Genomic DNA, 115,343 nt, shown 5'->3' with positions numbered 1-115,343 from the left:
CCGTTGAGGAAGTGCGCGCCACAACATAGAAATCGCTGCCTGCATTATTGACATTGTTATCAGTTGGGAAAAATGGAGCGGTTGCTTCAGTCGGAATCATAGTAACCCTCGTACCATAGAGAGGGGCGGCGGCGCCATTGCCATCGAAACGAATTGCTGAACCATTGATAGCTCCGGCAGTTGTGATGGCATGCCAGTCAAATGCTGTAGGACTTTGCGCATTCGATGTTGCAAGCGCAAAGGTGAGGGTTCCTGCAGTTGTCTGCGTACCATCACTAAATGCCAAAGCTGCTTGCGTTAATGTGGAATCAAGTTTCGAGAACCGATAGGTCTTGTTGTAGCCATTTCCCACCGTAAGCGGAGCGCCATTGATAGCAAAGGTGCCTCCGGTTGTGGACGCATTGGTGACAATGCCCCACTTCGCTGGCTCTGTTCCTGTTTGATACAACACAAGATCGCCTGCCTGCATCTGTGTCCAATTAATAGTTGAGAATGACGTGTATTGGCTGCCTTGCTGAAAACCAATGCGTGCGGTACTTTGGGAAAATTGCGGTGAGAATTTGCCGATGCGATACGTTCCGCTTGCCAACTGTACGCCATCTACGACTGCATTACCGGCATCAAAATTCTGAGATACAACACCCCAACGCGCTGCTGTTGTTCCTGTCTGATAGAGGATAATATCTCCGAGTTTCAATGCGGAAGGAATCGTATTGGTTCTGCCGTTAATGACATAGGAACCGGTTGTTCTCGCACTCAATCGCGATACATGGGCACCGCCGACAAACGTTGGCGCCGCTCCTGCGCCGTCGAGGCGTAGAGCGCCGTCTCCGGAAGGTGCGGTAGCTGCCGTGCCGCTTGTAGTTACCATGTGCCAGCCATATGTATTGGTCGGTGCGCCATTACCGGTGATGTGGGTAAAAAGAGCATCGCCTGCGGTAAGCGTCATTGCAGCTGTTGCAAGTGCTTGAGATGATGGGGCTAATGTGGTAAGGCGGGGACCCTGCTGAACGGATGTAATTGACGAAAGTGCCACTACGGCATCATCAGTGGCATTAAACGTACCAAAGCTCGAGCCGGAAACTTTATTATCTTCATACAAAGCAATACCGGACTGCGCATTGGTACCCAGTGCATTGAGTTCGCTCATGATAAATCCGGTGCCAGGATTGACCGTGACACCTACTTTTCTGACCAGTTCGCCGCCGGTGGAAACAGTATTCAAGCCAAAAACTGCCGTTGGATTGCTTGAGACATTGATCGTTGCAGGACCACCCGCAATATTTGCAGCAGCATTCGTGGTCAACGACGATGTTGTCGAAACAGTAAACACCACAGACGTTGCAAGAGTAGCAAGTGGCGTTGTTGTGCCAAGTGTGGAGTGATTAAGAACAAGCGAGTCGGAAGGAATGCTAACAGTAAATGCATTGCCATTTGCCGCCATGCGCGACGTTCGAACACCGATGAAATAATCTGATTGCGCGTTGTTGCCTGCATCATCCGGTAATACCGCACTCACAGCTCCCGGGGTCAACATAACAACAGTGCCATTAAAGCGAGGTTCCCCTGCGCCAATATCATTGAGGCGGATGGCATTGTTCATGCCAAGCGCACCGCCATTTGGTGTTGTGACAACATGCCAATCGGTTGTTGATGTCATAGGATTGAGTGTTGGCATACCCAAAACCAAATCACCGTCGATCAATGCATAATCAGTCGCACCAACATCCTTACTTACTTGGCCAAAGCCGGTGAATTTGATAAGGCGTGCAAGTGGCACAGTCTCACCGGTAGAAAGCGTATAGCCAATAACCGCATCGGCATTATCGCGATCAAAACCGGTAATGATTGCGAATTTTGTATCGCCGGCAAATGTTGAATTGTTCTGGTACAGTACAATATCGCCGATGCCATAGGCGGTGCGATTTGCGTCCGGTGTAAACTTACTTACCCGATAGTTTCCATTTTGGAGGGGAGTGCCAAGCGTTACAATATCTGCCGCGGTTGCCGAGGTAACAATATCCCACTTTGGAGCACCCATACCTCCCTGATAAAAAATGATATCATTTGCTGCAAAATTAAGCGTTGTAAGATTCACCTCACCACCGACCGTAAGAGTTCCCGTACCGTTTTGGGGATTGAGTTTATTCATTTGACTGCCTGCGGCAACAAGAGAATTTGCCGCACTTAAACCGTCAAGACCAGCCGTGCCTTCGGTAGTAGCATCGGAAGACAGATTACCGGCAGTTGTCACCATATGCCACATATACGAACCGGCACCAACTCGCGCAAATACCGCATCGCCAACAACAACAGCAAGCATCCCCTCGGCAGCATTGCCATTGTCAGTCGCTGTTAAGCTTGGAGTTACTTTGACCAATTGAGTGCTGTTGAATTGTGAACGTCCGCCAAGATCAAATGTATTGCCGACAAAAGTATCTGTGGCATCCGGGGCACCTCTTCCCATGCCGTTTGATTTATCATCTTTAAGAAGGGTAATGCCGGATGTTGCATCATCAGTAATTGGCGCCAAGTCATTGATAGACCCCGCCCCCGACGGATTGACCACCACGCGCATTGCACGAACATTGGGTTGATTCGATTGGGAAAGGTTGAGTTTTAACGCATAGAATGTTTCGCTTGCAGGTAACAGTGTTGTGTTTGAAGTTAGTTGCTGGGCGGCTTGAGCCGAAGTGGTAACAGGCGTGGGTGAGAATGTATAGGTTGGAGTAACCACTGCCGGAATAGCGGCTATCGCGGTGCTAAAATAGGTTGAAGAAATCGAAGCAGTAAACCCATTATTTGCCACTGGTGTTGCTGCGCCCTTTACCACCACAAAAAAGTCTGGTCCCACCTTGTCTGCATCCGTATCATTTGCCGGTATCGCCTGAAGCGCATTTGCCGCCAAAGTAACGCGCAACGGAGCGGGATTTCCAAATGTCGGAACAGAAGTGCTGCTATTAAATTTCAATCGAAGATTTGCATCGCCGTTTACTGTATTGCCGGCTGTCGTTACAACGTGCCAGTTGGCAGTATTTCGCGCAACGGCAGCACCATTAAAGTCGGTATTTGACGTAAGAAGCGTATAGGCAACCGTACCTGCAGTTACATTTGTATCTGCATTTGTTGTTAAAAGTTTTGTTGCATTAACGTAGGCATTCAACTTGGTGATCTGATAGACTTTTGGCGTTGCTGTTGTCCCTGGCGCCAAGGGTACGCCATCTATTGCAAAGATGCCGCTCGTAAGGGTTGCATTTGTCACAACACCCCATTGCGCCTGGCTTGTTGTTGCCGTATCTCGGTAGAGCACCATGTCGCCAGCGGTTAGAGGTGCGGTATTCAATGCGCCGGTTACCGTAACAGCTCCATTTGGCCCAACTGAGTAGCTGCCGGTAACGCCTGCAGCACGACTCATGCGATAGGTCTCATTCGCCAAATTTTGTCCGTCAACAGGAGCATTAGTAGCTGTAAACGCACCACTCACCATGCCCCAGCGGGAAAGTGTCGTACCGCCTGAATAGAGGACAATATCACCGGTTGACAGGGCTGGAGTTGCTCCGCTTGAAAATACTGTTGTATTCGCCGTACCATTGATCGTGAAGTTCCCTGTTGCTTCCGGAGTAAATTTCGAAAGGACTCCGCTATTAACGATCAGAGGGAGGGTTGCCGTATTTTCAAAACGAACCGCTTGATTTGTCATGCCGCCCGTCCCGCCATTGCCAACCTTTACTACGTGCCATGCATAACTCTGTTCGGTGGATGTCCGAGTAAAAACAACATCGCCATCTGTCAATGCATAGGAATTATCGGTAGAAGCTGTCGCAGAAAATGCGGTTGGTGTCAAACGTACCAATTGGCTATTAGTATTAAAAGAGGGCGCAGCCGCAAGTGGCACAGCAGTGTCAGTAGCATCAAATACTCCTTGAGTGCCGCCACCGGCATTATCGGCGTACAGCGCAACACCGGAGGTGGCATCCGTAGCAAGTGCTGCAAAATCCGATGGAGCAATAGTGCCTGTGGGATTAATTGACACAACCACCTGTGATAGTTGCTCGCCCGCGCTCTGAACAGCGTTCAATCCGAGTACAGCTGTTGCCGGAGCAGAAGTGCCTAATACTTGATTTCTGCTTGCAATGGCTGTAGCAGTAAGCGTCGATACGGCAGCATCAGCAGAGAGCGGATTCAGAAACGATGCCGGCCCTAAAGACCAAAAAATAACAGCAACAGCCGTTATTTGCGTAAGAAACTTCTTGAGTGTTATCCGAACATTCATAGGTGAAAAACTACGATTAAAATAGTGCTTCATAGAAAAAGAGAGCTTTTAAAAAAGTTAGGTGCATATATCTTAGCACCTTTTGCGAAAGAATAATTCACTCATAATGTGGATAAGTTTTGAGTTATTTTTTAATTCGCCAATATCTGCCTTTTTGAATGATAAATCCTTCTGATACAAGAGTGTTAAGAATGTCCAAAATCGTACTTTCAAACGATTTTAGATAGTTGTTACTCCTGCATAACAGTATTAAATCGCTCGATGATGCTTTTGCGTGTAGGAGAATGTAATCCAGTATTTTTGCCCGAGCATACCGCCGGGAACCTTCAAATCGCGATTGCTTTGAGTAGTGCCTGCTTTTTTTATTTGGATTTGGAACATCTTTCATTGCCAAAGCGCCATAATCCATCAATGCGCTATACCATGCGTGAGGGTCTTTTTTCCATAGCGCTTTTTGGACAAACGGCATTATCTCAGCATCAGAAACTCCTTCCCTATCCAAAAAAAAGAAGTGTATAAAAATACGTCTGATATTGGTCTCGATAAGCGCGTGGGGCTGATTGAATGCAAAGGTGGCCACGGCCCGAGCAGTATAGGGGCCTACGCCCGGCAGTTGTTCGATATCTTCAACGCTCGAAGGGAAGCAGCCTTTATACTCGCTTAGTATCTTTTGGACACATTTTTGCACATTGAGCGCTCTGCGGTTATATCCGAGCCCCTTCCATATACGCAAAAGATCATGCACGGGTGCATTGGCAAGTTTTTTGATCGTAGGAAATGCGCCTAAAAATTCGGTATATTTCTCTATAACTCGGTCTACTTGCGTCTGTTGCAGCATGATTTCGGAAACCAGTATCCTATAGGGGTCTCTCGTTGCGCGCCATGGTAAGCCATGCCGGCCGTTTTTCTGGTACCAGCTAAGAATTGCTGTTTGAAACTTCTTGATCGAGGGTCTTTTCGTAGACATACACATGCCCTTCGTGAGCTATGGGTTTCCAATGTGGAAATATAAAACTGTTTGATACAACGCGGCTGCCCGGCTTGAGCTCGCGCAAGAGCTTGGGCTCCAGCTTTACCATAAACGCCGGCATAAGATAGGCTGTAATGACATCATAACCGGAAAGGTCATGCTGCATAAAATCGCCAATAATTGCCTGCGCAGAACCGCTAAAACGTTTTCTACCCATCTTCAGACGCGAATACCATGCAAGCATGGGGTTGATCTCATATCCAACGGCATCAGCGCCTTGCGACGCAAAAGCGCATACAATACGTCCATCGCCCGAGCCAAGATCGGCTGAGCGCTGCCCGGGCTTGATATTCGCCAAGCGCAGCATATCTTCCACTGAAGCCTTTCTGCTTGGCACAAATGGCGCTCCAAATAAGGGACTTATGAGAAGGCCAAGCACATAGAGCGTCATGCCGATAAGCACTAGTGTTAACAAACCAAACGTAATCCAGCTGATAATAAGAAGCATATGTCAGAATCTCTAATAGACTTTTTCTTTGATGCTTAAACGTACCATATTTTTTTCATACTTCAAATCAAAATATCAAACACTTTTTGTTTCGCTGTGTGACCTTTTACAAGGGTAATGCGAGACTGCGCAATGCCAATAGAGCCTGCTAATGCACGGATAACGGCTTCATTCGCCTTTCCCTCAACCGGCGGTGTTTTTACCGACACGGCATAGTGCGTGTCATCTATTTGTTTCACCAATTCAACGCGCGCCTTTGTTTTTACCGTTACGGTTATTTTCATTTAATGAATTGCCAGATAGCTACCTATAATCGCGGCGGTTTCAGCACGCAAGATAGTTGCGCCAAGGCTGATGATGGAAAAATTTTTTTCTTGGGCAGCATGTATTTCGTCATTATCCCAGCCGCCTTCGGGACCAATGAATATATTCGCTTGTTTTGGAATAATGTTTTCTTTTTTCCAGTCGGAAAAAAGCGCACCCGCAGGGTGGTAAAAAAATGTGACGTTATTCGAGTCAGCAGCTCGCAGAATTGCATCTTCGAATGAGTATGTGTCGCACAATATCGGAACAACACCGCGGCCGGATTGCTCTGATGCTTCTTTCATAATGCGTGTCAGCCTATCGCCGCTTGGAAGGCCCAATCGTACCGTTCGCCTGCTCGTGATAGGCACTATCTCGCTAATACCGACTTCTGTTGCCTTTTGAACAACCAATTCAAACAATTCTTTTTTTAATAACGAACAATACAGTACTCCATGGGTTCCGGTTTCGTTTGCATTATAGGTCTTCTCAATAATTTCACACACGCATTCTTTTTTGGACAAAGAAACAATGCGGCACCGCACATCATTGCGCGCGCCGTCCGAAAGCATGCATTCCTCCCCTACCCCTAACTTTAATACATTAAGTATTTGGTGAATAAGCTCTGTATCCGCAAGTGAAAAAGGGCTTTGGGAAAAATCAGCATTTTTTATGATAAATCGATGGAATTTCATGTAAAAATGTTATCACAAAAGAAGTTAACAATACATATCCACAAGGGTATCTGCATGGAAGGATCTGCGGACTGCGACGGCAGGAGCCGAAGAAATTTTTCAGCCGAAAAATATTCGTGCCTGACAGGCGGGTACCCGAAGTGGATGATGTATCAATTGCTCTAGAGATCCTTCCCGAAAAAGCTATGCGTAATTTCCTTGACTTTATTAATCGGAATGGAAAAACTGATATTACTCGAACCCTGAACGGTTGCCACATTCACTCCGATAACGGTCCCATTGATATCCAACAGCGGCCCACCTGAATTGCCGGGATTGATTGCCGCATCTGTCTGAATGACCCCTTTAAGCTGCTCGACAAAACCTCCTCCTCCGGCTTGGAGATTGCGGTTGAGTCCGGAGATAATACCAACCGATACGGAATTATTATACTCACCAAGCGCATTACCAATAGCAATGACTGACTGGCCGAGCTTGAGAACATCCGAATTTCCCAATGCCACATGTTTATATGATGCGCCTTCGATCTTGAGAAGGGCGATATCCATAGCAGAATCGCGATAGACCACTTTCCCGGCCTTTTGCGATCCGTCATTCAGCAAAACAGTATAGCTCGCTTGCTCATCAAGAACGACGTGCTTATTGGTGAGAATATAACCGCTTGAAGTAACAACAAACCCAGTCCCCGCTCCCACCTTCTGGCGTTTCACTCCCTTTTGTCGATAACTGGGGACTCGAATATTAAAATCTTTAAAAAACGGGTCATTGCCAAACGGATTGCTGTACACAACCTCAAGCTGCGGTACGTCTTTGGAAATGACAATCGATACCACGGCAGGGCTTGCTTTTGCAACAGCTTCTGTCAGTTGTTCGTCTCTCGACTTTTGCACGCCGCGCACTGCACCTCCAAACTGGAGTTCTTGGAGCTTTTTTTCTGTTTCCAGGAGTTGTTTGCCAAGCGCTTCATCAGACGCAGGCCGCGTGAGTTCAAGAAGTTTTATCTTTTCCAGAGCAAGGGAAAGTTTTTCGTTCAGAAGAGCGACCTGCTGTTCGAGCCTGCCCAACCGATCATCAGATGATTGCTTTGGAGCTGTTTTTGGAATCGCTTGTTTTTTTGCATTGCTTGCGCTTATCGATGGAACCTGGAGAAGCCCTACGGTCCCAACAAATGCAGTCAAAACACAGAGGGACACTATTGTTTTCGTTTTCATATTCATAAATAAAACCTTTTGAAAGTTTACTTTCGTTCACTACTAGTATACCACTTTTCTATGATGATGTCCAATCGAATGCCTTCACCGCATGAGTCTTGATATTGAACTCAATCCCGTGTTTATTTTCCAATAGGTGCCATTTTACTCCAGGCAAAACCATTTTTTCCGATGATACAAAGAGTGTTTTTTTTCTTCGTAAAGCATAGTAGAGGGTAAAATATGATCCGAGATTATATTTTTTCACCAGTTCATTTTCGGGGTTATAATCCCGATACGCCCAAACATGCGTACTATTCGACAATACAATATTGATTGCCGTATACGAGTGGTGCTTGTGGATATACTCTATAAGCTTTTTAAAACATGCCTGTACATCAGCCGTTGTACACTTGGGGCGTGCGTAGAGCAACTGAAGAAAGTAGGAAAAAAACCGTTCCGTATCAGTGGTGCCTTTGATGTTGTCTTTAAAATACGACTTCAACGGGATGCTTTCCGTGCCGTCAACCGACCCATTATGTGCAAATGAGTAGGGGCCAAATACAAACGGGTGGTTATTGCGAGAGGCAACCATGCCATACGTCATTTTGCGCACATGGGCGATGATAGTATCAGGAAGGCGTTTGCCCAAGCGCGGCAATGAATACAAAAACTCCGGATCGCGAAACGCAACTGCTTTCCGTTTTTTTTCATACACTATCTCGCCATTTTTGTAGGCAACCAAACCCCACCCCTCGGTATGTCCCCTCTTGATATTCGGCACAGGAGGAATGACACCGAGTTTAGCGATACGGCGAAAAGCCTTCAGAGATGCGATTGTCTCCTGTTCGGAAAGCTGTCCTGCACATGCAAAAAGTCGGCACATATGCTTCTTATTATATTTGTAATTATAAAAAAGAAAAGATGTCCGAAGACATCATAATGGCTGAGGAGTAAATGTTCGCTCATGCCAGTTTTTGAACTGTTCATACTTATTCCGTGTCCAGAGTGTTAGTCTGCTGTTGGGGAAAAGAACGATAAAGACTATGAAGCAGTCTATAAATAGGAAGTACATCGGAAAGGCACATTCTTCAATTGTCAATGCACCGATACCCCCCCCTGTAATGATTGTTCCCACTGCAAAAGTGCCCCATGCCAGCCTTGATTCTCCTCCCGGTTCGCATGAAGCATGCTCGATAGTGGGAATCGCACCGCAGAAATCTGCGCACAGACTGACGATAAGCGCTAGGAGTCCTGAACCGCTTATAAGCCAAAGGAAAATACTTACAATCGCGCCTACAAGCGAGAACTTATCGATACTTGTCCATCCGCCCTTGCCCCTCCATAATGCTAGGAGCGCAACAGCCGTACATCCAACAAAATTACCGATGGCGAAAAACATGGTCGGCGTATGCGTTGTTAGTGTGGGTAATTGTGAAATGAACGAAAAGGGATCGAATGCCGCATTATTTGCCGATGCATGAAAGATCATGGTAAGGAAGGTGACAATCGACCAGATGATCCAACCTACGCGCGCCGGGCGGGCATGGCTCACGGTCAGCAAATACCAGCAATAGAACATGAATCCAAGAAGCGTTACTGCCCCACCAATAATACCGCTAGTGTAATGAAACAATTCAAGGTTCATTTTAACACTGTGTTCTGCAAGTATTGAATAGTATAAGCTTTTTGTCAACCCCCTTGACCCATTTCTTGTATTTAGAGCTGGATAAGATAGGATATCTATATGAACCTTTCATGTGAGGACAATGAGTAAGGCGCGAGAGAGACCTCATAAAACAGATTTACGAAATCGCCTCCGTACAATCGGCATTATTCCTCCTGATGTTGAAGCTGTAAATCGAAAAATGGATATCCTGTGCCGCATTGCTGGCGGTGAACGACACATCGATCCTGATCTAGCATTTTTTGAAAAACTCTATCAAAAAAGCTTGGGGTTTTGTGCAAAAACTGCCCACTGGAACAGCTATCCAATCGAGGAATTCGTTGTTGAGCTTCCCCCGGTTATTTCCAAGCTTGTTGCACATCTCCAGTCAGCACTGCCCGATGTCAAACTGGAAATCGACCAGCTTGTCGCAGTGCGCCCACAAAAAAAAGTTGCCAACAAGGTGGCAGAGACAATGCTTTTTGCGCGCGATGAAACAGCTCGCCTGGCGCTTGCAGGCTGGTCGGATGTGCTCCAGGACGATCCGGCAATTTATTCCCTGCCGGGCGCAAGCACCAATCGACTCATTGCCTTACTTTCCATACCTGCGCAAGCTGTCAAAGACAGCCGCCGCGTACCCTGAACCGCCGCATGCCAACAATGCGTGCGGTCTTTTTTTGCAGTCAACGGTTGTCGCCGTCTCCATGGAGTGCGTCACGTTCAAGGCGCGAACGAAGTTTTTCCATATTCATGCGCGCAACATCTTCAAGAGAGACACCAAGTGTTGTTGCAAGCTGTGTCAAATACCAAAGCACATCACCCATTTCTTTAACTAGTTCCTGTGTCTGCTCTTCGGTGATGGTGCTGTTGTTGTCGCGAAAGATTTTTTTGACTTTTTCCACCACTTCTCCGGTCTCCCCTGCCAACCCGAGTGTCGGATAGACAAACGGCAATCCAATAACAGGATACGTTGCGGTTTTCTGTGATTCGCGCTGGTATTCTTCAAATGTCATACTCTATTGTTGAATTTTGGGGACGGATACCGGGTCGCCGATCTTAATGTCGTGTTTTTTTGCAAAACCCGAAGCGACTTCGAGAATGATCTGCGCCGGGTGGACCGGCTGGAAAATCCTAGGATATGTATCGGGCGTAAGGCTATGGGAAATATCAATGACTTTTTGATCCTTATCAATCCAAATGATATCAATGGGAAATTTCATATCCTTCATCCAGAATGTATAAAAATCCGGTTTTCGAAGTATATACAGTAAGCCCCGATCCTCCGCAAGACCCGTGCGCCCGCCCAGGCCATGCTCCTGCTGATCACGCGTTTCAGCAAGCTCAACAGATATGGCTGTTGCTTTGATAGTCATGGGATACAGTGTTGGCGTCGGAACAGAAGCACCCCGCACTGGAGATGGCGTTGTCGCTCGTTCCGGATTCAATATCGGCTGGGGGATCACAGGAATTTCTTGCTCTTCCTCCGGTAAGGCATTCTGTTGCTGAATTTTTTGATTTTTCTCATCCTGCTTCTTTTGTATGACTTTTATTGAAGGGGTTTCTTGTTTTACTATTTGAGTATTCGCAGGCTGTTCCTTGTTTGCGCCAGGAATGCCGCTACGATCGTTCTTTCGTAGAAACACAGTATACCCTCCATACCCAATGCCAATAATAACAAGGGTTGCAATAAGAAAAACGAATAATGACTTAAATGATGATTGTTGCTGCTGAGATTGATCCATATCTATACTATTATATCACACCGCGCCCGCTCAAAAAATCAATAATATGCTCGATGACATCTTCGATTGTTTTTTCATTTTGAATAAAAACATACGGGATTTTTGATTGGCGCGCATCAGCATCCCAGCGCTCGCAATCATGCAAGCGCCTCTGAACAGTCTCTTCGCTCTCCCCTCGGTCGCTTAGCCGTTGCCGCAGGATGTCTTCCGATGGGGCAAGAACATAGAAAGGCAGCAATGCCGACGGGGCATAGGCATGGATTTTTGCCAAACCGACAGGATCGATAGTTTTTAAATAAATGCGCTTGGGATCTGTAAGTACTCGATCAAGTGATCCTTTCAGTGTACCGTAATAATCATTCCCGTGTACCTGCACCCATTCTACAAATTTTTCTTCCGAAACCCACTGGAGAAATTCCCCCTGCGACACATGGACATATTCGTCTGGAAAATTCGTCGGCCGGATTTCTCTGGTTGTAATGCTTTCCAGCCATCCAAACAGCGGAAACCGCTCAAGAAGCGTACGGGCAATGACAGTCTTACCCACTCCCGATGCCCCGGTAAACGTAATAAGTTTTATTGCCGTATATTTATGAACCATACTCGTTACCATAATCTATCATTAGAAACGCCTCTCTGTCAAAACGTATAAAAAAAGTCCCTATGAGTGGGACATAATTATGATGGCTTAAATGGTTGTTCCAAAGCAAGGCGCGCCAAATACCTGTCTGCTTGCTGCCAGCCAAGTTCATATACTGGATGTTCTTGCGCTACATGCCGCTCTCTAAGCCGATCCATATACCCCGCATTAAATCCGTCTAGGTGTTGCCTATCAGCGCCGCGGCGCACAGGGCAGTGAAGTTCGTGATTCAAAATTGAACCAAAATCGTCCTGAGATAAGATTGCATGTTGGCATGTGGAGCACTCTTCCATTATATTCCCAGGTGGTCTCTGATCATTTGAATCGTCTGCTCGACCGACCTATCCTCGGTAATAATAGGCACCCATTGAATGCTGCTATCTTTGAGGGGGCTGATCCACGATGAAGACCTGCTGTCGACGACTCGCTTGGCAATTTCATCTTCAGTATCTCTGCGCGCTTTCATTCTCCGTATTATTTCTTCCATTGGTGGCGGAAAGAAGTAGAATGATACAACGGGTCCTTTTGAAAGGTCGCGAATGCGAGGCACAACATCGGGAGTAACAAGAAAGAGAAGGGTTGTATCTCGGTTTCTCTCAAAAAGCGTTCGAGGTGTTGCATAGCGCCCGCTTTCCAATGTGATACTCCACTCAAGTTTGCCACTCTGCTCCAGCTCATTAAATTTCTCAAGGGAAACATGGTGGTATTCACGGTACTTGAATGGCCGTTTACGTTCATATTCGCGTGGCATACGCGTTGTGTATCCACGCGCAAGTTCAATCCTTTGACAAACAGTGATAAGATGCCGTGCAGTTGCAGACTTACCTGATCCGGAAGGGCCGGAAAACGTAATGAATTGTGGCAAGGAACGTTCTGTCACCAGAAAATCATACGCAGAGTACGCACTATTGTCAACTACATATCTTCACAATTCCTTGATAGGCGTCCACTACTACACTATCGCCATCTTTTAATCTCTTGGTTGCTTCTCGTGTTCCGGTAATGCACGGCTTGCCAAGCTCGCGCGCCATAATTGCAGCATGACAGGTGATACCGCCTTCGTCAGTAACAATCGCCCCGGCCATTTTCATACCAAAAATATATGTTGCATTTGTCATGCATGCAACTAAAATATCTCCTTCTTTAATGGTTGCAAGGTCTTCTTTTCGGTGGACTATTTTCACCCGACCCCTTGCAGTGCCCTGATACGCCACAGTGCCGCGAAGCTCAGTCGAATCTGGTGCTTTCACTACAATTTCTGGAAGAACATATCCACTCCTACTGCAAAATGTTTCAAATGTAATATCGGTGCTCAATACAGAATCACGTATAATATATCCGCCAAGACGGTGTGAAATATTATCGAGAATTTTTTGTTCGCCATTCATCAGAGCTTCATAGTCCGACAAGCGAAGGACATGTGATACGCTTTCACCAAAACATTTTTCTCGTAATCTTTGCTTCATATGCCGTTCAACATGCTCGTCAAGATCATACAGGATGCCCTCGGATAACGTACGTGACTCCCATGCGCTCGCGCGCGTGGCAACGAATGCATCACTCACAACAAATATATAAAACGCCATGATTGTTCCTATGAGATCAGAAATTTCTTGTAGATTTTCGCCACTGATAGTATGCAAAAACTCGCGAAGTGTGAAAATGTTTTTTTTAAATTGTTCATTGAGCTTCTCAAAAAGCGCATCGTCATTTATAAGACGTTGTGTGATGCTGTGTTTAAAATGAGAAAAGTCCTGCTCGGTATGATAAAAGTGCACCCTTGTCCCATCGTAATGAAAAATAATCGGATAATCCCAACCGAGAGTATCTGGTAAATACTTCCGATACCCCTTCTCCCATGCTTCAATAGAAAAAAGGCTTAAATCGCGCTTTACGGTCGGACGTAGTTTTTGCATACTATTGTCGAATTAGAACATGAAACTCCGCCCAGGTGTTCGTCTGGAGGAGTTTTTGACGAGTGGCGGCGAGGAATCTAAGCAATGTATCTAGCAAGAACATTGCGGCCCCGACAGATGGATACCTGGAGCGAAGAGTTTTATGTTTTATAACACTGCGAGTGTAGGGTAAGATAGTCATTCGCCTCGATGAGTATTTCTTTTTTTTGCGAGTATGTCAATCGTTCCAAAGCATCTTCATAGGCAAGCCATGCGCGCTCAATAATGTCACCATCCGGATCCGTATATTCTTCCATCTCGTGGCGCACTATTCCAAGAAAATAGGTAACGGTTTTATCATATTCAATACCGCCATAGGTGCAGTGATACTGTTCATTGAACGATACGCCCGGCAGAATATCGCATACGCTTACGCCTCCTTCTTCTTGTAATTCTCTCAGTGCCGTTTGAACTTCAGTTTCGCCCTCTTGCATGTGTCCCTTGGGCAATCCCCAGTGTCCGCTTCGATGGAACACAACAAGATACTGCGCGCAGCCTGCCACAATTTTCACAGCAACAACACCATATGAATGTTCCTTTGGTAAGCTCATAGCCATTTATTTTTCATGAAAACAAGCGTAACAACGCCGGCACTGCCGACGATGAATCCGATAATCCAATAAAATGCTACTGACGAGCCGCTTCCCGGCAGCGCCACATTCATGCCATACAGACTCGAAATCATTGTCGGGATCGTAACAAGTATCGTAAGTGAAGTAAGAAGCTTCATGGTGCGATTCAATGTATTGGTCGTAATAGTGGAATACGCCGCACGGATATTGGCGATTGTTCTCAGATTCGACCGGCACATTTCCATGAGCTGCCCATAATTCAGCACAATGTCTTCCGCCAAATCCTCATCCTGGTCATAGAGAGGCAGAAACTTTCCGGAAAGCACATTTTTGAGAACGGTATGCGTCTGCTCCATAGAATACAAAAAATCGCTTAAAATCCCTTCATAGCGGACAAATTCAACAATATCGTTATTGGTAATACGTTCGAGCTTGAGCATAGACATACGAATGTTCTTGTTCATCTGGTGAAGGTATGTCGTATACGCACTCGTAATTTGAGAAAATACTTGTAAAAATAATTTTGTTTTTTGCGTTGAAAACACATTTTTCATTTCGCGAGTCTGTGCCAATAGCGAACACTCCTGCGTACAGACTGTGAGGAAAAACTGTTCTCCGATAACAATAAGAATCGGCAGCGTTACTGTGTTTGTCGTATCAACAACAGGATACCGCGTAAACACATAGACAATCCCCCGCTCCACCTCAATGCGTGGCGCTTCATACACATCAAGCGCATCATGAATCAAACTTTCTTCAAGTCCGAGGAGTTTTGAAAGCGCTGTAATTTCTTGTAAGGATGGATTCTCAACATTAACCCAAGAACCAATTTTAAATTCTTTGAGTGTCCGCAAACCTTCATCTTTAATATTTCTATACCTATAGGAAATCATACATGCGAATAATAGCCTTCTCGTTTTAAGAGTTCTTTTTTCTTTTCTGTTCCTCCGCCGTTATACCCGCCAAGTGTTCCATCCGATCGAATAACACGATGGCACGGCACACTTTCATCATGATTGCCACGCATGATCGTCCCAACGGCGCGGGCTGCCCGGGAACTACCCGCACGTTGCGCAACGTGTTGATAGGTCATGACATGGCCCGGTGTGATGCCGCGCACAACAGTAAGTACTCGTTCTTTGAAGCAGATCTTCATATCTCATACTATATCACAAAAAAAATATCCCCGTTCATGTTCGGGGACGATTTTCGACGAAAGACTTGAGTGATTCTGTCCAGTTTGACATATCTACACCAAGACTCTCGAGGAGTGTGCAATCAAGTATCGAATCCGAGGGGCGTGGGGCAGTTTTCTTTGGAAGTCTGTTTTTCGCATAGTGCTCAAACATGATCTCCTGCACACGCGTTTTTTTTCCTGCAAGAAAAAAGATTTGCTGCGCATACTGCGCCCAGCTCTCAGCAGGTCCGCTGTTTTGCATATGAATTATTGGCGGCAGACGCCATTCTCCATTACTCCAATGCTGTTCAAGAAGCTGCAGTGTTGCCTGTACTGCATCCGGCGCATAGGTAGGTCGCATCACCTGATCGCATACCACGGGTATGATGTTGAGCGATTCAGAAAGTCGCAGTAGTGTGTTGACAAAATTAGCTCCTTCCCCAAATACGCCACTCAAGCGAATAGTTGTTCCTCTTGAATAGGTTCCCACATACAATTCCCCCACATATTTCGATACTCCGTACACAGATTGAGGATTTGGAACTTCGCTCTCGGTATGCCCCTCAATCGACTTGGAATTCAAAACATAATCGGTGGAAAAATACACGATCGGAATGCCAGTTGAGCGGCAATACTCCACCAATGCTCCCGTTGCGTATCCGTTTACTCTCAGTGCCATTGCGGGGTCAGATTCTGCGCCATCAACATTGGTATACGCAGCAGTGTGAAGAATTGCAGCAGGCTGAAGAACTTCGAGTGCCGAGATAATTTTGCAAGTATCCCATGAACAATCGAGTTCAAGGCGCGAGGTGAACATGGCATCGCCAAGAAGCACGCTAAACGCCCTTCCGAGCTGCCCTGAAGCACCGGTAATAAGAATGCGCGAAGTATCAATCATAGCCAACAACCATTTTTTCACCAAACACTTCAACGCATGTTGGAAGCGCACGATCTTTATCGCTTATGATCCGTTCGGGATCCTTAATCGGCCAGTCTATCGCCAATTCTGGATCATCGAGCGACACGGCTAAGTATTTTTCTCCGGCCTGCCATAGCTCACTCGTCAAATACGCATAAATGGTGAAGTCAAGAGCTTGGAATGAATTACCGCAACCTTTGGGAATATATAATGCACATGTTGCATCCAGCTCGAATATTTCTATACGTCGAGGGGCTTCACCAAAAGTAAGGTCGACAATAGCGGCAAAGGCTTTGCCGGTAATCACATGCACAAACTTATTCCAGGGTTCCGCATGAATGCCGCGTGTCGCTCCCCGCTCATTTTCAGAGATATTCCACTGCTTAGTCTCAAGCCATGCAAGTTGAGGATAGGTACCCATATCTATTCTGAATGGCGTTCGGAAACTTCCTCGCTCATCAGAAAAGATTGGGATATCGGTGATATAGAGAAGGTCAGGAATTGATGTTGTATTGATTTTCATAGGTACAATAATCTCACGGTGCCAGTGTATGGCATTCCGCCAGTATGTCAAGGTGCTTTATTTCTTTTTCGCCTTTTTTGCAAATGATAGGCGAATATCCTGCGAGGTAACTGTTCCGTTTCTATTGGAGCAAATAAGCCTATACGGCTGCGTAACTTCGTAATCAGCTTGAAGATAAAGGATGTGGCTTCCTGTTGGTTTTTTCTTTCCTTTCCATCCGGCTGCAGCCCCTTCACCTCGGCAGCTTTCCGCATAGGAAGCAATCCACGAGAATGTGACAGCTTTCTTTTTTTCAACAGTGGTTTTGTCTACCTTAAATTCGATAAATGGTTTTTGTGTAGGATTCGTAAGAAGCCACGACGGAGCATTAGCGGGTACAACAGTAATTGCAAGTTCAGCAACTCGTTTAATAGGAGGGGAAACTGTGTCATTGATACATTCAAGTTGGTGCTTCGCAGTATACTCGGGTTTGATTTCGAAACTGCCTCGTGATGCCCTTCCGCTCTTCCACCATGCCGGCCCCTTTGCCACACAGGATGTTGCATTCACCGCATCCCATGTGAAATATGCAGTCTTACCCTTTGCAACAATTTCCTTGTCTGTTGAAAAGGTGATTGTTAAAGCTTTTGCCTGCTCCTCACGTTTTTTCTTAAGGTCTTCAGGGGTTATGACAACAATATCCTCCCATTCTTCATCGCGGGCTGTTGTGGCAAAATCTAAGCCCAATTCATCGCGCACATAGGTTTCTGCCGTGCATGAAATTCCATATCTGCCGCTTTTCAGAGGAGTAAATGAACCCGACCCTTCAATTGGAAGTTGCTTTTTGACATCATCACCACCCAAGCTGTTTAGGGCATAGGATACAAATGAACAACGTTCAGCATCAAACGCCTTCCATGCAGCAAATACTTTTTCTCCGGCAAAAACAGATATCGGCTCGGTAAAAAATGACATGATGGTCGGCGTATGAATGGGTATTGCAGGAGGTGTGAGATCTCTGCCGTAGTTTGTTACAGCAACTTTTGCAACAGCGCGCTGAGACGCGGTACTCCCCCGCTCGCCATCTTTCCAGGTACAATTCAAATAGTATTGCGTGGAAAACAATGGCGTAAGCGTGATTGATCCCTGAATGGGCAGGCTTTGGCTATACCAAGAACTCGTAAAATCCACTTGCGCAAAATATCCGTCTTTATTTGGAATATACGCAAGCGAATAGCACTTCTGCGCTCCCGGTGCGTTCCATGAAAGATCAACAGACGACCCTCGCTCTACTGACTGCTTGCTTGCGGTAAGAACAATTGTCGGTTTCTTCGGTCCTACAGTTATAGAGATACTTTCGCTGTTTGAATAGTTTGTTGATTTGGTTTTTAGGGTACACGATATCTGGTACCTTCCTGATGCGCGTGGATGGATAATTATTGACCCTTTTGGATCAAGACCATTCGCTTCGCTCCATTCGTCTCTGATATCCCCTTGCGAACCTGGTGCCGTACTGTGATATCCATAGCAATAATCAGCACCCTGAGCATCCCACGTGAGCTTTGCACTTCCGCCTTCTTCGATTATAAGGCTGTCTGCGGAAAAATCGATCGCAGGAAATCCTCCATACTCCGGCAAGACATCTTTGTCAACATCTATGGTCACAGTAAGAGTAACGGGTTTTTTATTCGAATCTTTGGGAACGCACTTGAGCGCATAATAATTCCCGTCAAGCCATGGCCTCACCTCTTGAGTCCCACGCAAAGCTTTCTTTCCTTTCCAAAATCCGGAAGCCTCGCAATAATCAGCATCAAGCGCTGTTGCATCCCACCGCAGTACGGTAGTTTCGCGAAGCTCTCTGACCGTTTGTTTGGAAGATGAAAAATGAAACGCTGTTTGTGCATCCGTACTCTGCACACCGCTCCAGCAGAGTGCGCACACAAGGATGCCTATACTGCTTTTTTGAAAAAAGGTGTTCATACAACGTCATGGAATATACGAATATCCTATCATAAATAGACAAATCCCGTTATCCATGGGTGTTGATAACGGGATTATGTCTCTTGTCTTAGAATCTGCCGCGCTTTATCATGCGGCATCGAGCAATGCTGTGCTCGCGTGGTATGCCCTGATAGGGGGCATAGAATAACTTCTTGAAGAAGTTTTGATACTGGCGTCGAATTGTAAGAAACCATGAAAGGATTGTGGTATTTCCTATACCTAATTGTCATCATAATCTGATCGAATACGTTGCCGGAGCAGCATTGCAACTGATTCATACGCCCTTTCATATAAATGACTGAACGCAATGATGGTGGTCATATTCGAAACTCCTTCTAGTGACTAACACTTATAGTTATGAATTAAGTTATGAATGAACTGCCGATTAGGTTTGCCAGCGAGGTCGACCTCCTTGCCGCCTAACGCCTTCTAATACTCTATGTAACACCTCGCGAACAAAAACGTGTCATCAATCGCCTGAGGTATTTAGTGAATCACCAACACTGTCAATGAAGCATGATACATGCTCGTTACGAATGATTATATCCATGCTGCAAAACGACCATATCTTTAAGTGAGGGGTGCTGTGCAAGCTTCTTGCGAGCACGGGAAAGCATGAGTTTAACGGCATTTTCCGTCTTCTGGATTGCTTGAGCAATTTCTGTGATCGATAGCTGGATCTCATATCGCAACAAGAAAATTTCCTTTTCATACAAAGGAAGTTCATGAACTACTTTTTTGATCACTTCAATATCGAGATGTGCTTCCAGTGACATTGTGACACCTTCCACTAATTCCGGCCTCTCATCAAGTGAAATAGTCTTTTCGCAATCGCGGTAATAATTTACCAGTAGATTGTGGGCAATCGTCAAAAGATAGGTGAGGTATGACGATGTATTGTTTGTAAATGAAAACTGTGAGATTTTGGTGAATGCTTTTAAAAATGTTTCCTGCCGGAGATCTTCAGCTACGTCACGGCGGAAATTGACATGAAAATAGAAAAAATTGAACACCTTCTCGCTATATTTTTCATAGAGAAGTCCAAAATGCTCCGGATTGTTCTTCGCAGCCTCAATGAGGCCAGTGTCAGAAGATATATCCATAGACCAGTCTTACCTATGTGTGAAAGGGCATCCAATCAATTAAGGTAAGTATATCATGTTGAGCTCTCCTTTTCAACTCATGAGCAAACTAGCGGTGGTTCATTTTTTTGTTCGCTCAAGGATCGAATAGACACAAATACCAAAAGCAACTGACACATTGAGTGATTCCTTATTTCCATACATAGGAATGTGGACAATCGCGTCAGCTAACTGCATGACATCCTGCGGTAATCCGTCGATTTCATTACCCACAATGATTGCCAACCGATCAAGTATATCCACAGCGAAAGGATACGAGTAGAGCGAAATAGATGACGGCGCTTGCTCTAAAGCGCAGAGAATATACCCCTGTGTACGAAGATCCATGAGAACATCAAGAGTTGACGACGCCGATTCCCAGTAGACACTTTGCTCGGCGCCTAGCGACACTTTCAATAGAGCGCTTCGTTGCCGTCCATAGTCGTCAATTGGCGCAGGCGTTATGCCGCACAAAAAAAGCTTTGCAATACCGACAGCATCGGCAGTTCGAAAAATCGAACCGACATTATGGATACTGCGAATATTGTGGAGAACTGCAATCATTGTGCGCTATGTAGTGAGAAATGAAATGAGTTGAGGAGCATACTGCTCAACCATATCAGGGCGTTGAAGATCGTGATCCCCTCCATCCACAAACAACGGGTTGTATGCCTTGTAACTTTCCGCATTGCTCGAAGGTGGGACTTTATCGTCAACAACACCTTGGAGTATCAAAACATTGGCAGGATCGATTCCAAGAGATATGAAATCACTCTGATAATCTTTCTCGGCATTCTCGATAAAGTAGGTGTTCGAAAGATAGTGCTCTTTCATTAAGTGTTTTGAAAGCAAGATATTCTGCTGAAATGCATTTTCGTCAAAATACTTCTGATAGTTTTCCCAGGTGACATTCTTATCCCGATTGCATTGCCTGGTAAAAAAATATCGCAACAATTGTTTCTGGTTAAAGCCAGGGGCAAAAAAGACAAGCTTTTTTGCCTTGATACTATGTCGCAAAAGACAATTTGTAATAACGCAGCATCCCAAGGAAAACCCGACAAACGAAATGCTCTGAACATGGGGACACTGCTTGTGGAGTTCACCGACTGCACATGCAAGCTCTTGGGACAATTTTTCAACAGTCAGATCTTCAAAGGTACCATCGGAAAGCCCGCAGCCGGAAAAATCAAACCGAAAAAGAGTTACCTCGCCCCGCAGCGCATCAACAATGCGCTTGAATTTCGATTCGATTGTTGTGCGTTCAAAACCATGCACAAAAACAATCGCCTGTTCGCCTTCCGCTTCGTCAAGAATACCTCTCAGCACTTCGCCTTTGTGATTTTCAAATTCAATAAGCCGGCTCATATAAGTTTCATAACACTGGCTCTTTTATTACGAGGTTTTGCACGCCATTTTTTTCGAACTCCTCAATGTACTTCCGCAAGAACGGCTGCCGCCGTTCCACTTCTTCACGTGTACCAACGGATGATAGCGACTCGAGCCCCCACTGATTAACAACGTCGCGCACAGTTAATCGCTGAATAAGCTCACTCCAAAAAATTTCATCATCATATTTACGCCGATATTGTTCCACATCGTTTGTTTCCACAAATTCATCCTTAAGCGCAAATTTCTTCTGATCTTCAAGAAACTCGATTATATCCCCCACTCCCTCTCGCTTAGCAAGCGCATACACGTACTGTTCAAGCTGTTCATAGCGGTTATTCTTCTCATCTTCGGTATGGATGCCATTGATCATCCATTGCGCCAAATACATACAGCGCACCAAATCTTCAAGCTGTCCTGACGTTAAGGTTACTGTTATATACTCTTGTTTTAACGCTTCCATATATACTAGGAAATCATGATTGAGGGAAACCTGAGAAAGAATCTCATATTTAGATCTGTCTGGCAAGAGTCTGGAGTTGCATATGTTTCATTAAAAGGACGCGTCATAAGCATTTCTTACCAAGCAATCGCATAATTTCATCATTTGCTGTCATCCAAAGTTGATGCGCAATTATTTCTACGAGGAGGGAAGATGGCCGTGATATATTCTCAAACATGCCACGCCGCAGTGCACTGATGATATTCAGAGTATCTTTTGATTCAGCATCAATCATGGCGTATGATCGATTCAAATAACGAAGCCTGTGCGTATCCGACGTTGCAATAAATGGTTTGGTATGGTTTTTAGCAAACTCGCGCGCTGAATCGTTTGCACTGTGAAACCATGAGGAATAATACCAGCTCCATTCTACAGCATCAAACAAATCACTATACTGTTCAAGTTTTTCCTTTAGTGAAAAAACGGCATAGTACGGATGCGGCGCTAGCACAAAACAATCAGGATGGTTTTTCCGATATTCGGCGAGGGCTTCAAAAGAGACAATTGATTCGGCATCGGAATCGCAATTCAACAATACGACATGCCGTCCATGAATTGTTTTCTCAATCCCCGGGATCAAAAGAATGCCACGCTCACGCGCATACTCTGCAGCATCTTTTGTATACCCAAACCTATTATGAAGCGTAAGCGCAAGTACATCAAAATGCAGGCGCGCCGCCTCATCAATTCCCTCGTGAAGCGTATAGGGAATGCTATCCTGCGGATCCTCTCGGGTATGAAAATGGAGATTTGCTTTGAGCTTCATAGAATACATTCCACCACTATCTATAGGTATCTTTTCGGTGGCGAATTGCATAAATAAAAACAGAATGCCCTTCGACGGTATAGAGCACTCTGTAATCACCTATGCGCAAACGAAAGGCCTGAGTTCCACTAAGTCGTTTTGGATTTCCTCCTCTTGGAAATGGACATAGCGAAAGAATACTTGAGATTTTTTCTAAAATTATACTTTGTTGAGAAACATCAATCTTTTTAAATTCCCTTACTGCTCGACGCTCAATACGTACAAGATACATATGCTAATTCCGGAGGCTTGCAAGAAGAGCAAATGAAGCATTCTTTTTACGTTTTCGAACGAGCGTATAGTCCGGATCCGATGGCAAAATATTATCTATCACAACATCTGATTCGCGTAATACATAGCGACGCCGAATAAGATCACGAAAAAATTCACTCCTGTTCGCATATTTTTTCTTCCGTATCTCGGTAGTAACAATCTGAGCGAGTCCTTTATTAAGAGAGATGTTATAATTTGGCATATATAGGAATAATATGATTATGACATACTATAGCATAGTTTGCCATAGTATGTAAAGTATAAAAAAAGACCCCGTGGGGTCTTAAACGATAAATGTCGGATGAACGTCCAGCGGGACATCTTCGATCAATTTGAGCATTTCTGGAATCTCGACCGGTACAGAGCTATAAACCTCAATAAAGTCTGCGGCACGATTCCTACTCCCACCTGACTGAATCTCCATGAACACATCTGCAAGTTCCTTGAGAGCTTCAATCGTCGCGTCAACATCTACGTCAAGCGTCCCGTCAGTACTCGAAAACTGGAATGCTCCGCGCTCGCTCAACCAATTATACTGAATAAGATTACCGCCGCCATGTCCTTTGAACCCTCTCTTGAATTCACTGAAATAGAGTGAGTAGAGCGTCCATACGACATCGCGCAGTTCTTCTTCGGTGATATATCCGCAATCCCGGCAGTATGCCAAAAGAGCTATGCCAAGCGCATCTGCTTTGGCTTCTTCGATGATCGTGTGGTAGTCCTTGAGGCGCGAACGCACTTCCACGTGTTCTTGTTCGCCGGCAACTTCCGTAGGTCCCATGCCGTGCGCAATCTCATGTGCACCCACAAACAAGCGGAATGCTCGAGGCGTACAATACGGGGTATTGTCTCCGGTAAAAATACGTTGTGCAATCGGCTGTAGTATGTACTCCGGCTTTGCATCGAGCATGAAGCGAGAGAACACCTTCCTCGAACCCACCAACTTGTGGATGCGTCGGTCATTCGGAAGATTCTGTGCGGTAAACTGACGTCCAAACGCAAGCACTCCTCCACGATACACATCATGCACTACAACCATCGGGATCGATGTTCCGCGAGGTGTAAAGCCGTGTGACTGGGCGAGTTGTTGGTCAAACGCAAGCGCATGTGGCACAAAGCCTTCGAAGTCACGAGTGGACTCCTCGTCCCTGATACCGATAAACGCCTGGAATGCTGCCTTCAGACCCAGAAGCAAATCCCGGTGCACTTCATAGGGACCAATGTTGATCTCGAATGGCAGGCCTGTGGTATGCACCCATGCTATGTCGCCATCCCAGTACGTATTCGAAATAAGTTCCTTCGAACGCAATTCGAGATACTCTTTGAGCGGTCCATCATCAAGGAGGTCAGATGCCATATCAAGCCGTTGAGCAGCATCTTTGAGATCCTTAAGGTAGGCATTACTATAGGGAATAGCAATGAGCCTGTCGTTAAGTCGGCGAATAACGGTATTTGGATCTTCAAAGGCTTCTTGATCTTCCGGATGCTCGGTAAGATGGACTTCCCAGCCTGCTTTGGTAAGTCCAGATGGATACAGCGCTCCGCCGAGTGGACGAGCTACATCGTAGTCAGGAACAAACGGCGCAAAACCATCACCGCTATCCCATGGGTCTCCCTGAACACACATGTAATCAAATATCTGCTTACCTTCTTCGTCCTGCCTCTTACTCATCTTAAGAGCAAGTCCAGTATCATCGTTCCACGCCTGCTTGCGATAAACGGTTGTGATAAGTCTTGCCGCTTGAACGCAATACGTAAGCGCAAGGAGTGCATTTTCACTCAATGACGAAAGATCGGGCGTAATTTTGATTCGCTTGATCCTCGAGAGTCGGCGTGCGATATCGCTCATCGTTTTCATGTCAAGTTACAATGCCATAGATATATCACGTGTGAAAAAGAATGTCAATCTCCTACCTGTTCGCCTAAATAAAAAGCCAGAACGCTCTAGCTAACTACGAGGCGTTTCTGGCTACATGTGCGCTCCAATGACTCTTCAAGAGCACAGAGCGCATCTGCATATGAATCTCCCACTGCAACAAAATAGCAATAGCCGTTGCGGGTAAGACATGGAAGAACGATAGGGATGACACCGGCAGACATTGCGTCTTGAAGCAGTGCCGTGCCTAGCGCGTGTTTCAGATGGGCAAATGATGTGATTTCTTTTCGCGGATGAACTTTCTGCACAATACACGTCACAGAACCCGGCAGGCTTTTCTGCGTATGCGCAAGCGACAGCTGGATCGACCGAATATAAGTAGAGAATGTTACGCGGAAATTTCCTTCGAGCACATAGCGCTCACCGCTCTCACCCTTGATACAGTCCCAGTTGATCACTCCTGTGAGCGTTGGGTGCTTAGCCAAGAAATGCTTATATAGCGGTGCTGTAGCAGACTGCATCCATGCGGCATCCTCGCTTGTCACAAAAGGCAGTTCGCCCAAAACGGAACCAACATGAGAAACAGCGCCATCACGTTGAAGACAATCCTGATTGGTGATCCAAGAATCAACTTCTTGTCCATCGACAAACCGCTTCACGATAGTCATAGAAACATGGTGGGCACCAAGCGAGCGCTCAACAATGACATTGTTCAGGCGATTACTATGATCATACACAAAGCCTGCGAGTACATCATTGGAATTGCCAAATGCCATTCCCAGACCCGATGCCCATGCAGGAAGCTTGATAACTACTTCCCCATATTCAGACCGCATGGCATGAAATGCGCGCACAAGATCAGGAAATCCGGAAACAATTCTGTGCTGAGGAAAAAGGGTGCCAAGCTTCAGATCTTGGGCAACACGTCGCACGTGCGCCTTATTATTCCCAAGATCAGCAAGTTTCGAGGGGATTGATATTGTATTCTTATTCCAATCAAGCCCAAGCTTACGAATCACCTCTTCCTCCATCCCTGCACGAGTATTGAAAAACTGAATTCTATATCCCTCATCAATAAAGCTATTGATTGCTTTACAAGCATTTTCACTCTGTAAGCCCGGATACAGATCGCCATCCTCGCCTACCGGAAGGCATAGCACTCCATCCACACCAAGGCCGATTGATGAATAGTATTCCAGGATCGTTCGAATTGATTCTTCCGACATATGCGGGGATTTTGCAATGATCGCAATCCCTCCCTGATTTGTAAGAGCGCGTGATGCATAGTCCTCTATACCGGGAAATGTGAATCCTTCCAACGCTTGCATTGCATTGTGAATATAAACAGCATTTGTATTCATTTGCTTCATCTTGTAAAGAACGGTTGGCTTCTTCGAAGCCGATGGAGAAATCGTTTTACGGAACGATTTCCATATCAGATGCGAAAAAGAAAAACCCCGCTTGGAGGCGGGGTGATGTTCGTTTTGAATCGTATGTATGACATCAAACAGCCGCCACTCTCTGCAGGGTTGCAAAAAAACCAAAAAAGAAACTTGAGCTATGTTTAATATTCATACATTACTAGAATAGCATATCAAAAAAACCAGTCAAATAAAAAAGACCCTTCAGGAGGGTCGAATGATTTTCTTGCAGTGGGGGCAATGTTGGTATTCGTAAGATCCGCCGCACTTCCTACAGGTATATCTATCTTCTGAACGTTCCATTTTCTCGCCACATTCGGGGCACGGAATGACTTCTGTTCTTTTTAATTCGATATGTCGTTCGATATGCTGAATGATTTCTTCGATCCGATAGGGGGCATCCCTTTGCGAATCTTTTTGTATCCAAAGAGATCTGTGCGAAGCGCTTGTGGCATCTTGATTATCAAGAACTTCTTTCGCGGCATCGGATAACTCTCCGACCATCTTGGATACCTCATGTCGCAATGCGCGATTTGCAATTCCCAACAAATGAATCTTAAGGTTCGCCAACAATTCTGCAAGCATCTGTGTGCATCTGCGGTGCAGAGCCATGCGAAGATCGGCATTTGTTTCATTCTGCCATGAAATCATTTCTATTTCAGTGACAAGCAGGTCTCCCCGTTCGGCAACACGTTTTAGAATAAAAAGAACGTGATTCAGTAGATCAACATCATTTGACATTGTGTCATTCAAGTCTGAGGCATTATACATGATTTATCTTCATTGTCAATGCTTAAAAAAAGAAAAAACCTCGCTACTAGGGCGAGGTACTGGAAACGGTTGCGACTTTTCGTTCCCGAAAAAAATAGAAAAACCATAGCCCAATGATCATTACCAAAAGAACTATGAAGCACATACTCATTGCGATAATGAAGGTATCATGAATGCCAAGACCATAGATCAACCAAAAAGATGCACTAATAAAATACACACACTGAAGCCGTATATCAAGAGCGCCAGTCTGCTTTGCATTCCACAATTCGATAACTTGCGAAATGCTTCCCCAAAGCGCAAATATCGAAAAAGCAAGATAAAGCTGTCCTTTGTACGGCAGTAAAAGTAGTGAAAGAATCATACTGTGCATACCTATCCGCAATGCACTATGCATCCGACTGAATCCGCGGTATTTCTTAATACCTCGAAGAATTACATAGAGCCCGAGTATGCGAGAAGCGCCATGAACAAGCATGGGGATGCTTCCGATAAATGATCCGTAAACGACAGTGACATATCCCATGAAAAGCTGAATAAGCATGCCTTCGGTTGATATGGCATTGCAATGCCCTTTTTTGTAGATGATCTGTGCTTGCTTGAATTGTTGCCAGCCACCCCAAAGTCCAAGCGCTACCAGTCCGACGCCCCCTACAGTCTCAGGTGTCACGAATGATGGAAGGTACATGAAAAAGAAGATAGCACGAAAAGTGTCAAAAGTCAAGATTCCGCGCTTAAGAAAAAAGACTCGCATTGCGAGTCTAGAAAATACCGCACTCCTTCTTGCGATGCTTTAACAGCTTCACAAGCGTATCGTGGCGCATATGTGGATCGGGCACATAGTACAATTGAATAGGTGGCGTAATAGTTGCCGTTTGGCGAATAAGTTCTGCTGCCATTTGGTGCGCTTCCTGAAAAGGCACGACACTTCCCCCCTCTGTCCAAACGAGAAACTTAGTTGATGGTTTGCATTTGCCAGTGAGATCTTCAATGAGTGTCAGTGGATTGCCAGATGCAATAATTTCCTTCTCGCGCTTTTGAGCGGCAGCAAGGGTGTTGAACTCTTCACTGAATGGACGTCCAACTGATTCCGGCTGGTGCATCACCCATGGCGTTCCTACAAGTTCGCCTATCATGCGATCCACATCACCATCATTCATGGACAATAACTTTTTTGCATTCAATTTCTGCGTGCGATAAAGATAATTGATCATAACTTTCGCAAGGACATATTCTACATACCGTGCATTTGGCGAGAAATAGAAGTACTTAAACAAAAGTGTGCGCAAGCGCAGGAATGCGCCAAGCCAAACTCCATCAGTAAAGACTGGTCGATCCTGTTCAATTCTGACCGTCTCCCAGAGATCACAGAGAGTGGGATATCCTTTAAGAATTCCGAGGATTGTCCGCGCACCTTCCGGCAACTCGTGATCTTGAAGCGACCTACACCGCTCAACAAATGCCCATGCGTCCCGCGCAACATAGCACAGCTTATCTGCTATATCGAGTAATTCTCCAAACAACCCCTTCCCCTGAACGGTGTCTGCAATAAGATCTTCATCTAGACTGTAGGCTTCTCTAACATTTTTCCACTCTTGACTGACAAAAAGCGTTCTCACATTGGCATCTTCATCAAATGCTTCAGGGTCAACAAGTTTTGTTGTGTCCCCATGCGCTGGAGTAAGCGCATCATGCAATATGCCAGCAATGCGTAAATGGAGAATATCTCTCTCTGAAATCCCGTTGTTTTTTGCAATCAACAACAGCATTACATGCACATCCATAACATGCATGTAGCGTGTATGGCGATGACGCAATTCGCAGCGATGAATATGGCTTCCCTGTTCTATGGTCGGATCGCTTAGATTCCCAAGTTGACGCACGTCGGTTATGCGCCATAGGTTGCATGCGCGCTCAATATCATGCGCGAGTCCTCTATCTTTAATACAGTAGTGGATACTTGAATATGGCAAGCGGAATGGCGCAAGAGTAATATCCTGATTTTCATCAATCCAGCAGGGTCGCCGATTAGAACGAAGATCCGCTCTCAACCGCTGTGGTGCACTCGGGATCCACTCAGGCTCTCCGTGGTAATTATTACAATATACATCATATTCAAATCGGATAGACTGCAGTACGTGCTTTGCGTTCTGAGTATTGAAATAGTCAGCGTCATTACTCCACAGACGCACCTTCGCGTAAAAAACGTCCTGCATCATGAATTGATGCACTACATGTTCTACCTCAAGATCGCTGCGAAGCGGAACGGGCAAAAAAACTATGTCATCGACATACCAGTCATCTTCTATATCTCGTAAAAATTTTCCAAGATATCCTTTTTTCATGTTTTCAAAAGAACAATCATGTGATCGTTTTAGTCTATTTTGATGTAGTTGTCAATACTTAAAAAAGAAAAACCGACCCTTTACATTATTGGTCGGTTATGGCGCTACTGGATCTTCCAGTAATCCCTGTACGCGCTCGGTAACTGCATTGTTCTCAATCCAATAAACTGCAAATGGATTGGGAATGATGCAGAGGCGCTCAAGAGCTGCCGCCTGATGGGAATAGAGAGTGTGGAATGCCGCGATATCGCCACGGGCATTTTTGACTCTGTATTTCGTCCCAGACCTTATCTTGCGGTCAACATCATCAAGAAGCGTGATTATAATCCCCTGCCGTTTGAGATCAGCTTCAAAACATGCCGCTTCTTCACGGTTCGCAAAACGCTTGAGATGTGCTTCACCAAAATCACTGGGAAATGCCATAGTGTAGGGGTCATTAAGAACATTACCGATGATCCCATCAAGCTCAAAATCTCCCATCCTCAATAGCGCTTCATGAGTCAGAAGTCCTTTTTTATACAATACTCCTGTAATGGCTCGACTGACAAAGTACTCCATGAATCGTGCATGAGGATTGTAGTACAGTGCACGAAACATTAAAATGCGCACCCGGAGAAACTGCTCAAGTTTTTCAGGATTATCGCAATACACGGCACCACTTGCATCGAGACGAATCGTGTCCCAGAGCGAACATACCTGCGGATCACGCTTCACAATCTCCAAAAGCATCTGATAATCGCGAGATTTGTTGACACGCAAGTACTTATGATACCTCATCAAATACGCTTCCAGATCGCGTGATACATAGGCAATGCGATCGGCATAGTCGAGCATCACGCCAAGGTTATGGCGATGCTGTACAATATCAACCAAGAGGCTTTTTGAAATGCCATACCTGTCCCTGAACTCCTCCCACTCCGCACCAGTAAGAAGTGCCGCAATAAACGCATCTTCATCAAATCTTTCGGGGTCAATCGCTTTTGTGCCATCCCCATGAGCGGGTGTGAGCCCATCGTGAATAAGCGCAGAAATGCGCAGGTGCGACAACAAACGATGCTCAATGCCGTTATTTAATCCCATGAGGGTTATCAATGCGGATACATCATGCACATGCTGGTAGCGCGTATGTCCGAAGCGCTGTCCCAGTGCCGCAAATCCTTCTTCGAATACAATCGGATCGTGTAAATTACCGAGTTGTCTGATATGGCCAAGACGGTAGAGAGCACATGAACGGATTGCATGCGTGCAGATGCCACCTTCCCGCACAAGGTATCGCACATCAGAGAACGGCATAAACGGGACAATGCATTCCGGGTCTTCGTATTCCACTGCATGCCAATATCTGCGTATGTCTCCCCGTATCTTTTTTGGCAATGTATTGATCCAGGAGGGCTCAGCATGCATCTGTCTTCTGAAACCTGCATACTCCGCTCGTAATTCATTTAAAAAGCTCGTATTACGCATAAGCGTGCCAGATACTCGATGATGAGCAAGATGCTTTTCTTCGGCTTCATGCTGCCAATCCAATGTCCAACTTCGCGGAATGATCTTTTTTAACCTCTCATTCCGATATGCTCTTCTCATTTCGTGATTGAGTGTTTTCGGTTGATACAATTCATGGGGCAGAAATATGATGTCGTCATAGTCGATCGGCGTATCCATATGGCAAAGGTATGCGTTCGAAATCCACTGCTTCATGGTATGTTAAAAGAACGACTGGTCATGCATCTGTTTTAATCTAATAAAACAGAAAAGTCAATACCCTATCTACGGTATTTTCTAAAATACGATAGGCATTTTTTGAGAGGCTGAGTGTTAAGGATATCTTTGCTCTCCGCCCAACCTCGGCGGGCAATCGCTTCGCCAAGAGGAATGTATTTCAAATGCTCCGGTGCATGCGCATCACTATTAATTACCATCTTTGCGCCAAGCTTCACTGCGAGACGCACATGCTCATCACGCAAGTCACTCCTCTCCGGATAGGCATTGATCTCAAGCGCAACATGATACTCCTTTGCAGCACGTATGACTTTTTCCATATCGATTTCATAGCCTGGGCGTTTATTGATAAGCCGCCCCGTGGGATGAAATAGAATATCAACATTCCGATTTTTTATAGCACGAATAACCCTCTCGGTCATAGCTGAACGGGAAAGCTTGAAATGCGAGTGCACGGCGATGCCGACAACATCCAACTTCTTCAATGCGGTATCAGTAATATCGAGTGAACCGTCTTTGAGAATATTCACTTCTGCGCTTTTGAGAATGCGAATGCCTTTTTGTTTGAAAAAGATATTTTCTTTATCGATTTCTCTGCCCTGGCGCGCCAATCCTATTTCATTAAGACCGCCAGTCATGGCTAGCGCTTTCGTATGATCGGTAACGGCGATATATTCACGACCCAAGTCAAGCGCAGCTTGCGCCATTTCATGGATTGATGCCGATCCGTCGGTCCAACCCGTTTGTGTTTGAAGATCTCCGCGCACGGATCCATACGGCACGAGGTGCGGCAATTTTTTCGCTAGTGCCGCTTGTAGTTCACTGCTTGCAGTGCGCAGTTCCGGTTCGATATAGTCCATGCCAAGCGCTCGGTAGATATCTTTTTCCGTCCTTGCAACCAATCGTTTTTTTTCCTTCCAAAGTCCATATTCATTCAATTTCATTCCCTGCTTAGACGCGCGTTCGCGCACAAGAATATTATGCTGCTTATCGCCAGTAAAATACTGCAACGCTGCGCCAAAAATTTTATCATCAACCACTAACAAATCCGCATTCATTCCATTGGTAAGGCGCACATGCGCTTTTTTCTCTCCTCTTGATACAACCGAAACAACCTCGCTCATACCAACAAATGCATCCAGTGCCATGGATGGATGTGATGTTGATACAAGTATATCAATATCACCGATGGTTTCCTGTCGGCGGCGGATAGATCCGGCAACTGCCGCATGTTTCACACCCGGCAAGCCTTGCAAATAGAGCTCTATGTGCTCAGCTAATGGCAGTACATGACCTAACAAGCGCCTTCCTCTGTCTTTGGAAAGAAAGGAGATTGATTCGGCAATACGTTTTTCCGTTTTTTCACCAAAACCAGGCAGGTTTCTCAACTCATGTCGTCTAATCGCTCGTTCAAGATCGCAAAGGGATGCAATGCCGAGTTTTTTATACATTAACAAAATATGTTTCGGCCCCACACCTTCCACTGACCGCAGTTCAGAAATGCAAATAGGGTATTTTTTCTTATATTGCTTGTATTCTCCTATGTGTTTTGTTTTGAAAAATTCCTCGATTTTTTCTGCCATTCCAATTCCAACCCCGGGAATCTCATCGAGCCCCTTCCTTCCTTTGTGCCCATAGACCACATCTAGGCTCTCAGGGTAGTTACGAATTTCTTCGGCAGCCTTTTCGTATGCCCGAGGCTTAAACGCAATGCCATCCATCTCAAACAATACTGCCAGCTCATCAAAAATCGCTGCGATATGTTCATTAATGGAATTCATTATCCTGAAAATTATCTCAAATGTGATCCGATTGCATATGGCTCGCTCGGAATGATTTCTTCGCTCTTTTTCATATGGCGGTATGTTTCATGCAAGCCATCTATCAAATTCTTTTGCGGCTCCCACCCAAGCAATTCCTTTGCCTTTGAAATATCCGCGCATGAATGGCGAATCTCCACAACTGATGGGGCATACTCAGAACGCACCTCCTGTTCTGCAATGCGACCGATGTGACGCACAACTTCGTTCACCGAGATACTCATTCCCGACCCAATATTGAATGCCTGGCCAAAAATAGATTGGTTATCTAACATCAACGCACTCTTCACTGCACGAACAACATCCTCGACGTGGATAAAATCTCGCGTCTGTTCACCATCGCCGTTGATGCGAGGCGGCACTCCACGCAAGAGCAGATTGATAAAGCGTGGGATTGCCGAAGCATAGGGTCCGGCCGGATCCTGTCGCGAACCAAACACATTCATATACCGTAATGCAACCGTTTCAAGCCCATAGAGCTTTTGATAGAGCCTGCAATATTCTTCGCCAGTAAACTTATGGAGCGCATAGGGCGAAAGTGGATGCGGATGCACATCTTCGCGCAGAGGCATCACATCTTGGTCGCCATACACAGCGGCGCTTGACGAGTAGATGATACGCTTCACGCCAAATCGCCGCGCTGTTTCCAGCAAATTCAGTGTGCCATTGAGATTAAAATGATGGGTTGTTTCGGGATGTTGAATGGAAAGCTGCACGCCAGGAACTCCGGCAAAATGGATAATCCCCGCAATCGGTGTGAAATGCTCAAAAATATCTTCGAGTCCGTCGCACACACTTCGCCGATAGGTTATCAGCTGCTGATTATTCCCGTGGTGTTCCAAATTTTCTCTGTGTCCGCTGGATAAATTATCCACCACAATGACAGTGTGCCCTTCTTTAATCAGAAGATCCACCATGTGACTCCCGATAAACCCGGCTCCGCCTGTAACTATATAATTCATAGAATAATTTCAGTGTACCATTAGATATAAAAAATGGAAGGGATGCCCCTGTTGACACATTCAATCTGGCTCCTTCTTTTACAACACTTCCTCCAGCTGATAAATCTCATCGAGCTGGTAATCCGCATGGACCGATTGCGCATTCACGATTGCCGTTGCCATGCCAAGCTCTTTTGCAGGAAGAATATCTGTTTGCGCTCTATCGCCGACAAACAGCATACGGGAAAGATCAATCCCAAGCGCTTTAGAAACGTGGCGGAACGCCGAACCATCTTTGCGCGTAAGCGGCGCGTGATCAAGCTCATAAATTCTTGGATGAAAAAGATCAACATCAATACCGATGGCTTCAAGTTTTTTTAATGACATTGACTCAGAATTGGTCGTAATAAGAAAAAGTGAATAGTTCTTTTTCAATCCATGGAGGATGCCGTTGAGACGCGGGTCTTTTTCTAAAAAAGAAAGATCCACGCCTTTTTCTAAAGCTTGCTGCATAATATCATCCAGATCTGTTGCGCCGAGTGCGCCGAGCGTCTGGCGGCAGCTTTGAAGTTTAGCATACAGCCCATCGAAAGCAGCTCGAAATTCTTCATAGGGCCTCCCCACCTGTTCGCTTGCAAGGCGGCATGCACAGGCGCGAATGCGCTCGTTATTTGCTGCGTTCGGTTTATACAACGTGTTATCCAAATCAAAACCAATTGAAAGAATTTTTTGTTTTTCGTTCGCGGGTCGCGATGATAAGAGCGACCAAATCTGATCGTAGCAGATAGTGACAGTCTGCTCTTTTGTCAGATATGACGTATCAATAATGTTGATGCATTGATTTGGGAATAATTCAGGCAATCGTTTGTAGGCACTGCCAAGTAAATCTATTTTTTCTGGCGTTTCATTACTGCTCAACTCTTCTCCTGTTTCCTTTTTTCGTTCAAGCGCACGTTCGAATCCAATACTCCCTTCAACTACAAGTGCTAGCGTCAGATCGGGAAAAAGAATTGCATCATTCATTTTTTTAATCATTTCGATATCGATGCCTCCCCGTAATCCCTGATACACAATAGTATCATAGATCCCGCGTACCGAAAGAAAGATAAGATTTTTCTCATGCATTCTTGGCAGCACTCGTTCCGTATAGGTCATAAAACGATCAACACTAAACAATGCTGTCTCCATCCAAGGATTTTTGTCAGGTCGCAAACGATAGGATTTCGCCAATGTATTCAACGGCCCCGGCTCGATGATCGTTTCCACAATATATCCGTCGACCGTTAATTTCTCGCGAAGTTTTTCCTCTACAGTCGATTTCCCACTGCCGGACGTTCCTACAATTTGAATAATTTTTGCCATAGTATGTTGATCAGGACCCTCCGAACCCCCGAGGTTTGCCGCATCCGATATCCTCAAAGTTTCTGTAGAGTGCATAGCAATCCTTGAATCGGTAGTATTTTTTTTCTTCCGGTGTTGTGGGCACTTCATCAACTTCTCTGACCTGATCCCATCCGTTGGGATGCGCATAGTAGGAATGCCGAGGGTTGGATCCGACAATACTAATTCCCGCAAACATTCCGCCTGTCTCTCGCAGCATGGCAACACGATGCGCTCCGTCGCAAATAAGCTGGATAGTAACGGTGGTCGGCGCATGTCCGTAATCAATTTCATCACCAAATGGTACATAGCGGATGGTCCGCACTGTCGATTCAATGATTGGAGGAATAAGTGTCCAGTATTCATTGGTCTCTGTGTTGAACAGTTCAAGTGAGGCCGCTTGTGCCGTCAGACGAAGTGAATCATATCCCTGTTCACAAAGTGTGCGACGAAGCGATTGTTGAAACTCATTGTTTTTTTTCAACAAATAAAAAGTCGGAGGATTAACTTCTCCGACATGAAATTCCCGCAAACGGATGTCAGCGTGCCGATACGGGAAGATTTCGCTTCCCTGTTCGTCTTTTTTCATCAAAGGAACCGAGCGAAGTTTGCGTTCCAGTTCGGTAAAATCATAGGTGCGTACAACCTCTATACTCATACTTTCCCCCTCCTCTCGGCATCATACCATCCATACCCCGCCTTCCAGAGATGCGCAGGATACTCGCTCGTATCGTAACGAAAATACGACGCGGTTTGCGGCATAATTTTTGCCACTTCAGCAATCAGTTCACGCGTCAGGTTGACGTACGACATATTGCCGGTTACTGCAAAGCTACGAAGGCGACCCACATACCCAATCTGATCCGGCTGCCAGGAATGCAACGCGCGACACAGTGCGCCGAAGGGAACAAGCTTTTCGGCCGTATGGACACTGACAGCACGCGCTTCTTCATAGAGTGTGCTCGCGTGCTTCATATCGCGTTCATAGTCATCGGCAACGCCAGCAAGCACGAGGAGTTCAGGTGTTTCAAATCCCAAACGCGTCGTTAGAAGTTGTACGGAACGCGAGCCTCTCCGATGGCGATACATATCACGATAGCCATGGTAGGCGCTAACCATTTCGACAATCAAACCTCCGTGAGAAATGGAAGGGTGTAAGATATCGTAGCTTCCACGCATCTCATGCGCTTTCTCCAGAATATCGGATGCCGTTTTGTCGGTCAGCGCTTCATAGATATCTTCCAGAGAAGCATCTGAATAAACAAACGCCACAAGCGCAGCGTTATAACGATCCGAATACATATTCATCTTTTGCGGAGTAATCAAATTTATAAATCTCCCTCCTCTATTATGAGCCAAAACATCTTTAAGAAGATCTCCAATAGTCGATCGCAGCACATCTTCGTTGTGAACCATCCATGGACTCACGCGGACATGACTGCGTTCACCCAAAAGCGTCGGCGCGATTTTTTTAGCTTCTTCCCAGAGTTTTGCGCCCAACATACGATCTTCCTGCCGTGGACTTGAGATGAGTCCGCTGATAATTTCTTCGAGTGTCCGTGCATCAACAGAGAATCCAAGCGATGTGCGATTGGCAGCAGTCAGATATACGCGCGAAGAGTCTAAAACAAATTTCGCGATATCTTTTCTAACTACTTGGGGATCAAGGCTTTTTATGACCTTCTCGCGCTCACGGCCCCATTCTTCGGTTGATGGAGTATAATTCAGATCCCCTTTCTTTTGCCGCGCGAATCGTTTTTCCGTCGCCTTCTCTACTTGCTCCGGCATTGAAAGGTACTGCACGACAAGAGTGGTATCGGGATGTTGTTCGACAAAATCTGTAAGCTGATCAGATACTTCGAGATAGCGGCGATTCATGAAGGCAAGATATTCGATGAATTTTTCAGCATTCGGCAACGACACGATATCTACATCCTCAAGTGCAAGATCAAGCGCACTCTTATAGGAAAGGTAGCGCGTGGATTTCACTTGCGGTCTGCAGAGAGGATGCCCGGTAATTTTTTTCATGGTAATATCTGAGACATTCTCTACGTGGCCAAAGATGCTCGTTTCTTCTTTAATCGAACTGTGGCCATGAAGCAGAACAAACTCTTCATTGAAATTGGTCGTGCGGCGTGAAAGAGCGAGACTGCCATCCGGATTTCTGAAAATCTCCATGAGTGGTTTGATATGCGGGAGCATTGCCCGTGTCTGCTCGGTTTTTTCTTTATCAAGGAACTGCAATACGCGCTCCTGCATAGGCACATGGGTACGCGAATAAGCAGACATCAATGGCGAGAGTTCTTCTCCCGCAATCAGCGATTGCGGATACACAAAACTAATATCTCCTCCGGGGTTGGTGAAAATAAAGGCACGTATGAGTGCTTCCTCACTTTCGGTAAAGTTCTGCATGACGTTTACTCCCATAGTACCTCTACTCTATAAAAAACTCATGCTGCAGTCAAATAAAAAAACAGCGCTTATGCGCGGGGTGCATCTTTACAAAAAATGTTTCCGGCGATAGCATTATCCGCATGGCATCACTGCAGTCGACGTACCATGCGAGATAATCATTTGGAGATTCCTGAAAAACTTGGTGATCCGGCTCACTACTTCAAGCTGAAAGACACATGGTATACCGCTTTTGCAACAAGCTGCGATGCATTGTTCTTTGTTTTAAAACATTCCTTTCTCAAAAAAGGACTTACCGATCAACAAGTACGCCCTATTCTTGCCCTGAGTGTACACATCCAATGGCAACGCCGCACTAATCGCCTGATAACAATCGGCATGAGGCATATTGGAACCATGGATCCCACTCTTGGTAGAGAGCTTGCAGAGCATGCTGCTACTATGCCCAAAAAATTCAGATCTACTCTTGTTGTATTAGGACGTGAATGCGCTGAACAAGGCGTACCGCAGTGGCGTATCCGCCTTGCGCACTTCCCTTCCCGACCTCTCATCTAGAGAGGTTTTTTTACATATCAATCTTTGAGTGAAGCCGGAAATACTCCAACATCAATGAGTAATTGAAAGTGTTCAGGATTATGCACGCGAATATGCTCTGCAAACTTCCCGCGCACAGGAGTGAGTGTGAGTTGATGCTTTTGTGCAAATACAACAATTTTACGTGATGCTTCTTCAAGGCCTTCTGAATCTTCAACCAGCAACTCGATCTCTCCAACTGAATAGCCGGTATCCGTATAATCAATATCAATTCCGAAACCTTCCTTGCGCCAGGCCTTACGATGTGTCGTGATAGTCCCAATCGACCGATAGCCTGAGTACTCCAAGTCTTCTTTAAATGTTTTGTGTGCAGGCAAGCTAAGATACTGCCGTATTTCTTGCTCAGTCAGAAGCTCATCATATTGATCAATTGCGCGCTCATCATAATCATCCATTTTTCGTGGTACCTTGAGCTCACACTTACCGTCCCGAAATCGAAACCACGTATCTTTGGTTGTTAATGCATAATCGCTCGTATCGTAGTAGGTGTCCGTAAATGTCCTCTCGCTTTCGAGCTCAGCTCCTTCCAAGAGCCGTTCTCGCTCCTCATCACTGAGAAGGAATTTTTTCTCAACTTCAATCATATCTGATAAAAAATAATAAAATCGCTATTTAAGCATAGCAAATGCCCAAGCCAACACAAGCTGGCATTGACAAAATGGCATTTTTGTGCTATAATTGTATTAATCTTTTACTTCTAATTTTCATTATGAATACAACAAAAAATCGTCTAATTGCCTCCCTGAAATACATAGTCGGAGTGGGAATAGGCTTATCAACAATCCTTATTGGATCATTTTTGTATTCAACCCCTGTTGACGCTCAGCAATACTGCAATGCATCAGCTGAAGAGTTTGCATCAAGTGGATCAATCACCTGCGGTAATATCCGCTGGCGTCTCCACCCTCAGGATGCGGCTCGACTTGCAACGAAAGTCACCACACCCAAAACTCCTGTTGCCGATATGCAGCTTGCATTTGACATGCGCCCTTATTTGCAGAAATACCAGCTCGCATATGAGATCATCAAAGATTTCACGGGCTATGAACGGCCGGAGCATGAACTCATCATCGAGGAGCGCTGCGCGCCAGGCGCTAGCGGTGCATGCCCCAATGGGAGACTTATCCAGGATGTACCTATGTATGCCATTGGCAATGCCGTCTATATCCGTAATGATTTTTTTGAAACTACCTTTCCATTCATAGCACAAGATCCCCGAGCGCCTCTCTCAGCGGATATTCTGCGACAGATGGGTCGCGTATTCACTCCTTCCCAAGGTGGCACAGCCGACGGATATATCTGGGATAGCGCGCTTCCGGACAGCTTTGCCGAGATACAAGGCTTATATGGCGTGGTTCTCTACTCACAAGTCAACAACGTGATGGAAAAATTCTATTCCGACGAATGGTGCGCCAAGCAAGGCAAAGGGCGGCTCTGTTTTGACTTCTTCACGACGCTCGATCAGTACGCCACCATCAAGTATGACAAAGCGCTCCAAGAGTATATATCGCGCAAAGACAACTTTGACACACTCTTTGCCATTCCTTTTTCCACATTGAATGTCCCCTCATCCTCGCTCACCATCCCCGTCGGCACGACAATAGTCCCCTCTTCTAATTTGCCTACGGTACAGCGCAGCGAGATTTTCAATGCCATGATTGCCCAGACAGCACGCGAAGCCAATAATCAAAAAATGCTCTTCTCGTACTACGATGGATTGCGCAAGACATTCCGCGCATACAACACTTATCCGTATGTCGTTGAACAGCCGGCTAGCTGGCACCAGGACCCGACTGTCCTGACGCTTGACCTGAAATACCAAAAAGCAAATTACTTCGTATATCTGCTCAGTTCTTTTTCCCGCATTGATTTTTCCCAGAGTTTTTTGAAGTGGAATTTTCCGCTTGTCAAAGAAACAAAAGATATCATCCTTACGAACGTCAATGAAGCAAGTGACGAGCCGCGCATTCCTGTTTTGGGAAAGCGGATTCTTTCCCGCTCGTTTGCCAAGCTCACGCTCGCGTCAGCTCCGCGCAATCTGCGAGTTGCCGATCCCAAGCTCACCTCATCACTCATACTTTCCTGGGATGAACCGGTGAATGTGGCATTCATTTCATTTAATGTGTATCGCACAGATACAGACCGGGGCGTATCTACGCTCATTGCAAAAAATGTGAAAGGAAACAATTATACGGATACGGCTCTGAACGGAGGCAGAACCTATTACTATGACATTGCGGCATCCGACGCAAACGGCTTTGAATCTTCTATCACTGTCCGCGAAGGAAAGCAGCCATCCCCTCCAATAGAGATCAAGCCCTATGAACAAGTATTTTACTTTTATTCCTATGGTCCTGCAAAAATAGAAGAAACCTACGCGGAAGTAAACTGGGGAACGACCAAAATTGCATCAGCGAAAATAATGTATGCGCCGCAAGAAGGAGGACCCTACATTCTTCTTGAAGATAACGATAAAAAATTCGGAGGACAATTCAAACTCCACGGTCTCAAACCATCGACTACCTACTATTATAAAGTGGCTGCTGTTGATAACGCAGGGCTCATCTTGGAACAAAAAGGAACATTCGCAACGTTAGCGCAAAAAATCACTACCGTACCCGCTACACACATTGCATCATTGGGATATTTTCCCATTTCTCCAGCTCCTGCCCATCAAGATATACTGATAAAAAATACATCCGGCATTCCAGAACCATCGGGTGTATATGTATCTGAAACAGGTACCGGCAATTCTGTCAAAATCTCATGGAAAAATTCCGGCAACAAAAAATTACTCACGCGCATTTACCGATCAACAGTTCCCTATACAAAAGGGATTTCTGTCGCGGAGTTCAAAAATACAACCACTCGTTGGTATGACAACAATGTCGAACCTTTCACACCGTATACCTATACGCTTGTGAATGTAGCAAAAGACAGTGGGTTTGAATCCGAAGGATTTCCCTGGACACTTACCATTTCTCCAGCTCCCGCACTGGGTCCGCAGAATATCCGAGTTATAAGTCAGGGGTATTCAAATCTTGTCCAATGGAATATTCCGTCATATTTCACCTCGGCAAAATCCGTTTCTGTCTACCGTTCGCTTGCAAAGGGGCAACTTGGGCGCCAAGTAGCCTCGGGGCTTCCATTGAACCAGAAATCATTTCTTGATAACCCGCCCATGCAAAATGAAACATGGCATTACACCGTGCATATTGTCACAAAACTTGCAGTCGAAAGTACGAATAACGATCAATATATTCCTATTGTCATTCGACAGCTTGCGAAACGTTAAAAACGATTTGGTTCGAGATAGATTATAACAGCCTTTCCATCAGTAAAAAATTCATCACCGACAAGCGTTTTGCCGCTTGCAGGCTGCACCATGTGGAATTCTTCATCTGATGCACTTACGCCATGCGCGCGAAAGTCCTGGCGCAATGCCTCGCGCTCACTATCGATATCCGGATCAATTGCGTGAACTGGGATAAGAATGCGTGATTTCAGTTTAATACGTTCGTCAAAATGAACAGCGCCAACCCATACCTCCCGCGCACCATCAATACTGTAGGGAGTTTCCCATATATGAATATGGTGGCGGCGTTTCAAAGAACGCTTGGTGACCAATTTTTCATACGAGATATCATTGGGTCGGCCATTCCAGAATGTTGTAATGCCGGGGGCTTCGGGATACGAGCGTTGAAAAACAGTTGCATATGCAGAGCGCAAAGCATTCTTCATGGTTAACTCATCGGATGCCACCCATCCGGATGCGAGAAATGCCGAATGAATATCTTCGGGAGTGCCGACAAGTACGACATTAATCGGTTCCGTGGAAGATCCCGTCACTTCTTCGGTATACCGAGGCAACTGTGCCATAAACGCAGGGATGATTTCATGCTGTGCAAGCTCTATGCGATCAAGAGATGGGTCCAACGCAGTGCGCAATGGATGTGTACGAAAAAAATACGATGCATACAAGAGAAAAAAGAATGTACCAATACATGCATACAATAAAATAAGGACTGGTGATTGCTTTGGTCGAATCATCATCCCTCGTTTAAGTCGGCGGCGCACTTCGAGGCTTGTAATGAGTGTGGCAAGCCATGCACTGCCCAATGCTATACTTGCAATAACATCTGATGGCCAATGAACGCCGAGATAGATGCGCGAAAATCCTATACACCCAACAATCGCTGCGCCAAGGATTGCAATAGTAGCACGAAGCCACACACGCTGCGTTGTCCGAAACAGTAAGTATGTCAAAAAACCGTAAAAGGAAACGGCCAAGAGCGTGTGGCTACTGGGAAAACTAAACCCCACTTCAATTGCAGTTGTATTCACCAAATAGGGCCGCGGGCGCTTGACAAGCAATGTTCCAAGAAGAATAAAAAATTCAGCTCCAACAACAGAGATGATAAGCGCAACAATTGCATGCCACATGCGCAAAAAAAGGAAGAGAAGCAATGCAAGAATCAAACCAACTGCAACTACCTCCCATCTTCCAAGATCAGTAAGAAAGAGCATGCTGGCATTGAATGATGCACCGCGAAATACTTGCGCGAGATTGATAATCGCAACATCGTACTGTATAAAAGGATCCTGCCATTTGATCGTTTCCAGTGTCGTATAGAATACGACAATACACACGAGAATAATGGCAATACCTATGGTAAGATGCAGTCCAAATGCCTCATCGGGCGTAAACCGTCGCTTCAAAAATTGAGTGATAAGCGGGTGCCGAAAAGTAAAACGCTCCACTATATACAGTAATCGTCCCATGATAGGTTATTTTTTGACAAACAACTCTTTTAATGATCCTGTCCAGCGTACCAGTGGCTTTGGGTATTTGAGATACTGGATATCAAATTGGCCTTTGAACCGCGTAAAACCGCGCCAGGAACGCGGTTCGCCTTTTTGCCGGAATACGCCAAAATCCAAAAAGCGGATTCCGCGTTCACGTGCGGTAGCAAACCAATACTCCATCATGCCCGTGCCTGCAGGGCTCTGCTTCGCGGACTCCAAAATATATGATGCAAGATGGAGCGATTGCTGAACTTCTGGAATATCAAGAAAAGCAAATCCTGCTTCAATGGGCGCATCAGGAATGCCTTTTCTCCGAGCTGCTATAAAATGAACGAGTTGTCCATGCCGCTTGGCAAATTTCTTCACATAATCAATCATCATAGTTTTAAGCAAAATATCTTTTTTTGCTTTGCGGTATGCTTTGTAAAAATCTTGGGGATCGGGTGTGAACAATTCCCATTCGGTTTGCGTAAGCCATTTCTTACGATGCCGCTGTGCATGCTCAGACCAGCGTTTCCAATATTCCACGCCATTGCCGATATCGCTGAAGCCATACATCATCAAATCCATTTTGATCCATGGATGGTGCCACCCTGCAGGAATATCAAGACGGCGCTCGGGCTGCCACATGAGCATGCGCCTCGGCCCCGATGGATCGACAATCGGTTCGGTATCGCCAAAATACTTTTCAAAATGCATAAACCCATGATTCCAGCGCAATCCCCAAATGCCATTTGACTCAACCGCGTTGAAATTCTTCTTATTGCTTGAATCCCGATCTAGATAGGCTTTGCAATTCCGGTGCGTACGATAGCCATCAGGCACTCTACTGATAAGATTTTTTGATTCTTCGTGCCGAAATACGGCAAGATTGTTGTACCATTTTTTCCATCTCTTCAGGACGGTCAAGCGCAGTGCAATGGAATCCAAAAACTCAGGTTGAGAAAATGCGTTCACACAGAGATAGCCGCCCGGCGCAAGTGCGGAACTCAGCGATTCAATAAATGATTCAGTCAAAAGACCGGGTACAATATGTTCTCCTTTAAATAAATCAAAAATGATTAGATCATAGTTTTCTGAAAGTGCAGGAACGATTTTTGCAGCATCTCCTTGTCGGATTGTCCACCTGTGTTTTGAAGGAAGGTTACCTATTTTTTGTGCCAATTCAACCATGTGTGGATCCCATTCAATAATCGTTATGCGAGGCATTGGATAATGCTTTAAAAGATGGGGTACAATCCCTCCGCCACCAAGCCCAAGCAACAAGATATGGCGCGGCATCGCTTCGACCGGTATGGGATGCAGAAGGTGTTTCAATACATGGGTCATGTAGTTTGATGTCTCATCAAACCGATCCACCAAAATTTTCCATTGCCCAAAGCGGCGGAGTATGCGTATCGTTCCGTTTTGATCTGATTTAATAGTATGTGATTCGTAGAGCCAGGTCATATGACTAGAAGCTTACTGTGATTTGTCTCTTTTTTCAAGCAAACAAAAAGGACGTCTCTTTCGAAACGTCCTTTTGTTGATCTCGATTTAGTATCGTGAATCATCGCGTGATCCGAAACCGCCACGACGTGGACCGCCTTGTCCACGACCGCCGCCGCCGCCTCCGAAACCACGTCCGCCGCGATCACCACCGCCAAAATCGCTTTTTTCGCGCATGGGGCGTGCTTCGCTAACGGTGATTGTTCGGCCGCCGAATTGAGTCCCGTTAAGGGCTTGAACGGCTGCCTGGCCTTCCGCATCGCTGCCCATCTCGACAAAACCGAAACCGCGGCTGCGGCCTGAGAATTTGTCTGTAATGACATTTGCCGACGTGACGGACCCGTGAGCTGCGAACAGCTCTTTGAGTTCATCATCAGTCGTTGCGAATGGGAGACCACCTACGTATAATTTCATAAGTGTATGGTCATCATAAAAAAATAAAAACCTGCTTCGACCCTTGACCCTTGCTCTACGTAGGAAACGGTAACGATGGATAAAACCAAACGATCCTGTTTTTTCCGTATGGAAGGACACTACAGGCTACTTCTCTATACTAGCACACTATTCGAATTTTGGCAAGGGGAAGCGGAGCTTTATGCTTAATTATCCCGCTTTGTGCGTTTTCGATCAATCGCCGTGAGTACTTTTTTGCGAAGTCGTATGTTTTTTGGCGTTGCCTCCACCAACTCATCCTCTCCGATATATTCAAGCGCATCTTCCAAACCAACGTCCTTTGCGACATCCAACCCTTCTGCAACACCCTCGCCCTTTGAACGCATATTCGTCAGTCGCTTCTCCTTACATACATTTACTTCGATATCTTCATCTTTGGCATTTGCTCCTACTACCTGACCTTCATATATGGCTTCTCCTGGCTTCACAAATAGCAATCCCCTTTCTTGTGCATTGATTATTCCATAACTCGTCGTTGTACCGGCTTCATGTGCAATCAATGATCCGTGTGAACGCGTTGTAATATCCCCTGCAAACGGTTGGTACCCGCCAAAAAGCGTATTCATAATACCAAGTCCACGCGTATCCGTAAGAAATTCACTGCGATAGCCGATAAGCCCCCGTGTTGGAATGGCATAATGAAACGTCGCCATGCCGGAATCAACATGCATATTTTTTAACTCTGCTTTCCGCCTTCCTAATTTTTCAATCACAATACCCATGTGTTCTTCAGGGACATCAATCCACACTTCTTCAATAGGTTCCTGGAGTGCGCCATCATCGTTAGTTTTTAAAATAACCTCGGGGCGGGATACCTGCAACTCGTAGCCTTCGCGCCGCATGCGTTCGATGAGAATTGCCAAGTGCAGTTCTCCGCGTCCGCTCACTACAAACTCATCGGTACTGGTACTTTCGTCTACACGAAGTGCAACGTCTGTTTCAAGTTCTTTTGCAAGGCGTTCACGAATATTGCGCGATGTGCAGTAATCCCCTTCCCTGCCGGCAAATGGCGAGGTATTCACGCCAAAGGTCATCTTCACGGTTGGCTGCTCAATGGCATGGGGGGTAATTTGAAGCGGTTGGTCCACTTCTGCAATCGTATCGCCAATATTCACCTGGGCAATGCCTGCGATTGCAACAATATCTCCCGCTTGAGCGCCCTCCACTTCAATGCGGCCCAAACCTTCAAAAGTCATAAGTGCTGTAATTTTTTGGTTTGCTTTCTCACCATCACGGGAAATATGCGTAATAGGCGATCCTTGCTGAACGGAACCATTCCAGATTTTACCAATTGCAATTTTACCCTTATACGTGTCGCTTACCAACGACGTTACAAGCATCTGAAATGGTTTTGCATCGTCACCTGTTGGTTCCGGAATATACTTTACTATTGCATCAAAAACAGGCATAATGTCTGTCATCGATTCAAGATCAGCGGAAAGCCCTGCTTTACCGAGGCGCGCGGCGGCATAGATTATGGGAAAATCTACCTGTTCGTCAGTAGCGCCTAAGTCAATAAATAACTCAAATGTTTTTTCTACTGCGTGCGTGATGCGAGCATTTTGCTTGTCGATTTTATTGACAACGACAATAATCTTATGCCCCGCTTCAAGCGCTTTTTTCAACACGAATCGCGTCTGGGGCATGGGACCCTCTTGTGCATCAACAAGAAGCAATGCGCCATCCGCCATCTGAAGAACGCGCTCCACTTCCCCACCAAAATCTGCATGGCCGGGTGTATCAATGATATTGATCTTGGTGCCGTTATAATTAACTGACGCATTTTTGGAAAATATCGTGATGCCGCGTTCGCGTTCGAGTTCATTTGAATCCATGATGAGTTCCTCGCTCACATTTTTGCCAAACGCAATATGCGCCTGCTTGAGAAGTGCATCAACAAGCGTGGTTTTGCCATGGTCAACATGGGCGATAATTGCAATGTTTCTGATTGACTGCATAGGTTGAGTAATAAAAAAAGGCTTCAGCCCCTTATGAATAGAGGCAGACTATCATAGATACTAATTTTTGTCAATAAAAAATGCCATAAAAAAACCAGGGCTATTCGCCTGGCTGTGAAGGGATATTGAGACGACTGGCAAGCTGATCGCGGAAATGTCGGCAAGCTTCTGCGATTTGTTCATCGCCATACCCAACTGCAAGCTTACGACTCGGCCATTCATGACTGATCACCCGCACTCTCGTATAGCCTCCTTCGGGAAGGATGAGATGCGTAAAGTCTCTTCCGGCATCCACTGCAAGGATAATGTCTTCGTAAGGACAGAGGGATTGCTGTCCAAAAACAAAGAGGATGTCGTCGTCTCTATAATAGTATTCTTCGACGAGATCAACGCTTTGGTTTGCCTGCTTATTCTCCTCGATACTGTCACGCGCTGCATCGATGATTTTTCGACCACTTGCACCGCCCGGGATTTCGAGTGTCATGACTGCCTTGGGATAGGAAAGCACAGTTTCAATCGTCTGAATTGTCCAAGTCATTGTAATGTTCGATACCGCGCATAGTAGCACGCATAGTGATAGTGTCAAGGCTCATGACGCAATAAAAAAAAGCTCCGGGGAGCTCGAAATACTAATCGCCGAGAAAGAATGTGAGGATTTCTTCGTCAGTTGCATGAATATTGATCGTGGCTGCCGTAGTACTTGATTCAAACTTCGATCCAAGACCAATACTGATTCCTGCATGTGACGCTTCTCTAAATGCATCAGCAAGCCGCTTGTTTGCAAGAAGGCGACCTCTGAATTTCTTGTATCCTTCCAGATCACCAAGGATAAGTGTAAGTCCAAAGCCCTGTGCTTCTTTTGACAGTTTGTCGTAGATAATTCTGTTTTGTGTGGCAGTAGGAAGATTTTTGACCAAAAAAGCAATGATTGCTTCATCTGATGCTTTTACATCGACACTCAAGGTTGTGACATACACACGGAACGAATCAGCTAATCCCAGGGGGGTTCTTGCTTGTGCGCATTTTTTGAACATCCCTGCAAGCTTTTCATTGGCGAAGAGTCGAATGCGGAATTTCTTATACATCTCCACTTCGCTTCTCATTAAGTACATACTGTACAGTCGCTCCGCTTCATCTACGAGATACTCTTCATTTCGATTTTTATGCAAGATACCAGTGGTAGATGCATACGAAACGGAAAAATCAGGCAAACCTATGGGTGTTGTTGCAGTAAATGTACTAATACCGATAGCAACTCCGAAGATCGCAAACGCCATGCTTGTTTTTGCTAATGCACTCTTTCTCATTGTGATAATGTACGCAAAAATGAGCCTATTCCAGAGTTCACTTTTTGTCAATAAAAAAGAGCCCGGATCTGTGATCATAACGGGCTTTCGAAATACTGCTTTTCACGCGTTTTACTGAGTGCTGGTGGCCGAAGGTAGACCAAAAGCACCATTGAAAGCTCGATAAGCAGAAATGTTACCGGTTGGGCTGCAACAACAAGTGTCCACTCTTTTACACCGCAGACGGCAAAAACACAAGAGGCGTAAAAGATTGTCCACGAGAGCTTGTCTTCTTTACTCGGATCGATCCATGTTGCCTGTAGCATTGGTACACAAGCAACAAACATAGTTACGCATGCAATAATGATGCCGACAAGTGAATCGCCAAAAAGTTTCCAGAGCAGTATACCCAGTACTGCCCCGCAGGCGCTAACTACATCAATAGGCTTCCACCCTTTTGCGCCATAGGACCACGAGAGGAGCATGGTGATTCCAGCGCCGAAACATGCGCCGACGATCTGAAAATTCGCTTTTCCCTTATCCAACATTCCTATTAACACAATAACATCGAGAATAAAGCCAAGCGTCCACGTGACTTTCACCGGCACTGTTTCTCTGCGTAAAATTGAGGTTGCATACGGTATGAATCCACCGATAAACAAAACTCCTGAAACGAAGAGGGACCAGTCTTTCCATGTGTGAAACGAAGAAATGTACGTTTGAATGATCGAATGAATACTGTTGATCATTGCTGGATCACACTAGCATTTTTTGATCGTTTTGTCAATGATCGGAAATAAAAAAAGAGCTCTTTTAATAAGAGCCCGCCGCATCGTTGGTGCGGTCAGTAGTCAAGGAGGATTCCATCACCCGGATCTGCTTTGGCTGCTGCCGCTTTTTCCTCGTCCCAGCGGACCGGCCATGATTGGCGCATGAGTGACATAGTGAAACACACATAGGCGCCAAAGTACTCGGCCAGCTGTTGGCGCACGGCATCCGCGAGCGCCTCATGCCAGTAGGGGCACCCTTCATTGTGAATATGATCGGAGGAAAAATCCATGCCGAGCCGATCGTGACTACCTAAGTCACTACCACCATACTCCAGCCAAAAATGGCCGTAGCCGATCCAGTCAAATTGTTCTTTGCTCGCATCGGCGTTTGCGATGGCCAGTACTACCTCTTCAAGCTGGCCGTCATCGGTCTGAACTTCCTGTCTATTGCGCATGCAAGCCATGCGGGCATAAAGCGAGAACATATAGACATCCGTATCCTTGTGCTCGAGAGCAAAACAAAAGATTAGTTCTCTGGTTACCTTATCCCGAAGAACAGTGAATTTGCAATGATCGCCCCATTCACGGAAAAAGCGTTGGCGATACATAAACTCATGCTGATCTTGGTAATGGTGGTCGCCTCGATACTTTTCCCACGCTTTTTCGTAATGTAATTCTTCCGAATATTTTCTATATAATGCGATAAATTCCTGCGGCCCGAGTGTTGACGCACCACCGGTACCGATAGTATGGAAACACAGTACTCGCACATTTTTGATTGTATTCATTATCAATGTTCGATACCGACAATGGTAGGTAATATTTCCCCGAATGTCAATACTCATGGATAAAAAAATCGGCCTATCGCAATGGTAAGGCCGATGTGGGATATGGACACCTAGGACATCCCAAGTTCATTGAGCACGCGCTCAAGCTGTGTACGGCATTGCCGCACCACCAGCAGGGGTGGATCGAACGGATCGTCAAGCGGACGATCAAGACTCTGCCGCGCAAGATGTTCCGAGACAATCCCCTTCAGTCGGGATGACAGGCGATGAATGATGCGCAACATACGCGCCCTTTCGCTTCCCTGCCCTCTCACCCAGTTGTCGCATAGATAATCTCCGTGCGCTCTCACGAGAGCCGCTGCGGCCAAGAGATCTTCATCTCGGACACCGCAGAAAATCCCTTGAAGCATGTGCTGCTTGATACGATCCTCCAGGACACAGAGTGCTGGAGAGATTGAAACATACCGCGACAATGTGCGGCTATATATGTCTCGTGCCTGTTCTATGATTTCTCCGGAAATGCAATGCCCGACTCCTGTCGAGCTTACAGTATCCCCTGCCTTGTTGAATGCGTGATGATATTCAATGAAGTTGACAACATTCGGTGCTATTTCGTCCAATGACTATTCCTCCTAACAGCTGTAGATAACTACAGACCCCTTCTTATACATAAGAGATATACACAGACTATCATTTGTTACATATTATGTCAAGTGGATTATTGACATTATAAGCGTCTGAAAAATAAAAAACCGCCTTCCCTTGGTGGGAAAACGGCAAGCTGTTGGAGTGCTCGAATTGGGCTATTCAAGGACAAAGACACTCTTAATCCCCTCCTTTGCCCTGAATGCAGCTTCGAAATCCTCGAGTGCGTACCGATCGGTAATCAGAGGAGTAAGCTGAAGCGCTCCACTGCCGACCAAATCAAAGAGTCGGTTCCATTCACGTCGCGTACGACCTACAACCCCTTTGAGCATAATTTCCCGACGCACAACATCATTGAGAAGTATTCGGTATGCATCTGAATCGCTTCCGAAAATGCCGATCTGAATCCATACTCCTGCCGAAACAATGAGCGAGCGACCGATTTCCAGAGACTGTGGTGCTCCGGTCGTCTCAATCACAGCATCCACCGAAAGCTCTGATAGCTTTTTTGATATATCGACATCAGTAATGTCATAGGTGGTAATTGACGAATCTAAGCTGGAAATGACGGCGAGTTTTTCTTTGCTGCGTCCGAATGCCAACACATCAAATCCAAACCATCGGGCTGCAAGCGCTGCTACACCGCCCATAATCCCTGTTGCACCGAATACTGCTACTTTCGATTTCCGTCCCAGTGGCTGCTTTGATAAGAGTTCAGAGAGGTGTTCAAGTGCGCGGATGCCGATCGTTGCAGGCTCAAATACCGATGCAACCGTTAGTGGAATGCTTAGCGGTGCAATGCGGACAATGTGTTGGGGTACAAGCGCATACTCTGCAAAAACACCATTACTGCCAATTCCAAGAATGCTCTTATGGGGACAAATATTCTCCAGTCCTCGCTTCACATATGAGCAATCGTCATGGATGTGGGATTCAAATGCAACACGATCGCCTTCCGCAATATTCGTAACACCCTCGCCGACTTTCTCGACGGTTCCCGAGCCTTCATGACCCAGAATGTAAGGTACGTTATTGGAAAGCGCGTTGCGCCCGTCATCCCATTTGTAAATATGATGATCGCTTCCGCAAATGCCTGCGGCAGCAATTTTCACAAGCACCGTGCCGGGTTTCACTTCAGGTATGGGAATATCCTGCAGTTCCAATCCTTTTTCTGCTCTGCATTTAACAAGCGCTTTCATACTGTCGACTCTACGCCAGATCATGCCGAGTGTCAATAATCGGTTCAACAGGACAAATAAGCGCATCAAGCGACTCATTGATTGAAATTTTTTTCTCAAGATAGGTATCGGGATGCAGCACGAAATTAATAAGATAGGGACCGGGATGGTGAAGTGCTCGCTCTAGAGCTGGCTGAATATACTCATGCGTACCTACCGTTTCCGAACGAATACCATAGCTCTGCGCAATCTCGGCAATGGCAAGCGGCTTGTCAAAAGTACTTCCAATAAATCTCTTACCGTATGAAAAATGCTGATGTTGCCGAATAGCTCCCAGTGATCCGTTATTAAACACAAGTATTTTCACGGGAGTACTAAGATCAGCAAGTGTTGCCAACTCTTGTATATTCATTTGAATATCGCCATCCCCCGTTACGACCACAATCGGTTCATCCAATGCAATACTTGCCCCGATTGCGCCAGGCAATGCAAACCCCATAGCGCCAAAACGTGAATTAGTATTAAACTGCCGAGGATAGGTGTAGGTAAAATGGCGAAGCGCCCAATACTTGTGAAGCCCGTTGCCCGCAAAAATTCTGATATTCGGAACTATTCGCTCCAGTGTTTCCATAATGAACGAGGGTTGAATGCCGGATGGTGCCGCATCAGAGCGCAATGCGCATGAATGTTTCCAAAGCGCAATTTGTTCAATCCATTCCGTGGGAGCTCTATAGGCACGCGAGCGCTCATCGTCAAGCATGTCGCTAATGATAGCACTCACATCTCCGGACAAACAAAGCGTTGGCTGAACAAAAAGTCCGCAGGCTTTATGATTGATATCAATTTGGATAATCTTTGCATTGGGAGCAAAATACTCCAATCGAGCAGTTGAGCGCGGTTCAAAATGCATGCCCCACGCGACAATACAATCTGCTTTCTGTAATGCTGAATTAGCATAGGGCGTTCCCAATACACCCAGAACTTCCAAGGCAAGCGGATGATGTTCGGAAATACTTCCAACCCCTGAAACAGTTGAGGCAACAGGAACATTCAAGCGCTCAACAAGATTCCTGAACATCACGTGTGATTGCGATTGCACTATGCCACTTCCGGCAATAAACACCGGGCGCTTTGCTTGGGAAAGAAGAGAAAAAAAAGCTGCACGTTCTACATCGGAAAGTGATTGCCTGCCTCCTTGATCATTCATAGTCTCTAGCTCAACATTCCCTAATGCGTTTTTTCGAATAATATCTGAAGGAATATCTATGAGTACGGGGCCTTGGGGATATTTCTGCGATTCGTAAAATGCCTGATGTATAATTGCGGGAATTTCTTCAACAGAACGAATGCGCCAATTCTTTTTGGTAATAGTGTTGGTAATACTGATCATGTCCACTTCTTGAAATACCCCTTTACCAAGATATTCAGAAGAAGCATTAAACGTCAGCGCCACCAAAGGTATGGAATCCGCATACGCCGCAGCAATCCCGGTGATAAGATTTGTCGATCCGGGTCCTGATGTTGCCATACATACACCCGGCACTCCGCTACTGCGAGCATATCCATCCGCCGCGTGCGCCGCAGCTTGTTCATGACGCACAAGAATGTGGCGAATAGTGCTGCTATGATACAGCTCATCATAAAAAGGCAGCATGTCAGAACCCGGATAGCCAAATAGTACCGTAACACCTTCATGTACAAGCGCGTCATGAAGAATGCGTGCACCGGATTGTACGTTATCGCTTTTCATATCTCGACTATCCTACCACAATACACCAAAAGAAAAAGAGCTCTATTGAATGTTAGTAACAGAATATGCACAGGAAGATATTGTCACCTTTTTTGCCAGATGCTATACTGTGGATTACATTATTCATTTCGCTACCATGCTTATGCCACCACGCGCAACCAAGAAAGCTGCAACCAACCTATCGCAGCCATTACCCAAAACAGCACAGCCTCCCCAAAACAAGGAACAGCAGCAAATCCAATGCAAGATTCATACAAATACACATGCAGTACTTTTGGGACTTGGAGCACTTCTTGTCCTCTCGTTCGGATTAAGCCTCAGTTCGCTCGCAGCAAGCAAAAAAACAGAACCGACTATTGCAACTGTCGGATCAAACGTACAAGCGCTGGAAGCAAAGATCGACAAACTCCAACGACAGCTCGATTCTGTAAGCGCACAGCTTCTGAAAGCATGCAATGATGTTTCAAATTCCTGCCTTGAAAAGGCAAGCCAAGCCGATGAAGAAACAACCGAAAGCACGGATGGCGAGAAACCAGATGAGAAAACAGAAAAAACAGCACCCACTACAAAAAAATAAGAATAGTATAAAAATGAGTCCGAAGCGGACTCATTTTTTTATCCCTTAACGACAATAATCACATTGAGCGATGAATATTTCTTTGCTTCGTTAGAAAGTATAATTTCTATACGTTTTGCATCCATCCCACATGCGCCCGCACCGAGCATTGGCACTGCTATGGATTGGAATCCTTCCTGCTCGCAATAATCTAATACATCATGCCAAACAGAACGGAGCTGGTCATACCCAATAATTTTTCCGTCTGCCTGGTAATCGATCGTAGGAATATGAATAACGATATCTGCTTTTAAGTTTCCTGCTGTGGTGGCAACATACCCACCCAACGGAATAAATCCCTGATCCTTGCATTCTTCACTAAGTGCAGGGCCAGCAGCCAATGAAATAGCTTGCGCAACACCGCCGATGTGATTGAGCTCCGTATTTGCAGCATTTATGATGACATCAGCCTTCACTTTAGTAATATCTCCCTTTTGTTTTGTGCATGGCATAGATTATTCGATGCATCCTATTTGAGAATAATGGGGAATGTACGGATTGCATTTCTTCCCCGCAAAAGACTCCACTAAAGGTTGTTTAGGGGGCGGTGGAATGCATCCAGGTTGAAATGTAATAGCTCTTGATGGATCACAGGACTTACCTTCATACTCTCCCCTCATTTCCTGCCGAGGAGGCTGAACACACCCATCCTGCCATACGAGAGGAATATCGCTTGAGCATGCCCTACCAGTAAATAAATTCTTTTGCAGTGCAGAAATCTGCCCTATGCATCCCGGCTGAAATGTAATGGGCATATCCGCACTGCATGGCCTGCCTTCGTATGGACTTTTGACCGGTATTTTTTTAAGAGGGGTACACCCAGACTGAAATGTCAGAGGAAGCTCAGGATCACAAAACCATGTTTTAAGGGAATCTTCACGCTTTTCGAGCCCGTCTTGTTTTTTAGCAATGTCATTTAATTTTTTTTCTTGTTCTTTCTGTTTGCGTTCATTTTCTTTTAGTTTTTTTTGAAGCTCTTCTTGTTCGCGCTTAAGTTTGCGTTCGGCAAGTTGTTTTTGAAGCTCTGTTCGCTCTTTCTCTTTTTTTGCTTTCTCATCTTCGAGTTTCTTTTGGTCATCTTCGAGTTTCTTTTGCTCTTTATCTATTTGCTCTTGTTTTTTGCGGTCTTTTTCTATCTGATTCAGTTCTTTCTGATCTTTTTTTTCACCAGTGCCGTATTCAATTTTTTCTTGTACCATAAACTGCGCCGCAGCAGAGCGGGGATTTGTAGGATTATTATTCACAACATCAATAGTATGGGTGCCGGGCATAATGGTAATTTTTGCGTTGTCCCGTTCGATCATCGAAGGAATGGTTATGCCAATATTTTCAAATGTACCATCATCTTCTGGCGCCAAATATCCCCCAACCGATACCTTTACCCGGTCAAAACGCACATTAAGCCCTTCTTTTGCTGTGAAACCCGCACCAAACAGCATGACATAAGTACCCGTGGGACCCTTCACGGGCGAAAGAGCTAGTGTTGGTTCTGATATGTTTTTTTGAAGAGGATTTGCAACGAGAGTAAACTGCCCCATTGCGTTTATCATTTTTTCTGTTGCAACATACAGTCCATACATTTTGGGTGTTAGTTTTAGTCTCACATCCTGAGGAATCTCGAGCCGCAAAAAAAGCTGGTCATCGGAACACTCGCCACGCATTGCCAATGTAAGCGTACAATCACGATAATTCCGCGCAATTGTAAGTTCGTACATAGTAGTATCATCAGGATCAACAAACCATGCCTTTGGATTTTGCCGCTCCGAATATGGTCCCCAGTCAAGCCCTCTCACTGCAATTGATATGACATTTGCTGTAGCAACAGGAGGGTCAATAAGCATTATCGATGCTTCGGGTTTTATATCGCGAGCTGTATTAGCTACAGCATCTATCCTACTCGGCATCGCTCCCAAAAGAATCCCTACAATAAGCACTCCCGGAATGCCGATTCGTAGTAGTGTTTTTTGCATAATTATTGTGTTCCTGAAATGGTTGTTTGAATCTGCTTAGTGATCGGCCCTGCAGTTGTATTGGTTAAATCAAGTATGCCGGATTTCACATATCCGCCAAAGGCACCCCAATCAGCATACACGTCATATACTGCTTTTATTTTGACTTGATTGGTTGCCTTATGAAACGATCCGACAATGGCGCGATCGCCATCCCAGATCGCAAGAGCCATGGGTTTATACACAGCGGTTGTCGGATCCTGTCCTTGTGGCACAAGCGTAACGGTTTGAATCGAACCAAGACTGCTGTCACGACCTGGGTAAATGAGGTCGATCTCGACAACAATCTCGGGCGCTGGTGAAGGCGCTTCTTCTTTTTGCTCAACGCTCGTCCCGCCGGCTTTCAGAACTTTAATGGCAGTCACCACTTGCGTTTTTGCATTTGTTAAGTCAATCTGTCCCATTTTTGTACTTTCCGTTCCCCAGTTTGCATACACATCATATTTTTTTCCTGTTTGAGGCGTACTTGTTGCCTTGTGAAATGAAGCGGTAACGCGCCGGTCGCCGTCCCACACTGCAATTGCTGTTGGCTTGTAGCTTGCTTTTTTCACATCCTGCCCTTCGAACACCAATTCCATTGTAACGATGGAATTCAGCGCACTATCTTTCTCTGGATATTCGAGTGTAATCTGCACTGGCACCTCCGACACCGCTCCATCTGACGATACGGCAGTTGTCCCGCCCTCTTTGAGATACGTAACCACATGGTGCCAGTTGTTGTAATCATATTCAAAGCGTATCTGGGTACCGCCGATTAATTTGCCTGGTCCGCGCAGCTTTGACTCGGAGAGGGTTAGAATATCTCCACTTACAGAATAGGTCCCTTTTTCGCTCGAGACTGAATACGTGCCATCCTTATTGAGTACAATGGGTGCAAAAAGCCTGCAGTCTCCCCCACCGCCACCACTCACATTATAGCTCCAACAGCGGTATGAACCGCTGATATTCGTAAATGCCGGTGGTTCTTTAAATTGCGGTTTTTGCTGCTGGAGCTGCTCTTTTACTGGAGAGGATGGCACACTCGCGGATTCCGACATTGCGGGCTGTTCCGGATCCGCATACTTTTGGGATGGTGCAATTTTATTAATATTATCGTTTGAAATACCCAAACCCTGTCCCCTCATGACAGTAAATGCATCAGAGGGGCGCCCAAGAAAATATCGCTTTAGATCAATGGGGTTCACATACCATGCCTCGCCATGTTCTTCGACTTGCAGCAAAATACGTCCTGCAAATTTCAACGCAAATGAGCGATTACGAACCGCACTATCTTCCGATGCCGAAATCTTTTCCAAATTGGCATTCGAAATACCCAAACCCAACTCCCTCATCACGCGAAAAGCATCTGAAGGTTTTCCAAGATACGCTCGCGTCCGCGTAAGCGGATCAATATACCATGCTTTGCCTTTTTCCTGGACCTGCAAAAGGATGCGTCCGCTAAACGTGTCTTTGAGCTGTGCGGCATTGGCAGTATGAGCACATGCAAATGCAAACATTATTGATAGCGTTAAAAAAAGGTATTTCATATGGTGCTCATAGTTATTTTGGTTCTGTTATCTCACTACTATACTACCAATGTTTATGGAAAGACAAAACTACCTGTCAAGAAGGAGTTTTGCTATACCAAGAGCTGTGCCATGAAACGTCGAGAGTGGCTGTATGGGGATTCCCGAAACCTGCTCCTGGATAGTTTTCATGAGCCCATCCCGCGTTACACCCCCGTCTATCACAAGTACGCGTGGCTGTAAGGGTAATTCTTTAAGACGTTTATCCACTAAGCATGCAATGCGTGTAAGCTGTGCAATAAGCTTCTTTTTACTATGGAGCGCCCGTTCAACTTCCTTGCCTCCAACGTCAATCTTTGCCTCGAGTGCATAATACGGCGTACCATGATTGGGTATGAGCGTGGTAAAAAAATTCTTTTGAGCTGCAAATATCGTACCGAGAGATTGCATCACAAACGTACCAGTGCCATATGTTACTTTCGTTGTACCTTTTTTACTGCCAGCTGCCGCCATACCAGATTGCTGGTCTCCACATACAGCGAGAAGTGGAATAGAATACCCAAGAATTTCTTTTTTTACTCTGCCATACTCGTACTGCGATGGAACAACCTTTGGCATAAGCTCTCGCGGCACACCGAATATACCGAGAAGTTTTGTATCCCAGAAAAGCGTCTGAATATTAAAAAGCAATGTTCGTGCTGCATTAGTGAAATCTGTCAGATGAGGCCTGCCTTCCACAAAGTTCCATAGCAGCCAGGAATCAACAGTGCCAAACAGTAGGCGATTTTGACGTATGAGAGTCTGAGCTTTTGGAACATTTCTAAGTACCCATGCTATTTTGGATGCCGAAAAATAAGAAGAAAGCACAAGGCCCGTTCTTGAACGGACATCAGATGCATGGCGTTTGAGCGAATAGCATTGTTTTTCCGTTCGCCTATCCTGCCATACAATTGCTGGATAGACCGACTTACCAGTCTTGGCATCCCATAGAATGGTTGTTTCTCGCTGATTCGTAATTCCCATCACCATGCGCGATGGATGAATACCCGATAAACGTACAGCTGTTTTAAGAACTGTGGCGCTCAAGCGTAAAAGTTCCTTTGGATTTTGCTCAACATGTGCACGTTTTGGATGACATATTGATAGCTTTCGTTCGCTTTGAGCCAAACACTGATATGTCTGATCAAATACAAATGCCTTGATACTCGATGTGCCAACATCAAGCACGAGTGCAGCGGTTTGATTATTCACATTTCTTAAAATAACGGCTTAATGCTGAGCGGGCGTCTTTTTTGCATGACAAAATAGCTTTGACAACTTGAAACAGCTTGAATGTTGCTGCCTTGCCGCCAAGCATCGATTCAAATGCTGCAATGGAAGATTTTCCTTCACTTTCAATACCGCACACGCCGGACAGAGCAAGTTCTTTACCGACACTGTAATTTTTCGAATAGTTACTTGAACCGGTTGCAATCAAATCGCCGATACCTGCCAATGAATAAGTTGTTGCAGCCTTGCCGCCAAGCAAAGGAAGTATCCGCGCCATTTCATCTGCCGCTCGCACAATAACAAGCCCTCTTGCATTCATTCCCAACCCCAAACCGTCAACTGCACCCAAAGCCGTTGCATAGATATTTTTCAAAACTCCCGCAAGCGCAACGCCACGGACATCGGACGAATAGCAGCATGTGATTGGCGTATGTGCAAATAATGCGGCAACTCTTTCGTACGCACGCCTATTTTTTGCAGCAAGAATGCCTCCTGCGGGAAGATTCATTTCCAACTCCTCCGCAAGCATGGGTCCACTCACAAGAACAGTGGGTTGGTTTCGATGCAATACTTCATTCAAAAGCACATCCATAGTGAGCTGTGTTTTCCGCTCAATACCTTTTGCAAATGAAACAACAATGGTCGTTTTTTTGAGATGCGGCCGCACCTGTTCGAGCGCCTTGCGAAACACCCATGACGGTACACAGAGAAACAAAAAATCTGTACAAGAGACAAGTGTTGCGAGAGGTTTTTGATTGGGCACCTTTTGAGGATTGGCATCCCACCATTCAATTGATAATTTTTTATTTTTTTGAAGAAGCTTCCCAATACAGCTTCCAAGCTCCCCTGCTCCAAGTATGGCAATGCGTTTCATAGATTATTATTTTTCACCGACGAGTATCATATTTGTCGGCGGATAGTCGATCTGCCGCAATGATGATCCTTGTGCCACATAGAGTGTAGCTCGCGGCTCATACTTGTTTTTAATGATATATTCATTAGAAAAAGTTTTTGAGCCATTTACAATACGGAACCCCATTCGCTCAAGAAGTTTCACCCAACCCGTATACGAATAAAACCCAAACTCTTCATGAAGTTCGCTTTTCCAGTTGTCGACATACGTCATTTTACTCAAGTATTCATACGCATCTTGCAAGCGAAGCTTGATATACCTCACTCCTCCTCGTGTTACGACAGTATACTTGATTTTTCGTGGAATGAATTCCTCAGCGAATCTGAAAAATTTTGCATAAGTTGAAAGCTGTCCGATTGCACCACTCGCTTTGCCGTCTTTTTCATTGAGAGATAAAAGAACGGTTGAATTGGGGTGTTCAGGCCCCACAACATCTCGGATAATGATTCTCCCTCCTTTTTTAAGCTGTTTATACGTGTTGTGAAGAACCCTATGAAGAAGTTTTTCACCAAGATACGAATACACTTCATGAAGAACGGATGAATAAATACACGTGTTAATGGAGTGATCTTTGAATACTTGGTCGGTGATATTTCTTCTATAGAAAAAAACAAAGGGGTTATCATACTCCTGCGAGCGGCAGTATTCATAGAAACGACGTACTGCTTCGATACCGATAATATCCGATTCGTTAAAATGCTTCGCAAGCAAACGAACCAATGAACCGGTTGAACATCCCACATCAACAATTTTACCTTCGACTATAAACGGTTCGATGTCCTGAAATTTGATATGTATAACAGAGTCCATTGAGAGTGCATACGTCTGGTAATTCCTCGTTTCAGTGATATCGGCATCATCATTGAGAAGGGCATCAGAAAAGAGCTCGACGATCAGATCACCAATATTATACGTATCATAAATCTGCTGGGATGAAAGATGGGCATACATTCGCCATATTTGATCCTTTCTCCAGTTTGTGCCAGCTTGTACGAGAGAATTGATAACTTCAAACGGGCGCGACACCGAATAGCTATTGGTTGCTGCTGAAACGAGCTCCATGGAATGATGGCTAAAACCAAGCTTGGTAAACAAACGGATGACATCCGGTGTCGAGCATGCCAACAGCGTATTCGATGGCCGAAGCAGTTGCCCTCCCTGGTACTGAATATGCGAAAGAAGATACTGGGCGTATTCATTGGTAGGCGCAGTATCCGGTATTGGATAGATTTTTACTTCACACCCGATATCTCGAAAACATTCTTGAATTGCCATAGTGCGCAGATGGAGCGGCAAGGGATTGCGGCGGGTATTTTCGTGGTTTGCTGATGTGACAGCAATGACAATGCGACGTATCTTCTTGCCCTTCCAGCCGTGGTACACAAGCGACTTAAGTGTATCATGTTGAAATGACGTAAGAATATGGTGCCTGCCAGGAAAAAGGATGGTCATAGGTGAGTGTGTATAACTCTTCCTACTCTACCAAAAATTGGGATTGATTAAAAGACTCCTACAAAAGAAGAGGTGGTATTTTATCGCATAAATACAGTACTATTTCCTTTTTCTCAATAATTCTCAGACTTCCCTCTTGACAGGGTTTTGAGATATGCTAGTATGTGTATGTTAGACACTAAGTATATGCCCATCGCACCACTCAAACAATTTGTCCACGCAATACTTGCAACTGATATCGTCATCTTTACCATCCAGAATGGCCAACTCAAAGTACTGCTTATCAAAATGACACGGCAACCCTATGTCAACATGTGGGCCATACCCGGCGGACTTATTACGCCGGACGAATCAGCCGACGAGGCAGCCCTCCGCCATCTCCGAGCAAAAACAAACGTCAAAGACGTCTACCTCGAGCAGCTCTATACATTTGGCCGTGTAGACCGTGACCCTCGCGGACGCGTAGTATCCGTCGCCTACTTTGCACTCATACCAAGCACCAATGTGTCATTAAAAACGACAGCTGATTATGCAGGAATTGATTGGTTTCCCATCAAAAAACTTCCTTCGCTAGCCTATGACCATAGTGAAATCATCTCACGAGCAATCGATCGCCTCAAAAGCAAACTTGCCTATAGCACCATCAGTTATAGCCTTCTATCTAAAGAATTCACACTCAGCGAACTGCAATCGGTATATGAAGTGATTCTCGGCCGCAAGCTTGACAAGCGAAACTTTCGCAAAAAAATACTCTCACTAGGTCTTATCCGCGCAACAGGAAAGAAACGCCGAGGCACGGCAAACCGCCCCGCAGAACTCTATACCTTCAAAAAACGCATTCCCGAATTTGTAGATATTCTCTGATAGTGCCTATCCCTATTTATTTTTTTATCCCTAGTTAGTGTATTATATACACCTATATGACTGCCACTCTATCATTTTTCCTGTCTGTCCATCTCTTTTTTCACTCTATAGCTTCTTCTTCCACTTATTTTTTCGCCTCTTAGTTAGTGTATATAATACAATATTAGTATCTCAATTGCAGGCATCACAAACCACTCCCCTCCCTTACGTCTCCATATTATTTTTTGCCTCTTAGTTAGTGTACTTAGTACACTTGTAGAATGAAGATCTCAGTACTTAACCACCAGAAAACCTTACTAAGCTCTGAGACCTGCATCTCTACGATGCGGCAACTGTACATTGAAAATGTCTACGACAAAAACCTTTCTTGAATCACACCTACCTTTCACATTTGCCCATGCATCAGTAACGGGACGTGATCACATACGATCGGGAAAAAACAATCATGATGGTTTCTGTGTCATACATCAACACAACGCAACTATAGCGGTCGTAACAGATGGGTGCGGCAGTGGTAGTCAACATGAAAATACTACTAACCACAATGAAATTGGCGCAGTGCTTGGTGCGCGCCTTGTATGCAGTGAAGTTCTGCGCGCGCTCAACAACTACGCTCCGGAAAGCCAACATCTCCTCTTTGATCACCAAAATCACTGGGAATGGCGCGAGGGAATACCGGGGCGTGTCTGTGTAAAACTCTCTGCACTTATCACCAGTATGGAAGTGGAGGATCGTGCAATCTTTGTGCAGGACCATCTCCTCTTCACGATTGTCGGTGTTCTCATGACAGCAACCCATGCTGCGTTCTTTTCGCTTGGCGATGGCGCAATGGTAATAAATGGCGAACACCTACCGCTCGAAATAGCGGAAGCAAATTCGCCGCCCTACCTAGCTTATCGTCTCGTGAAAACATCTCTGCCACCACAATCGCTCATTCTCACTGTCAACCGAGTGATAGCAACCAATGATCTTCATCATTTCCTTCTTGCAACAGATGGAATAGCCCACCTGCAGCGCCATGAATCCGACATGCTTCCGGGAACCGATTCACCTATCGGACCAGTCAGTCAATTCTGGACTGAGGAACGCTACGTGATGAATCGTGATGCGCTTCGACGCCGACTTTCTGCGATAGCAACAGATGTTGTCCGCATGAATAATCTCGGAACAGCAATTGCAAGAAATCCAGGGTTGCTGCCGGATGATACGACGGTGATTCTGGGAAAAAGAAACGAGGTATGCGAGCAATGACTACCGTCAATCTCAATGGCAAGCCACTCAAGCTTGAAGCAAAGCGGATTATCGGCCAGGGAGGTGAAGCAGTCATCTACGATATCGGAAATGATTTGGTATTCAAACTCTACAAACAGCCAGACCACCCCGACTTTACCAATCAACCAGATATCCAGCGAGCTGTACGGGAGCGTCTAGAAGAATACCAGACAAAACTCATGGCATTTCCAACATCCCTGCCACCGGAAGTCATTACGCCAATGGCTAGCGCAACTGATATGCGCAGCAATCGCATACTGGGATACAGCATGAAAAAAATCGTAGGAGCGACAGAGCTTATCCGCTACAGCGACAAAGCATTCCGCCGCAGTACCCCCGTTGATGTGATTCCGGCAATCATGCGAAATCTCCATGCAACACTCAAAAAAATCCATGCGATCGGCGTTGTAATTGGGGACTTCAATGATCTCAACATACTCGTACAGGGAACAGGAACTATGATCATCGATACGGATAGTTTCCAGTTTGGACACTATCTCTGCCGAATGTTCACGGAACGATTCGTCGATCCGATGCTCTGTACGATACAAGATTCGATCATGCTGTCCTCTCCCCATAGAGAAACATCTGACTGGTATGCATATGCATGCATGCTCATGCAACTTCTGCTCTATGTCGGGCCCTATGGAGGTATCCACAAACCATCACAATCAAAGCACAGAATGGGACACCGAGAGAGACTTGCGGAACGTATGACTGTCTTTCATCCCGATATTGCCTACCCCAAGCCAGCACTCCACTACTCCATGCTGCCGGATGACTTAATTCACGAATTCACTCAGATCTTCACGCGGGATAAACGAGGGGTCTTTCCTCAGCAGCTTCTCACAACTCTTCGCTTTCAGCAGTGCCCGACGTGCAGCTTGTTCCACGCCCGAAGCACCTGCCCTTCATGCATCACACCACAACGCCAGATTGTTAAAGAACACATAACCATTCGAGGAACGGTGACAGCAACACGCATCTTCAAAACGACCAGGATCATCATCCATGCAACTGCACGCAACGGAACGCTCCAATGGATCACCTACGAACAGGGGGCTTTCAAGCGTGAACAAGGAACACTCATCGTGAACGGCAAAACAACTCCAGACATGCAATACGGCATAGTGGGCACAGATACCATTATCGCTTCGAAAGGAATTATCGAGCGATATGGCCCGTCAGGGCAACGCTCAGTCGTTCAGGCAGATCTAGTCGAAGGACAAACGCAATTCGCAACCGACGGAGAGAGTCTGTACTGGGTTGAGCAAGGGCGCGTACTGAAAGATGACACCTATGAACCACGGCTCTTGGGCACTGCACTCGCCGGCTACACACGCTTTTGGACAGGACCCGCTTTCGGATTCGGATTCTACCGAGCAGGAACACTAGCGCAGGCCTTCATTGCAAAACCAATAGGCTCAGTCCTCAACGACTCCGTTCGTCTGCCTCAGATCAGAGGGCGGATCATCAATGCCAATTGCAGATTCTCTAAGGATCTCTGTTGGTTCACGATCTGTACCGATGAGTACGGCACGCTCATGCAGCGCACCTATCTCATTAATGCGCGAGGAGTAATCCTGGCGCAGGCGGAAGGCAATGCCGCAAACACGAGCTGGCTCTCATCGTTCAATGGAAGTTGCGCGATTGGGCCATTCCTATTCGTACCAACGGATAGGGGTATCGTGCGCGTGGAGCAATCAGGTTCCGATCTGGTCGTAACACGTGAATTCCCGGACACGGAAAACTTTGTTGATGCCGATTGCACGTTGCTTCCCTGCCAGGGCGGCATTGCAGTCGTGTCAGCACATGAAATCACCACGCTAACTCTCTAGAACACGAAAGGACGCCCCCGATGAAGACATCGACCAATCCCGCACTCCCCATCCCACCACTCTTCGAGGCGAAGAATGCCGAGAATTGGGGATACAACCCCTCGTCCCAGAAAGTCTTCGAAGAGGCCGAGCGCTGGCGCGCTGCTCACACCATCGCGCCCGTGAAAAAGTCGCGGATTCACGTCCTCGGCATCGACCTCCAGAAGGACTTCTGCTTCCCGGAAGGCTCCCTCTACGTGGGGGCCCGCAGCGGCCGGGGTGCGATCGATGACAACGTCCGCTTCGCGGAATTCATCTATCGCAATCTCGGCGTCATCGACGACATCACCCTCACCCTCGATACGCACTACCCCTTCCAGATCTTCTTCCCGTCGTTCTGGCTGAAGGAAGACGGCTCGCACCCGTCCCCCCACACCATGATCACGGTGCAAGAGATCCGGCAGGGCATCTATCGTCCCAATCCGGCTGTTGCCAACTGGATCGCCGGAGATGCGAACCCAAGCGCAGTGATGGCGTTCCTGAATCACCAGGTGGAGCACTACTGCGCCGAACTCGAAAAGTCCGGCAAGTACACTCTTTACCTCTGGCCCTACCACTGCCTGCTCGGCACGGAAGGGCATGCCCTCACCGGCGTGATCAATGAAGCGAGGCTTTTCCACGCGTTCGCGCGCGGCCGGCAATCGCTTCTGGAAATCAAGGGCGGGCACCCGCTCACCGAGAACTACTCCGTGTTCAAACCTGAAGTGACGACTCGCTACGACGGCGCGCCGCTCACGGAAGGCCTCAACACCAAGCTCCTCCTCAAGCTCACGAACGCTGACATGCTCATCATCGCAGGACAGGCTGCAAGCCACTGCGTGAAGAGCTCCATCGACGATCTGCTCGACGACATCATGGCGCGCGACCGTTCGCTCGCCGAGAAGGTGTACATCCTTCGGGATTGCACCTCCGCCGTCGTCGTGCCGGGAGTCGTGGACTATACGGTCCAGGCGGAAAGTTCGCTAGACCGCTATGCCAAAGCGGGCATGCACGTGGTTCTCTCGACCGATCCCATGGATACCTGGAAGTAATACCGCCGCGGGAGGGATGCCGATCGTATGGTGTCCCTCCCCGTACACCATACAGAAGGGAGATCTCTCAACCATGAACGTATTCAAGGAACTTGCGGATGAAGGCGAACTCACAGCAGACGCCCTTCGGACGCTCCAGATCATCGATTACGGTGCCCAGATCAAGGACGCCATGGGCATCAGCGTCGATGACGTCGAGGCGAGTGAAACGACCATCGTCACACTCCTCCTCGATGACTCCTCTTCGATCGAACATGCGGGAAACACCCGTGTACTCATCGACGGAACCAATCTCACTCTGAAGGCTCTCAAGGATTCCAAGCAGGCAAGCGGCATCTTGATGCACGTCGAAGCGCTCAACAAAGGCACTTACTCGCCATACGTGCTCATCGACAACATCGCGCCGCTTACCGGCACGACCTTCCGCCCCTACGGCAACACTCCTCTCTACGACAAAGCAGCGATCGTCCTCGGCCGGTCGCTGGCGAAAAAGAAGGAGTTCGCCGACAACAACGTCCCGACGCGTACGATCACGGTGATCATCACGGATGGGGCAGATGTCGGATCGTCCCAGCACACGCCTGCAACCATCAAACATGTCGTAGACAGCATGCTCCGCCAGGAGGAACACCTCATCCTCGCCATGGGCATCGATGACGGACAGACCAACTTCCGGCGCATTTTCGCGGAGATGGGCATTCCCGATGCGTGCATCCTCACGCCCGGCAACAGCCCTTCCGAAATCCGGAAATGCTTCCAGTTCGTTTCTCAGTCTGCCGTCAGAGCCAGCCAGAATGCTGCCGCCTTCTCCAACATAAAGACTGGTGGTTTCAGCGCTCTGGGAGGATTCGGCACCTAACCCCAATGGGAGTAGAGATATGTATTCTCTTTCAAATCCCTCTACTCCCCTTCTCTCTCAATATTTTTTTCAAAAAGAACGTTGAGAGAGGAGAAAAAATAATGCACCTTACAATTCGTTCTGAACCAATCATACAATCGCTTCTTGACATTGACTTCTATAAGTTCACGATGGGGCAGCTTATCTTCTTAAAGCACGGCAAACGACGCGTCACATTTTCGCTGACCAATAGAACTCGGTCGGTGAAGCTGGGCAACGTCATTGACATCCAACGTTTGCGGCAAGAGCTTGACCACGTCCGCACTCTCTCGCTGTCTAATGATGAAATCGAATACCTCAGAACTCTTTCTCTCAATGGCGTAAAGCTCTTCAGGAAGAAGTATCTTGCCTTCCTTTCGACACTCAAACTGGGGAGTTACCGGCTTGATGTCGAAAAAAACGGAACGCTTACGCTCACGTTCAGCGGCCCATGGGCAGAAGTAACGTATTGGGAAACAATCGCTCTTTCGATTCTTTCTGAGCTGTATAGTGAATCACTGTGTGATTCACTCACTGAAGATGAGAAATGCACTCGTATCGAAGAAGGGAAAAAGCGCCTTGACGATAAGATTGCGATTATTAAAGGAAATGAATTCATTGTCTTCTCGGATTTTGGAACGCGGCGCAGATTCAGCAAAGAATGGCAGGAGTATGTTGTCCGTACGCTTGCAGCCTCTCTACCAACTTCGCAATTCATCGGAACTTCGAATGTGTATCTTGCAAAGAAATATGGACTCAAAGCCATTGGGACCAATGCACATGAACTTTCGATGGTGTATGCATCGCTTGGCAATGATCTTGTCGCAACTCAGCAAGAATTGCTTGACGACTGGTACGATCTCTACGGATCAGCACTCTCTACGGCGCTCACCGATACCTATGGTTCGCCATTCTTCTTCCGTGAAGTATTCACCAAAGAACGTGCTGTGCAATGGAAGGGCACCCGCCAAGACTCCGGTGATCCGGCAGAATATGGAGAACAGGTCGTCGCACTGTATGCATTCTACGGGATCGATGCACGAGAAAAGCTCATCGTATTCTCTGACGGTCTTGATGTGAAAGCGATGAATGCCCTTGCCAAACAATTCGCAACGCGCATCATGTTCGTCTTCGGCTGGGGAACCAACCTCACCAATGACCTGGGATTCAAAGCTCTCTCATTGGTGATCAAGGCTACCGAAGCTGATGGAATCTCCCTTGTAAAGCTCTCCGACAACATCGAGAAAGCCATCGGCGATCCCGAGCGTGTAGAATGGTTCAAGCAACAGTCCGGCTACACAACCACGTTCAGACAAAAATGCGTGTACTAGACCAAAACACCGCCGCCATGGTAAGCATGTGCGGCTCTTTATTATTATGCAGCTATTTTTCTAAGTTCATTATAAAGATTATCTTCAATTTCTATCTCACCTGATTGGAGTATGGCCTGAGTAAGCCTATCTCCCTTCTCACCTGGTACAAAAATTTCATCAACATTTGGCAATTTTTTTGTTGCTTTTACTTTTTCTATCATCTGACTTACGCCTTCTTTAAGCGACGCAAGACCACCTAAAAGCTCTGGATCAAATGCTACGATCAAATGTCCTGCCCAATTACTTCCAACATCACCAATACCAGTAAAATACGAATGGAGAAGCGGTCCGGTAAGCGCCTGGATCATCATCGAAAGGCCTGAACCCTTATGACTTCCGTCAAAAGACTTAAGCGCTCCTCCGGCAAGCACATCTGATGCTTTTGTAGTTGGACTTCCTTCTTTGTCATATGCGATTCCTTCAGGAAGAGGCACTCCGGCAGTATCGGCTTGCACAACACCAAAAAATGCCATTGCGGAAGTCGTCATATCAAACACCATGGGCTGTGTAGCTGTAGGCACTGCAATCGCAAATGGGTTAGTTCCAAAAATTGCCTGGGAAGAACCTGCTGCTGCGACTGTTTCCATAGAACCGCACATCACCATTCCAACCAATCCAGAGTCTGCGATTGAACGCGCATAGTACCCAAGTGCACCCGATGAGGTATTGAGCTGATGAATACCTACCACTGCGATACCGCATTTCTTTGCTTTTGAAATCGCCACGTCAACTACATATTTCACAGCGACCATGGCATGGTTTTGGCCACCATCAAAAAAAGCTGACAAAGCTGTTTCTTTTTCTACTACAATGGGACGAGTGGCTGCAGATTTCGGAATCCCCTTGCCAATAAGCTTCACTACTCCCTGATTGTTGCCACGCATTTGAGCGTAAAGCATCACGTCAAGCATAACAATTGCTTCGCTTTCCGAATATCCATAGTTCAAGATCGCTTTTTTGGCAACCGCTTTCAAATCTTCAAGTTTTATGATCATAATAGTTTTATTAGGTATTGTTATTTATTTTTTTAGGGTTTGATAGAAAAGCTTACAGGCTTTACTAAGCTTTGATTGAATATCTTTTACTGATGCTACTTTGTAGAGATCTTCAAGTTGTGCGACAACGCGCTTTGGGAGGTCGCGTGAAGCATGCTTAAGATGATATTCTCGCTTTAATGGCGCATATCGGATGCGTAAAAGTTCCACTAAGGGTGCAAGTGCCCATTTGTGATAGTATGCAAGGGCTTCAAGGAAGTCCTTGCGTTTTATCTTAGCAATAATCCTCCCTTTTTGCCGTAGTGCACTTTTAAGAAACTCTATTCTCTTTTGTTGTATGCACTTTTCTTCAGCTGCGTTAAGCTTCTTATACTGTATCACAGTGCACTTATCAAAAAGTATTTTGGGACGCTCATGCGTATGTTCTTTAATAAAAACAAAATTACGGCTATGGCGCTGAACGCAAATATCTATAAGAAGTGTTGGGGGAGTATTATCAAGATGATATGCCCGTGTGAAAATATCGGGGTTGGGATTATCAAGAAAGCCCAAGAGGGTTGTCGGACCAAGCTTTTGCAAAATCTTTTTGATAGACCGAAACACTTCTCGTTCTTTACCATCTTTTACATCAAGCCAAACATCGATGTCGGAGAATTTATCAACAGTATTATTTGAATCAGCGCCTTCAAGCCACAATGCGAAAACGTGCGGATTCTTTTTTAAGCCATCGGTCAATTTCTGTATAATTTCATGCCTCGATACCATATATCATCCTTTCGAAAGCAAGTTTGTGACCAACGATATCATTAAGTATTTTTGAGCGGATAACTCCCTGAAGTAATGATACTGTTTTTTCAAGTTCCTTCAGTTTTAATGCTTGGTTGTCCCTAAGGCGGTTTTCATTAACTGTATACCCCTTCAAGATATGTTCTTTTAAGGTGTCTGTAGCCCACATTCGAAATTGCGTTGCTTGTTTTGAATTAACCCTATATCCAACTGATATAATTGCATCAAGGTTAAAATACTCTATTTGACGAACAACTTCTCTTCCTTGTTCAATTTGAACTGTTGCATTTTTTGCAACAGTTGACCTTCGATCTAGCTCCTTCTCTTTAAAAATAGAAGATAGATGTCGCGAAATGACGGATTTATCGCGTCCAAAAAGTTTGGCAATTTGATTAAGATTAAGCCAAACTGTTTCGTCTCGAAAAGTAACTTCAAGGCGAGTTGAGCCATTGTCTTCTGTATAAATGACTACTTGGTTATCATTTTCCATATCCTTTCAGTATATCACAAAATCTTCTTACGAAACTCCCAGAAACCGCCCATATTTTTGTCGCCGTGCAACTTCATTGATTCATAGAGCAATGAAATAGAAATATTCCGCCACTTTGGCCTGCTTTGCTGAGGATCAACAATTCTTACGCTGTTCTTTGAAGGCTCAACAACATCAAATACAGATACGTGTCCTCCTCTTTTGCCATGACCGTTTAATTTCCCAGCATCAAAACACACAATAATGTCCTTATCGCTCTTTTGGGTTTCAAGAAGAAATTTTTTTATACCGGATTTATCAAAACTGCTGATTGGATGAAAAACCATTTCCAATGGGATGCCAAGCTTAGGAAATACCGTATTCGGATGATACTTTTTTAATCCGATCTGCGTACCATAATATCCCCTTCCCATATAATTCGCGGATGCCTTTGGCGGACTCCAAAATAATTTTTTATCATCCCTATGAACTATCATTCCCATGGCATGACCAAGAACTTGTTGGGAAATAAGCGGGATGCCCTGATGATACATAATCATTGAAATACATGCAGGAACACAGTGAGTTTTCTCCTGAACAAACGGCACATAACGCGTATCTTTCGGAATAATATCTTTAGGCTTCATACGATGTTATTAATTTCTTTTCCTTTTCAAAACGATCGAAAGCCAATTGTATCAGTTGGTCAATAAGCTGAGTTGATGAGATTTTGCTCGCTTCCCACATTTTTGGATACATACTGATAGGCGTAAATCCGGGGATGGTATTGATCTCATTCACGATCACTTCTCCATCGGATTTCAGAAAAAAATCAACGCGCGCCATACCCTCACAACAAAGTGTTTTATATGTTTGTATGGCTAGATCCTGGATCTTTTTTGTAACTTCATCAGACACTTTTGCAGGAATATCAAACGTCGCGCCATGTTCGTCAACATATTTAGCATCATATGAATAAAAATCATGAGTTGGAATAACTTCCCCAGGAACAGAAGCGATCGGATCGTCGTTTCCCAGAACGGAACATTCCATCTCCCTACCCTCTACATATTCCTCTATGATACTTTTTCTATCGTACTGAAAAGCTTCGTGAATCGCTTTTTCAAACGACAGTTGATCACTAGCCTTATTTACGCCTACCGAAGAACCAAGATTTGCCGGCTTCACAAATACCAATGATCCGAACTCTTTGACAACCTCTTCGTATGTCGGAATGGTCTTCTCGGTGATAGTCATAAAATGCGCTATCGGTATTCCCGCATCTCTAAGCAATCTTTTCATCACGTCCTTATCCATGCCAACGGCCGAACCTAAGACACTCGCGCCTACAAAGGGGATATTCGCAAGTTTAAGCAAGCCCTGCATTGTGCCATCTTCTCCAAAGGGTCCATGGAGTATCGGAAAGGCAACGTCCAACTTCCCTTCCGATTGTTGAGTATCCAAATTAATAAGTCCTCCATTACCCTGCGGAACGAGAACGACATGTTGACCTCCATCTAAGGACCACTTACCACTTTTGTCTACCAAGATGGGTGTAATATCGTATTTTTCTTTATCAATAGCGCTGATAATACTCTTCGCTGATTCCAACGACACTTCATGTTCTGCAGATTTTCCACCATAAATAATTCCAACTTTTATCTTTTCATTCATAAACTTCGTGTAGCTTGGATATTTTATGCTTTCTTCAGTGCATTCATAATTAACAAGAATTCATCACTTGATAAGTCAAGCGCCCTTAGCTCAGTTTTAAGAGGCCAATCCGCATCAATATATTCTTTACCGTTAAATACTACTGGCTTTGAATATCGTGGTACGAAATGAAAATGAGGATTAGGATCCTTCATCATAAGTGCAAGATAATTAAACTTTTCTGCGTCAAATACGCGAGTAAGTAATTCTTCCATCTCGCGAGCTACTCCAGAAAATTCCAACCACGCTTCTTTCTCAAGATCTCCGAGTTTAGTAACATCTGACTTCGCTGCCACTATGAGAGAGCCTATTGTGATCTGTTGTGGACGAAGCATTACAACCCAATAAGTATATTCCTTTAACAATGTTTTAGGATACCCGAAAGCAAGTATTGTCTGATTCATATTATTTTATTCTTTTCATTTATAAAATCATGGATTGATTGTGAGTGGCTTTGAAATCCGAAGTTATGAAAAGGAATATCTTCAAACTTAAAAAATGCATATTCAGAATTTTCAGCGTCAAGCTTAATCTGCACATCATGAGCAAGTTGTGCACAAAAAATTGCTGTCAAAATAGGGAGTGTGACTCCCTGATAATCATAAATATCAGCATATGATCGAAAATATGTCATCGTTTTTAAATATATTCCAAGCTCTTCACGAACTTCTCGTACTGCGGATTCTTCAAAACTCTCCTGTTGATCTACAAAACCAGCGGGAATACCCCATGCACCAGAACGAGGTTCTCTTGAACGTTTTAATAGAAGGATTTCATTTCTATCGGTAAAAAAAATAAGTCCGCTTGATGGTCTTGGGTTTTCGTACACTTCATAACCGCATTGCACGCATACGAAACAAGTTTGTGTTTTTTTAAGAGCACCGCCGCAAAGCAAACAATATGAATAGTGCATACTCTATTGTTGAAATAGTTCTTTCTTTTTCTTTTCAAGTTCTTCTCCTTCCAAAAGTACTCCTTTGTGCAATTTATACAAGAGGATTATCCACTCCAAACTGCTTCAGGGTTAGATCAAAAACAATCCCATTTCAAAAGATATACCTAATCAAGTTTCACTGATTTTGAGATTTCCCACAGCGTATCATACATCGCTTTCATCATCTCATAATGCTCTCGTGATTTCACCATAAGTACGTAGCCGCTTTTTTTGCTTGCAATATACATAACTATATCGTCATAGAGAAACATTGTTGTTCGAAATTTCCCATGCATTGTTTTGGGCAATATTTTTACTTGAGAAAGTCCTTTGTATGATTTCAGCATGATTTCCGGCTTAAGCTGCTGCTCCCAGAGATTTCGTGTTGTAATATTTCTTGCACGGCGTTGATCAATATACTTTTGAGAAAACGGCTGCCCGGCTTGCCAAAAAAAATTATCATTAGGCGCCAGGGAATCGATATGGCGCGAACGCCCATAGAGTGTTTCCATAATGGCAATTTTCATATTCTGCTCGCCCTCATAAAACGATACGGCCGGCAAGCCTTCATGCAGTTCTTTTTTCTTTTTGAGTTCCGGAATCCATGCATGCACATCTGCGATGAGTGATTTTATTTCTTCTTGGCGCAACTCAAGTAGTGTTGCGAGTTTTTCAGGCTGCTCCGCCTGAAAACGCGTGACACCAAGTGCAGCTACAACCTTATGCAACAGTCCCTTATCTTCAAGCTGTTTGAGGGCGTAGTAGAGTGTGGGGCGCTTCATATGGGTTGCCTTCATAAGCTCGCTAGCCGTAAGCGCGCCCTGCATGCTCATAGTGAGGTAGAGTTCTTGCTCAGAAGATGATAGGCCCAATTTTGAAAGGATTGCTTCGGTATTTGGCATAGTTGTCTAATGGTTATTAATACATATTGTACATTACTCCTTCCGGGGATAGAGTCAAGGTGTACAACGAAGGCAAGCTCGAGTGAGTTTAGCCACGTAACGTACATTGACAAGGAAGTACACCATGAAAGCGCCTATGATTATCCGGTACTGGGGAGTGCGGGGGTCCATCCCCTCGCCACTCACCGGCGCCAAGGTTCGCGAGAAAATTCTCAAGGCTCTGAAGATTGCCCAAAACGATCCGTCGTTTGGGGAACAATCGGAAAGTACTCTTGAGAATTGGGTTGATGCGAACCTCCCCTTCGAAGTGCGCTCTACCTATGGTGGCAACACCACTTGTGTGGAAGTGCGCTGCGGAAAGACTCTCATCATCATCGACATGGGCACGGGCTTGCGTGAACTGGGTTCCGCACTCATGCCCGAAACACTCGAAGCCAAAGGGCTCTCGGGAATAATTCTGCAAAGCCACGTTCACTGGGACCACATCCAGGGCCTGCCATTCTTCAACCCGCTCTACATGCCAAAGGGAGTGTTCAAGAACAAGTTCATCTTCTATGGCGGCAAGGAATGGGATGCGAATCTCGAAACGGTCCTGAAGGGACAAATGGATCACCCTGTATTCCCAGTCATGTTCGGTGAACTCAAGCATACTGGAATGGAAATGGAATTCCATACCATTCACGATGGCTGGACAATCACCATCCAGTCTGACGAGGGTCCGATCATCATCAAGGCACGCAAGCTCCATCACCCCCAGGAAACATTCGGCTATCGCATCACCTTCAATGACAAGGTATTCTGCTTCACCACCGACCATGAGCCCTACGGCAATGATGCCATTCCCGTCCCGCTCAAGGACCTGGTTGCTGGCGCAGATCTCTGGACGACCGATTGCCAGTACTCACTCGACGACTACCTTGGTGTCGGCAGCGTCCAGAAGCTCAACTGGGGACACTCCTATCCCGAGTACATCGCCAAAGTTGCCCGCGCAGGCTCACCGCTCCGCATCATGACAACACACCATGACCCTGCAGCATCAGACTACAAGATCACGGAACTCGCAACGTTCGTAGAAACGCTCTGCGATATCCCAACCAAAGCGGCATACGAAGGCATGGAGATTGCTCTGTAGAGCAAGGGCTGGATTCGAAGAATGCACCACATGCATCATCGAATCCGGCCGATTTTTATTTTGAATTGATGATTTTCAGCAATTGCTTATGGAGTGCTTCATTTGCTGCCAAAAACTCATCATCTTGAAGTGTCCACTCTTCTCCTTTGAAATTCGTCACACGACATCCGGATCCTAATAAAATAAGTGAAGCGGCCGCATAGTCCCACACATTGCAATCACTAGATATAAACCAATCTCTTTTCCCTGCTGCAACATATACTGCCGATACAACAGTCGATCCCGTCCCACACACCCAATATTCGTATGCATCTGCCGCGTCTACAAACTTTTTTAAAATCGTAAGTCGTTCGCGGTGCCATGAAGCAAATCCTGCGCCATAGCTTTTCTGAAGACTTTCTTTCTTGGAGCATTGGATCGGAATTCCATTCATAGTTGCTCCACTGCCTTTTCTCGCATAAAACAACTCATCCGTGCAAGGCAAGTATATAGCCGCATACTCAACAATGCTATTCCGTGCAACTGCAATGGAAATGCCAAAGAGCGGCGTATGCGTGGCGTAATTCCTTGTACCATCAATGGGATCAACAATCCACACATATTCCTTATCTGCCCGAACATCATCTTCCTCTTCTGAAATAACGCCATGATCCGGAAAATGTTCATTAATTGCTGTAAGAATAAGGCTTGATGATGCCATGTCGGCATTGGTCACCACATCCGCTTCGTCAGATTTGGTATGCGTTACATGAGAATTGCCAAAAAAATCCATCGTGATCTTCCCGGCCTGTTTGATGATAGATACTAAAAGTTGTTCAATGGGGTCCATAGTAGTAAATAGTAGTGCTATGAGATTTTCAGTATATCAAACTGGCGCTCAAAAACCAAAGAGTCTATACTATGTGTAAGAATCATATTTTTTCCTATGCATACAATTATCAAAAATGCTCTTGGTGTTGCCATTATTCTATTCATGATTGTTGTCGGAATTGTCTTCTTCAACTACGAACAATCCTACAGCAACGCTCAGCCTTCAAAGCGGACATTTAATGCCAATGGCGAGGGGAAAGTCATTGCCATACCAGATGTCGCTCAGCTTACGTTTAGCGTTATCACAGAGGGCGGCAAAAATCTCTCCGATCTTCAAAAGGATAACACAACCAAGATGAATGCAATAACTGACTTTTTCAAAAGCAAAAAAGTAGATCCTAAAGATATTCAAACACAGAGCTATTCCGTTAACCCGCGATACCAGTATTTCAATTGTCCTCCACCCAAAAGCGATCAAGAATCTTCCGTCTGTCCCCCACCGGAAATTAATGGATATACTATTTCTCAAACAGTCCTTGTAAAAATACGCGAGCTGAATAGTATCGGCGATAGTATCTCTGGCGCTGTGGATAAGGGTGCAAATAATGTTTCGGGGCCCGATTTTACCATTGACGATCCAACACTTCTTGAACACAGGGCTCTCACGGAAGCTATCAAAGTAGCAAAAGATAAAGCTCAAAAGCTTTCGGAAGTAGGAGGATATAAGATTGGTAAACTTATTTCCATCAGCGAAGAATCGGACAGACCCTACCCCTATCAGGGAATGGCTTCATATGACCTAGGAGGAGGATCAGCAGAATTAAAAGCAGCCCCATCGATCCAAGCGGGTTCACAGGAGGTGAGAGTCAATGTGACACTTACCTACGAAATCGAATAATTACTCTGCTCGTTGATCATCAGATTTCTTGAAGGAGACCTTAATCACAGGATCGTAGACGTTATTGTAACTGTCAATTACTCTTATCGCCTCTCCTTTGGCAAGATGGGCGATGGCAAGCGCCACAAGTTTTTCTTGTTCTTCCTTAAGATCGGATTTGAGCTGGTCAATTTGTTCGAGTTCTTTGGAAAATTCAGATTTTAATTTCTGTTCAATTGTTTTCTTTTTTTCTTGGAGTGTTTTTATTTCTGCAACAATATCCTGGTAATCCGCTGACTGCACTTGTGCTTCGCGATACATAGCGCGAAGTTCACGTTGTTTTTTCTTGCTTTCCTGGATGGTTACAAATACCTCCTGTAGATTTGGCATAGGATTTTTATAAGATAAAAAAGTAAAAGGCAAAACCTTTCACATCATTTAGTATAGCATTACTATTATTTGATTCCTAATTCTTTCAATTCTAAGCTCTTCCAAGGGATATCTGTCTGGAAGACCCTACGGACTACGACGGCCGGAGTCGGAGAAATTTTCCAGTAGGAAAATATTCGAGTCTGACAGATAGATGCCCGGAGGAAAAGAGTTTAGAATTAAAAGAATTCATAAAACACCTAGATCAATGGTCGTGTCAATGCGAATCTTTGAAACAAAGTCTGGAATGTGGCTCACAAGGATCATTGCGCCTTGATATTCATTGAGGGCTTGCGCAATGATGGGCAAATGCCGGAAGTTGATATGATTCGTAGGTTCATCAAGGATCAGAAGGCCTGGTCGCATGAGCACAAGGCGAGCAAACACAAGTAAACCTTTCTGCCCTTCAGAAAGATACTTGATTGTCGTATCCAATGCTTTACTGTCCAAAAGAAATCCTGAAGCCGTAGAGCGTAGCAGTTGATTTTCTTTTTCCTCCATGGCATCCCACAGACTGTCGTATGCTCGCTGATTGTAGTCTAATATGGAAAAGTCCTGCCGATAATACCCGACGCGCACATCAGAACCGATAGTAACGCCTTCGGCTGTACCTGATACGATCTTTTCTAAAAATGTACTCTTGCCAATGCCATTCGGGCCGGAAAGCAGGAGATGTGTATTTTTCCGCAATGTGACGTCCAGATCCTTCACAACAGCTTCACCCTCTTTGATAATACCTACTTTATTTATCTCAAGTATCCTGCCGCTGAATTCAAAGAAAAATTCTTGAGCTGGAACTGAGAACTCCCGTATCGTCTTGTCTTCCCTGCGCACATCTACCATCGTCTCTTCCATTTCTTCGGCATGTTCGCGCATGCGCTTTGCAACCGAACGGAGCTTGCCGCCTTTGTGGGCAAACACTTCCGCTTGAGCTATCTTTTTCTTGATCTCTGTCTCCGCGCGCGCGTTCTGCATGCGTTCACGCTCTATGCGCTTAGTTATTTCTTCCACAACATTATAATAATTGCCGACATACTGCTCCACTTTCTTGGTATGCGAATCCAGATACAGCACGCCGTCGGTGAAAGCATTGAGAAATTCGGCATCATGAGAAATGACAATCACAGTCTTATCATAGACCATGAGAAAACCAGTTAAGTGGTCTATACCCTCTTGATCAAGGTTATTCGTGGGTTCATCCAGTAAAAGAATATCCGGATCCTGAATTAGTGAATACGCCAAGAGTAGGCGTGCCTGCTGACCTCCGGAATGCTCTCGTAATTTTTTATCTGTATCCGTTTTCAGATTTACAGCATCAAGTACGTCAGCTATACGCTTATCGATATTATACGGCACTTCCGCAAACGTCGAGGCGAACCATTCTTTAACGGTTTTGTCCTTCTCTTCAGTGTGTATTACCTGTCGCGCTATGCCGACGGTGGCGTCTTTGGGGGTTAGCGCAATATTCCCTTCTTTAGGTGAACATTGGCCAAGGATTAGCTTAAACAGAGTCGTTTTCCCTGCACCATTCTGCCCCATAAGAGCGATCTTACTTCCATTGCGCACAGAAAAAGATGCCTCTTCCAAAAGAGGTTTGTGTTCTTGATATTCAAATGTCACTTCGTTAAAACGAAGTACGACTGTTTCTTGCGCCATAATCAAAACAGTCTACAGCATATTCGCTTCCATTGCAAGTGTGAATCAGGTAACTAGTCTTCTATTGGCGCTGGCGCTGCTGGAATGTGGCTTGATCGGGGCGTATTTGAATCGATTGCGCTGTCATGCTGCCGTCGCTGTTGTCCTCGCCGGAAACCATTACTTGTTCTCCGATTGTAATATCAGCAAATGATCCTTCCACTGATTTTGTGACTTTTGTCGCTGCGGACATAAAGACTATTTTTGATCCTCCGTTTCGAAGTTTTACGATTATGCTTTTATCATCTTTTGACAAAATTTCCCCGTTCACAAAACCGCCGGCGCCATTTCCGCGCATACCGCCCAAAACTCCATTTTGACCAGCGTTTTGAAGTCTGGTGTTTACTCCACTAGGTCGCTGTTGTGGGTTCTTCTTTGCGTACGTCATCCCACCATAAAAGGAACCTGAACCGACAATAATAATAACAATAATTCCTACGATAACTTTTTTCATATCTTATAAAATTAATACTTATTCATAGCGTAACGCCTGGATTGGATTGAGGGCTGAAGCTCGACGTGCCGGATAATACCCAAACACAATGCCTATGCCCGCAGACACGCCAAAGGCAAGCGCAATGGAAGGAAGAGAGATATGCGTCTGCAACACACCGATTGATGTTATCAAAAGCGATATTCCAACACCCAGAGCAATGCCGATACATCCTCCGATAAGCGTCAAACAAACGGCTTCACTCAAAAACTGAAGAGTGATATCTTTGCGCCTCGCACCGATTGCTTTACGCAATCCGATTTCTTTGGTGCGCTCCGTAACATTCGTCAACATCATATTCATAATACCAATACCGCCGACAAGAAGCGAGATACTTGCAATCGATGCGAGAAATAATGTGAAGGTATTCACCACCTGCGTGAGTGTTCCCAAAACATCCTCTTGAGAGATGATGGAAAAATCAGGATCAGCAATTCGATGGGATGCCAGCAATGCATCATTCACCGCGCTTCGCACTGTCTCGATACTGTTCTTATCTTTAACGCTTATGGCAATCGATGAGAGATAATCCGTTCCGCTTAATACCTTTTGCATGGTAGAAACCGGTACGAATATCATATCGTCAGGGCCGGAAAATCCTGCGCCACCCTTACTCGCAAGCGTACCGACAACCGTAAAAAGCGACTGGCCGATTCTAATTGTCTTGCCAATCATGTTTGATTCACCAAACAAATCCTTTGCGACAGTAGCACCCAGAATTGCTTGGCGCCCCATACTTCGCACCTGTGCATCGGTTATAAATGACCCATCAGAAAGTATAAGGTTGTGGACAGTCGTATATGATGCTTGAGATCCCATGATGGTTGTATTTGTATTATTCCCCGTCGGAGCGCTTACCTGGAATCTTCTCGACAGCTCAGCTGAAATACCGGCAATACCATCTATGTTTTCTAACAACTCCGTATCCATATTTTTGAGTGTTTGCGCAGAACCTCTTCCGGCAGATACAATCCCTCTTCCGGGTTGCACAATGCCTGGCATAACCATTAACAAATTCGATCCCAAACCTTCAATACTCGATTTAATTGCATTTTGCGCCCCCTGCCCTATCGACACCATCACAATAACGGAGCTAATTCCAATCACAATACCCAAAACAGTAAGGCTGGAACGAACCTTATTGGATAATAGAGCGCTTACTGTTTCTTCTAAAAGATCAAGAATGCTCATAGTCCTTTATGATACGATTATGATTCGTGGTATCCTCACAAAGCATGCCGTCTTTGATAAAGAGAATGCGTTCGGCATGTTCTGCAACATACCGTTCATGGGTGATAAGTATGATCGTTCTCCCCTGCTCTTTATTAAGACGCTGGAATGTTTCGAGAACAATTTCTCCCGTCGCCGAATCAAGATTGCCTGTTGGTTCATCTGCAAGAATAATCGATGGATTGTTGATAAGGGCGCGCGCAATCGCAACGCGTTGAATCTGGCCTCCGGAAAGCTGGTTTGAAAGATGATGATAGTGTCCTTCGTCAAGTCCGGCTGCTGCAAGAGCGGCTTTCGCCCTGATAATCCGCTGCGAATGCTGTATTCCGGAATAGACCAAAGGAAGCATGACGTTTCTCAATACGGTTGTTCGCGGCAAAAGATTAAATGCCTGAAAAATAAACCCGATTTTTTCTCGCCGAATATCCGCAAGCTCGTCTTCATTAAGAGATGAAACATCCCTTCCCTCAAGATAGTATGTGCCGCTTGTTGGCGTATCAAGCGCTCCGATGATTTGCATGAGAGTCGACTTGCCGGAACCTGACGGCCCCATAATAGCAATAAACTCTCCCGACTTCACGGAAAAGCTTACTTCCTTGAGTGCTTGCAACTCAACTGACCCTGTTGTATAGGTTTTTGAAATGTTCTTCAGATCAATCATATGCAAACTTATCTGCCAAGCCTTCCTGCCGCACCGGAACTGCCGCCGCCAAACCCTCGACTCCCCCCGGGCGAACCAAAGATACTGGGAGCCTGTGATTGAACCGGTTGTGATTGTTGCTGAATGGTTTTTACAATTATCATATCGCCTTCTTTCAACCCGGAAATAATTTCTGTGAGTGTATCATTTGCTCCTCCTGTTATAACCAATGCTTCCCTCGGTTCAGATGCGAGTATGATATTATTGAGCTGTGATCGATCTGGTGGAACAGATTCTGATGGCACAAGAATATACGATGCATCCCCGCGGCTTTTCAGAGCGCTGTTCGGCGCCACAAGAACATCTTGACGAATATCAATAATAATCGTTCCACTTGCGCTCATACCCGGCTTCACTCGTTCATCCTGTATATCAAGAGAAACTTTTACGATATACGTAACGACTCCTTGGGACACGGTGCCAACCGTGTCTATGTCGGAAATGCTGCCACTTATGGCTACATCAGGGAGTGCATCAAACGTAAGTGTTACTTTTTGAGAACGTTTGACTTTTGCAACATCAACCTCGTTGAGAGAAAGTTCTACAATACTCTGGCTGGTAATAAGCGTTATCGCAATGCTTGACGGTGAGAGCGAATCATTGGTTTTTACCGGTAGAGCGGCAATATCGCCACTGAACGGAGCTCGAATCGTATAATCTCCAAGTTTCTCCTGTGCATCGACAAGAGTATTCTTGCGCTGGATAACGGTAAGTTCTTGCGCCTGGATATCCAGCGGGTCGGCTCCTTCCTTAAGTTTTCTCAAACTTTCCGTTTTTTCTACTATCGCACGGTCAGCATCAAAAATAGCATCTTCTCTTTGCTTAATAGTAATTTTTTGCGCCTGGATATCCAGCGGGTCGGCTCCTTCCTTAAGTTTTCTCAAACTTTCCGTTTTATCATCAATGGTCCTTTGGGCACTTATAATCGATGTCTTTTTTGATTCGATATCCTGTTTAATCGCCAAAAGATTCGATGAGCTAATATTGGATTGGCTGGTATATGTTGTCAGTGTATTTTTATGGGTCGCCATGACTGATGGCAGCGGATAGCTATGCTCCTTCAATGCATTTTGAATCAGATCAACAAAGTTATTTGCAGCCTTCACTGTATCGGATATCAATTTGCTTGTCTCGTATGTTTCGATAATAAGCGCTTCGAGTGTTTGAGGATCTGACGAACGGGATGATGTTTTATAGTGATCGAAGTTTGTATCATATTCTTTTTTAGCCGCCGCATAACCGGTAACAAGATCTTGCTTATATCGAATAACTTTATCTGAATCCCATCGAGTTATTTGGTTTGCATACCAATCAACATTAAGTTGATTGCGATCGATGGAGCTGACAAAAAACATGTCATTCAAGCCAGTCATGATTGTTGGAAAGTTTAAAAATGCGTCTGCTACAGCATTAAAACCATCTTCGCGGGATTTTTTCAGATCGTCTTTGGTCTTTAGTAGCGATTCCTGCGCAGATATAAGAGCATTGTTAGCCTGCAATAAGGCAAGTTCATCAGGGGGTTGGATCATTTTTTGCAAGGCAATGCGAGCAGAATCAAGATCTTCTGCCGCACGCTGTTTTGCATTCTTGCTTTGTGTAAGAGCATTCTCTGCCTGAAGTACTGCAAGACGATCGGGAGGTTGTTTTATTTTTTTGAGCGCAAGTTCAGATGACTGAAGACTTACCTGAGCATCCCGAACAACCTTAGCAGCATCTTTATTGTCAAGACGTACTAGTACCGCCCCTTCTTGTACATGCTTCCCATTTGAAACATCAATACTAATAATCGTACCGCTTACCATGCTTTTAACATCAAACTGATTTGATGCGGAAACATGACCACTTCCTGTAACCGAAGATATGATGGTTCCCCGTTTCAGTAATGAAAGGCTATAATGCGCCGGCTCTTTATTTTTTGAAAATATGCCGTACAAGAAAAAAGCTCCTCCTACTAGCACAAGGATTCCAAAAACTGTAATGAATGTATGTCGGACAAACCAATGGGTATGATTGGATTGAATCATATACAGGTACTTAAAAAAATTATTTTCCTGCTTGCGCTTCCAAGCGGAGGGCAATAGTAAGCTCATCCGAAACATTTGCCACAAATGGGATATTCGGAATACTCAGCCCGTAATCCGATCGTTTGATAGTACTTTGAGCATCACCTGTGAGAGATTCAGGCGATACAAAGACATTGAAAGCATTAAACACTACTTGTTTCGTCACACCGGCAATAGTGAGATTGCCGGCAATAGTGAGATTAAGCGGGATGCCTGCAGCGAAAGCTTTCGGAAGACCAGTAATTGTTGTGGGTGTGAATGTAACCGATTCCTTGCCAGCATCCTCGGAATGGAGTATGAAGCTCTTAATGGCGCCATCTCTATTTGCACTGTCTGTGCGAAATGCCTGAGCATTGATGCTGATCGCACCTATTTTCGTCTGAGATGGATTACTGAAGTCAACGTCAACGTTCCCTCCTACTTCATGAGTTTTCCCAACAACAGTAAATGGCGTGCCTCGAAGAACTTCATTAATCGTAAACGATGCCTCCGAAGCACTGCCAACAATTACGAAGCGAGTAGTACGCGCTTGCTCACTCTGCGATTGAGTGGGCTTTTGCTCTGCCGACACAGGAGTATCTTCCTTCCGGATTATCTCTTGAATATTTGAAGAAACGCTCTGATTGGTTGATATGCCGGGAGTTTCCTCAGAAAAGCGCGTCAAAAAAAGAAATGCTCCAATGCCAATAAGGATAATGCCAAATGCAAGTGTAAGTATTTTTTTTATATCATGAAGCATATACCTATAGGTACTATAAATATGGATTGGATTTCTTTCAAAAAATACTAATTAGGTAACGCTTCCAGCTGCTTAATGTCTTGTTCATACCGCTCTGCGATTGCAAGTACATTATCGCCATAAAACCGATATGTCAAATTGACCGATCCGGAAAAATAACGCAATGCTGCATTGAATTCACTCTGCTCGGAATTGCGTGCACCATCACTGCTTAGCTTAATTGCTGCAGCAATAAATGCATCACGAATATTCCATGGATTAGCGGCGCCTCCTGTGACGGTTCGTACCTTATCTCGATATCCCATCCATGTTGACGGAATAAATTGTGCGGGACCCATGGCGCCGCCCCACCCAATCTGTTTTCCGTTCCGGATCATGGGACACGATACGGGGGTTGTATCCGGATCAAGGCCAAGCTCTTTGGTAATCTGCAAAAAAGGTTTATGGTCCCGTGTTGGCTTCATAATAACCTTCCAATGTTTTTCCGGCGGATCAGTTGCGCGATTACAGGTACCGACATTTTTACCCAAGTTTGATTCCTGTGTCAGAACAGCAAGAAGATAGGCGGGTCGGATGTGATATTGACTGCCGACCCACTGTGCCATCTCATACGCAGCACCGAAATTAATCTGTTTGCCGACATTGAACAGTTCATAGATCCTGCCACGTATTGCTCGCGCTTTTTTCTTTGACTCGCTCAATTGTTGTGCTGTGGTTTTTTCTTTTTCTTTTGTCTTTGACAATAGCACCGTTTGCAATCGAGAATTTTGGTCAACTTGTCCTTGCTGAATGCTTTTCTTTTTTAACGTATGCTCAAGTTCTCTAACATATGAATCCAGTTCATTTTTTTTCTGGTTCAATTCAAAAAGTATGGTTTTAAACGAAAGATACCGAAGATGAAGAATGCGCAAAAGAAGAAGTGTTTGCTCTTGCTCATCAAGATAGGCCGAAAGGGACGCATGAACAACAAATGACTCAAACGATGAGCGACTCGCGTTCTGCCGAAGCATATGCAGAAGTTCTGAAAGTTCTTTTCGCGCTTTTTCCACCCTTTGCTCCTGCGCATCGATGTCAGTAATCACCGCATCTATGCGGTCTTGAAGGGCATCGCGTGAACGTTCGCTGAGGCGTATCTGTTCCTGCAAGCTAATGCGTTGCGCCTTAAGCGTTTCCAACAAGCTTCCAATAGCCACACGCTGCCTCTTGGTGATCGAAAGATTTTTCTCATACGCGACAATCTGCCGCTCGATAGTATGTAATGCTGTTTGTAGTTCTTCAACATCGGAACTTCGTGGGGCTTCTTGAGCATAGAGCGGAAATGCAGCAATAATAAGTGTGCCTATTACGCTTTTATAAAAAAGGTGGCTTATTCTCCGGTCGTTAAGCATATCGGCGGTAAAACCATACCTTAACCCCTTGAGTAATAATGCCATACACAACAAGCATCGCGCCAATATACATCCAATATGCCCCCGGCAGTGGCGTAAAACCAAGCGCCGACGCATACGGAGAAAACGGCAGTCCTATGCCAATTATGACGACGGCAATCGTTGTAAGTATAACGGGAAGGCTTGCATTGCTTTGAATAAATGGAATTTTTTTGGTGCGAATAACGTGGATAATAAGCGTCTGTGAAAGAAGCGATTCCACAAACCATCCTGTGTGAAAAAGGGCTGGATTTGTCCATGCCTGAAAGACAAATAACATGAGGCAAAACGTAAGATAGTCAAACAATGAACTGATGGGACCTATGCAAAATATAAATCGTTTAATTGCTCGAACATCCCACTTTTGCGGACTCGCCAGTATATCGGGGTCAACTGTATCGGTTGGCAGTGTAGTTTGGGAAATATCATAGAGAAGATTATTGAGAAGTATTTGCACAGGCAGCATGGGAAGGAATGGCAAAAACAAACTGCCGCCGACGATACTTACAATATTACCGAAATTTGAACTTGCTGACATTTTAATGTACTTGATAATATTGGCAAAAATCTTGCGCCCCTCAATGACGCCATCTTTAAGAACAGTAAGATTTTTTTCCAACAGAATGATATCTGCGGATTCTTTTGCGATATCAGCGGCGGAATCGACTGAAATACCAACATCTGCGGCACGAAGCGCCGGAGCATCATTAATGCCATCGCCGAGATAATTGACCACATTACCAGCTTGCCGCAGCACTCGGATAATACGTTCTTTATCGAGCGGGGAAATACGCGCAAATATATTCACCTGTTCACACTTTTTTTCGAGTTCGCCATCACTTAGTGCTTCTATATCGGATCCACAGAGTATGCCGCGCACAGCCAATCCAACTTCACGGCAGATTTTCTGAGTAACAAGCGCATTATCTCCCGTGAGTACTTTGACTTCAATGCCAAGTTGAGCAAGATCAGAAATTGTTTCTTTTGCGCTTGTTTTCGGAGGATCAAAAAAAGCAAGGTAACCCAAGAGTGTAAGATTCTTTTCATCATCACGCGTAAACTCTTTTTTTGCTATGGGTACTTCTTTGTACCCCAATGCGATAATCCGAAATCCGTCATTACCAAGAACATCAAACTCTTTTTTGAGTCGTGGTGTAAGAGTATGATTCAATGGATACAACGCTCCATTGAGTTCATAGTGAGTACAGCGTTGAAATACTTCTTCCGGTGCACCTTTAGAAATTAGAATGCGCTTCTTCCCCTTTTGAACAATCACCGACATCATGCGCCGTACAAAATCAAAAGGGATTTCATCTATTTTTTTATATCCCTTCAAGGAAATATGTTCATGGCTCAAGATTGCTTTATCTAGCAGATTTTTTAAGCCAGTTTGAAAAAAGCTATTTACATACGCAAAAAACAACACATCTTCAGACTCCTTGCCATCCACATCGCAATGTTTTTCCAAAACGATTTTGTTTTGCGTCAGCGTTCCCGTTTTGTCGGTACATAATATATTCATGGATCCGAATGATTGAATGGCATCAAGTTGTTTGACAATGACTTTTTTGTGCGACATATCGATCGCTCCCTTGCCAAGATTGATCGTCATGATCATTGGCAGCATTTCCGGCGTCAGTCCTACTGCAACTGCCAAAGCAAAAAGAGATGCTTCAAACCAATCCCCCTTCCCAAAACCATTGATCACAAATACAAGCGGAGCAACAACAAGCATGATACGCACCATGAGCTTGGTAAAATGCTTTACCCATAGTTCAAAATCGTTTGCGCTCGGTTGCTCAAGGACTTTCTTCGCCAAAGAACCGAAATAGGTATGCATGCCGGTAGCATAAACAACGGCGCGTCCGGAACCATTCTGGACATAACTACCCATAAAACAGAGGTTCGCCGCTTCAATTGCTTGGGAGCTATTAGTATGTATATCTTCTTGGTTTTTCTCAACAGGCAATGACTCGCCCGTGAGAATGGACTGATCAACCGCTAGATCGTTGGCAGCAATAACACGCACATCAGCGGGAATAAGATCCCCCGCCGACAAAAGAATAATATCTCCCGGAACAACATTTTTAAGATGGATAGTTTTTTCTTTTCCATTTCGCAGTACACGAGTATGAGCGCTCACCATGCGCTTGAGCTTCTCTTCCGCACGGTCAGCTCTATGTTCTTGAACAAAACGCATACTAATACTCAGTATCACCATTACGCCAATAATGACAGCACTCTCGTTGCTGCCGGTACCGTAGGATATGGCACTCAATGCTCCAAGGAGCGCATTGAGCGGATCACGAATAATAGTACCCAAATGCCCATACCACGTCCTATGTGCCCCTTGTGCTATTTCATTGTGTCCGTATATATGCAACAGCTTTTCTGCCTTAAGTACAGAAAGTCCATGCACTGATGAGCTCATATTCCGCATCAGAGTATGAACAGTGGTGCGCGAACAAGAAAAAGCATCAAACACCTTTGTATTGTTTGATAGGGTATTCATACTCTTATTGTATACCATCTCTTCCTATCGGGTAAGCCGCTTTCGCGCTTCTGCTTTATAACTTTCTACATTTGGTTGATCAAATGCATTGATACCAAGCAATTGTGCAAGATACATGACTTCAATCATTTTCCATTGGAAAAAAACACCTAACTCTGTTTCTGATACGCTATCAAGCGTCACTTCAAAAAACGGCAGGGATCTTTTTGCATATGCTGCTTTTGTGCCATCTAGGATGGCGTCCATGATTTGGGAAAGAGGGCGCGATTCAATACCGGGTACAATGCCATGCAGCATCCCTTTTCTTGGCACACGAATAAGCGATGCATGCGCAACCCGGACAAATGTTGTGAGAATATTTTTGGGTCCTCCAAGATACAGCTGGCCAACGGAATGTAAATCCGTCGATCCTATTGATACGGTTGGGACAATACCTACCCCCACTTGTTTTCCCTCCCTGTCATATTCCTTGCCGATACTCTCCCCCAACAATTGACGATACCATTTTCCAAGCGATTCGAGCTGTGGCGAAAACAAAAACGTATCATGTACTACATATCCTCGCTTCATATGTAAAAAAATGCCGATTGCTGATTGGAGTGACGGATTGAGTGGCAATGCCCTACTCACACAGCAAGAACGCGTGCTAAGAGCCCCCTTGCATAGCGCACGAATATCGAATCCTGCTGCCGCAAGTGGAAAGAGGCCTACCGGAGAAAATACCGAATACCGACCACCTACACTTGGCGGAATTGCAAGAACGTACCATCCGTTTTTCTGTGCATACTTCCATAGCCTTGAATCTTCATCAGTAATCGCAACACATCGGTCGACGGCACTCTTTACATGGCGAGGCAGTGCTTCGAGTAAGACTTCTGTGCCCGCAATTGTTTCCGTTGTTGTCCCGGACTTTGAAATAATAACAATAAGGTATTCTGCGGGATCTGCGATCGACGCTATAAGCTTGCGAATATCATAGATCAACGGAATGTTGAGCGTATCAATAAAAAATAGTTGAGGCGAAGATCCCTTTCCAAGTACGTCTCGGTATCCTCGCAGTGCATCGTATACGGCCTTTGCTCCCAAATCCGACCCTCCAATGCCAACCAAAAATATATAGCGAAGCCTGGACGACACTGTACGCTGCACACATTGAAAAATCTCTTTTTGCATCGGTGCATCACTTGGAACAACAAGAGAGCTTTCAGGATATGCATAATTATGCGCGCTTACAACGCGCCGCAGATGCGATTGGTATGCTATAAGCTTCTTTGCTTCCATCTTATATTCTTGTTCTGAAAGCCGCACTGTTTTTTTGTATCGTAATTTCATACTGATTATTTTAGCACACTTACTCTATCCCTTGAAGAAGGTAGTGTATGTCTCTCCAATGCTGTCCTACCAAGCGCTGAGCTTGCCGAAGAGTGATTTCTCCTTTACAAAGCTCACCATGCAAAAAATTTTCAACTTTTATTTTCTCATGGTACCCGGGACGAGGGTTTTCGGCTTCCGGCCAGAGATTTGAATCTTCATTGGATCCGCCAAGCTGAAGGCTGATAAGATGGTCAATATTATATTCTCCCACCCTATGCGATCGAATGCCGTATGATGCATATATTCTATTTTTTTGTGACACAGAAACATTGCGCGCTTTTCTGCTATACCCGGGCACACATATCTGCTCTGCTGTAGCCTGAGGAAAAATATCTCCTGGCGTACATCGTTCATCGGGCATATTTTCCTCTGCTATGCATCCGTACGATAGGGTTGTATCGCGCAAATCATGTGATTCACCAGCAAGACGGTGAAGGTGCTGGGAAATCCCAACCACTCTTTGCGCCCGCACAGCAAGCGCAGCACCTACGAGCAATAATACAATGCCTGCACAAAAAAGAAATGTGTGAATGAGTCGCTGTTGTTTCATAGCCCACATGAAAGAAGTTCACCGATATGTCTTGAAGCGCGGCAGAAGATATGCTGCCAAATAGGTTGAAATAGGAACGGCAAGAATAAGGGCAATGCTGCCGATAAATGTCCGCACTATTTCTTCCGCAAGCATTTCATTATTCACAACTACCCAGAGCGGCTGACCGGATGCATTGAGAGAAAACAAAAGCAGGAGTGGCAGCGCAGCGCCTGCATAGGCAAGTGCGAGTGTATTCACTAGAGATGCAATATGCTCTTTACCAATAGCAAACCCTCGCTTACAGAGCTCTTGCGGCGTGAGCGTGGCGTTTGCCTTTCGTAATTCATCGATCGCAACTGTTTGGCCTATGGTGATGTCATCAAGAACACCCAGCATACCAATGATAATCCCACCCAACAATAGGCCCTTCACATTAATTGCCTGGTCTCCTGCAATTTGTAAATAGAGTGCGTCTTCCGTTCCGGTGCCAAACAAATGTGCGATAGCAACAAATGCAATGGCAAGAAGGGAAGATGCAATAAGTGTGATGAATGAACTTACAAGCGCCAGTGATGTGCGCTTGGTAAAACCATGTGCAAGATAGAGTGAAAAAAATAAAATGACGAGAGAACCGGAAATACTTATCAAAAAGGGATCATTGCCAGCAGCAATCTGCGGCACAACATAGAAAATGAGAATAAGAATACTGAATGCCAGGCCAACCAGTGAAGAAAGTCCTCTCAAGCGCCCAAAGAAAAGTACGAGTGCAACAAAAAAGAAAAAAAGAATGAAAAGTGAAGAAATACGATAGGCATCGATAATATAATACCCCCTACCATCAATGCCGTAGCTTTCAACCACAACAACGGTATCTCCTGCAGAAACCATTTGCTGGCTTTGGCGATTGGAGGGTATATTATTTTGAGCAACAACTTCTATACCCTTTTTCTCGCCCTCGAGCAGCTTGATGCGCACTTGTTGCACAATTTCGCTCGACTGTACATGGTCTTTATCTTCAGAAGCAATAACGCCTATAACACGCGCTTTATAATAAGTATCGGGAGGGAGGGTATCGACATTATCAGCAGCCCAAACACCGGACGCATGCAATAGTGCGGCAAGAAGGCATAACGAAACCACATTACTCAGCCATAAAAGTGAGTGATGTTTCATAATATCTATATGAAATACTACTTGAATAGTATACCAAACTTTTTCTTATTACCAACGATGTGTGCGCTGCTTGGGGGATCCGGATTGCTTATGAAATCCATTCTTCTTTCCGCGCGCAAAACCATGAGAACCCGACGGCCCTTTCCATGATTTACTTTTTTTGGAAAACGCATGCTCCATTTCATGGAGCGTTACCTCGTGCTCGCTACGAGGTTTTCCATGGTGCGATGTTCCTGTAAACGATTTTTGCGGGTAAGGTTTTCTTGATATGGGTTTTCTGAGAATAGGCTTTCTCGAAAGAAGTTTCTCAGCTACCGAGTTTCCTGCAATCGGAAGGCTCGTTCGCGTTACTCTTTCAATCTGTTTCACAAGCCCTTGCTGACCCGGTGCAACAAAAGAAAGCGCATGTCCGGCCATGCCCGCTCGCCCGGTTCGGCCGATGCGATGCACATAGTCTTCCGGATTCTCAGGCAAGTCAAAGTTGAGCACCATACTTACGCCAATCACATCTATCCCGCGTGCCGCAATATCTGTTGCCACAAGCACATGGTATTTCCCTGACTTAAATCCATCGAGAGCCGCTCGGCGCTGTGCAAGAGAGCGATTTGAATGGATCTCCGCAGCCTTGATACCCGCAAGCTGAAGTGCATATGCCAGTTTCTTTGCAGTATGCTTGGTGCGCACAAATACAATCGTGGTGCCTGAGGCTCCATGGAGTACTTTCTTAAGTTCTTCAACCTTCAACGTTTGCGACACATAGCGCAGCTCATGTTGTATTTTCTCGGCAAGCGTACCCGATTTGGCAACTTCAATACGCAAGGGAGATGACATATATCGCGAAGCGATAGTATGGATTGCCGGCGGCATGGTAGCAGAAAAAAGCATTGTTTGCCGATCTTTCGGGACAACTTCAAGAATACGCTTGATCTGCGGTTCAAATCCCATATCAAGCATAAGGTCTGCTTCGTCAAGTACCAATATTTTCACTTTTTCCATGTGTACGCTTTTGCGTTCCAAGTGGTCATTGATACGTCCAGGCGTTCCAACGATTACATGGGGATTTGCCTGTAAGGTTTTTATTTGCCGCTTGATATCAGCTCCGCCGATAAGGACAGCTGTTCTCAAGCCAATGCTTTTGCCGACTTTTTCAAATGTCTCATTCACTTGCAATGCAAGCTCGCGCGTAGGGACAATCACAAGTCCTCGACATTTCTGTTTTGCAATACGCTGAATCATAGGAACTGCAAATGCCAGTGTTTTGCCGGTACCGGTTTGGGCGATGCCCAATACGTCCTTCCCTTCAATAAGGGGCGGAATGGATTTATGCTGAATGGGGGTTGGAGTTGTGTATCCAAGATGCGTGATGCGTTCTAAAAGTGTCGGTGCGATGGTAAGCGAATGAAAGCCTCCACCCGACTGTTGCTGTGTGTGCATAAAAAAATATATGGCCCTAAACTCTTCGGCCATATATATACATCTGATATCTGACGAAAAATTCGAGCACTATTGGCATCAAGTACCAATGTTTGTTAGTAATATATACAGTATACACGTTTTTGCGTTTTTGTCAAGAGCATGGGCGTTTTTATTGACATTATTATCGAAGGAATATAGGGTATACTCAGTATATGATTCACAACAAACACATTAAGACATGGTCGAGTTTCTCTTCGTCACCTCTTCGAGCGCGCCTCAGAGGGTAGGTCTTGATGTATTTCAAGATCAATCGAAGCCTGCCCTTCTGGGGCGGGCTTTTTTGTACCTCAAAGGAGGCTACGACTATGCAGATCGGAATCCATGCTCTACCAACACTACTCCATGAAATTCGCGAAATTATCGCCAACTTCAAAAAGGGGCTATCCTCTGATCAGGCAAATCGCCTCTATGGCATCCTAGGTGTTCTCGAAGACGATACTCATGGCATGTCCTATGACGATTCACTCCTTATCACCAAAACGTTCGACGAACACATCAATACATCTCACCTTCCAGAACCGCTCAAATACCGCATCGATGCCATGCTTAACAAGCGTGCTGCAAGCATCGCCCGCATCAAGTTCGGAGAACTATTCGGCTAACCAAATCGTACCTTACACTACATCACGCCCAACCGCTTCGATTCGCTCGAAGCGGTTTTTTCATTCAATAAAATATCGTACCCCTTTGTCGCCCTATCATTATCACTTACCCCCAACGATCGAAGAAACTCGAATAGTTCATCTTGAATTTCTGTATCATTATCCGCTTCGGATAATTTCTCGACTTCTATAAAATTTCCCAATTCAGCCACCTCATCAATACAGATGGTCATACCTTCATATGCACACTCTATCCGCTTCTTATGTACGCTTGCCGCCATATAAAAACCCATGTGCTCAACGATCTCCATTGTCTCTTGCTTGTCGCTGACAACGACTTCTTTCTCTAGTTTGATGAGCTCGTTGTCGCCTGTAACACGCTTTTTCATGGTTAGCATTATGGTACCATTCGAATCCCTCACGCGGACAATGGGGGTATCTTTCACGATATCGGGAAAACCGATCCCAATCGGAAAAAAAATACTGTCTTCCTGAATAAGCGCCTCGCCAAAACGACAACCCAATTTCTCAAGCTTTTCTTTAAAAATCTCGACAGTCGTAATCTTTGCCTTCACTTCAATTTCTTTCATAGAATACTGTTTGTTATTTGTTCAATTTCTTTTTTAGTAAGTTCTCGCCACTCACCCCGCCCCAGACCCTTCGCCATAAGCCCTGCATAGCGTGTACGCTCAAGTTGCTCCACTCTATACCCCAACTCTTTAAACATCCTGTGTATCTGCCTATTTCTTCCTTCATGCAATGTAATGACAACGTTTCTCTTATTGCCCGCAAATCGTGCTGTACAAGGAGCCGTTTTTCTGCCTTCAAGCATAATACCTGACTCAAATGTTTTTCTATGTGTTTCAGTGAGCGGTTTATTCAAATGTACTTGATACTGCTTTTCAACTGAATATCGCGGATGCATGAGTTTATTCGCAAGATCTCCATCATTTGTGAGTATGAGTACTCCTGTTGTGTCCCTATCGAGCCTACCGATTGGAAACATGCGCGCAGGCAGTCGAACATAATCTAAAACGGTTTTTCTCCCCTGTGGATCACTCGCGGTAGTGATACAATTTGCGGGCTTATTGAAAAGGATATATGTATGATTTGATGGCGCACGATCAATCCTCTTTCCGTTCATGGTGACCCGATCCCCTTGTTCCACCTGAGCGCCGGGTTTCTTCAAAACAACGCCGTTGATGGCAATGCGCCCTTCGACAATAAGTTTATCTATAGCACGACGAGATGCAATACCGCAATCTGCCAAGTATTTATTGATGCGTACTTGCATATATCATATATATCCCAATAACGTCATTCGCTTGAGGGACATATCAAAAAAATAGAGCCAATGATCAACGTCTCCATGGATATTATGCGCATTCCAATTTGATATAATATCTTCCGCTGTTACCCATGTAAGTGAAAATCGTTCATGATCCTCAAGGCATGTCTCTTTCCGGTCTGAGCTTTTTAAAATAAAGAGAAAGCAAGTGGCAAGCGCAACGCGATTGACTTTTTTTAAAGAATTATAATAGTGGGTAAGTACTGTATCTATCTTTTCAACATGCAAAAAATCATACAACCCGCTTTCTTCGACTACTTCTCTGAGTGTCCCCTCTTGAATATCTTCTTCCTTATCCACGCCACCGCCAAAGAGAAGGTAGCATCCACCTTTAGTTTTTTTGCCAACAGCAAACGTTTGCGTAGTAGGATCAAACACAACAGCACAGCCACCATCTCGCCGCTCCTCATTTTCTCGCTTCATGCCAAACTCACGAATTGCGCTCATATTATCATACTATTCTACTTTTTCTATGATGAGCTCCATCTCATATTCATCGTAGTGTGCATCCCCTCGCTGAACGGCATTCTTACTACGCTTCACTTCTTTAAATCCTAAACTTGTATATAAACCGACAGCAGCTTCTTGAGTGACAACTACTTGCAATTCAATCTTTTGAATTCCCTTTGCGGTAATTCTATCAATCAGTTCTCGTAACAGCTGCCTCCCTATTCCCCTACCCCGATACCCCTCATTGTCAACATACATATGCTGAACAGTTGCCGTCTTTGAGTTCTCTGAAATAATAGCGGAAACCATACCCACATATGATTCAGTGAATGAATCTTGTGCAAAAACAGTGAATACCTCGCCAGCTCTGCCACCCGACATCTTACCGGATAGTATATCGCGCCACTCTGTTTCTGTTCGATCAGTATACTTCAGTCTGGCTTGTTTAACATCCTCAAAAGCAATTGGTTCCTGCTCAAGAGATTTTAATTTCAAACCTCTCAATACTTGCCAGTCATCCGGAGCAAGTTGAGTAATGGTTATAGTGGGTTCTCGTCTATCAGGTGATGGAAATTGTCTCGTATCAATGGTCATACGAATCATTAAGATTTATCTTCGCCATAGAACAACACCTTCTTACCCAAGAAAGTGTTTCGCTAAAAAGTTTTTCCTCATATCCATCCTCATCAAAGCAATGGGTTGCGCCATCGAGAATAACTAATTCTTTTGGAACGTTAAGCGCTTTAAAATATTTTTTAGATGTTTTTACCAAAACACCCTTGCCTGCAGTAATAATTTTAATGGGCATTGCTAACTTCTGAATGAGCGCGAGAGTATTTGTTCTGCGAGCTTCTTCAACATATTTTTTGGAAAGCAGAACTGGATATGCCCATCTGCAAAGATACATCTTTATGCTTGGCAGCCACTTACTCTCCAGAAAATACTTTAGTGTGAAGAAACTTGGATCCCAAAAAATAACTCCTTGAAAGTCTTTATCTTTTGATTTCATGATCGTAGGCCCGCCGTAGCTATGACCCACAACAAAAATCTTCTTTGCTCCCCTCTTTCGAAAATATTTCACCACAAAATCCAGATCGGATGCATGCAGCGCTAACGTGGAAATATCAAGTTTGCGCGTTCCTTGTGTCCAATCATACAAATTAAAACGAAATGAAGAAATGCCATGCCCTTCAAAATACCGGGCGCCGTTATAAAAAATATGTTCATCCATGTTTCCCGTGAGGCCATGGACAAAAATGACCAAGGGTTTTTTGAGAGGCCCTCGCAAGCGGCCCGTGAGATGGATTTTTTTATTGAGTCTTATTTTTATTAAACACTCCATGTTCTATTGGGTTGGGGCGTACAGGGAAGGATCAATCGTATCCGATGAATTAGTCGGAGTCGAGGGTCCCGGCTTGAGCCCAAAAAATACCGATCCGATAACAATAAATGCAATGGCAAGAACGATACCTATAACAAGGCCAATCATTCCATAGTTTTGCTGTTTGGCAGGTTGCTGAACTTGGTCCATAGAATATTTTTAATAAATAATTATTATTTATGAGAATCGCGTACGGCCTGAAGTGTTGCGATAGTTCGCTCAAGATCTTTGATTTTTAGCTGGTACTCCTCTTTGAGGCGGCGTTCGTTGATCGAATATCCCTTAACAATATAATCCTTTAATACTTTTGTTGCCCAAATCCTAAATCTCGTCGCATGGCGGGAATTTACTCGATACCCGATTGCAATAATCATATCTAGATTGTAGTATTCGACATCTCTCTTAACAATACGCCCACCCTCTCGCTGAACTGTTTCCATTTTGGAAACAGTTGGTTTTCTCTCAAGCTCACCTTCTTGATAAATATTTTTAATATGCTTAGAAATGGCGGCTTTTTTCACTACAAAGAGATTACCAATCTGTACCTGATTCATCCATGCGGTTTCTCCAACTAAGCGCACCTCAAAATGAGCGCCGTCCTTACGCTCATAGATCACAATTTGATTTGTAGCCTGTTTTTCGTTCATAGTTTGTAGTATACCATGGCTGCAAAGAAAAAAGAGAGCTTTTTTCGCGCTCTCAATAATTATAATTCTACTGCATTCTGAACGATTTGGAACATGGCTTTAACTATTGGCATGCCGATAAAGAGATTGATAGGATTTGGACCACCATTTCTGATTGGCAGCTCAATTACATTGTCAGTACCTGGTTCGGCAAAAGTATCTGTCTGCAGCGCATCAAGTCCCAGGCGAGCATATTCCCTACGTGTGTTAAATATTGCACAGACATTCATGCCTAAAATAAGGTGTTCTACTGTATATCCAAGCACAAATTCTCCAGGATGTACTATTCTCCCTTGCTCGCCAATATTCTCTTCTCGAAAAGAACCATCTGATTGAAGAAAAAGAAGTTTTGGAGAAAGAGTAAAAACAATACTCGCTGGTCGAAGACTGCTTTCTAAAAACGGTTCAATGCGAATCGACCCCTTTTTGATATGCTGTATAAGTGCCTCTTTTCCAAGCATCATAGTCTTATTTCAATCTGGTAGTGAGTATAATCATCTGTTGAATTATTGCAACAGTAGTATTTACTGCGGCTTACTATACAATGGGCGTCTTATAATACAGATGAGGGCTACAATAATATTTGCCAAAGAAAGTACAATGAGATAGCTCATCGTCATAAAATTATAGCTGCTCAGGGCGCCAAGCGCCAGAACATTACCTATTGCAGCGCCTGCCCACGATATGGCAGTTTCACTCCGGGGACTTTCAAACGTTTTTCGGTATGTTGGGATATATCCCAAAACATCAATAACCGTAACCATAATAACAGAGAGGACTGGATTATGCAGTTGCCACCACACGCCAATTGCCGCTAAAGCTCCAACGAGAACTATAGTATCACTTCGCGTGATATTCTTGGTTCCATGAAACAACGAGAAAAGAAACACTCCAAAAATAAACAAAAGTCCAACGGTAAGATTAAGTGCCCCAAGTCCACCGCCACCATACCACAACCCTACGACCGCAGTTCCCTGAGTAATCATCCATATGAGAAAGGTATAGGTATGGGGGCGAGTAGTGCCATATACCATGTCCCGTATATAGGGCAGAAACGTAATGGTATTAATGGCTGTAGCAGCAAGCGCGAATACTAATTTAGTGTCCATAATGCTGTATTCTCAAAAATATCATCACACCAAATCAGTGATTTGATCATATTAATCTTGCCATTAAAACATACTTGCACTAAAACAAAAAGACCTCTCCCTATGAGAAGTCTTTTTGTTGAGTATCTTTATTCTTTCTCGCTGCCTCCTCCCATCATTCCTTTTGCAGCATCGCCGCGCTCCATCATAGATGATCCCTGACGCTCGAATATCTGTCCGCTATCCATCATTTCTTTTCCTTTTTGCATCATTTCCTGATCGCTGTATTTTTCACCCCGTTCATTCATCATTCTTCCCTGCCCCATCATCATTCTTCCCATCTGCATCATTGACGATCCTCCATCCCTCATCATAAAGGTTGAATCTCTGAATGACCGCTTCATATAGGGGGTCTCTGATTGTGAAAGAATGAATCCGATAAGCACCCCTATCGCAAGCATCGCAACAACGAGAATAATGTGTTTATCGTCCCAGAGGCATTTATTCTTTTCATCCTTTTGATTATTTCTTTGAATACAGCAGTCGCTATGCAAGGCATGAAATGCTGTCGACGCAAGATATGCATAGACAAATGCGAGTATCGCTCCCCACAACAAACTAAATGCATCATAACCGGAAAAACCAGGAAAAAGCGATTTGAGAGAAAGAAGATGGAGATTCATGACTGCAGGATCTGTCATGGTAAACTTCCACAAAAGACACAAAAGATACAAGGCAACAGCAAACACTCCTATTTTTAGAGCATGTTTATGCATAGTAGTAGCTGGTTTATGAATAGAATTATTTTTCACTCTCTGTTCATATTCTATGTATCGATCAACCTTTTGAGGTGCTTCATACGTGAGCATCATCCCTCAAGCAGAGAGGGCTCATCGATCACACTATTGAGTCTTACTCTATATAGCATACACCATTTACGCTCTTATAAGCAGTGCTTACCGGACAAGCAATATGATGCCTATAACGGTTAATCCGACAACAGACACTTTCTCGACAATATGCTGCTCATGAAAATGTAGTGCGCCAGCGACAATACTCCAACATACTGCTGATGACCGTTGAACTGCTACTATCACTGATGCAGGCGCAAAAAGATAAGCAAAGCTTGCTAAAATGCCTCCAACACCGCTTGCTGCCGACTCGCTGAATATTTTCTTAGAACGTAATAATACAAAAGGGTTTTCTTTATCTCGCGCAAATGCATGCCAAAGAAAGTAGGGCAAGATAATCAATCCGGATAACATCTGTTCGGCAGGAACGGAATTAAAGTGAGTAATATCAAATTTATAGAGGGATAGGGTAAGTGAAGAACCAATGGCAGAAAGCAGAGCAATTCCCATACCTTTACTTGAGAGTGCATGCCGATATGACAAAATAAACAACGATGCAACAATAGCCAGAATGCCCCAGATTTGTGAAAACGATAGCACAGTGCCGAGCATCACATCAATACCAAGAACAATTGGGATCGTCAGTGTGCGGAAAAATCCAAATGTACTTCGATCGGCAGTAGTAATGGCTTTCAATGTAATGTTTGTAAGGATGATTTCGATAGCTACGCGCGAGAAGAAAAAAGGAAGTGAGGCTGTATTAAATTTCCACTCAACGCCGCCAAGCAAACTGAGGCCCAAAAAAAGAAACCCCCACATTCCAACCAGGAAAGCACGCGATGCAATGCTTTCCATATGTCGTGACATTGACTCCTTTGCACTTGAAGTTGAAACTTCTTCAAACAATGTTGCGAGAACAATAAGAAAAATTCCAGTCATACCATGATACTAGCAGCTATTTTATGGATTGAATATCTATAAATGCTTGTAAGAGTCTTGGGTGGATCTCTGTCAAATCATAGTGAAGAGCTTCTTCCGGCAGTACCCATGCACTTTCTGTGAGCTCGCTCTCCTGAAGGCATATCTCACCGCCAATAACTCTCAAGTGACAGATGAAGAAAATAAAATGAGCTGAACGGTGAAACTCAAGGGAGTCGATATTCTCTCCATGACACACAATTGATACCGACTCAAGAGACAGCCCCGTCTCTTCTTCGCCTTCCCTCTTGGCTGCATTAAGAATTGACTCACCTGGATCAATGTGTCCTCCTGGTACCGTCCACTTTCCCGACCATTTCGGCGACTTAGTGATAAGGATCCTACCGTCATCTCGCTCAATGAGCGTTCCAACAACCAACTCTATTCCTCGAGGAAATTTGTTTTCACTCATACTTTTTTGTTATAATTTTTACTTTCACTATCAACAATACCCCTCCACTAGAAATCGATAGGGTTTTTCTGCCCACTCCTTCGCGTATGAAACACCTATCCTGGGAGTCCGTATGATATTTTTTTTCGGAATACTCATTCCGCGATCTTCAATCCAAAGACCTGATGCTTTTGATAGTTTCTTTTCATTCTGCTCTTTGGAAATTTCCAGCTTCTTTGTTAGTATCCCCGGTCCCCTAGCATCAGACAATCCCCGAATAAGAACTGCTGCGGGATATCCTACCGCCCCAGTCACAACATTCAGCATATAATACATTCCGTAACAAAGATAGACATACCAATATCCGGCAGGCCCATACATCACTTCTGTCCGCTTTGTTTTACCCTTTGATGCATGGCACGCCAAATCTTTTTCACCATCATACGCTTCTACTTCGATAATACTATGTTCTGCTCTACTTCCATCAGAGTTTAATCGCACCAGATGCTTTCCAAGTAATTCGGGGGCTACTTGAAGCACTGGCCGACTGAAAAATGCTTTCGAAAGAATAGTATGCTTCATCATAATATGTGATACTACAATAACCCATGACAACAAAGAAAGCTCCCCCGGGTACGGAGGAGCTTTTTTTAAGCAGTGCGCTTAAACTGTCTTTTCAGGTGCATCTGACTGTCCTTCTCCACTCTCTGCTTGTTCTGAAGTTCCCGAAGCTGCCGGTGCGCCTTGCTGATCGTCGCTTTTCGGTTCGTTAGCTTGCGGTGCCGAAACCTCTGCATTCTGTTCGTCTGTCATATCATTAGCCGCTTATGAGTTAGTAAACCAATGCTACCACAAAACGTCATTCTTGTACAGCCAAGGCATACTTATCAAATCCAAGCATAAGCAATCTCTGCCCTGCGTTCCATACTTCGCTTGGAATTTCTTGTTCAATCTGATACCCCAATGCAGGGTACTCCTGAATCCGGAGGAGGTCGCCCACCATCACATTGATATACCGTTTCTTGAAGTCCTCGTCCCTGCCATATTCTTCAAAAGAAATTTGTGGGGATGTTACAAGACATTCTGCTTCAGGCCACTGTTTTCTGAATGTAGCAAATGTCCTTCGCTCCATGTAGGGCTTTTGAACGAGAATGAAAGAAGTGAAATGCAACTTGAGATCATGCAATACCTTTTTCATAAACAATATATTTTCTCCGGTATTCGTTGAGGCACATTCAAGAATGAGAGCTTCTCTTGGAACACCTCTTTTGAGAAGGGCTTCTGCAAATACTTCTGCTTCAGGTTTTGCAAACCATGAATCCTTGCCATTCCCCCCGGCACAAAGAACATAGTTGCTAAGTCCTTCCCCATACAAGTCCCCTGCTCGCTCGGCAACTCGCAGATCATTTGAACCTAAAACAAATAGCGCATCCATGGGCTTCAATGTATGGTGCATGAGCATATAGTCCCAGATGATTTTTGCAAACACATCTACTTCAGAATTCATAGTGCTTTATTGACCAGCTATTATTTTACTATTTATCTTTTATCATCTTTTGTTGTTCAGCGCGTATTGATCTGAATGTTTCAGTAAACAACATGAGTTCATCACAAAAACGGTCAACTCGCTTTTTGATGCTATCTGATGTAAGTTCAAATCCTTCAAAATCATCTTCGCTTGTACAAATAATAGTCGGCGTCACAATGGCATTGACTCCCCTCCCCACAATTCTCAACTGGTCAACAGCCTGTTTACTTCCATCGCCGCCATGGCTGACGAGACCCATTGGTTTATAGGCAAAATGCGGGTTTCTTAAATGATCGAGCGCATTTTTCAAAACACCTGAAAATGAATTGTGGTAAATAGGACTTGAGAGTACTGTCGCATCACAGCTTAAAGCAAGATCTGCGAATGTCCGCACATTCTCATCAGGATGGTTGGCGCTATCGTCCCGCAATTCCGGAATCATGATCGGCAGTGGTTTTTCCAGTAAATTCCAGTGATATGCAGAAATGCCCTTATTTTCAAACGTTCTTGCAATGTATTCAGTCAAGCTTCTCGTATACGATTCTTTTCTTATGCTTCCACTTATGAGGAGTACAGTATGATTTTTTTCCATATTCTTTTTTACATTATATTAAAAAATTCGCTTAAAACTGAGCGAGCGCTGACACTACACACATATGCTTAGTAGCCAATATTCTGATAGAGGTTCCAAACTCTATTTTGTGCATCATTTTGGTTGCTTCGCTGGAATGCATCATTGAGTTTTTTTGTATCGTCGCTAATTCTCTTCGTATCTACGCCCGAAGATTTTTTTACTTCTGGTTCTTGTGTCTTTTGATCTGAAGTATTTTTTTCACCTGGCGAAAGCTTTTTATTCAATGCCTTTATACTCTCGTTAAGTTTTTTTGTACTCCGTGAAGAAAGTTTTTTACTTTCATAGAGTTTTTTATTCTTTTTAGTATCATGAAGATAGAGTGAGAGTGCCTCATGTGCTGTACTTGAGTCAGCATGCATGATTGATGCTGCAATCGGTTTGAATGCATTTCGCAGAAGAGTGCGAACCTTTGCATTTGGTAATCGGCGCACCACGTCATATGCTTGCTGAACGGATCCGAGTGCTTCGATAAAGGTAGCGCTGACGAACATATCGACTTCTTCAAGACTTTTTTCAACCTTTTCATCATCCTCATCATCAAGAGATTTCTTAATAGTGTTAAACTGAGAACGGACTGCCGCGAGTTTCGATTTTACCTTCTTGCTATCAATGGAAAAATATATCAACGATTGTGTTTGTTTATCAAGAAGCGTATGAATTGCCGTAATATCATCAAGCGTACTTTGTATAGTGTCGAGGAGTTCTTCCGAATCAATTTCACTTTCTGTAACATCCCCATTACGACCATCTTCTCCATCGAGTTTTTCAAATAATGGACTCTTTAATGGAACTTGATAGGGGGTCGTGGATGTGGAAGGGGTGTATGGAATTGTAGACACTGGAGGCGTATACAAAGGGCTTTGCTGTCCCCCTTCAACACATCCTGGCTGTGAATACGAAGGCGCATTTGGATCGCAAATTTCAGCGAAAACAGGCATACCGACAAGGGTGTTGATTGAAAATAGCATTACCAAAATAATCGTGGCGGGGGGTATTATTCTATTCATATTTATTTATCCCTACAACAAGGATTGGTGCACGGCGCACCGTCGGTTGTCTTGCTGAATAAATCAGGTGCTTCAGCTTTCAATAGTACCACAAGCTGATTGAAATAATCCATGACCTCCTCGGAACATGCGATTTTCTCGCGTTTCTTATTTACGACCATGTCAAGGCTGATGCGCTGTTCACGCCACGTACGTCCACGATCAAAATAAATATTGATTGCCGGTAAAAGCTTGTCGAGAGCATAAATAAAAAGGCATTCCTTATCAACCTTATGCTCGTAATCGTCAATAAGCTGGTGCCATTCAGGAATTTCAGAAAATTCGGCGCGCAGGCGATTGGCCGCATCGCGCTCGCGTTCTTCCTTGCCGTTTCTATCGCCATAAAAATGCGCATCACCCGCATAGACTTCCACCATGTCATGCACCAGAGAGTATTTAAGGACTTTATCAACATTCAGGGGAAGATTTTCCGTTACAATCACATACCATGCGGTCATGGCAAGCTGGTATTGGTGTTCAGAATCATTCTCTCTCCTATCCTCTCCTGCTGTAAAAATGCTGCGCTTCACTTGCTGAAGCCCATGCGTAAGTTTTACGCATTTAAACAAATTTTGTAAATTCATAAAAAAAGCCCTCTAGGGGCATAAATGAATATTAGGCTGATGGGATATGTCTATGGAATGAACATTCATAGTTTGTGAGATAGCATGTAAAAACTCCACACGCAATTCCACAGCAAAACGATACACAAAATCCAGGGAATGCTGATGGCGAAAGAAAGAATGAAACAACTCCTCCCCAAAATCCAACCAGATACAGCGCAAGCCCAATCCCAAAACTTATGGTATTAATGAAACTCAAACATGGCATCCATAAAGGAACAATACTCCCTCCTCCTGTCATAGCATGACTCTATCATCTGCCTTTGATAACTGCAAGTGGCTTTGAACGAGCAATGCGACTTGTAAGATGCTCAACACCTCTCAGATTCAACTCTGACGGGATTTATTATAATTTAAGAAATTGACCAATGACTATTCCTATCATCATTGCACCGCCGCCAATTACAAGCATGCGAATGCCGGTTCGAAAAGGATGTACTCCGGACTCGCTCCCACTGAAATATCCAAGGATAAATAATGCAATAAGCGAGCAAGCCATTGACACCCAAAGTGCTGTTGTGGGTGAAAACAGAAAATAAGGGCCAAGCGGAATGAAACCGGAAATGAGGTAGGAGGCAAACATGGTAAGTCCGGCATGAAGCGATGGTGCCAGCGGTACAGACTTTTTCTGTTCATACTCTTCAGAAGATTCCTCCGAAAGAAAACTGCCAACACCCATGGAAAAAGCTTCGACAAAAACCAAGACCAATCCCGAAAGTAGGATGAAGCGTGCCTCAAACCCACCGACAGAAATGCCAGCAAGAAAACCAAGTGTTGAAACAAGGCTATCTTCAGCGCCAAAAACGATATTTCGTATTGTGAGTGCAGAAGTAGGCATGATGCAATGTTATATATGGATAGTATAGCATTTTTTATCCATGAGTGAAGTTGCGCTCAAGACTTATCTTTTACTTTTTTGCTACTCATCAAATACTGCGTCATTCCAAGCTACATTATCCCGCAACATAAACGCCTTCTTAAAAAGTTCAGAAGCTCCTACCGCAAGCGCTATAAGAAAAAAAGTTTCGCCAAATAGCAGGGAAGCTTCTTCTAAAATGATAGATTGGTGGTAGATAGATATAAGGCCGGCACTAAGAAGCATTTTCCCGCCTGCTTCAGTGAGAAGTGTCACGACAAACCCAGCTAAACCGATCCATGCGAGTATGTGCGCACGAACACTGATACCAGAAAGGGAGCGGACTACAAGAACAAATGCAATTGCTCCCAATACAATGAATGGTGAAAAATACAACAGCCAATTAAATGATTCATAGGTTCCGTGCAATCGCGTCAGGTTATTGAGAACAAATCCCACACGCTCATGGATCATCATCATGTCGTCAAGAGCAAGATAGCCAAAAAGCGCACTACATACTGCCCACAAACTCACGACAAATCGTGAAGCGCGCAAACGTAAAGCAAGGTATGCGATACATCCCGCGCCCATACCGCTTGCAAGTAATTGAAAACCGGAAAAGAGCGCTTTCAGACTCCCTTCTTTATCGAGATCAAAAAATCCAAGCCATCCCCTCAAATAAATGTGGGCAAGTATAACAAAAATATCTCCAATGAAAAGAAATGCAATTGCATAATGTGAAAATGAAATACGACGCATAGGAAGTTGCTTCTATTAGCCTAACAAGAAGTTTTTATTCCGGCAAGAAAATAGTTTTTCTCTTGTTCTTCACGAGTGAAGCAATCGGAGCAAGTGATGCGGCTGAAATAATACAGATTCCTCCGATGATAATTAAAGGTGTAATTCTCTCTCCAAATACGACAACCCCAAAAAGTATGCCAAAGAGTACTTCCATCAATCCGATGAGTGCCGCAATGCTTGCGTCAATATATTTTACACCTTCAATAACCAGCCAAAATCCCGCCAATGATACGGCACTATAACACAGTTGCCAGAACCACGGTATCGAAAGACTTGGAGCAATCTGTATCTCGCCGAATCCGAGTGAAAGAACAGCATTAGTCGGCAAAATAATGGCCCAGCTTAAGAGAACGACATAGAGCGGAGAATAATTCCCTGTGAGCTTTTTTGAAAATGCCACCTCTCCCCCGCTTGCAACACCGTTGACAATAGCCATCAGCGCAGCAAAGAGCGTAAACGCTTCAAGTGAGAATGAAAACACCAGATACATACCAATGAAAGCGAGGAGAGAAGAAATGATTTTCAGTTTAGTCATGCGTTCATCGAAAGTACACACACCGATAACATTCATGGTCAACAACATTGAAACGTAAAAAAGAAGCTGCGCAGTCCCGATGTCCATGTGATTAAAAGCATAAAAAAGTGGTGCTTGCGTCAGTGATGTAAAAAGAAGAAAAAGCGCCATCCAAAAACGGTCTTTAGGATGAATACGAACAATCTCTTTTCGTAGATACGCGATCGGCACCAGAACAAGCAGTATCAAAAATGCGCGTGTCCACCCTTGATAAAAGTTTCCCATGGCAGAGCCGATCAGGCGCGACCATACGCCATAACTGCCGAATATGAGTGCGGAAATGAGAACAAGACTACTTCCGTAAGTGCGTGAATGCGTCATAGAGTATTCCATCAACGAGATCTCGGCTACTTGGGATAATGCGCTGCGCGCCGAGTTTCTTTGCGAATGCATAGTAGACTGACTGACCTATCCCAAAACCGTCACAGAACTGCGGATCCTTTGTGTAATAATTTTTTTGAGCATCAAGCGGCGTTGTTCGCAATGCAATCAACCAGTCACGCCATCGCTGAATTGGCAGTGATATGGGATGGCTGGGATATGTACATGTATCGGATTCAAACTCAAGAAGTGGTCTGATAGCCGTCATATAATCCAGTACTCCAGTAATAAACAATTCATCTACTCCGTCGTTTACTTGTACTGCTTCATCGAGATACTCGTCGAGCTTTTGCCAGTCAATATGATCATGGTCTCCGAATGTAGTGCGGATAAATTTTGCACCAAATGGAAGTTTTACCGAACTGATCAGTGATTGTTTCGTACCAACAACACATTCAGTACTTCCGCCACCAATATTTACTGCAGAAAATTTCATACTTTCGGGAACAAAATCCAAAAATGCTTTATATAGATACAGGGCTTCCCTTTCCTGACAAATGATTTCTATAGTCTGACCGGAGATCTTTTGAACAGGCACTATAAAATCATTGGCATTTTGAGCTTTTCGTAAAATATCAGTTCCGACCAAGCGTAATTGTCCAACACCCTCGGCAGCATTCCTTTCAATGCACATCTGCAGAATACCTATATTCCGTTCGATGGTCTCAGGACTCAAGACAGATGATTCGCCAAGATTTGCCCCGGAATATCGCTTATAGGCGATGAGTGTATTACCACTGTTTGTGCAGTCAAAAATATAATGTTTTATGCTTTGCGTGCCAATATCAATTATGGAGAGTTTCATAGTATTCGTACGCTTCATAATAGGATTCTTTTTTTGTTTAGTAAAGCAACGGCATCATGACAAGATAGTTGTCGTTTATAGAAAAGCATGTAAAGATATGATATCTAACATGTTATCTGTCCATGAAAAAATATAATGTCATTGTGATTGGCGGAGGCGCTGCAGGTATGATGGCTGCTGGCACGGCTGCCGCGTACGGAAAGAATGTTTTGCTACTGGAAAAGAATGCACGACTCGGTGAGAAATTAAAAATTACCGGTGGTGGACGCTGCAATATAACGAACGCTGAGTTTGACACACATCTTCTGCTTAGAAATTATGGTACTGCCGCTTCATTTTTGCATTCCTCATTTGCGCAATTTGGCATTCAGGATACGTTTGATTTTTTTGCATCTCGCAACCTACCCCTTGTAGTCCAAGGGCAAAAGCGGGTATTTCCAAAAAGTGAGCGAGCCGTTGACGTGTATAGCGTGTTGGAAAAATATCTCCGCGAGTCCCATGTTACGATTAAAACAGGGATGCGCATCGAGGGAATGATCAAAGATGGCGCGAAGATTACCGGTGTTATCGCAAGTGGTAAAAAAATATACGGTGATGCCTTCATTCTTGCTACGGGAGGTACGTCGCACCCTGAAACAGGCTCTACAGGAGATGGGTTTACGTGGCTCCGCGACTTGGGACATATAGCTCATCGTCCCACACCAACCATTGTCCCATTGGCCGTAAAAAATCAAATTGTGAAAAAGCTAGCAGGCGTCACTTGTAAAAACATTAAGATTTCTTTCTTGGTTGATGGTAAAAAGCAATTTTCAAAAAAAGGTGATTTGCTCTTCACGCATTTTGGCATATCCGGCCCCGTCGTACTGAACAGCTCCGCGAACGTCGGTGATCTTATGCATCAGGGTGTAGTAACTGCAGTCATTGATTTCTTTCCTGCCTCTGACGAGCAAACCCTAGAACAGATGGTACTCGCACTCTTTGACCAAAACAAAAATAAAGCATTAAAAAACGTATTTTCACAGATAGCTCCAGTACAGCTTCTTGCAAGCCTCCCAAACACGTATAGCGATACCCGTGTGCATAGCATAACAAAAGAACAAAGAAAGATGATCATACGAACGTTGAAATCATTTTCATTGACAATCACCTCCCTCATGGGGCTTGATCGGGCTGTTCTGGCTGATGGCGGTGTTGATTTGCATGAAATCAACAACAAGACCATGGGATCAGCGCTCTATGACAATTTGTATATCATCGGCGATCTGCTTCATATTCGACGCCCCTCAGGCGGATATTCCCTACAGCTTTGTTGGACAACGGGTTTCGTTGCCGGAAAAAATGCTTGATACCAATATATGTGAGCTCCGTACTACGCGAAGTCATCGTGACTGATTTGGGCAAGAGAACAAACCACCTGATTTACACCCTCGATTGTACGTAAGCGAGCATGTTCTTCTCGGGGTCCCAGTGCAATTATTTTTCCGGCATTTGCCGAGTGTGCTGCTTTAATGCCAGACGCAGAATCTTCAACAATCACACATTCGGAGGGCTGAAGTCCTATTGCTACGGCTGCGCGAAGATAAAGTTCGGGATTTGGCTTGCACGGAACCGCACCATCGTCATAAATAATTATTGACCGATCAAACCACTGCTTAAGGTCAAACGTTTCAAGATAAAATTCGAGATTGGTGATTTCTGACGATGTCGCAATTGTGTGAGGAATATTATTTCCGCAAAGCCAGCCGAACAGCTCCTCGGCACCCGAAGAAAGTCGAAGGTCATTGGGATGAGATTTTGCGATCGAACGATACAACTCCTCTTTGCGCAGTCCGAGATATGTTGCTTGTTCTGTCGTAATTGGATTGCCAAAAATATATTGAAGTATATCGCTATTATTCCGACCAATGAGAACAAGCCATTCTTCCTCAGTAAAAGAAGTCCCTCGAAGCTCTTTTGATAACAAAAACCATGCCTGTTTATGCCAAGGGGTATCCCAAAGAATAACACCATTAAAATCAAAAATTATTCCACGATAGGACATAAAGAAATCGTTCTATCCATTACTTCTAACGAGGAAGGACTACTAATTATTCCTTGCATAGTATTCTCATTATGATTGAGCTATCTTTTCTTTTATCCTGGGGACAATTCATGCAATCTCAGGCACTATTCAATAAAAGTATGCTTTCCACAATCTGGGGTATTTCCTGCTCAAAGGGATTGGGCCAACGCTCCACGCAACGGAATAGTACGTAAGCGTTGAAAAGATCTTTATCTTCTGTGAAATCAGTATCGTATCCACTGATGAATGCAGACATGAGAAGCTTGTCTCTTTCGATGCTGTCACTCACCCCATATAAAGCTCCGGATAATGCAATGGCAAATAACGACAGATCATACATGGGATCCCCGGCCATAATTTGAGCTGCCTTATCAAAGACGAACAAATCTGAGCCTTTTAAAAGTACGTTGTTTGAGTGTAAATCTCCATGTAATAACGCTGGTTTCCCAGAAAAGATAGTGACTTTTTTTAGAACGATTTTCTTGATCAAATTGCAGATATCTTCACTCATCCCATTACGCTGCTTTTGTCGTGTAATGGCGAACTCTAACCTATTTTTTACAAACTGATCCCACGCAACCTCTTGTTGCTGCCCATTCGCGTCAAGAAAAAAGGGCTTATCAAATGTAATACTATGTATTTTCTTAAGTATATGGCCAAGCTTTTTATAGAGCTCTGGTGTCTCGTTATCTCCAAGAGTTATTGCGCCTGGAATAAATGTGATAGCTAAGCCTTCGCTATCGAGTGCCATCTCCATAGCAGGTAAACCAATACTCTTCAATTGATCATGAAAAAATACCTCAGATTGGCTTTCTTGAGCGTTAATTTGTTTTATTATGATTTCCTTACCATCTCGCTTCTCGATCCGTACCTGTGATGAAAACGCTTTATTCAATCCACTATAGTTCTCTTGTTTCATATACGCACAGAAATTACCCTCCCATTGGCTCAGTACGATTTTTTTGAACAGTTGCAATTTTTATTGCTAAAGCCATCAGAAACTCTTTTTGTTTACCATCAGGAAGACCTGCTAGGCAACGGTCTATATCGTTCCACATTATTCTTTCCGGATCATCCGATCCTGCCATCTTTTCTGCTGCAATCGTTACTACTACATCAAGCAGGCGTTTAGCCTCATCAAGTGCCGGGATTCTGTTTGGATATCCAGAGATTCTGAAAGTATGTTCAGCGCCTTGCCAATCTTTTACTCCCGTACTCAATCTCTTGCTAAACGAAATTGATGGTTCACCGGATTCTTGCATATGTTTAAAATTATTATTCTACTCTCTTATACTGGTCAGAGTACCAAGCCGGAGAGCATGGAAGGAATAAATCCATATTGCCATTCCAAAAAAACTTTTCTCCTGGCTCAATTAAAATTAAATCGCCAACTTTAAATTTTATTTCTTTATCCTCTATCACGATTATTCCTGAACCACTTATAACATAGGCTAATTCTTTACACACCAAATTTACCACCCTACCCTCATCTGGCTCTCGGCCTGTTATTTTAACAAAAGCTCCGTTTATGTCTTTATCCTCTAAAGGATATTCATAAACCCGACATTGTCTACTATTTTGCACCTTCCTAGTTTCATCTTGATGAATAATTTTCATACTATCTTCAAAAACACTTTTTTAATTCAATGCCCAGATTGCGTAATTTAAATATGCGGCAAAGCTCACCCAAAGAATGTAGGGCACGAAAAGCCATGCAGCAGGTTTTGAAATTTTATAAAAGGCGATAATCGTAGCAAGAATGGCGAACCAAAGAAACATGATCTCGACAAATGCGCCGCCAGGGCTGTGCAGACCAAAAAAAATAATTGACCAAAACGTGTTCAAGATCAGCTGACCTAAGAATATGCCGAGAGCGATTTTTACATCCTTGCGATCCAGTCCCTTCTTCCAGATAAGGAAGGCCGCGGTGCCCATAAGCGCAAAGAGTGTTGTCCAGACCGGTCCGAACACCCATGCCGGAGGATTGAGAACCGGCTTAGCCAGTACTGGATACCAACCTATGATAGATGACACAGTAAATACTGAACCAATGATGCCGGCAAGTTCGGAAATAGTGATGGCGATAATAAACTTAAATGTATTGCTCATAAATTTTCGGTAATCTTCTGGTCTCTGTAAAATTGACAAACTTAGTTGTTAGAGTTGTGAAAAAACTCCTGACCCCTTTCTTATAATCTTTCGCACTTCTTTGATAATAAATATTTGTTGCCTATTGGCATTTACCACATAATCAGCATATTTCTTTTGAGTGATTCCATACTTCAAAAATTCTGGAATTGCCACTTTAACATCATAGTCACTTAAATGATCCTTGCAAAATCGTAATTTTCTTCTTTCAGTTATTATATTCATGGGTAGATCAAGATAAATTTTTATATCAAGAAAATTTCTGACTTCTTTATTTTTAAACAACATAAACCCTTCCACAAGAACATATTTTGTGGGCTGCAGTATAAGTCGTTGAGGTACTGCACCTTTTCTGTTTGGAAAGGTTTTTGTTTTTACAATTTTCCCAGAGTTTAGTTTTTTTAGGTCAGAAAGTAATTTATCAAACTTCAAATTCGATGGTAATTCCCAATTTTGGAAACCGAGTTTTTTTGGAAAGGTTTTTGGTGATTTGAAATAGTTGTCTAACTTTATGTGTTCATATTTTCTTGAACTCCTTTTGAGAATTTCACATAAAGAACTTTTTCCCGCACCTGACGGTCCAACAAGCCCAATAAAAATATGTTTCTTGATGTTATTTATTCCCATAAACTTTTTTAATTTGAGAACTTTTTAGATGCATATAACTACAATAACCTTGCACTGTTTTTCTTAACTGACTAAAAAATTAAAGTTTTTTACAGATAAACAGTGCCCAACCAACATCACCTTTTTCCATTATTTTCCATGTTTGTCTGTAAGCAACTATTAATTTTTTATATTCCTCATGAAATTCTTTATTTTCACCTTTTTTAATTTTTTCTTCTGCAATGTCAGCGAGTTTTTTATAACTCATAGCATAATGCCATGACATATCTTCGGCATACATAATTCTAAATCTTAAATTTTTTAATTCTTGCTGATAAGAAACAAAGTCAAAATCAGTATCAAAAAGAAGTCGTTCGTAAACCAGCTTTTTAGCTTGAGGACTGATATTTTTATTAGGTTTAATCAAATCATCAAAAATAAATACTCCATCCTTTTTCAAAACACGAGCGACTTCTTTTAATGCCATTGCTTTATCATGAACATGATACATAGTCGCCTGGCTCCAAACTGCCGAAAAAGTTTTGTCTTTAAAAGGAAGTAGAATTGCCGTTCCTTGGTGAAATTTTATGTTACTTTTTACTTTGGAAGATTTTCTAGACAAAACTTTTTTTGCATTCTCAATACGCGTATCACTTAAATCAATACCTGTTACCCTTGCTCCTGTTTTTGAATTTATAAAATAAGTATTATTTCCGTTTCCACATCCTAAATCTAAAACATTTGATTTTTCCGTAATACCAGATAATTTCAACATTTTTTTATTGAGTTCCGTCATTGATTGTAAAAAGGAGATTTTTACATTTGGGAAATAACCCCAATGACAATTTCCTTGCTGATCCCAAAAAGAACGATAAATCATATCGTCGCCATTATAAAAATCCCTTGTTTGTTTTTCAATAAATTTTTTCATGATAAAACGATGAGGAAACAGTGGGAAAAGGGGTTAGGAATAGTTTTATAATCATATAATTAGCCTATCAAACCAGTTGGATATTTCAATTCTTTTTTGAATTCCAGTGGGAAAAATCCTGATAGCATAAGCGCCCCTTTTTGGGGCGCGAATGCGTCATATCCTATTTGGCTCGGTATTGTGCGCGATGCGAGAAGCTGTTTGGTGGGCGTTTAGTTTGCCCTACAGCACTTGTCACTATATCATCTTTCGCCATGAAAAGGTACCTGACACCTTTTTCCTCCGTTCCGTACACGTACTCCGTTCTGGAAATAAGTTTGTCCCATCAAGACCTGGTTCTTTTCTGGTCATATGACACATTACAGTTTTATCTCCTATCTGCATTGATTGTCTTCAAAAACTCAAGCGTCGCCGTTACGGAAGGATTTTCCGTATTTATATAATGAAGCATGCCCCCCCATTCTTCTTTCAATGGGGTCACAAATTCATCAGCCCAGGATGGGGTAAGAGCATCAACCCCAGCAAAATTCAGCTCCACAACTTCTGTTTTTTTCACATCACGAAGAAGACTTGATCTTATGGCTAAAAGCGCTTCTTTGCCAGCGGGGCGCGAACTCAGCACCGTTCCTAGTTGTTTTATCTCAATACGCATGATAGTTGTCTAAAATTTTAATACAGCGATAACGCCATTATATATTTCTTCTTCACCTGAACATGTTGTCTGTCCATGTTCAATAGTATAATGACCAGCTCCGGAATAGATATCCAATTTCATGTTCTGAGCAAGCACCATTTTCTCTACCAGTTTAAGGCCATTGCCTCTTTTTTCTGGCGCTCTACTCGTTACTATTTCTTTAAACGCTATAGTCAAAGCATCACAATCATCGTGTATCTCTGGCCTGACTCGTTTTAGTGTTGTCCATACTCCAAGGCCCCTGTCTGCTACCACGATACATCTCGCAGTCATGTCATAACTGTAATACACGCCCGCCTCATCTCGCCAGTTGCCCAAATTGTGATCAAATGCGTTATTACCAATCTCTCCTATTATGACTACGATGATAGAAGCGACATTATTGAGCTCGTGTTCATTTTTCAAAAAGATATTCATTTTTTCTAGCCGTGCTTGAAAAACATCCCGTGTCGAGCAGTGTTCATTGGACGACAAAAAATTCTCACCATTCTCTTTGGAAAGCCAATCAAATGCTTTTTGAATTCGCGCATCTTTCATATCCATAATGAAATAACAGTATCACAAAGATGTTGAAATGAACAGTCGGTCCATTTGCCTGCCATAAGAAAACATAAGCGCCCCTTTTGGGGGCGCGAATGCGTTATATCCTGTCTGGCTCCATTTGAAAAATATCAACAAACTTTCAAAATAGATCTGCCAAATCCAGTCCACATATCGAGGGGTTCGAATCCCATTTAGGTATCCCTGTGGGACGGATCG

Annotated in this window: 124 protein-coding genes (1 of these 124 running past the window's edge); 14 read left to right on the top strand and 110 right to left on the bottom strand. The window is 44.5% G+C overall.

Annotation, left to right across the window (positions count from 1 at the left end; translation table 11 throughout):
• From AAB400_02350 to AAB400_02315, 8 genes are all read right to left on the bottom strand, one after another.
• A protein-coding gene (locus AAB400_02350) for a carboxypeptidase regulatory-like domain-containing protein (GenBank protein ID MEK7648741.1) crosses the window boundary here: on the bottom strand, positions 1 to 4,273 show its beginning. The gene continues 10,166 nt to the left of window position 1, outside the view; 4,273 of the gene's 14,439 nt are visible here — the first part of the coding sequence; the start codon lies at positions 4,271 to 4,273; its stop codon lies beyond the left edge, outside the window.
• Between the two features lie 124 nt (positions 4,274 to 4,397).
• Positions 4,398 to 5,240 carry an A/G-specific adenine glycosylase gene (locus AAB400_02345; GenBank protein ID MEK7648740.1) on the bottom strand — a complete coding sequence of 281 codons (843 nt, stop codon included), beginning with the start codon at positions 5,238 to 5,240 and terminating at the stop codon, positions 4,398 to 4,400.
• Positions 5,191 to 5,751: a class I SAM-dependent methyltransferase gene (locus AAB400_02340; GenBank protein MEK7648739.1), complete on the bottom strand. Its 561-nt coding sequence runs from the start codon at positions 5,749 to 5,751 to the stop codon at positions 5,191 to 5,193. Before AAB400_02340 ends, AAB400_02345 begins: the two co-directional genes overlap by 50 nt.
• 62 nt (positions 5,752 to 5,813) lie before the next feature.
• Positions 5,814 to 6,035 carry a DUF167 domain-containing protein gene (locus AAB400_02335; protein MEK7648738.1) on the bottom strand — a complete coding sequence of 74 codons (222 nt, stop codon included), beginning with the start codon at positions 6,033 to 6,035 and terminating at the stop codon, positions 5,814 to 5,816.
• Entirely contained in the window at positions 6,036 to 6,749 is a 714-nt protein-coding gene (locus AAB400_02330) for an RsmE family RNA methyltransferase (GenBank protein MEK7648737.1), read from the bottom strand.
• Between the two features lie 161 nt (positions 6,750 to 6,910).
• Entirely contained in the window at positions 6,911 to 7,966 is a 1,056-nt protein-coding gene (locus AAB400_02325; protein ID MEK7648736.1) for a trypsin-like peptidase domain-containing protein, read from the bottom strand.
• 52 nt (positions 7,967 to 8,018) lie between these two features.
• The gene (locus tag AAB400_02320; GenBank protein ID MEK7648735.1) at positions 8,019 to 8,825 is read right to left on the bottom strand and encodes a class II glutamine amidotransferase; all 807 of its coding nucleotides are present in this window, start codon (positions 8,823 to 8,825) and stop codon (positions 8,019 to 8,021) included.
• A 51-nt stretch (positions 8,826 to 8,876) separates the two neighbouring features.
• Positions 8,877 to 9,587, bottom strand: a complete 711-nt coding sequence (locus tag AAB400_02315) for a hypothetical protein (GenBank protein ID MEK7648734.1) — start codon at positions 9,585 to 9,587, stop codon at positions 8,877 to 8,879.
• Positions 9,588 to 9,708: 121 nt separating this feature from the next.
• Here AAB400_02315 and AAB400_02310 point away from each other — a divergent pair, with 121 nt between their 5' ends.
• The gene (locus tag AAB400_02310; GenBank protein MEK7648733.1) at positions 9,709 to 10,248 is read left to right on the top strand and encodes a hypothetical protein; all 540 of its coding nucleotides are present in this window, start codon (positions 9,709 to 9,711) and stop codon (positions 10,246 to 10,248) included.
• A gap of 40 nt (positions 10,249 to 10,288) precedes the next feature.
• Here the strand turns inward: AAB400_02310 and AAB400_02305 are convergent, their stop codons facing one another.
• The 30 genes from AAB400_02305 to AAB400_02160 all read right to left on the bottom strand — a co-directional run bounded on the left by AAB400_02305 (position 10,289) and on the right by AAB400_02160 (position 37,900).
• Positions 10,289 to 10,618: a nucleoside triphosphate pyrophosphohydrolase family protein gene (locus tag AAB400_02305; GenBank protein MEK7648732.1), complete on the bottom strand. Its 330-nt coding sequence runs from the start codon at positions 10,616 to 10,618 to the stop codon at positions 10,289 to 10,291.
• 3 nt (positions 10,619 to 10,621) lie between these two features.
• A complete protein-coding gene (locus AAB400_02300) occupies positions 10,622 to 11,347 on the bottom strand; it encodes a DUF192 domain-containing protein (GenBank protein MEK7648731.1) in 726 nt (241 codons plus the stop codon).
• Between the two features lie 10 nt (positions 11,348 to 11,357).
• Entirely contained in the window at positions 11,358 to 11,948 is a 591-nt protein-coding gene (locus tag AAB400_02295; GenBank protein ID MEK7648730.1) for a hypothetical protein, read from the bottom strand.
• 77 nt (positions 11,949 to 12,025) lie between these two features.
• Positions 12,026 to 12,220, bottom strand: a complete 195-nt coding sequence (locus AAB400_02290) for a hypothetical protein (GenBank protein MEK7648729.1) — start codon at positions 12,218 to 12,220, stop codon at positions 12,026 to 12,028.
• Between the two features lie 59 nt (positions 12,221 to 12,279).
• Entirely contained in the window at positions 12,280 to 12,867 is a 588-nt protein-coding gene (locus tag AAB400_02285; GenBank protein MEK7648728.1) for a hypothetical protein, read from the bottom strand.
• A gap of 31 nt (positions 12,868 to 12,898) precedes the next feature.
• Positions 12,899 to 13,903 (bottom strand): PEP-utilizing enzyme, encoded by a 1,005-nt coding sequence (locus AAB400_02280; protein MEK7648727.1) that lies wholly within the window; start codon positions 13,901 to 13,903, stop codon positions 12,899 to 12,901.
• A 140-nt stretch (positions 13,904 to 14,043) separates the two neighbouring features.
• Positions 14,044 to 14,493, bottom strand: coding sequence for an NUDIX domain-containing protein (locus AAB400_02275; protein MEK7648726.1), 450 nt, complete (start codon positions 14,491 to 14,493; stop codon positions 14,044 to 14,046).
• Positions 14,490 to 15,407, bottom strand: coding sequence for a magnesium transporter CorA family protein (locus AAB400_02270; GenBank protein MEK7648725.1), 918 nt, complete (start codon positions 15,405 to 15,407; stop codon positions 14,490 to 14,492). Before AAB400_02270 ends, AAB400_02275 begins: the two co-directional genes overlap by 4 nt.
• Entirely contained in the window at positions 15,404 to 15,670 is a 267-nt protein-coding gene (locus AAB400_02265; protein MEK7648724.1) for an MGMT family protein, read from the bottom strand. Before AAB400_02265 ends, AAB400_02270 begins: the two co-directional genes overlap by 4 nt.
• A gap of 34 nt (positions 15,671 to 15,704) precedes the next feature.
• Positions 15,705 to 16,589 carry an NAD(P)-dependent oxidoreductase gene (locus AAB400_02260; GenBank protein MEK7648723.1) on the bottom strand — a complete coding sequence of 295 codons (885 nt, stop codon included), beginning with the start codon at positions 16,587 to 16,589 and terminating at the stop codon, positions 15,705 to 15,707.
• Positions 16,582 to 17,133 (bottom strand): dTDP-4-dehydrorhamnose 3,5-epimerase family protein, encoded by a 552-nt coding sequence (locus AAB400_02255; protein MEK7648722.1) that lies wholly within the window; start codon positions 17,131 to 17,133, stop codon positions 16,582 to 16,584. The genes AAB400_02260 and AAB400_02255 overlap by 8 nt, the downstream gene beginning before the upstream one ends.
• 57 nt (positions 17,134 to 17,190) lie before the next feature.
• Positions 17,191 to 19,092, bottom strand: coding sequence for a hypothetical protein (locus tag AAB400_02250; GenBank protein MEK7648721.1), 1,902 nt, complete (start codon positions 19,090 to 19,092; stop codon positions 17,191 to 17,193).
• A 551-nt stretch (positions 19,093 to 19,643) separates the two neighbouring features.
• Positions 19,644 to 20,216, bottom strand: coding sequence for a sigma-70 family RNA polymerase sigma factor (locus tag AAB400_02245; protein MEK7648720.1), 573 nt, complete (start codon positions 20,214 to 20,216; stop codon positions 19,644 to 19,646).
• Between the two features lie 99 nt (positions 20,217 to 20,315).
• The gene (locus tag AAB400_02240) at positions 20,316 to 20,798 is read right to left on the bottom strand and encodes a TrmH family RNA methyltransferase (protein ID MEK7648719.1); all 483 of its coding nucleotides are present in this window, start codon (positions 20,796 to 20,798) and stop codon (positions 20,316 to 20,318) included.
• Positions 20,799 to 20,804: 6 nt separating this feature from the next.
• Entirely contained in the window at positions 20,805 to 21,599 is a 795-nt protein-coding gene (locus tag AAB400_02235) for an alpha/beta hydrolase (GenBank protein ID MEK7648718.1), read from the bottom strand.
• Positions 21,600 to 21,606: 7 nt separating this feature from the next.
• Positions 21,607 to 22,083, bottom strand: a complete 477-nt coding sequence (locus AAB400_02230) for a hypothetical protein (GenBank protein ID MEK7648717.1) — start codon at positions 22,081 to 22,083, stop codon at positions 21,607 to 21,609.
• 103 nt (positions 22,084 to 22,186) lie between these two features.
• Positions 22,187 to 22,888, bottom strand: coding sequence for a PHP-associated domain-containing protein (locus AAB400_02225; GenBank protein MEK7648716.1), 702 nt, complete (start codon positions 22,886 to 22,888; stop codon positions 22,187 to 22,189).
• A 16-nt stretch (positions 22,889 to 22,904) separates the two neighbouring features.
• Positions 22,905 to 23,159: a type II toxin-antitoxin system RelE/ParE family toxin gene (locus AAB400_02220; protein ID MEK7648715.1), complete on the bottom strand. Its 255-nt coding sequence runs from the start codon at positions 23,157 to 23,159 to the stop codon at positions 22,905 to 22,907.
• A gap of 3 nt (positions 23,160 to 23,162) precedes the next feature.
• On the bottom strand, positions 23,163 to 23,402 hold the full coding sequence (locus AAB400_02215) for a ribbon-helix-helix domain-containing protein (protein ID MEK7648714.1): 240 nt from the start codon (positions 23,400 to 23,402) through the stop codon (positions 23,163 to 23,165).
• A gap of 81 nt (positions 23,403 to 23,483) precedes the next feature.
• Positions 23,484 to 25,058, bottom strand: a complete 1,575-nt coding sequence (locus tag AAB400_02210) for a hypothetical protein (GenBank protein MEK7648713.1) — start codon at positions 25,056 to 25,058, stop codon at positions 23,484 to 23,486.
• An 86-nt stretch (positions 25,059 to 25,144) separates the two neighbouring features.
• On the bottom strand, positions 25,145 to 26,446 hold the full coding sequence (locus AAB400_02205) for a hypothetical protein (protein ID MEK7648712.1): 1,302 nt from the start codon (positions 26,444 to 26,446) through the stop codon (positions 25,145 to 25,147).
• A gap of 255 nt (positions 26,447 to 26,701) precedes the next feature.
• Positions 26,702 to 27,238, bottom strand: a complete 537-nt coding sequence (locus AAB400_02200) for a hypothetical protein (protein ID MEK7648711.1) — start codon at positions 27,236 to 27,238, stop codon at positions 26,702 to 26,704.
• Positions 27,239 to 27,314: 76 nt separating this feature from the next.
• Positions 27,315 to 27,956, bottom strand: a complete 642-nt coding sequence (locus tag AAB400_02195; GenBank protein ID MEK7648710.1) for a SemiSWEET family transporter — start codon at positions 27,954 to 27,956, stop codon at positions 27,315 to 27,317.
• Between the two features lie 73 nt (positions 27,957 to 28,029).
• Positions 28,030 to 29,613, bottom strand: a complete 1,584-nt coding sequence (locus AAB400_02190) for an HD domain-containing protein (protein MEK7648709.1) — start codon at positions 29,611 to 29,613, stop codon at positions 28,030 to 28,032.
• A gap of 96 nt (positions 29,614 to 29,709) precedes the next feature.
• Positions 29,710 to 31,275 (bottom strand): hypothetical protein, encoded by a 1,566-nt coding sequence (locus AAB400_02185; protein ID MEK7648708.1) that lies wholly within the window; start codon positions 31,273 to 31,275, stop codon positions 29,710 to 29,712.
• A 101-nt stretch (positions 31,276 to 31,376) separates the two neighbouring features.
• Positions 31,377 to 33,113, bottom strand: coding sequence for a DNA polymerase/3'-5' exonuclease PolX (polX, locus tag AAB400_02180; GenBank protein ID MEK7648707.1), 1,737 nt, complete (start codon positions 33,111 to 33,113; stop codon positions 31,377 to 31,379).
• A gap of 11 nt (positions 33,114 to 33,124) precedes the next feature.
• The gene (locus AAB400_02175; protein MEK7648706.1) at positions 33,125 to 34,114 is read right to left on the bottom strand and encodes an SDR family NAD(P)-dependent oxidoreductase; all 990 of its coding nucleotides are present in this window, start codon (positions 34,112 to 34,114) and stop codon (positions 33,125 to 33,127) included.
• 78 nt (positions 34,115 to 34,192) lie between these two features.
• The gene (locus tag AAB400_02170) at positions 34,193 to 35,455 is read right to left on the bottom strand and encodes an HAD family hydrolase (GenBank protein ID MEK7648705.1); all 1,263 of its coding nucleotides are present in this window, start codon (positions 35,453 to 35,455) and stop codon (positions 34,193 to 34,195) included.
• Between the two features lie 10 nt (positions 35,456 to 35,465).
• The gene (locus AAB400_02165) at positions 35,466 to 36,131 is read right to left on the bottom strand and encodes a hypothetical protein (protein ID MEK7648704.1); all 666 of its coding nucleotides are present in this window, start codon (positions 36,129 to 36,131) and stop codon (positions 35,466 to 35,468) included.
• Positions 36,128 to 37,900, bottom strand: a complete 1,773-nt coding sequence (locus tag AAB400_02160; GenBank protein ID MEK7648703.1) for an FAD-dependent thymidylate synthase — start codon at positions 37,898 to 37,900, stop codon at positions 36,128 to 36,130. Before AAB400_02160 ends, AAB400_02165 begins: the two co-directional genes overlap by 4 nt.
• 132 nt (positions 37,901 to 38,032) lie before the next feature.
• On the opposite strand from AAB400_02160, the gene AAB400_02155 reads away from it, so the two are divergent.
• Complete coding sequence (locus AAB400_02155; GenBank protein MEK7648702.1) at positions 38,033 to 38,440, top strand: hypothetical protein; 408 nt, start codon at positions 38,033 to 38,035, stop codon at positions 38,438 to 38,440.
• 17 nt (positions 38,441 to 38,457) lie between these two features.
• On the opposite strand, the gene AAB400_02150 is transcribed toward AAB400_02155, so the two are convergent.
• Positions 38,458 to 39,063, bottom strand: coding sequence for a CYTH domain-containing protein (locus AAB400_02150; protein MEK7648701.1), 606 nt, complete (start codon positions 39,061 to 39,063; stop codon positions 38,458 to 38,460).
• A gap of 125 nt (positions 39,064 to 39,188) precedes the next feature.
• On the opposite strand from AAB400_02150, the gene AAB400_02145 reads away from it, so the two are divergent.
• Positions 39,189 to 41,774, top strand: coding sequence for a hypothetical protein (locus AAB400_02145; protein ID MEK7648700.1), 2,586 nt, complete (start codon positions 39,189 to 39,191; stop codon positions 41,772 to 41,774).
• On the opposite strand, the gene AAB400_02140 is transcribed toward AAB400_02145, so the two are convergent.
• The 11 genes from AAB400_02140 to AAB400_02090 all read right to left on the bottom strand — a co-directional run bounded on the left by AAB400_02140 (position 41,771) and on the right by AAB400_02090 (position 53,601).
• Positions 41,771 to 43,198 (bottom strand): LssY C-terminal domain-containing protein, encoded by a 1,428-nt coding sequence (locus AAB400_02140; GenBank protein MEK7648699.1) that lies wholly within the window; start codon positions 43,196 to 43,198, stop codon positions 41,771 to 41,773. The genes AAB400_02145 and AAB400_02140 overlap by 4 nt on opposite strands.
• Before the next feature lie 69 nt (positions 43,199 to 43,267).
• Positions 43,268 to 44,734 carry a fused MFS/spermidine synthase gene (locus AAB400_02135; GenBank protein MEK7648698.1) on the bottom strand — a complete coding sequence of 489 codons (1,467 nt, stop codon included), beginning with the start codon at positions 44,732 to 44,734 and terminating at the stop codon, positions 43,268 to 43,270.
• Positions 44,735 to 44,821: 87 nt separating this feature from the next.
• Complete coding sequence (locus AAB400_02130; protein ID MEK7648697.1) at positions 44,822 to 45,187, bottom strand: RNA-binding protein; 366 nt, start codon at positions 45,185 to 45,187, stop codon at positions 44,822 to 44,824.
• Positions 45,188 to 45,372: 185 nt separating this feature from the next.
• The gene (gene typA, locus AAB400_02125) at positions 45,373 to 47,184 is read right to left on the bottom strand and encodes a translational GTPase TypA (protein ID MEK7648696.1); all 1,812 of its coding nucleotides are present in this window, start codon (positions 47,182 to 47,184) and stop codon (positions 45,373 to 45,375) included.
• 100 nt (positions 47,185 to 47,284) lie between these two features.
• Positions 47,285 to 47,722 carry a hypothetical protein gene (locus AAB400_02120; GenBank protein MEK7648695.1) on the bottom strand — a complete coding sequence of 146 codons (438 nt, stop codon included), beginning with the start codon at positions 47,720 to 47,722 and terminating at the stop codon, positions 47,285 to 47,287.
• A 91-nt stretch (positions 47,723 to 47,813) separates the two neighbouring features.
• Positions 47,814 to 48,491: a hypothetical protein gene (locus AAB400_02115; protein ID MEK7648694.1), complete on the bottom strand. Its 678-nt coding sequence runs from the start codon at positions 48,489 to 48,491 to the stop codon at positions 47,814 to 47,816.
• A 74-nt stretch (positions 48,492 to 48,565) separates the two neighbouring features.
• Positions 48,566 to 49,219 carry a hypothetical protein gene (locus tag AAB400_02110; GenBank protein MEK7648693.1) on the bottom strand — a complete coding sequence of 218 codons (654 nt, stop codon included), beginning with the start codon at positions 49,217 to 49,219 and terminating at the stop codon, positions 48,566 to 48,568.
• A gap of 95 nt (positions 49,220 to 49,314) precedes the next feature.
• Positions 49,315 to 50,028: a hypothetical protein gene (locus tag AAB400_02105; protein ID MEK7648692.1), complete on the bottom strand. Its 714-nt coding sequence runs from the start codon at positions 50,026 to 50,028 to the stop codon at positions 49,315 to 49,317.
• Positions 50,029 to 50,138: 110 nt separating this feature from the next.
• Positions 50,139 to 50,648, bottom strand: coding sequence for a hypothetical protein (locus AAB400_02100; GenBank protein MEK7648691.1), 510 nt, complete (start codon positions 50,646 to 50,648; stop codon positions 50,139 to 50,141).
• 183 nt (positions 50,649 to 50,831) lie between these two features.
• The gene (locus AAB400_02095; GenBank protein MEK7648690.1) at positions 50,832 to 51,872 is read right to left on the bottom strand and encodes an alcohol dehydrogenase catalytic domain-containing protein; all 1,041 of its coding nucleotides are present in this window, start codon (positions 51,870 to 51,872) and stop codon (positions 50,832 to 50,834) included.
• 10 nt (positions 51,873 to 51,882) lie between these two features.
• Positions 51,883 to 53,601 (bottom strand): thiamine pyrophosphate-binding protein, encoded by a 1,719-nt coding sequence (locus AAB400_02090; GenBank protein ID MEK7648689.1) that lies wholly within the window; start codon positions 53,599 to 53,601, stop codon positions 51,883 to 51,885.
• A gap of 109 nt (positions 53,602 to 53,710) precedes the next feature.
• On the opposite strand from AAB400_02090, the gene AAB400_02085 reads away from it, so the two are divergent.
• Positions 53,711 to 54,178: a hypothetical protein gene (locus AAB400_02085; GenBank protein ID MEK7648688.1), complete on the top strand. Its 468-nt coding sequence runs from the start codon at positions 53,711 to 53,713 to the stop codon at positions 54,176 to 54,178.
• 38 nt (positions 54,179 to 54,216) lie between these two features.
• Here AAB400_02085 and AAB400_02080 read toward each other — a convergent pair whose 3' ends face one another.
• The 6 genes from AAB400_02080 to AAB400_02055 form a co-directional block, all read right to left on the bottom strand.
• A complete protein-coding gene (locus AAB400_02080; protein ID MEK7648687.1) occupies positions 54,217 to 54,669 on the bottom strand; it encodes a macro domain-containing protein in 453 nt (150 codons plus the stop codon).
• Between the two features lie 3 nt (positions 54,670 to 54,672).
• Positions 54,673 to 56,187, bottom strand: a complete 1,515-nt coding sequence (locus AAB400_02075; GenBank protein MEK7648686.1) for a hypothetical protein — start codon at positions 56,185 to 56,187, stop codon at positions 54,673 to 54,675.
• A gap of 2 nt (positions 56,188 to 56,189) precedes the next feature.
• The gene (locus AAB400_02070; protein MEK7648685.1) at positions 56,190 to 57,752 is read right to left on the bottom strand and encodes a hypothetical protein; all 1,563 of its coding nucleotides are present in this window, start codon (positions 57,750 to 57,752) and stop codon (positions 56,190 to 56,192) included.
• 69 nt (positions 57,753 to 57,821) lie between these two features.
• Complete coding sequence (locus AAB400_02065; GenBank protein MEK7648684.1) at positions 57,822 to 58,982, bottom strand: FGGY family carbohydrate kinase; 1,161 nt, start codon at positions 58,980 to 58,982, stop codon at positions 57,822 to 57,824.
• Complete coding sequence (locus AAB400_02060) at positions 58,975 to 59,874, bottom strand: hypothetical protein (protein MEK7648683.1); 900 nt, start codon at positions 59,872 to 59,874, stop codon at positions 58,975 to 58,977. Before AAB400_02060 ends, AAB400_02065 begins: the two co-directional genes overlap by 8 nt.
• 6 nt (positions 59,875 to 59,880) lie before the next feature.
• Positions 59,881 to 61,365 carry a methyltransferase domain-containing protein gene (locus tag AAB400_02055; protein MEK7648682.1) on the bottom strand — a complete coding sequence of 495 codons (1,485 nt, stop codon included), beginning with the start codon at positions 61,363 to 61,365 and terminating at the stop codon, positions 59,881 to 59,883.
• Between the two features lie 168 nt (positions 61,366 to 61,533).
• Between AAB400_02055 and AAB400_02050 the strand changes: the two genes are divergently transcribed.
• The 6 genes from AAB400_02050 to pncB all read left to right on the top strand — a co-directional run bounded on the left by AAB400_02050 (position 61,534) and on the right by pncB (position 68,617).
• On the top strand, positions 61,534 to 62,229 hold the full coding sequence (locus tag AAB400_02050; protein MEK7648681.1) for an NUDIX domain-containing protein: 696 nt from the start codon (positions 61,534 to 61,536) through the stop codon (positions 62,227 to 62,229).
• Between the two features lie 345 nt (positions 62,230 to 62,574).
• Entirely contained in the window at positions 62,575 to 63,480 is a 906-nt protein-coding gene (locus tag AAB400_02045; GenBank protein MEK7648680.1) for a protein phosphatase 2C domain-containing protein, read from the top strand.
• On the top strand, positions 63,468 to 65,339 hold the full coding sequence (locus AAB400_02040) for a hypothetical protein (GenBank protein MEK7648679.1): 1,872 nt from the start codon (positions 63,468 to 63,470) through the stop codon (positions 65,337 to 65,339). Before AAB400_02045 ends, AAB400_02040 begins: the two co-directional genes overlap by 13 nt.
• Before the next feature lie 20 nt (positions 65,340 to 65,359).
• Entirely contained in the window at positions 65,360 to 66,409 is a 1,050-nt protein-coding gene (locus AAB400_02035; GenBank protein ID MEK7648678.1) for a nicotinamidase, read from the top strand.
• Between the two features lie 73 nt (positions 66,410 to 66,482).
• Positions 66,483 to 67,268, top strand: a complete 786-nt coding sequence (locus AAB400_02030) for a hypothetical protein (protein ID MEK7648677.1) — start codon at positions 66,483 to 66,485, stop codon at positions 67,266 to 67,268.
• Between the two features lie 101 nt (positions 67,269 to 67,369).
• Positions 67,370 to 68,617: a nicotinate phosphoribosyltransferase gene (gene pncB / locus AAB400_02025; GenBank protein ID MEK7648676.1), complete on the top strand. Its 1,248-nt coding sequence runs from the start codon at positions 67,370 to 67,372 to the stop codon at positions 68,615 to 68,617.
• Positions 68,618 to 68,661: 44 nt separating this feature from the next.
• On the opposite strand, the gene AAB400_02020 is transcribed toward pncB, so the two are convergent.
• The 8 genes from AAB400_02020 to AAB400_01985 form a co-directional block, all read right to left on the bottom strand.
• Complete coding sequence (locus AAB400_02020) at positions 68,662 to 69,654, bottom strand: Ldh family oxidoreductase (protein MEK7648675.1); 993 nt, start codon at positions 69,652 to 69,654, stop codon at positions 68,662 to 68,664.
• Between the two features lie 24 nt (positions 69,655 to 69,678).
• On the bottom strand, positions 69,679 to 70,419 hold the full coding sequence (locus tag AAB400_02015; GenBank protein MEK7648674.1) for an aminoglycoside 6-adenylyltransferase: 741 nt from the start codon (positions 70,417 to 70,419) through the stop codon (positions 69,679 to 69,681).
• On the bottom strand, positions 70,403 to 70,930 hold the full coding sequence (rhuM, locus tag AAB400_02010; GenBank protein ID MEK7648673.1) for a RhuM family protein: 528 nt from the start codon (positions 70,928 to 70,930) through the stop codon (positions 70,403 to 70,405). Before rhuM (AAB400_02010) ends, AAB400_02015 begins: the two co-directional genes overlap by 17 nt.
• 14 nt (positions 70,931 to 70,944) lie before the next feature.
• Positions 70,945 to 71,556 (bottom strand): hypothetical protein, encoded by a 612-nt coding sequence (locus tag AAB400_02005; protein MEK7648672.1) that lies wholly within the window; start codon positions 71,554 to 71,556, stop codon positions 70,945 to 70,947.
• Positions 71,546 to 72,583, bottom strand: coding sequence for a D-alanine--D-alanine ligase family protein (locus tag AAB400_02000; protein ID MEK7648671.1), 1,038 nt, complete (start codon positions 72,581 to 72,583; stop codon positions 71,546 to 71,548). Before AAB400_02000 ends, AAB400_02005 begins: the two co-directional genes overlap by 11 nt.
• Before the next feature lie 23 nt (positions 72,584 to 72,606).
• The gene (locus tag AAB400_01995) at positions 72,607 to 73,026 is read right to left on the bottom strand and encodes an HIT family protein (GenBank protein MEK7648670.1); all 420 of its coding nucleotides are present in this window, start codon (positions 73,024 to 73,026) and stop codon (positions 72,607 to 72,609) included.
• Positions 73,023 to 73,451, bottom strand: coding sequence for an NUDIX domain-containing protein (locus AAB400_01990; protein MEK7648669.1), 429 nt, complete (start codon positions 73,449 to 73,451; stop codon positions 73,023 to 73,025). Before AAB400_01990 ends, AAB400_01995 begins: the two co-directional genes overlap by 4 nt.
• Before the next feature lie 230 nt (positions 73,452 to 73,681).
• Positions 73,682 to 74,458, bottom strand: a complete 777-nt coding sequence (locus AAB400_01985) for a helix-turn-helix domain-containing protein (protein ID MEK7648668.1) — start codon at positions 74,456 to 74,458, stop codon at positions 73,682 to 73,684.
• A gap of 136 nt (positions 74,459 to 74,594) precedes the next feature.
• On the opposite strand from AAB400_01985, the gene AAB400_01980 reads away from it, so the two are divergent.
• Complete coding sequence (locus AAB400_01980) at positions 74,595 to 75,590, top strand: MBL fold metallo-hydrolase (protein ID MEK7648667.1); 996 nt, start codon at positions 74,595 to 74,597, stop codon at positions 75,588 to 75,590.
• Positions 75,591 to 75,645: 55 nt separating this feature from the next.
• Here the strand turns inward: AAB400_01980 and AAB400_01975 are convergent, their stop codons facing one another.
• Complete coding sequence (locus AAB400_01975) at positions 75,646 to 76,419, bottom strand: inositol monophosphatase (protein ID MEK7648666.1); 774 nt, start codon at positions 76,417 to 76,419, stop codon at positions 75,646 to 75,648.
• A 96-nt stretch (positions 76,420 to 76,515) separates the two neighbouring features.
• Here AAB400_01975 and AAB400_01970 point away from each other — a divergent pair, with 96 nt between their 5' ends.
• Positions 76,516 to 77,298: an SIMPL domain-containing protein gene (locus tag AAB400_01970; protein ID MEK7648665.1), complete on the top strand. Its 783-nt coding sequence runs from the start codon at positions 76,516 to 76,518 to the stop codon at positions 77,296 to 77,298.
• Here AAB400_01970 and AAB400_01965 read toward each other — a convergent pair whose 3' ends face one another.
• The 13 genes from AAB400_01965 to AAB400_01905 form a co-directional block, all read right to left on the bottom strand.
• Positions 77,299 to 77,667 (bottom strand): hypothetical protein, encoded by a 369-nt coding sequence (locus tag AAB400_01965; protein MEK7648664.1) that lies wholly within the window; start codon positions 77,665 to 77,667, stop codon positions 77,299 to 77,301.
• Between the two features lie 228 nt (positions 77,668 to 77,895).
• Complete coding sequence (locus AAB400_01960) at positions 77,896 to 79,362, bottom strand: ATP-binding cassette domain-containing protein (GenBank protein ID MEK7648663.1); 1,467 nt, start codon at positions 79,360 to 79,362, stop codon at positions 77,896 to 77,898.
• A 61-nt stretch (positions 79,363 to 79,423) separates the two neighbouring features.
• On the bottom strand, positions 79,424 to 79,855 hold the full coding sequence (locus AAB400_01955) for a hypothetical protein (GenBank protein ID MEK7648662.1): 432 nt from the start codon (positions 79,853 to 79,855) through the stop codon (positions 79,424 to 79,426).
• 18 nt (positions 79,856 to 79,873) lie between these two features.
• Positions 79,874 to 81,085, bottom strand: coding sequence for an ABC transporter permease (locus tag AAB400_01950; protein MEK7648661.1), 1,212 nt, complete (start codon positions 81,083 to 81,085; stop codon positions 79,874 to 79,876).
• The gene (locus AAB400_01945) at positions 81,072 to 81,785 is read right to left on the bottom strand and encodes an ABC transporter ATP-binding protein (protein ID MEK7648660.1); all 714 of its coding nucleotides are present in this window, start codon (positions 81,783 to 81,785) and stop codon (positions 81,072 to 81,074) included. The genes AAB400_01950 and AAB400_01945 overlap by 14 nt, the downstream gene beginning before the upstream one ends.
• An 8-nt stretch (positions 81,786 to 81,793) precedes the next feature.
• Positions 81,794 to 83,848: an HlyD family efflux transporter periplasmic adaptor subunit gene (locus AAB400_01940; GenBank protein MEK7648659.1), complete on the bottom strand. Its 2,055-nt coding sequence runs from the start codon at positions 83,846 to 83,848 to the stop codon at positions 81,794 to 81,796.
• Between the two features lie 19 nt (positions 83,849 to 83,867).
• Entirely contained in the window at positions 83,868 to 84,626 is a 759-nt protein-coding gene (locus AAB400_01935; protein MEK7648658.1) for a YceI family protein, read from the bottom strand.
• Between the two features lie 47 nt (positions 84,627 to 84,673).
• A complete protein-coding gene (locus AAB400_01930) occupies positions 84,674 to 86,059 on the bottom strand; it encodes a hypothetical protein (GenBank protein MEK7648657.1) in 1,386 nt (461 codons plus the stop codon).
• Positions 86,007 to 88,565, bottom strand: a complete 2,559-nt coding sequence (mgtA, locus tag AAB400_01925) for a magnesium-translocating P-type ATPase (GenBank protein ID MEK7648656.1) — start codon at positions 88,563 to 88,565, stop codon at positions 86,007 to 86,009. Before mgtA ends, AAB400_01930 begins: the two co-directional genes overlap by 53 nt.
• Positions 88,566 to 88,589: 24 nt before the next feature.
• Positions 88,590 to 89,897 carry a hypothetical protein gene (locus AAB400_01920; GenBank protein ID MEK7648655.1) on the bottom strand — a complete coding sequence of 436 codons (1,308 nt, stop codon included), beginning with the start codon at positions 89,895 to 89,897 and terminating at the stop codon, positions 88,590 to 88,592.
• Between the two features lie 19 nt (positions 89,898 to 89,916).
• On the bottom strand, positions 89,917 to 90,489 hold the full coding sequence (locus AAB400_01915) for an HNH endonuclease (protein MEK7648654.1): 573 nt from the start codon (positions 90,487 to 90,489) through the stop codon (positions 89,917 to 89,919).
• A gap of 18 nt (positions 90,490 to 90,507) precedes the next feature.
• On the bottom strand, positions 90,508 to 91,644 hold the full coding sequence (locus tag AAB400_01910) for a YibE/F family protein (protein MEK7648653.1): 1,137 nt from the start codon (positions 91,642 to 91,644) through the stop codon (positions 90,508 to 90,510).
• Positions 91,645 to 91,692: 48 nt separating this feature from the next.
• Entirely contained in the window at positions 91,693 to 93,078 is a 1,386-nt protein-coding gene (locus tag AAB400_01905) for a DEAD/DEAH box helicase (GenBank protein ID MEK7648652.1), read from the bottom strand.
• Between the two features lie 347 nt (positions 93,079 to 93,425).
• On the opposite strand from AAB400_01905, the gene AAB400_01900 reads away from it, so the two are divergent.
• Positions 93,426 to 93,722: a hypothetical protein gene (locus AAB400_01900; GenBank protein MEK7648651.1), complete on the top strand. Its 297-nt coding sequence runs from the start codon at positions 93,426 to 93,428 to the stop codon at positions 93,720 to 93,722.
• 17 nt (positions 93,723 to 93,739) lie between these two features.
• Here AAB400_01900 and cyaB read toward each other — a convergent pair whose 3' ends face one another.
• From cyaB to AAB400_01785, 23 genes are all read right to left on the bottom strand, one after another.
• The gene (gene cyaB / locus AAB400_01895) at positions 93,740 to 94,312 is read right to left on the bottom strand and encodes a class IV adenylate cyclase (protein ID MEK7648650.1); all 573 of its coding nucleotides are present in this window, start codon (positions 94,310 to 94,312) and stop codon (positions 93,740 to 93,742) included.
• Positions 94,309 to 95,016 carry a pseudouridine synthase gene (locus AAB400_01890; protein ID MEK7648649.1) on the bottom strand — a complete coding sequence of 236 codons (708 nt, stop codon included), beginning with the start codon at positions 95,014 to 95,016 and terminating at the stop codon, positions 94,309 to 94,311. Before AAB400_01890 ends, cyaB begins: the two co-directional genes overlap by 4 nt.
• Positions 95,017 to 95,019: 3 nt before the next feature.
• Positions 95,020 to 95,517, bottom strand: a complete 498-nt coding sequence (locus AAB400_01885; GenBank protein MEK7648648.1) for an NUDIX hydrolase — start codon at positions 95,515 to 95,517, stop codon at positions 95,020 to 95,022.
• Positions 95,518 to 95,526: 9 nt separating this feature from the next.
• Positions 95,527 to 96,114, bottom strand: coding sequence for a GNAT family N-acetyltransferase (locus tag AAB400_01880; GenBank protein MEK7648647.1), 588 nt, complete (start codon positions 96,112 to 96,114; stop codon positions 95,527 to 95,529).
• Positions 96,104 to 96,862 (bottom strand): alpha/beta fold hydrolase, encoded by a 759-nt coding sequence (locus tag AAB400_01875; GenBank protein MEK7648646.1) that lies wholly within the window; start codon positions 96,860 to 96,862, stop codon positions 96,104 to 96,106. Before AAB400_01875 ends, AAB400_01880 begins: the two co-directional genes overlap by 11 nt.
• 3 nt (positions 96,863 to 96,865) lie before the next feature.
• Positions 96,866 to 97,051: a hypothetical protein gene (locus tag AAB400_01870; GenBank protein MEK7648645.1), complete on the bottom strand. Its 186-nt coding sequence runs from the start codon at positions 97,049 to 97,051 to the stop codon at positions 96,866 to 96,868.
• Positions 97,052 to 97,074: 23 nt separating this feature from the next.
• Positions 97,075 to 97,548, bottom strand: a complete 474-nt coding sequence (rhuM, locus tag AAB400_01865; protein ID MEK7648644.1) for a RhuM family protein — start codon at positions 97,546 to 97,548, stop codon at positions 97,075 to 97,077.
• 59 nt (positions 97,549 to 97,607) lie between these two features.
• Positions 97,608 to 98,051: a hypothetical protein gene (locus tag AAB400_01860; protein MEK7648643.1), complete on the bottom strand. Its 444-nt coding sequence runs from the start codon at positions 98,049 to 98,051 to the stop codon at positions 97,608 to 97,610.
• A 60-nt stretch (positions 98,052 to 98,111) separates the two neighbouring features.
• Positions 98,112 to 98,696 carry a hypothetical protein gene (locus AAB400_01855; protein MEK7648642.1) on the bottom strand — a complete coding sequence of 195 codons (585 nt, stop codon included), beginning with the start codon at positions 98,694 to 98,696 and terminating at the stop codon, positions 98,112 to 98,114.
• 128 nt (positions 98,697 to 98,824) lie between these two features.
• Complete coding sequence (locus AAB400_01850) at positions 98,825 to 99,451, bottom strand: hypothetical protein (GenBank protein ID MEK7648641.1); 627 nt, start codon at positions 99,449 to 99,451, stop codon at positions 98,825 to 98,827.
• A 180-nt stretch (positions 99,452 to 99,631) separates the two neighbouring features.
• Positions 99,632 to 100,465 (bottom strand): hypothetical protein, encoded by an 834-nt coding sequence (locus AAB400_01845; protein ID MEK7648640.1) that lies wholly within the window; start codon positions 100,463 to 100,465, stop codon positions 99,632 to 99,634.
• A gap of 16 nt (positions 100,466 to 100,481) precedes the next feature.
• Complete coding sequence (locus tag AAB400_01840) at positions 100,482 to 100,916, bottom strand: NUDIX domain-containing protein (GenBank protein MEK7648639.1); 435 nt, start codon at positions 100,914 to 100,916, stop codon at positions 100,482 to 100,484.
• A 30-nt stretch (positions 100,917 to 100,946) separates the two neighbouring features.
• The gene (locus AAB400_01835) at positions 100,947 to 101,480 is read right to left on the bottom strand and encodes a DNA-3-methyladenine glycosylase (GenBank protein MEK7648638.1); all 534 of its coding nucleotides are present in this window, start codon (positions 101,478 to 101,480) and stop codon (positions 100,947 to 100,949) included.
• Positions 101,481 to 101,558: 78 nt separating this feature from the next.
• Entirely contained in the window at positions 101,559 to 101,708 is a 150-nt protein-coding gene (locus AAB400_01830) for a hypothetical protein (GenBank protein MEK7648637.1), read from the bottom strand.
• Between the two features lie 46 nt (positions 101,709 to 101,754).
• On the bottom strand, positions 101,755 to 102,402 hold the full coding sequence (locus AAB400_01825; GenBank protein ID MEK7648636.1) for a YdcF family protein: 648 nt from the start codon (positions 102,400 to 102,402) through the stop codon (positions 101,755 to 101,757).
• Positions 102,403 to 102,430: 28 nt separating this feature from the next.
• Positions 102,431 to 103,015 carry an NADPH-dependent FMN reductase gene (locus AAB400_01820; GenBank protein MEK7648635.1) on the bottom strand — a complete coding sequence of 195 codons (585 nt, stop codon included), beginning with the start codon at positions 103,013 to 103,015 and terminating at the stop codon, positions 102,431 to 102,433.
• Between the two features lie 68 nt (positions 103,016 to 103,083).
• Entirely contained in the window at positions 103,084 to 104,064 is a 981-nt protein-coding gene (locus AAB400_01815; GenBank protein MEK7648634.1) for a hypothetical protein, read from the bottom strand.
• 2 nt (positions 104,065 to 104,066) lie between these two features.
• Complete coding sequence (locus AAB400_01810; GenBank protein MEK7648633.1) at positions 104,067 to 104,687, bottom strand: HD domain-containing protein; 621 nt, start codon at positions 104,685 to 104,687, stop codon at positions 104,067 to 104,069.
• A gap of 31 nt (positions 104,688 to 104,718) precedes the next feature.
• The gene (locus AAB400_01805; GenBank protein ID MEK7648632.1) at positions 104,719 to 104,967 is read right to left on the bottom strand and encodes a hypothetical protein; all 249 of its coding nucleotides are present in this window, start codon (positions 104,965 to 104,967) and stop codon (positions 104,719 to 104,721) included.
• A 105-nt stretch (positions 104,968 to 105,072) separates the two neighbouring features.
• Complete coding sequence (locus tag AAB400_01800; protein MEK7648631.1) at positions 105,073 to 105,564, bottom strand: VIT1/CCC1 transporter family protein; 492 nt, start codon at positions 105,562 to 105,564, stop codon at positions 105,073 to 105,075.
• An 81-nt stretch (positions 105,565 to 105,645) separates the two neighbouring features.
• A complete protein-coding gene (locus AAB400_01795; GenBank protein MEK7648630.1) occupies positions 105,646 to 106,341 on the bottom strand; it encodes a hypothetical protein in 696 nt (231 codons plus the stop codon).
• Between the two features lie 34 nt (positions 106,342 to 106,375).
• Positions 106,376 to 107,278, bottom strand: a complete 903-nt coding sequence (locus AAB400_01790) for a DMT family transporter (protein ID MEK7648629.1) — start codon at positions 107,276 to 107,278, stop codon at positions 106,376 to 106,378.
• Positions 107,250 to 108,143 (bottom strand): hypothetical protein, encoded by an 894-nt coding sequence (locus tag AAB400_01785; protein ID MEK7648628.1) that lies wholly within the window; start codon positions 108,141 to 108,143, stop codon positions 107,250 to 107,252. The genes AAB400_01790 and AAB400_01785 overlap by 29 nt, the downstream gene beginning before the upstream one ends.
• Positions 108,144 to 108,265: 122 nt before the next feature.
• Between AAB400_01785 and AAB400_01780 the strand changes: the two genes are divergently transcribed.
• Positions 108,266 to 109,489, top strand: coding sequence for an aminoacetone oxidase family FAD-binding enzyme (locus tag AAB400_01780; GenBank protein ID MEK7648627.1), 1,224 nt, complete (start codon positions 108,266 to 108,268; stop codon positions 109,487 to 109,489).
• A gap of 23 nt (positions 109,490 to 109,512) precedes the next feature.
• Here AAB400_01780 and AAB400_01775 read toward each other — a convergent pair whose 3' ends face one another.
• From AAB400_01775 to AAB400_01735, 9 genes are all read right to left on the bottom strand, one after another.
• Positions 109,513 to 110,184, bottom strand: coding sequence for an HAD family phosphatase (locus AAB400_01775; protein MEK7648626.1), 672 nt, complete (start codon positions 110,182 to 110,184; stop codon positions 109,513 to 109,515).
• Between the two features lie 118 nt (positions 110,185 to 110,302).
• A complete protein-coding gene (locus AAB400_01770; GenBank protein MEK7648625.1) occupies positions 110,303 to 111,124 on the bottom strand; it encodes a phosphotransferase in 822 nt (273 codons plus the stop codon).
• A gap of 13 nt (positions 111,125 to 111,137) precedes the next feature.
• Positions 111,138 to 111,467, bottom strand: coding sequence for a hypothetical protein (locus AAB400_01765; GenBank protein MEK7648624.1), 330 nt, complete (start codon positions 111,465 to 111,467; stop codon positions 111,138 to 111,140).
• 13 nt (positions 111,468 to 111,480) lie between these two features.
• Positions 111,481 to 111,822 carry a cupin domain-containing protein gene (locus AAB400_01760; protein ID MEK7648623.1) on the bottom strand — a complete coding sequence of 114 codons (342 nt, stop codon included), beginning with the start codon at positions 111,820 to 111,822 and terminating at the stop codon, positions 111,481 to 111,483.
• Positions 111,823 to 111,843: 21 nt separating this feature from the next.
• Positions 111,844 to 112,314, bottom strand: coding sequence for a TspO/MBR family protein (locus AAB400_01755; GenBank protein MEK7648622.1), 471 nt, complete (start codon positions 112,312 to 112,314; stop codon positions 111,844 to 111,846).
• Positions 112,315 to 112,362: 48 nt separating this feature from the next.
• Positions 112,363 to 112,980, bottom strand: a complete 618-nt coding sequence (locus AAB400_01750) for a hypothetical protein (protein ID MEK7648621.1) — start codon at positions 112,978 to 112,980, stop codon at positions 112,363 to 112,365.
• A gap of 79 nt (positions 112,981 to 113,059) precedes the next feature.
• Positions 113,060 to 113,890, bottom strand: coding sequence for a methyltransferase domain-containing protein (locus tag AAB400_01745; GenBank protein ID MEK7648620.1), 831 nt, complete (start codon positions 113,888 to 113,890; stop codon positions 113,060 to 113,062).
• A 367-nt stretch (positions 113,891 to 114,257) separates the two neighbouring features.
• Positions 114,258 to 114,542 carry a DUF4325 domain-containing protein gene (locus tag AAB400_01740; protein MEK7648619.1) on the bottom strand — a complete coding sequence of 95 codons (285 nt, stop codon included), beginning with the start codon at positions 114,540 to 114,542 and terminating at the stop codon, positions 114,258 to 114,260.
• A 9-nt stretch (positions 114,543 to 114,551) separates the two neighbouring features.
• Positions 114,552 to 115,127, bottom strand: coding sequence for a hypothetical protein (locus AAB400_01735; GenBank protein ID MEK7648618.1), 576 nt, complete (start codon positions 115,125 to 115,127; stop codon positions 114,552 to 114,554).
• Positions 115,128 to 115,343: the final 216 nt, after the last annotated feature.

Source organism: Patescibacteria group bacterium, from assembly GCA_038065255.1.
Lineage (GTDB): Bacteria > Patescibacteriota > Patescibacteriia > JACQRZ01 > JACQRZ01 > JBBTRI01.
The sequence above is the reverse complement of the archived record's forward strand: the minus strand, read 5'-3'. Positions and strand labels throughout refer to the sequence as shown.

Excerpts from the sequence above, each read along its gene's own strand:
- AAB400_02345 (MEK7648740.1), bottom strand. The coding sequence starts at position 5,240 with ATGTCTACGAAAAGACCCTCGATCAAGAAGTTTCAAACAGCAATTCTT.
- AAB400_02340 (MEK7648739.1), bottom strand. The coding sequence starts at position 5,751 with ATGCTTCTTATTATCAGCTGGATTACGTTTGGTTTGTTAACACTAGTG.
- AAB400_02335 (MEK7648738.1), bottom strand. The coding sequence starts at position 6,035 with ATGAAAATAACCGTAACGGTAAAAACAAAGGCGCGCGTTGAATTGGTG.
- AAB400_02330 (MEK7648737.1), bottom strand. The coding sequence starts at position 6,749 with ATGAAATTCCATCGATTTATCATAAAAAATGCTGATTTTTCCCAAAGC.
- AAB400_02325 (MEK7648736.1), bottom strand. The coding sequence starts at position 7,966 with ATGAATATGAAAACGAAAACAATAGTGTCCCTCTGTGTTTTGACTGCA.
- AAB400_02320 (MEK7648735.1), bottom strand. The coding sequence starts at position 8,825 with ATGTGCCGACTTTTTGCATGTGCAGGACAGCTTTCCGAACAGGAGACA.
- AAB400_02315 (MEK7648734.1), bottom strand. The coding sequence starts at position 9,587 with ATGAACCTTGAATTGTTTCATTACACTAGCGGTATTATTGGTGGGGCA.
- AAB400_02310 (MEK7648733.1), top strand. The coding sequence starts at position 9,709 with ATGAGTAAGGCGCGAGAGAGACCTCATAAAACAGATTTACGAAATCGC.
- AAB400_02305 (MEK7648732.1), bottom strand. The coding sequence starts at position 10,618 with ATGACATTTGAAGAATACCAGCGCGAATCACAGAAAACCGCAACGTAT.
- AAB400_02300 (MEK7648731.1), bottom strand. The coding sequence starts at position 11,347 with ATGGATCAATCTCAGCAGCAACAATCATCATTTAAGTCATTATTCGTT.
- AAB400_02295 (MEK7648730.1), bottom strand. The coding sequence starts at position 11,948 with ATGGTTCATAAATATACGGCAATAAAACTTATTACGTTTACCGGGGCA.
- AAB400_02280 (MEK7648727.1), bottom strand. The coding sequence starts at position 13,903 with ATGCAAAAACTACGTCCGACCGTAAAGCGCGATTTAAGCCTTTTTTCT.
- AAB400_02275 (MEK7648726.1), bottom strand. The coding sequence starts at position 14,493 with ATGAGCTTACCAAAGGAACATTCATATGGTGTTGTTGCTGTGAAAATT.
- AAB400_02270 (MEK7648725.1), bottom strand. The coding sequence starts at position 15,407 with ATGATTTCCTATAGGTATAGAAATATTAAAGATGAAGGTTTGCGGACA.
- AAB400_02265 (MEK7648724.1), bottom strand. The coding sequence starts at position 15,670 with ATGAAGATCTGCTTCAAAGAACGAGTACTTACTGTTGTGCGCGGCATC.
- AAB400_02260 (MEK7648723.1), bottom strand. The coding sequence starts at position 16,589 with ATGATTGATACTTCGCGCATTCTTATTACCGGTGCTTCAGGGCAGCTC.
- AAB400_02255 (MEK7648722.1), bottom strand. The coding sequence starts at position 17,133 with ATGAAAATCAATACAACATCAATTCCTGACCTTCTCTATATCACCGAT.
- AAB400_02250 (MEK7648721.1), bottom strand. The coding sequence starts at position 19,092 with ATGAACACCTTTTTTCAAAAAAGCAGTATAGGCATCCTTGTGTGCGCA.
- AAB400_02245 (MEK7648720.1), bottom strand. The coding sequence starts at position 20,216 with ATGGATATATCTTCTGACACTGGCCTCATTGAGGCTGCGAAGAACAAT.
- AAB400_02240 (MEK7648719.1), bottom strand. The coding sequence starts at position 20,798 with ATGATTGCAGTTCTCCACAATATTCGCAGTATCCATAATGTCGGTTCG.
- AAB400_02235 (MEK7648718.1), bottom strand. The coding sequence starts at position 21,599 with ATGAGCCGGCTTATTGAATTTGAAAATCACAAAGGCGAAGTGCTGAGA.
- AAB400_02230 (MEK7648717.1), bottom strand. The coding sequence starts at position 22,083 with ATGGAAGCGTTAAAACAAGAGTATATAACAGTAACCTTAACGTCAGGA.
- AAB400_02225 (MEK7648716.1), bottom strand. The coding sequence starts at position 22,888 with ATGAAGCTCAAAGCAAATCTCCATTTTCATACCCGAGAGGATCCGCAG.
- AAB400_02220 (MEK7648715.1), bottom strand. The coding sequence starts at position 23,159 with ATGTATCTTGTACGTATTGAGCGTCGAGCAGTAAGGGAATTTAAAAAG.
- AAB400_02215 (MEK7648714.1), bottom strand. The coding sequence starts at position 23,402 with ATGCCAAATTATAACATCTCTCTTAATAAAGGACTCGCTCAGATTGTT.
- AAB400_02210 (MEK7648713.1), bottom strand. The coding sequence starts at position 25,058 with ATGAAAACGATGAGCGATATCGCACGCCGACTCTCGAGGATCAAGCGA.
- AAB400_02205 (MEK7648712.1), bottom strand. The coding sequence starts at position 26,446 with ATGAAGCAAATGAATACAAATGCTGTTTATATTCACAATGCAATGCAA.
- AAB400_02200 (MEK7648711.1), bottom strand. The coding sequence starts at position 27,238 with ATGTCAAATGATGTTGATCTACTGAATCACGTTCTTTTTATTCTAAAA.
- AAB400_02195 (MEK7648710.1), bottom strand. The coding sequence starts at position 27,956 with ATGTACCTTCCATCATTCGTGACACCTGAGACTGTAGGGGGCGTCGGA.
- AAB400_02190 (MEK7648709.1), bottom strand. The coding sequence starts at position 29,613 with ATGAAAAAAGGATATCTTGGAAAATTTTTACGAGATATAGAAGATGAC.
- AAB400_02185 (MEK7648708.1), bottom strand. The coding sequence starts at position 31,275 with ATGGATACGCCGATCGACTATGACGACATCATATTTCTGCCCCATGAA.
- polX (MEK7648707.1), bottom strand. The coding sequence starts at position 33,113 with ATGAATTCCATTAATGAACATATCGCAGCGATTTTTGATGAGCTGGCA.
- AAB400_02175 (MEK7648706.1), bottom strand. The coding sequence starts at position 34,114 with ATGAATTATATAGTTACAGGCGGAGCCGGGTTTATCGGGAGTCACATG.
- AAB400_02170 (MEK7648705.1), bottom strand. The coding sequence starts at position 35,455 with ATGGCAAAAATTATTCAAATTGTAGGAACGTCCGGCAGTGGGAAATCG.
- AAB400_02165 (MEK7648704.1), bottom strand. The coding sequence starts at position 36,131 with ATGAGTATAGAGGTTGTACGCACCTATGATTTTACCGAACTGGAACGC.
- AAB400_02160 (MEK7648703.1), bottom strand. The coding sequence starts at position 37,900 with ATGGGAGTAAACGTCATGCAGAACTTTACCGAAAGTGAGGAAGCACTC.
- AAB400_02155 (MEK7648702.1), top strand. The coding sequence starts at position 38,033 with ATGCGAGATAATCATTTGGAGATTCCTGAAAAACTTGGTGATCCGGCT.
- AAB400_02150 (MEK7648701.1), bottom strand. The coding sequence starts at position 39,063 with ATGATTGAAGTTGAGAAAAAATTCCTTCTCAGTGATGAGGAGCGAGAA.
- AAB400_02145 (MEK7648700.1), top strand. The coding sequence starts at position 39,189 with ATGAATACAACAAAAAATCGTCTAATTGCCTCCCTGAAATACATAGTC.
- AAB400_02135 (MEK7648698.1), bottom strand. The coding sequence starts at position 44,734 with ATGACCTGGCTCTACGAATCACATACTATTAAATCAGATCAAAACGGA.
- AAB400_02130 (MEK7648697.1), bottom strand. The coding sequence starts at position 45,187 with ATGAAATTATACGTAGGTGGTCTCCCATTCGCAACGACTGATGATGAA.
- typA (MEK7648696.1), bottom strand. The coding sequence starts at position 47,184 with ATGCAGTCAATCAGAAACATTGCAATTATCGCCCATGTTGACCATGGC.
- AAB400_02120 (MEK7648695.1), bottom strand. The coding sequence starts at position 47,722 with ATGACTTGGACAATTCAGACGATTGAAACTGTGCTTTCCTATCCCAAG.
- AAB400_02115 (MEK7648694.1), bottom strand. The coding sequence starts at position 48,491 with ATGAGAAAGAGTGCATTAGCAAAAACAAGCATGGCGTTTGCGATCTTC.
- AAB400_02110 (MEK7648693.1), bottom strand. The coding sequence starts at position 49,219 with ATGATCAACAGTATTCATTCGATCATTCAAACGTACATTTCTTCGTTT.
- AAB400_02105 (MEK7648692.1), bottom strand. The coding sequence starts at position 50,028 with ATGAATACAATCAAAAATGTGCGAGTACTGTGTTTCCATACTATCGGT.
- AAB400_02095 (MEK7648690.1), bottom strand. The coding sequence starts at position 51,872 with ATGAAAGCGCTTGTTAAATGCAGAGCAGAAAAAGGATTGGAACTGCAG.
- AAB400_02090 (MEK7648689.1), bottom strand. The coding sequence starts at position 53,601 with ATGAAAAGCGATAACGTACAATCCGGTGCACGCATTCTTCATGACGCG.
- AAB400_02080 (MEK7648687.1), bottom strand. The coding sequence starts at position 54,669 with ATGCCATGCACAAAACAAAAGGGAGATATTACTAAAGTGAAGGCTGAT.
- AAB400_02075 (MEK7648686.1), bottom strand. The coding sequence starts at position 56,187 with ATGCAAAAAACACTACTACGAATCGGCATTCCGGGAGTGCTTATTGTA.
- AAB400_02070 (MEK7648685.1), bottom strand. The coding sequence starts at position 57,752 with ATGAAATACCTTTTTTTAACGCTATCAATAATGTTTGCATTTGCATGT.
- AAB400_02060 (MEK7648683.1), bottom strand. The coding sequence starts at position 59,874 with ATGAAACGCATTGCCATACTTGGAGCAGGGGAGCTTGGAAGCTGTATT.
- AAB400_02055 (MEK7648682.1), bottom strand. The coding sequence starts at position 61,365 with ATGACCATCCTTTTTCCTGGCAGGCACCATATTCTTACGTCATTTCAA.
- AAB400_02050 (MEK7648681.1), top strand. The coding sequence starts at position 61,534 with ATGTTAGACACTAAGTATATGCCCATCGCACCACTCAAACAATTTGTC.
- AAB400_02045 (MEK7648680.1), top strand. The coding sequence starts at position 62,575 with ATGTCTACGACAAAAACCTTTCTTGAATCACACCTACCTTTCACATTT.
- AAB400_02040 (MEK7648679.1), top strand. The coding sequence starts at position 63,468 with ATGCGAGCAATGACTACCGTCAATCTCAATGGCAAGCCACTCAAGCTT.
- AAB400_02035 (MEK7648678.1), top strand. The coding sequence starts at position 65,360 with ATGAAGACATCGACCAATCCCGCACTCCCCATCCCACCACTCTTCGAG.
- AAB400_02030 (MEK7648677.1), top strand. The coding sequence starts at position 66,483 with ATGAACGTATTCAAGGAACTTGCGGATGAAGGCGAACTCACAGCAGAC.
- pncB (MEK7648676.1), top strand. The coding sequence starts at position 67,370 with ATGCACCTTACAATTCGTTCTGAACCAATCATACAATCGCTTCTTGAC.
- AAB400_02020 (MEK7648675.1), bottom strand. The coding sequence starts at position 69,654 with ATGATCATAAAACTTGAAGATTTGAAAGCGGTTGCCAAAAAAGCGATC.
- AAB400_02015 (MEK7648674.1), bottom strand. The coding sequence starts at position 70,419 with ATGGTATCGAGGCATGAAATTATACAGAAATTGACCGATGGCTTAAAA.
- rhuM (MEK7648673.1), bottom strand. The coding sequence starts at position 70,930 with ATGGAAAATGATAACCAAGTAGTCATTTATACAGAAGACAATGGCTCA.
- AAB400_02005 (MEK7648672.1), bottom strand. The coding sequence starts at position 71,556 with ATGAAGCCTAAAGATATTATTCCGAAAGATACGCGTTATGTGCCGTTT.
- AAB400_02000 (MEK7648671.1), bottom strand. The coding sequence starts at position 72,583 with ATGAATGAAAAGATAAAAGTTGGAATTATTTATGGTGGAAAATCTGCA.
- AAB400_01995 (MEK7648670.1), bottom strand. The coding sequence starts at position 73,026 with ATGAATCAGACAATACTTGCTTTCGGGTATCCTAAAACATTGTTAAAG.
- AAB400_01985 (MEK7648668.1), bottom strand. The coding sequence starts at position 74,458 with ATGCCAAATACCGAAGCAATCCTTTCAAAATTGGGCCTATCATCTTCT.
- AAB400_01980 (MEK7648667.1), top strand. The coding sequence starts at position 74,595 with ATGATTATCCGGTACTGGGGAGTGCGGGGGTCCATCCCCTCGCCACTC.
- AAB400_01975 (MEK7648666.1), bottom strand. The coding sequence starts at position 76,419 with ATGGACCCCATTGAACAACTTTTAGTATCTATCATCAAACAGGCCGGG.
- AAB400_01970 (MEK7648665.1), top strand. The coding sequence starts at position 76,516 with ATGCATACAATTATCAAAAATGCTCTTGGTGTTGCCATTATTCTATTC.
- AAB400_01965 (MEK7648664.1), bottom strand. The coding sequence starts at position 77,667 with ATGCCAAATCTACAGGAGGTATTTGTAACCATCCAGGAAAGCAAGAAA.
- AAB400_01960 (MEK7648663.1), bottom strand. The coding sequence starts at position 79,362 with ATGGCGCAAGAAACAGTCGTACTTCGTTTTAACGAAGTGACATTTGAA.
- AAB400_01955 (MEK7648662.1), bottom strand. The coding sequence starts at position 79,855 with ATGAAAAAAGTTATCGTAGGAATTATTGTTATTATTATTGTCGGTTCA.
- AAB400_01950 (MEK7648661.1), bottom strand. The coding sequence starts at position 81,085 with ATGAGCATTCTTGATCTTTTAGAAGAAACAGTAAGCGCTCTATTATCC.
- AAB400_01945 (MEK7648660.1), bottom strand. The coding sequence starts at position 81,785 with ATGATTGATCTGAAGAACATTTCAAAAACCTATACAACAGGGTCAGTT.
- AAB400_01940 (MEK7648659.1), bottom strand. The coding sequence starts at position 83,848 with ATGATTCAATCCAATCATACCCATTGGTTTGTCCGACATACATTCATT.
- AAB400_01935 (MEK7648658.1), bottom strand. The coding sequence starts at position 84,626 with ATGCTTCATGATATAAAAAAAATACTTACACTTGCATTTGGCATTATC.
- AAB400_01930 (MEK7648657.1), bottom strand. The coding sequence starts at position 86,059 with ATGGCATTATTACTCAAGGGGTTAAGGTATGGTTTTACCGCCGATATG.
- mgtA (MEK7648656.1), bottom strand. The coding sequence starts at position 88,565 with ATGAATACCCTATCAAACAATACAAAGGTGTTTGATGCTTTTTCTTGT.
- AAB400_01920 (MEK7648655.1), bottom strand. The coding sequence starts at position 89,897 with ATGAAATTACGATACAAAAAAACAGTGCGGCTTTCAGAACAAGAATAT.
- AAB400_01915 (MEK7648654.1), bottom strand. The coding sequence starts at position 90,489 with ATGAAACAACAGCGACTCATTCACACATTTCTTTTTTGTGCAGGCATT.
- AAB400_01910 (MEK7648653.1), bottom strand. The coding sequence starts at position 91,644 with ATGAAACATCACTCACTTTTATGGCTGAGTAATGTGGTTTCGTTATGC.
- AAB400_01905 (MEK7648652.1), bottom strand. The coding sequence starts at position 93,078 with ATGCACACACAGCAACAGTCGGGTGGAGGCTTTCATTCGCTTACCATC.
- AAB400_01900 (MEK7648651.1), top strand. The coding sequence starts at position 93,426 with ATGCAGATCGGAATCCATGCTCTACCAACACTACTCCATGAAATTCGC.
- cyaB (MEK7648650.1), bottom strand. The coding sequence starts at position 94,312 with ATGAAAGAAATTGAAGTGAAGGCAAAGATTACGACTGTCGAGATTTTT.
- AAB400_01890 (MEK7648649.1), bottom strand. The coding sequence starts at position 95,016 with ATGCAAGTACGCATCAATAAATACTTGGCAGATTGCGGTATTGCATCT.
- AAB400_01885 (MEK7648648.1), bottom strand. The coding sequence starts at position 95,517 with ATGAGCGCAATTCGTGAGTTTGGCATGAAGCGAGAAAATGAGGAGCGG.
- AAB400_01880 (MEK7648647.1), bottom strand. The coding sequence starts at position 96,114 with ATGACCATTGATACGAGACAATTTCCATCACCTGATAGACGAGAACCC.
- AAB400_01875 (MEK7648646.1), bottom strand. The coding sequence starts at position 96,862 with ATGGAGTGTTTAATAAAAATAAGACTCAATAAAAAAATCCATCTCACG.
- AAB400_01870 (MEK7648645.1), bottom strand. The coding sequence starts at position 97,051 with ATGGACCAAGTTCAGCAACCTGCCAAACAGCAAAACTATGGAATGATT.
- rhuM (MEK7648644.1), bottom strand. The coding sequence starts at position 97,548 with ATGAACGAAAAACAGGCTACAAATCAAATTGTGATCTATGAGCGTAAG.
- AAB400_01860 (MEK7648643.1), bottom strand. The coding sequence starts at position 98,051 with ATGATGCTTGGAAAAGAGGCACTTATACAGCATATCAAAAAGGGGTCG.
- AAB400_01855 (MEK7648642.1), bottom strand. The coding sequence starts at position 98,696 with ATGGACACTAAATTAGTATTCGCGCTTGCTGCTACAGCCATTAATACC.
- AAB400_01850 (MEK7648641.1), bottom strand. The coding sequence starts at position 99,451 with ATGCATAAACATGCTCTAAAAATAGGAGTGTTTGCTGTTGCCTTGTAT.
- AAB400_01845 (MEK7648640.1), bottom strand. The coding sequence starts at position 100,465 with ATGACTGGAATTTTTCTTATTGTTCTCGCAACATTGTTTGAAGAAGTT.
- AAB400_01840 (MEK7648639.1), bottom strand. The coding sequence starts at position 100,916 with ATGAGTGAAAACAAATTTCCTCGAGGAATAGAGTTGGTTGTTGGAACG.
- AAB400_01835 (MEK7648638.1), bottom strand. The coding sequence starts at position 101,480 with ATGATGAAGCATACTATTCTTTCGAAAGCATTTTTCAGTCGGCCAGTG.
- AAB400_01830 (MEK7648637.1), bottom strand. The coding sequence starts at position 101,708 with ATGACAGACGAACAGAATGCAGAGGTTTCGGCACCGCAAGCTAACGAA.
- AAB400_01825 (MEK7648636.1), bottom strand. The coding sequence starts at position 102,402 with ATGAATTCTGAAGTAGATGTGTTTGCAAAAATCATCTGGGACTATATG.
- AAB400_01820 (MEK7648635.1), bottom strand. The coding sequence starts at position 103,015 with ATGGAAAAAAATCATACTGTACTCCTCATAAGTGGAAGCATAAGAAAA.
- AAB400_01815 (MEK7648634.1), bottom strand. The coding sequence starts at position 104,064 with ATGAATAGAATAATACCCCCCGCCACGATTATTTTGGTAATGCTATTT.
- AAB400_01810 (MEK7648633.1), bottom strand. The coding sequence starts at position 104,687 with ATGAATTTACAAAATTTGTTTAAATGCGTAAAACTTACGCATGGGCTT.
- AAB400_01805 (MEK7648632.1), bottom strand. The coding sequence starts at position 104,967 with ATGACAGGAGGAGGGAGTATTGTTCCTTTATGGATGCCATGTTTGAGT.
- AAB400_01800 (MEK7648631.1), bottom strand. The coding sequence starts at position 105,564 with ATGCCTACTTCTGCACTCACAATACGAAATATCGTTTTTGGCGCTGAA.
- AAB400_01795 (MEK7648630.1), bottom strand. The coding sequence starts at position 106,341 with ATGCGTCGTATTTCATTTTCACATTATGCAATTGCATTTCTTTTCATT.
- AAB400_01790 (MEK7648629.1), bottom strand. The coding sequence starts at position 107,278 with ATGACGCATTCACGCACTTACGGAAGTAGTCTTGTTCTCATTTCCGCA.
- AAB400_01785 (MEK7648628.1), bottom strand. The coding sequence starts at position 108,143 with ATGAAACTCTCCATAATTGATATTGGCACGCAAAGCATAAAACATTAT.
- AAB400_01780 (MEK7648627.1), top strand. The coding sequence starts at position 108,266 with ATGAAAAAATATAATGTCATTGTGATTGGCGGAGGCGCTGCAGGTATG.
- AAB400_01775 (MEK7648626.1), bottom strand. The coding sequence starts at position 110,184 with ATGTCCTATCGTGGAATAATTTTTGATTTTAATGGTGTTATTCTTTGG.
- AAB400_01770 (MEK7648625.1), bottom strand. The coding sequence starts at position 111,124 with ATGAAACAAGAGAACTATAGTGGATTGAATAAAGCGTTTTCATCACAG.
- AAB400_01765 (MEK7648624.1), bottom strand. The coding sequence starts at position 111,467 with ATGCAAGAATCCGGTGAACCATCAATTTCGTTTAGCAAGAGATTGAGT.
- AAB400_01760 (MEK7648623.1), bottom strand. The coding sequence starts at position 111,822 with ATGAAAATTATTCATCAAGATGAAACTAGGAAGGTGCAAAATAGTAGA.
- AAB400_01755 (MEK7648622.1), bottom strand. The coding sequence starts at position 112,314 with ATGAGCAATACATTTAAGTTTATTATCGCCATCACTATTTCCGAACTT.
- AAB400_01750 (MEK7648621.1), bottom strand. The coding sequence starts at position 112,980 with ATGGGAATAAATAACATCAAGAAACATATTTTTATTGGGCTTGTTGGA.
- AAB400_01745 (MEK7648620.1), bottom strand. The coding sequence starts at position 113,890 with ATGAAAAAATTTATTGAAAAACAAACAAGGGATTTTTATAATGGCGAC.
- AAB400_01740 (MEK7648619.1), bottom strand. The coding sequence starts at position 114,542 with ATGCGTATTGAGATAAAACAACTAGGAACGGTGCTGAGTTCGCGCCCC.
- AAB400_01735 (MEK7648618.1), bottom strand. The coding sequence starts at position 115,127 with ATGGATATGAAAGATGCGCGAATTCAAAAAGCATTTGATTGGCTTTCC.